Here is a 110,699-nt window from a genome sequence, read left to right on the forward strand (position 1 = left end):
CGTGTTCATCGACGGGCGCTATCGTACACAGGTCAAGGCGCAGGTGGCTGATGTCTTTACACCCGTTCCATGGCCCGATGTAAGCCTGACCGACTGGCTCAAGAAGCAGTTGCCGCAGGGCGGGCGTGTGGGGTTCGATCCCTGGCTGCATGCAGCCGGTCAGATCCGCACGGCCGAGAGCGAATTGAAGGGCAGCGGGATCGAACTGGTGCGCTGCGACAATCTGGTGGACCGGATCTGGCCGGACCAACCCAGCCCACCGATGGAACCGGTCAAGGCGCATCCGCTGGAATTCGCGGGTGAAACCGCCGCCGACAAGGCGGCGCGGCTGGCCGAGGACCTGCGCAGCGCAGGTCAGAAGGCGGCGGTGCTCACCCTGCCGGATTCGATCATGTGGCTGTTGAACATTCGCGGCGCCGATATTCCGCGCAACCCGGTGGCACATGGCTTTGCCATCCTGCATGACGACGGGCGGGTCGACCTGTTCATGGCAGCGGCCAAGCTGACCGGTCTGGAGGAGCATCTGGGGCCGATGGTGACGCAGCACGAACCGGATGCGTTCCTCGATGCGGTAGAGGCACTGGCAGGTCCGGTGCGGGTTGACCTGAGCACGGTACCGCAGATTGTCGCCGATCGGCTGGGACACCGGCTGGCCAAGGGGGGGGATCCCTGCGCCCTGCCCAAGGCCCGCAAGAACGCCGCCGAGATCGCAGGCGCCGCCGAGGCGCATCTGCGCGACGGGGCCGCGATGGTGGACCTGCTGGCCTGGCTCGATGCGCAAGAGCCCGGCAGCCTGACTGAAACGCAGGTGGTCAGCCAGTTGGAGACCTGTCGCCGCCGCGATAACGGCTTGCAGGATATCAGCTTTGAGACCATCGCGGGCACCGGGCCCAATGGTGCGATCATGCATTACCGGGTGACCGAGGAGACCGACAGCCGTCTGGAGGACGGGCATCTTCTGGTGCTGGACAGCGGCGGCCAGTATCTGGACGGGACCACCGACATCACCCGCACCATCGCCATCGGCACCGTGGGGGACGAGGAGAAAGCCTGTTTCACGCGGGTGCTGAAAGGCATGATCGCCATGTCCATGCTGCGCTGGCCCGTGGGGCTGGCGGGGCGCGATATCGAATGCGTGGCGCGGCTGCCGCTGTGGCTGGCGGGGCAGGATTTCAACCACGGGGTCGGGCATGGCGTCGGTGCGTATCTGAGCGTGCATGAGGGGCCGCAACGGCTGGCACGGGTCAGCCACGTGCCGCTGGAACCGGGCATGATCCTGTCGAACGAGCCGGGATATTATCGCGAGGGCGCATTCGGCATCCGCATCGAGAACCTGGTGGTGGTGCAAGAGGCCGCCCCCCTGCCCGGTGGCGACGCAGAGCGCGCCATGCTGAATTGGCGCACCCTGACCTATGTCCCGATTGATCGGCGGCTGATCGTCGCGGAGATGCTGACGGTTGAGGAACGCGACTGGCTGAACGCCTATCATGCCGACGTCGCGGCAAAGATCGGTCCACGTCTGGGCGCCGAGACGCGGATGTGGTTGGATGCCGCAACCGCGCCGCTTTGACACGCGGCTGTTACACCGGCGGGGCAACACTCGCCGCCGGACCGAAAAAAACGAGATACGAGATACGGGGAAGGAAACGGAACATGAGCGATCACATCACCATCCGCAAGGCGCCGGGCAAATGGAGCGTCCGGTCGGGCGGCGCCATCCTGGGCGAAAGCAGCAACGCGCTGGAACTGAGCGAGGGCGATCTGCCGCCGGTGATCTATTTCCCGCGCGCCGATATCGCCATGGCGTTTCTCGACCGCAGCGACAAGACCACCCATTGCCCGCACAAGGGCGATGCCAGCTATTACTCGATCGTCAACCGCTCGTCGGTGACCAAGGACGCGGTCTGGAGCTATGAGGACCCGCTGCCCGCGATGGAGCGGATCAAGGGCCATCTGGCCTTTGTGCTGAGCGACAGCGTCAAGGTGGAACAGATCTGAACGAAAAGAAACGCCGTGCAGGACCTTGCTCCTGCACGGCGTCATGCCTTTTGGGGCGTGTCCCTTAACCTGCCGCGCGCACAAGCCCCTGCGGAACCACCTCGTACCCCGGCTCTTCGGGTTCGTCGTCCACCATCTCGGGCGGAAAGCCCGGCGCGGTGATGTCGAGGCCGGTCGCCTCTTCCAGGCGGCGGATGATGTCGTCGGACTGGGCCCGCATGCCATAGCGGGCGATCCCGTCCTCGAAGATGCTGATCATCAGCGGCGAGATTTCCAGCGGCACGCCGGTGCGGTCGGCAATCGACTGGAACAGGCCGATGTCCTTTTTCACCAGGTCCATGGTGAAGTTGATGTCGCGACTGCCGTTCAGGATCACCTGGCTTTCCGTCTCGTGCACGAAGGAGGTGCCCGAGCTGATCTTGATCGCCTCGTAGGTGGTGTTCAGATCCATGCCGGCGGCCTTCATCGTCACCAGCGCCTCGCAGCAGGTCAGCAGGTTTGCAGTGGCCAGATAGTTGGTCATCACCTTCAGGACCGAGGCGCTGCCCAGCGGTCCGGTATGCAGGATGCGACGGCCCATGACGGTCAGAAAGGGCAGGATGCGCTCGAACGTGGCCCGGTCGCAGCCCGCGAAGATCGAGATATTGCCGGTATCGGCCCGGTGACAGCCCCCCGAGACCGGGCAGTCGACCGCGGCCCCGCCGCGCGCGATCACCTGTTCACCCAGCCGTTTGACCTCGGCCTCGTCGGTGGTGGACATTTCCATCCAGATCTTGCCGGGTCCGACCTCGGGCAACATCTCCTCCATCACCGCGGCACTGGCGGCGGGCGAAGGCAGACAGGTGATCACCGCGTCGCAATCGCGCATCATCTGCGCCGGCCCTTCGGCCGCCTTGGCGCCGCGCGAGACGAAACCCGCGACCAGATCGGGGTTGAGATCATGCACCGTCAGGTCGATGCCATTGCGCAGGAGCGAGCCCGAGAGCTTGCCACCCACATTGCCCAGTCCGATAAAGCCTACTTTCATTGCGTCCTCCCTTGCCGGTCCTGCCGGGGTCATGGTTCGCGCGCAGTATGAAAGCTGGATTTAGCCAAGAGAAACGAATAAAAAATCAAAAGATGCCATGAATTTTTTGGTGATGGATGTCGAACCAGCGCAGCCGACAAAATTTCCCCGGAAATTTTGTCCCAGAAAATTTGAATTTTCTGGGCCCCGCCCCGGTCCTCGGTCCGGAGCCACGCTGAGATGGCCCGCCTGCCCAACCCGGTCTGGCTGCGGACGTTCGAGGCCGCCGCGCGCCATCTGAACTTCACCGAGGCCGCGCGCGAATTGGGGCTGACCCAGACCGCCGTATCCCTGCATATCCGTTCGCTCGAGGCGGAACTGGGCGAGCCGCTCTTCACGCGCGCCGCCCGGCGGCTGGGCCTGACCGAGTTGGGACGCAGCTATGCGCTGTCGGTGCGGCAGGCGCTGGCGGATGTGGCGTTGTCGACCTCCAGCCTGTTCGGCCCGGCCCGGCGCGGCATCCTGCGCATCCGTGCGCCGATCTCCTCGGCGACCTACTGGCTGGCCGCCACCCTGCCTGATTTTGCCACCGATCATCCCGGCATCCCGGTCCGGCTTGTCTCGAACATCTGGGATGACGGTCCGGCTGCGGGCGGCGTGGATGTGGATATCCGGCTGGGGCGTGGCGACTGGGCAGGGCTGGTGACCGAGAAGCTCTGCGATGAGACCATCGTGCCGGTGGTCCGGGCCGGGGCGCCGGAGCAGCCCCTCGCGGCGTTACAGGCGCACCAGTTGATCCACATCCTGGGTTACGAGGACAACTGGCCGCGCTGGTTCGCGGCGCAGGGCCTGCCCGCTCCGACCGGCGGCAGCCTTTATTCGGTCGATACCACCGTCGCGGCGCTGCAACTGGTGATGGCGGGCGCCGGGCTGGCCATCGTGCTGACCCGCTTTGCCCAGGGCGCTATCGCCCAGGGTGCCCCGCTGCGGCTGGCGGGACCTCCGATTCCCTTTTCGCAGGCGCATTACCTGGTCCGCCCCGAACGTGCCGCCCCGCCCGGTGCCCCGGCGCAGCTCTACCTCGACTGGCTGCGTGCGCGGCTGGCGGCGGATGCCGCTGGCTGAACGTCAGAGGTCGCTTTTCCCCTGCCCCCTCAGGCGCACCGCCAAGCGCGCTTGACAAGGCCCCTGCCCATGCCGCATGTCCGCCCTGTTGGTGTCCGGGAAACCGGATGAAAAGGGAATGTGCCAGCGGATCGGCCCCAAGGCCGGACGTCAAGCGCAGCCGCCCCCGCGACCGTGACCGGAGAGGGTGCCCAAGCCACTGGCCGATTGGCCGGGAAGGCGGGACGCCCGACAGGGCAAGACCCTGACATCCGCAAGCCGGGAGACCTGCCAGCACCCGAAGACAAGACCGGACGGGGTGTTCCGGTGTCGGGTCCATGTCCGAGAGCGTGGCCCGCGCAAGCCCCGTCCCCCGCACCAAACGAGGGGGGATGAGAGACATGACCGAAGCTGCACCAGTCGAACTGCTGGTCTGCACCACCTGCCGCCGCGGATTGCCGGTCGAAGACGATGCCCAGCGCCCCGGCGCCCTGCTGCACCGCGCGCTGAGCGCGGCCGAGTTGCCCGAAGGGGTCACCGTGAGGCCGGTCGAATGCCTGTCCAATTGCGATCAGGGCTGTTCCATCGTGTTGCGCGGTGGCCCGGCGCGCTGGACCTTTGTCTATGAGAACCTCAACGAGGACGACGACGTGGCCACCATCGTCGAGGGCGTCACCAAATATCACGCAACCGCTGACGGGCTGGTGCCCTGGCGCGAGCGTCCCGTCCATTTCCGCAAGAACTGCGCCGCGCGCATCCCCCCGATCGGAGCCTGAGCCATGAGCACCCTTGAAAAACTCCCCGTTACCGTGATCACCGGCTTTCTCGGCTCGGGCAAGACCACGCTGATCCGCCACCTGATGCAGAACCCGCAGGGCAAGCGGCTGGCCGTGGTGGTCAACGAGTTTGGCGATGTTGGCGTCGATGGCGAGATCCTGAAAAGCTGCGCCATCCCGGAATGCCCGGCGGAAAACATCATGGAACTGGCCAATGGCTGCATCTGCTGCACCGTGGCCGATGATTTCATCCCCACCATCGAGGCGCTGATGGCGCTGGAGCCGCGCCCCGATCACATCCTGATCGAGACCTCGGGCCTGGCGCTGCCGAAACCGCTCTTGAAGGCGTTCGACTGGCCCGATATCCGGTCCAAGATCACGGTGGATGGCGTCATCGCGCTGGCCGATGCCGAGGCGGTGGCGGCGGGCCGCTTCGCACCCAACGTAGCTGCGGTGGACGCCCAGCGGCTGGCAGACGACTCGATCGACCATGAAACGCCCCTGTCCGAGGTGTTCGAGGACCAGATCAGCTGCGCCGACATCATCCTGCTGACCAAGCCCGATCTGGCCGGCCCCGAGGGCGTGGCCCGCGCGCGCGAGGTGATCGCCGCCGAGGCGCCCCGCCCGCTGCCGGTTGTCGAGGTGGCCGAGGGCGCCGTGGATGTTCGAGTGATCCTGGGCCTTGGCGCCGCCGCCGAGGACGACATGGACGCCCGCCCCAGCCATCACGATGGCCATGACGACCACGAGCATGACGATTTCGAAAGCATCGTGGTGGAGCTGCCCGAGCAAACCGACCCGGCAGAGCTGGTCGCGCGGATCGAGCGGCTGGCCAACGAATTGAACATCCTGCGGGTCAAGGGCTATGCCGCCGTTGCAGGCAAGCCCATGCGCCTCTTGGTGCAGGCGGTGGGTGCACGGGTGCGTCACCAGTATGACCGTCCGTGGCAACCCGGAGAGGAGCGCCGCTCGCGCATGGTGGTGATCGCCGAGCATCACGACATCGACCCGGCCGCGATCCGCGCCATCCTGACCAGCATCGAAGAGCCTGCGGAGTAAGCACGCGCCATGCATGTCGTTTTCCGCGAAAGCCACGGGCTGGAAGAGACCGAGACCCCGACCGACCTGGGCCAGAGCCCGGCGGATCTGGTGGTTTTGTCGTTCTCGGACAGCGACCTGGGGGCTTTTGCGGCGGGCTGGCATCGCGGCGGCGGGGCGGTGGGCAGAATGCCCACCCTACGCCTGGCCAACCTGACGGCGCTGAAACATCCCCTATCCGTCGATACTTATGTCGAGAATACCCTGTCAGGGGCCAAGGGCATTCTGATCCGGCTGATCGGCGGGGTGCCCTATTGGGCCTATGGGCTGCAACAGGTGCTGGCGCTGGCGCAGGAAAAGGGGCTGGCGCTGGCGGTTCTGCCGGCGGATGGGCGCGAGGATACGCGGCTTGACGCCTTTTCCACCCTGCCGGTGTCCACCCTGCGGCGGCTGCAACATCTGTGCGATACCGGCGGCGAGGTGGCGGCGCAGGCGGCACTGGCACAGATGGCTCTGGCGACCGGGCTTTATGCCGGGCCGGTGGTCGGGTCAAAGATACTACCCGAATGCGGCTTCTGGTGCCCCGAGCGCGGCGTGATCGCCCCCGAGACCGTGTTCCAGGGCAACGCCCCGCGCATTCTGGTAACCTTTTACCGCGCCTACCTGACTTCGGCCGACACGGCCTCGGTCGCGGCGCTGATCCGGGCCTTTCGCGCGCGCGGATTTCAGGCGATGGGCATGTTCGCGCCCTCGCTGAAGGCGCCCGCAGCTGCCGACTGGATCACCGCGCAGATGCCGGGGCTGGCCCCGGCGGCCATCGTCAATGCCACCTCGTTTTCCGGCAAGGGCGCCAATGGCGCCTCGCCGCTTGATGCCGCCGGTGTACCGGTGTTCCAGGTCGCGCTGGCCACCTCGCGCCGCAAGGCCTGGGCCGAGGCCGAGCGCGGCCTGTCCCCCGCCGATCTGGCCATGCATGTGGTCCTGCCCGAGGTCGACGGGCGCATCGACGCAGGCCTGATCTCGTTCAAGGAGCCGGGCAAACGCGACCCGGAGTTGGAGTATTCCCGTTTCGCGCACCGGCCCGAGCCCGATCGGATCGAGGCGGTGGTGGACCGGGTGTCGGGCTGGCTGCGGCTGGCGGCCAAACCCGCTGCCCAGCGGGTGCTGGCGCTGGTTCTGTCCACCTATCCCGGCAAGGACTGGCAGATGGCCCATGCGGTTGGTCTGGACGCGCTGGCCTCGGCCGAGGCGATCCTGAGCGATTTGCAGGATGAAGGGTACGGTGTCGTATCAGGGCAACCGATTGCGGAAGACCTGCAAACTGTGTCGATTTCGTGGCCAATCACGGAATACCGCAAAGCTTTGGCCAGCATTCCGCCACAATTGCGCCAAAATCTGCAAGACGCCTGGGGTGAACCCGAAAGTGATACGGCATTTTCGCAAGGCAATTTGCAGTTTCGCGCCATCCGGCGTGGCAAGGCGCTGGTGGCGCTGCAACCGGAGCGGGGCGCGCCCGAGGCGCACGATGACGATTATCACGATCTCTCGCGCACCCCGCGCCACGGCTATGTCGCCTTCTATCTCTGGCTGCGGCAGGCGCTGGGGGCCGATGCCCTGATCCATATCGGCGCCCATGGCACGCTGGAATGGCTGCCGGGCAAGGCGGTGGCGCTGTCGGGTGAATGCTGGCCGGAGATTCTGATCGGCGATCTGCCGGTGATCTATCCCTTTATCGTCAACGATCCGGGCGAGGCCGCACAGGCCAAGCGCCGCATCGGCGCGGTGACGCTGGGCCATATCCCCCCAGCCCTGCGCGTCAGCGGCACGCCGGACCGGATGGTGCAACTCGAAGCACTGCTCGACGAGTTTTCCAATGCCGACGGGCTGGACCCCAAACGCCGCGACCGCTTGCAGGGCGATATCCGGGCCGAGGCGCAGGCGCTGGGGCTGGAGGACGATCTGGGCCTTGATCGCGCCACCTCGACCGCCGAGGCGATCACCCGCATCGACCGCTTTGTCTGCGACGTGAAGGAAAGCCAGTATGGCGACGGGCTGCACGTCTATGGGCGTGTACCCGAGGTGACCGGCCCGTTCGATCCCACCCCTTCGGCGCAGGGCGAGGCGCGCGCGCTGCTCGACGCGCTGGCGGGCAAGCGGATCGCGGCGGGGCCTTCCGGGTCGCCCTACCGTGGGCGGACCGATGTGCTGCCGACCGGGCGCAACCTTTATACCACCGATCCCCGGTCGGTCCCCACCCGCGCGGCCTATGCCCAAGGCGTGAAGCTGGCCGAGGAGCTGGTGCGCCGGCATTTGCAGGAAGAAGGCGATTACCCCAAGGGGCTGATCGTCGATCTCTGGGGCTCGGCCACCATGCGCACGGCGGGCGAGGAGTTCGCCATGGCGCTGCATCTGTTGGGGGTCAAACCGGTCTGGGATCCGGGGTCCGAGAGGGTCTCGGGGATCGAAGTATTGCCGATCACCGACCTGGACCGGCCCCGGCTCGACGTAACCTTGCGCGTCTCGGGCCTGTTCCGTGACGTGTTCCCGACCCTTTCGGCACTCTTCGGTCAGGCGGTGCGCGCGCTCAGCGCGCGTGACGAGGCGCCCGATTGGAACCCCTATGCCGGACATGCGCCCGCAGCGCGGGTCTATGGCCCGGCGCCGGGCAGCTATGGGCTGGGCATGGGTCACCTGCCCGAGACCTATACGGACGAGGCCCGCCAACAGGCGGGAGAGGCCTGGCTGGCGGCCAGTTCCTTTGCGCTGGAGGGCGAGAACATCGCCCGCGATGCCGAAGGCATCCGCGACCGCGTCGCCAAGGCCGACGGGTTCGTGCATTTGCAGGATCTGGCCGAGACCGATCTGCTGCTGGCGGCTGACTATGCCACCCATGAGGCAGGCTTTGCCGCCGCCAAGCGCGTGACCGGGGGCAAAGCGCAGCTCTATCATCTGGACAACACCAATCCCGACACCCCGCGCGCCCGCACCCTGCCCGAGGAAATCGCCCGCGTGGTGCGCGCCCGCGCCGCCCATCCCGGCTGGATCGCGGGCATGATGCGGCACGGGTTCCGGGGCGCCGCCGAGATCGCGGCGACGCTCGACCACATGGCCTCGTTCGCGCATCTGGCCGACAGCGTGGCGCCGCATCTCTTTGACCTCTACCACGATGCCACGCTGGGCGACGCGCAGGTCGCGGCCTTCCTGCAAGAGGCCAATCCGCAGGCCTATCAGGCCATGCTGGACCGGTTCCGCGCGCTCTACGAGGCGGGTCTGTGGCAGACCCGGCGCAACTCGATCCGGGCCGATCTGGAGGGGCTGGCATGACCGCACCCATCGTACAGGGCTGGTGCCCCGGCGCGCATCGCCCGATGATGTCGGGCGACGGGCTGGTGGTGCGGGTGCGCCCGCGCCTCGCCCGGCTGAGCGTGGCGCAGGCGCTGGGTCTTTGCGTGCTGGCAGACCGGTTCGGCAATGGCACCATCGACCTGACCAACCGCGCCAACCTGCAACTGCGCGGGGTGGGTGAGGCGGATCATCAGCCGCTCTTGGCGGAACTGGCGGCGCTTGACCTGTTGGACGGTGAACCGGGGATCGAGGTACGGCGCAATATCCTGTTCTCACCGCTTTACACTCATGGCGACTTGACCGAGCGGCTGGGGCGAGAGTTGACGGAGCGATTGGGCGAACTGCCCGCGCTGCCCGCAAAATTCGGCTTTGCCATCGACACCGGGACGGGCCGTCTGCTGAGCGCGGATTCGGCGGATATCCGGCTGGAACGGAGCGCGGACGGCCTGATCCTGCGCGCCGATGGCATGGCCACGGGGCGCGAAGTGACCGAAGGCGAAGCGATTGATCGCCTGATCGAACTGGCGCGCTGGTTTGCTGACCGGTTTACCCCCGACACCCGCCGCATGGCGCGGCTCGTGCGGGCCTTACCCCTGCCCGCGATCTGGCAGGGCACGGAACCGGTGCCAGTTGCTGAACCGCTTGCGCCCGGCGACACCGCGCTTGGCCCTCTTTATGGCGCGGCTTTTGGACAGCTGCCCGCGCAATCGCTGGCTGCTTTGCTGCGCGACAGCGGCGCGGTCGCTTTGCGGGTCACCCCCTGGCGGCTGATCCTGCTAGAAGGTGCGCAGGCCATCCCCGCCCCCGGTTTTGTCACCCGAGCGGGCGATCCGCTGTTGACCACCGACGCCTGCCCCGGTGCGCCCTATTGCCCGCAGGCCCAGGCCGAAACGCGCGATCTGGCCCGCGCCCTGGCCGGGCGCGTGAGTGGCAGCCTGCATGTCTCGGGCTGCGCCAAGGGCTGCGCCCGGATGGGGCCCGCCGATATCACGCTTGTCGGTAATGGCGAGCGATTTGACCTTGTAAAACAGGGCCGCGCGGGGGATGAGCCCTGCCAGCGCGGCCTGACACCCGAAACACTGAAGACAATGGACCTGACCTGATGCCCTATGAATACGAAACCGATGGCGCGGCGATCTACAAACAGTCCTTTGCCACCATCCGGGCCGAGGCCGATCTGGCCCGCTTCGATCCGGACGAGGAACAGGTCGCGGTGCGGATGATCCATGCCGCCGGCATGGTCGGGCTGGAAGAGTTCGTTCATTTCTCACCCGGCTTCGTCACCGCCGCACGCACCGCTCTGGAGGCGGGCGCGCCGATCCTGTGCGATGCGCGCATGGTCAGCGAGGGCGTGACCCGGTTTCGACTGCCGTCCGATAACGACGTGATCTGCACCCTGCATGACGAGCGCGTGCGCCCGCTGGCCGCCGAGATGGGCAATACCCGCTCGGCCGCCGCGCTGGAACTGTGGCGTCCTCACCTGGCGGGCGCCGTGGTAGCGATCGGCAATGCGCCCACCGCCCTCTTTCACCTCTTGAACATGCTCGAGGACCCCGACTGCCCGCGCCCCGCCGCGATCATCGGCTGCCCCGTGGGTTTTGTCGGCGCGGTCGAGTCGAAAGACGCCCTGTGGGAGGCCCAGCCGGTGCCCTGCTGCATCGTCAAGGGCCGCCTGGGCGGCAGCGCCATCACCGTCGCGGCGATCAACGCCATCGCGAGCCGCGCCGAATGAACGCGGGCACCATATACGGTCTGGGCCTTGGCCCCGGCGATCCCGACCTGATGAGCGTCAAGGCCGACCGCCTGCTGCGCGGCGCCCGCCATGTGGCCTATTTCCGCAAGCCCGGTCGCAGCGGCCAGGCCCGCAAGATCGTCAACGGCATGGTCCCCGAGGGCGCGGTCGAGTTTCCGATGGAATACCCGGTCACCACCGAGATCCCGGTGACTGACCCCCGCTATAACCAGCTGCTATCCGAGTTCTACGAGGGTGCCGCCGCCCATCTGCGCGCGCTGGCGGACGCGGGCGAGGATGTGGTTGTCCTGTGTGAGGGCGATCCGTTCTTCTACGGCTCGTTCATGCATCTTTATACCCGCCTGCGCGATCTGGTCCCGGTCGAGGTAATCCCCGCCATCACCGGCATGTCCGGTGCCTGGACCGCCACCGGCACCCCGATCACCTGGGGCGACGATGTGTTGACCGTGCTGCCCGGCACCCTGCCCGAGGATGTGCTGGCCGCCCGCATGGCCGAAACCGACGCGCTGGTGGTGATGAAGCTGGGCCGCAACCTCGACAAGGTGGTGCGCGCGCTCAAGACCTCCGGTCTGTTCGAACGTGCCTGGATCGTCGAATACGCTCAGATGGCCAATCAGCAGGTCTCGCGCCTGTCCGAGAAATGCACCGGCATCACCCCCTATTTCTCGATCATCATCGTGCATGGCCAGGGGCGGCGGCCATGAGCGGCTGGCTGCGGATTGTCGGACTTGGCCCGGGCGCCGAGGCACTGGTGACGCCCGAGGTGACGGCGGTGCTGGCCGAGGCCACCGATGTGGTGGGCTATTTTCCCTACGTCGCGCGGGTGGCTGAACGGCCCGGCCTGACGCTGCATGCCAGCGACAACCGGGTCGAGATCGACCGGTCGCGCCATGCGCTGGAGATGGCCGCCGACGGACACCGGGTGGTCGTGGTCTCGTCGGGCGATCCCGGCGTGTTCGCCATGGCCTCGGCAGTGTTCGAAGCGGTGGACTCTGGGCCGCGCACATGGCGCGATCTGGATATTCAGGTGCTGCCCGGCATCACCGCCATGCTCGCCGCTGCTGCGCGCGCAGGCGCGCCGCTGGGCCATGATTTCTGCTGCATCAACCTCAGCGACAACCTGAAGCCATGGCCGCTTATCGAACGCCGGTTGCGGCTGGCCGCACAGGCGGATTTCGCCATGGCCTTCTATAATCCGCGCTCGAAGTCCCGGCCCGAAGGTTTTGAAAAGACGCTGCAAATCCTGCGCGAAGAATGTGAACCCGAGCGGCTGATCCTGTTCGCCCGCGCGGTCTCGCGCCCTGACGAGGCGCTGCGCGTCGCGCATCTGGCCGAGGCGACGCCCGAGATGGCCGATATGCAGACCGTGGTCTTGGTCGGTTCGTCCCGCACCCGTGTCATCGAAAGAGATAGCGTTCCAATCGTTTACACGCCGAGGTTCACGCCGGAATGACGCAGCCAGCGCAGCACATCGGCGGGGGTGGCAAGCTCGGTCCGGGGTGGCAGAACAGGGCGGTCGATCATCAGCACCGGCAGGCCCAGATCGCGCGCCGCATCCAGCTTGGCCCGCGCGCCCACTCCGCCTGCGTTCTTGCTGACCACAAGCTGCGTTTTATGCTGTTGCATCAGGGCCTTGTCTCCCTCTCTTGTGAAGGGCCCCCGCGATACCACGACCTGCGCCTTGGGCAAGGGCAGCGGACCGCCGGGCGCATCGACGAGACGCAGCAGATAGTCGTGCTGCGGCTGGGCGGCAAAGTCGTCCAGATGCATCCTTCCAACCGCCAGAAACACGCGCTGCGGCGTCCCCGCGAGTGCGGCTACAGCGGCAGGGATATCGCGAACGTGGCGCCAGTTGTCTCCATCGACGGGCTGCCAGGCGGGCCGCGTCAGCGCGGCCAAGGGCGTGTCCGTTTGGGCACAGGCAGCGCAGGCATTGGCACTCATTTGCGCAGCAAAAGGATGCGTTGCATCAACAAGATGCGTGACATTGTTGCTGTAGATAAAATCCGCCAGACCGGTCACCCCGCCAAATCCGCCGACCCGCACCGGGATCGGCTGCTCGCGCGGCGCCTCGACCCGGCCCGCATAGGAATAGGTCGCGCGCAGGCCCGTCTCTGCCACGGCGCGCGTCAAGGCGTTCGCTTCGGTGGTACCGCCCAGGATCAGGAGGTGGGACATGTCTGATGCTCCGTGGCTGAGCGTGATCGGCATGGGCGAGGATGGACTGGATGGCCTGCCGCCCGCAAGCCGTCAAGCCCTGGACGCGGCCGATGTGATCATGGCGCCGCCCCGGCACCTGTCGCTGTTGCCCGAGGGACCGCAAGAGCGCATCGCCTGGCCTGTCCCCTATGCCGACGGGTTGGAGATTCTGACCGGGCTGCGCGGGCGCCGCGTCGCGGTGCTGGCGTCGGGCGATCCGTTCTGGTTCGGCGCAGGCGCGGTCATTGCCCGGCATTTCGATGCAGGCGAGTGGCGCGCGCTGCCGGGAGCGTCGACCTTTTCGCTAGCGGCAGCGCGGCTGGGCTGGCCGCTGGAGAAGACCCTGACTCTTGGCCTCCACGCTGCCCCCCTGACCCGGCTGCGCCCGCATCTGGCAGCCGGCCTGCGCGCGCTGGTTCTGCTGCGCGACGGCGCGGCGGTCACCGAACTGGCGCGCTATCTTGACCGGATCGGCTTTGCCGCCAGTCGCCTGCACGTGATGGAGGCGCTGGGGGGGCCGCGCGAGCGCCTGCAAACCCTGTCGCTGGCCGAGGCGCAGGCCGGTGCTTTCACGCACCCGGTCTGTGTCGGCATCGAGGTGGCGGGAGATGGCGCCGCGATCCCAAAGGCCAGCGGCAGGCCCGATGCCATCTTTGAGACTGACGGACAGATCACCAAGCGCCCGGTGCGGGCGCTGACCCTGTCGGCGCTGGCGCCGCAACGGGGCGAGCACCTGTGGGATATCGGCGGCGGCAGCGGCTCGATCGGGATCGAATGGCTGATGTGCGATCCGACGCTGAGCGCCACCACGGTCGAACCCCGCGCCGACCGCGCCGCGCGCATCCGCGCCAATGCCGACGCATTGGGTCAGGACCATCTGCGCGTGGTCGAAGGCAGCGCCCCCGAAGTGCTGGGCAGTCTCGAGCAGCCCGATGCCGTGTTCATCGGCGGCGGGCTGAGCGCGGCGTTGCTGGAATGGCTCTTTGCGCAACTGCCTGCAGGCACCCGGCTTGTCGCCAATGCGGTGACGCTGGAAAGCGAGGCTTTGCTGGCGCAATGGCAGGCCGACAAGGGCGGCGAGTTGCTGCGGATCGAACTGGCGCAGGCCGCCCCGCTGGGGCCGCGCCGGGGTTGGAAATCGGCCTATCCGGTGGTGCAGTGGAGCGTCACGCTATGATCGTCGCGGGACTGGGCTTTACCACCACGGCAGAGGCGGCCAGCCTGCGCGCGGCCTATGACAAGGCCGCCGCCGGACAGGCGGTGGCCGCGCTCGCCACCGTTGCCGACAAGGCCGGGCACCCGGCGCTGGAGGCGCTGGCTGAGGAACTCGCCCTGCCCCTGTACCTGATCCCGGCCGCTGAACTTGCCGGAGAGCGCACCCTCACCTGCTCGCCGCAAAGCCGCGCAAGCTATGGCACCGGCAGCGTGGCCGAGGCCGCAGCACTGGTCGCCGCTGGACCGGGCGCGCGGCTGATCACCCCCAGACAGATATCGGACGACCGGCGCGCCACCTGCGCCCTCGCCATCGGAGACAAGACATGACCGTTCATTTCATCGGCGCCGGACCGGGCGCCGCCGACCTGCTGACCCTGCGTGGCCGCGATATCATCGCCTCTTGCCCGGTCTGCCTCTATGCCGGGTCGCTGGTGCCCGAGGAGATCCTGAGCCATTGCCCCGAGGGGGCAAGGATCGTCAACACCGCGCCGATGGATCTGGATCAGATCATGGCCGAGATCGAGGCTGCGCATAAGGCGGGTCAGGATGTGGCACGGCTGCATTCGGGCGACCTGTCGGTCTGGTCGGCCATGGGCGAGCAGATCCGGAGGCTGAAACAGATGGGTATCCCGGTCAGCGTGACGCCCGGCGTGCCCTCGTTTGCCGCCGCCGCCGCCGCGCTGGGCACCGAATTGACTCTGCCCGGGCTGGGGCAATCGGTGGTGTTGACCCGCACGCCCGGTCGCGCCTCGTCGATGCCCGAGGGCGAGAGCCTGGAGAATTTCGCCCGCACCGGCGCCACGCTGGCCATTCACCTGTCGATCGGCAATCTGGACAAGGTGATCGCCGATCTGGTGCCGCATTACGGGGCCGATTGCCCGGTGGCGGTGGTCTATCGCGCCAGCTGGCCCGAGGAGCGGATCATCCGCGCCACGCTGGAGACGCTGAAAGAGGCGCTGGACGAAAGCATCTCGCGCACCGCGCTGATCCTTGTCGGGCCGGTGCTGAAGGGCGAAGGGTTTGACGAAAGCTGCCTCTATTCCCGCGAATACGACCGCCGCTATCGGCCGCAATCTGCCGACAGCCCGTGGTCGAGCTGGAGCCATGGTGATGACTAACCCCCGCGGCCTGATGATCTCGGCCCCGGCCTCGGGCACCGGCAAGACCACGGTCATGCTGGGGTTGTTGCGCGCGCTGGCCGAGGATGGGCTGACCGTGCAGCCGTTCAAGAGCGGACCCGATTACATCGACCCGGCCTTTCATCTGGCTGCCGCGGGACGGGCCTCGTTCAACCTCGACAGCTGGGCGATGGGCGAGGGTCTGCTGGGCGCTGTCGCGGCGCAGGCGGCGGGTGCCGATATCGTGGTGGCCGAAGGGTCCATGGGCCTGTTCGACGGCGTCGCCAAGCCGGGCGAAACCGGCCACGGGTCGAGCGCCGAAACCGCCCTGCGCATGGGCTGGCCGGTGGTGCTGGTCCTTGATGTGGGCGGACAGGCGCAATCGGCGGCGGCGACCGCGCTGGGGTTCCGGATGTACAATCCCGACTTGCCCTTTGCCGGAGTGATCCTGAACCGTTGTGCCAGCCCCCGGCACGAGCGGCTGACCCGGCTGGGGATGGAGCGCGCGGGCCTGCCGGTTCTGGGCGTGCTGCCCCGGCGCGGCGACCTGACCCTGCCCGAGCGGCACCTGGGTCTCATTCAGGCGGTGGAACATCCCGACCTGGAGGCTGCCATCGCGGGCTATGCCGCGTTCCTGCGCGAACATGTCGACCTGGAGGCGATCAAGGGGGCAGCGGCCTCCTCAGGCCCCAATGGGCCATCGTCGACGGCGCTGCCGCCGCCCCCGGCCCAGCGCATCGCATTGGCGCGGGACTCCGCGTTCTCGTTCACCTATCCGCATCTGCTGGAAGGCTGGCGCGCGGGCGGCGCCGAGATCCTGCCGTTTTCGCCACTGGCTGACGAGGCCCCCGCACCCGATGCCGATCTGGTCTGGCTGCCCGGCGGCTATCCAGAACTGCATGCGGGCACACTCGCCGCCGCCAACACCTTTCGAGCGGGGCTGAGACGACATGCCGAAACCCGGCCCGTGCATGGCGAATGCGGCGGCTACATGGCACTGGGTGAGGCGCTGATCGACAAGGATGGCACCCGCCACCGGATGGCGGGTCTGTTGGGCCTCGTCACCTCGTATGAAAAGCGCAAGTTCAACCTGGGTTATCGCCGGGCCGAACTGCTGGCGCCCCTGCCCGGCTATGGCACCGGTGCCACCCTGCGCGGGCACGAGTTCCACTATTCCTCGATCCTGGAGCAACCCGACGCGCCGCTGGCCCGTGTGTTCGATGCCGAAGGCGTCGAGGGGCCGCAAACCGGGTCCGTGCGCGGGAATGTCACCGGCACCTTCTTTCACCTGATCGCAGAGGCGGGATCATGAGCGGCTTTGTCTCCTTTGTCGGCTCGGGGCCGGGCGACCCGGACCTGTTGACGCTGAAAGCGGTGGATCGGCTGGGCAAGGCCGATGCGGTGCTGTTCGACGATCTGTCGAGCGGTCCGATCCTGACCCATGCGCGCGCGGATGCCGATCTGGTAGGGGTGGGCAAACGGGCGGGCCGCGCCTCACCCAAACAGGACCATGTGAGCCGCCTGCTGGTGGATTATGCCCAGACCGGCGCGCATGTCGTGCGGCTGAAATCCGGCGATGGCGGTCTCTTTGGCCGGCTGGAGGAGGAACTGGTCGCGCTGCGCGCGGCCGGGATCGGATACGAGATCATCCCCGGCATCCCCTCGGCAGTGGCGGCGGCGGCGGCGGCGGGCATCCCGCTGACCCGACGACTGACCGCGCGGCGGGTGCAATTCGTCACCGGCCATGACGTCAGCGGGCAATTGCCCCCCGACCTGAACCTGCCCGCGCTGGCCGATCCGCAGGCCACCACGGTCGTATTCATGGGCAAGCGCACCTTTCCACTGCTGCTGGATGCGCTTGAGGCGCATGGCCTGCCACGTTCAACGCCTGCGCTGATGGCCGAAAGCGTCTCGACCCCTGAACAGCGCCTGACCCGCGCCACCATGGGTGAACTGGCCGAACGGCTGGCAGCGGAGATCGGCACCGCCCCTGCCCTGATCCTTTATGGTCCGCTGGCGGAGTTCGGCGATGACTGAGCTTCTCCTGATCGGAATCGGCACCGGCAATCCCGACCATATCACCCGCGAAGGCATCGCCGCCATTCGCGCCGCCGATCTGATCCTTATCCCGCGCAAGGGGGCGGGGAAATCCGATCTGGCCGGGCTGCGCGAACGCATCATCACTGACGCCACCGACACGCCGCCGCAGATCGCCTATTTCGACATCCCCGCGCGCCGCGCCGAGGATGGGTATCTGAAGGGTGTCGACGAGTGGCACGATGCCATCGCCCTGCGCTGGCAGGCGGCGATGGAGGACCACCCCGACACGGCACGGGTGGCGCTGCTGATCTGGGGCGACCCGTCGCTCTATGACAGTTCGCTGCGAATCGCGGCGCGGCTCGATCCGCAACCCAGGTTACGGGTGATTCCCGGCATCACCGCGCTGCAGGCGCTGACAGCGGCGCATGGCATTCCGGTCAACGAATTGGGGGCACCGTTCCTGGTCACCACCGGGCGGCGCCTGCGCGACGAAGGCTGGCCGCCCGCGGTGGATACCGCGGCCGTGATGCTGGACGGCGAATGCTCGTTCCAGGCGCTGGATATGTCCGATTACCACATCTGGTGGGGCGCCTATGTGGGCATGGAGGAACAGATTCTGGTGGCGGGACCACTGGCCGAGATGGCGGGCGAAATCGTCGAAACCCGTGCCCGTGCGCGAGCCGATCACGGCTGGATCATGGATATCTATCTTTTGAAAAAGCGCGGAAACTGACCGGAAAGGTCGCAAATGACGATTGCGCCGGATGCGCGTTCGCGGCTAAATGGAGGGGTCTGGTCCTGCCGGAGCAATCCGGATGCTAAGAGGGAATTTGGTGCGACCGCCCGTCGGTTCAGGCCAAAGCCGCCCCCGCGACTGTAAGCGGTGAGCCTCTGTTCAACCAGCCACTCCCGGGTTCGCTCCGGGGGGAAGGCGAACAGAGGCACCGACCCGCGAGCCAGGAGACCTGCCAGACAGGTAATGAAACACCGGCCGTCGGGTGCGGCGGCAAGGAGGAAATGACATGACGACCAAAACACTCAAGGCATCGGCCACCGGTTCCGCGATCCTGCCGGCTCTGTTCGCCGTGATCCTGGGCCTGGGCATCGTGACCCTGGCGGGCCATGTGCAGGCATCCGCGCTGCATGACGCCGCCCACGACGTGCGCCACGCAACCGGCTTTCCCTGCCACTGAACCATGTTCAGTCGCATTCTGACCAGCGCGTTGTTCGCTGGCGCTGCAGCAGGGCTGATTGCCGCCTTGCTGCAGTTTCTGTTCGTGCAGCCCGTGTTGCTGCATGCCGAGTTGTATGAAACCGGCGAACTGGTGCATTTCGGCGCCGAGGCGGTAAGTGCCCAGCCCGACCTGCCCGGCATGTTCGCCGATCCGATGCGCGATGCGCTGACGGTCGTTTTTGCAATGCTCACCTATACCGGCTATGCGGTGGTGATGGTCGCCCTGATGTCGGTGGCCGAGGGGATGGGTCATGCGGTCACCGCGCGCGCCGGTCTGCTCTGGGGTCTGGCCGGGTTCATCACCTTTCACTTCGCCCCGGGACTGAGCCTCGCGCCCGAGGTGCCCGGTGTGTCCTATACCGATATCACCGCCCGCCAGATCTGGTGGACCGCGACCGTGGCCGCAGCGGGTATCGCCATGTGGCTGATCGCCTTTGGCGGCAACCTGATGGCCTATGGCGCCGCCGCGCTGCTGTTGATGGCGCCGCATCTGATCGGCGCGCCCGAGCCTGACAGCTTTGCCGGCCCGGTCCCCACCGAGTTGGGCGCGCTGTTTGCCGCCCGCGCCTTTGGTGTCGGGATGGCGGCCTGGGTGCTGCTGGGTGGCTTCGCCGGATACTTCTGGCAGACCGAGAGCAAGCGCGCCGAAGCGCACGCCTGATCCGTCAACTCATATGCCCCGCCGGACCCATCCGGCGGGGTTTTCCTTTGCTAGGAGACTGATATGTCCCGCTCTCTCGCTCTTTTCGCCATCGGCCTTGTCTTTGGTGGCGGCGCCGGTTTCGTCACCGCGGCGGCCTATGGTGTCACCTTTGACGGTCATGATCATGGCGACACGGCCCAGCATGGCGCCCATGACGTGGCACAAGGCGGCCATGACCACGCCCAGGCCACCCATCTGCCCGCTGGCCCCGACGCACCCGGTGTATCCGTGGCACTGACCCGCGATCCGATGTCGGGCTGGAACCTGCATGTAAGCCCGCAGAATTTCCGCTTTGCCCCCGAAAACGCCTCGGCGAGTGACGTGCCGGGCGAAGGCCATGCCCATGTCTATGTCAACGACGTGAAACTGGCCCGGCTTTACAGCGAATGGATGCATATCCCCGACCTGCCCAAAGGCCCGGTCGAGGTGAAGGTCTCGCTGAACGCCAACAGCCACAGCCCGCTGATGGTCGATGGCACCCCGGTCGAGGCCGTGGTCACGGTTCAGGTGGAATAGGCCGGGATCCGCGCCAGAAGGCATTGCCGCAACCGTCCACAGGGGCGGGCATCGGCAATCCAGCCTTCGGGGCTGTCCAGATAGACACGGCAGGTGGCGGCGATATCGTCGGCATCCGCCACCACGTCGAGATCCGAGAACACATAGCTGGCCCGCCCCGGCCCCTGAAGAGCCAGTGCCACCGGGGTGGCGCAGGCGCCGAAACAGGCATGCTCCATCAGCTCCACCCGCCCGCTCAGCCCAGCGCGCTTCAACGCCTCGGCCACGGCGGCCCGCTCGGCCCCTTGGTCACGGTCCCGCTCACCCTGGCAGCTGGAGCAAAGGGAAAGGCGCATGTCGCTCATGGTGTCTCCTTGATCGGTGCGGCAGATGTGGCGCATCGGGTCCGCCGAGGCAAGCTCAACGCGCCATTTGCGCGGCCTCTATCCGCAGCGCATCCAGCACCCCCGCGACCGAGGGCGACAGGCTGGCAGATTTGCGCATCGACACCCCCACCGGCCCGATCGGGATCGGCACCTGCCAGTCGACCCGTGACAGTGTTCCGGCGCTGATATCGTGGCGCGGCACATGCGCGGGCATCACCGCCAGCATGTCCGACCCCACCAACAGGCCCCGATTGGCCAGATACGACACCGATTCCACCGCATAGGGCGGCGCACCACCGCCCAGATCGACAAAGACCTGATCCAGCTGGCGGCGCAGCGTGGTTTCCGCCGGTGGCAGGATCCAGGGGTATTCCATCAGGTCGGTCAGCTCGGGCGCGGCAAGGCGATGCACCGGATGGCCGGTGCGGGCGACACAGATCACCTCTTCGTCGAACAGACGTTCCTGCACGATCTCGGCCCGGTGCCGGTGCATCGGCAAGCGCCCCACCACAAGATCGACATCGCCCGAGCGCAGCGCCGGCATCAGCACCTCGTTGGTGCCCTCGACCAGTTTCACCACCAGCCCGGGCTTCTCGGCCAGAAGCCGGGTCAGCACGCGGGGCAGAAACTCGGCCGAGGCGGCCAGCAGCGTGCCCACCACCACGCGCCCGCCATTGCCCTCGTTCAGATCGTCAAGTTCCTGGGCTGCATGGGAAATCTGCGCCAGGATCAGCTTGCCATGCCGGATCAGCGCCGCCCCGAACACGGTGGGCACCATGCCGCGATTGGTGCGGTCGAACAGCTGCACGTCGAAATCCAGCTCCAGATCCTTGATCAGCTTGGTGGCGGCGGGCTGGGACATGTTCAGCGCCTGCGCCGCATGCAGGATCGAATGCCGCTCGCCCACGGCGACCAGCAGGCGCAGCTGTTTCAGCTTGAGCCGGGTCAACACGCGCTCGACGATGCGGATCTGGGTGCGGTTCATGAGATTCGCGATATCACGAAGCGTGGCTATCGGTCAAAGCGATAGCCGGATCGCCGCGCCGCGCTGTCGCAGCGCCGCCAGCAGGCTGAGGGCGGTCAGCGCCGAGGAGCGCGGATTGCCCGGCAGCGGCAACCCCTCGATCTGAAACCGGAACCGGCCAAAGGCGCCCTCGGCCGCGATCTCGTGGATATTGGCGGCGGCGCCCGGATCAGCGATCAGCTCGGCCCGGGTGGCGTCCAGCCCGGCCCCGGCCAGCGCCACGGCGGCGGCCACGTTGGCGTTTTTCGGATAGGCCTGCGCCGCCGCGCGCGCGGTGCCGGTGAAATGGGTGGCGGGTGCGGTAAGCGTGTCCAGATCCAGCACCTTTTCGGCGCGGCTGCCGCGCCAGCCCTGCGGCGGCTTGCGCCCGGTATAGGTGACCTGCAAGCCCGTCCCCATCGCCGCCGCCGCCAGCGCATCCAGCGCCCCGATCGCCCCCGAGGCCAGGCACAGCCTTGCCCCGCCAGCGCGGGCGGCAGCCTCAAGCTCGGCACAGAACACCGCATCGGCCAATGCACCGACCGAGACGGTCAGCACCTCGACCCCCGCGCCCAGCGCCGCCACCCCATGGGCGCGCAGGCCGGAATGACCGGCGCAATCGACCAGCAGGTCGGGCCGCTCGGACAGGCCCTCCAACACCTGCGCAACCGGCACGCCCAATGCGGTGCGCGCGGCCTGCTCTCGCCCGGCGCGACACAGCGCCCCGGTCAGCCTGACGCCTTCGGGCAGATGCGCCGCCACATGGGCGGCAATGGGCCCGTGCCCGATCAGTGCTATCCTCACCCTGTCCCCCTTTGGCCAACTGCCCCATAGTTTCCACATATCAGCATGATTGTGATATGCCGATTGCGGATAGCAGGATGCAATTTCGCGATTTGTGCCCACCCGGCCGGGCTTGCAGGATCGAGGCACCCGCCACCGCAACCGAGACCCCCGTGACCCGATCCGCACCCTATACCGGACAAGCGCTGCCCCGGCGCGAGGACCCCCGCCTGCTGCGGGGAGAGGGGCAGTATACGGGTGATATCCATCTGCCTGGGGCGCTGCATCTGGCCTTTCTGCGCAGTTCCCATGCCAGTGGACGGCTTGACGCTTGCAACGTGACCGCGGCGCGCGCGATGCCCGGCGTGGCAGCGGTGCTGACCGCCGCCGACCTCGGCGCACTGGGCAGGCTCGAGGTCAACCCGGTGCTGCCGCTTGACCATGCCACGCCCTATCCGATCCTTGCCGGCGACACGGTCTCGGCAGTGGGTCAGCCCATCGCGGCGGTGCTGGCCGAAACACCGGGACAGGCGCTGGACGCAGTCGAGGAGATCTGGGCCGAGATCGAAGAGACCCCCTCCCCACCCTCCGAACTTATGGCCATGCAACATTGGCAAAGCGGCGATCTGGCGGCAGAGTTTGCCCGCGCCGCCCATGTGGTCGCGGTCCGGATCGCGCATCCTCGCCTTGCCCCCAGCCCGATGGAGCCGCGCGCAATCGCCGTCTTGCCCGAGGGCGGCGGCCTGACCGTCTGGCTGTCCACTCAGACACCGCACCGGGCGCGGGCCGACCTGGCCCGTATCCTGTCGCTCAACCCCGAACACCTACGGGTGATCGCCCGCGATGTGGGCGGCGCCTTTGGCATGAAGGCCTCGCTTTACCCCGAGGAGGTGCTGGCAGTCTGGGCCGCGCATCATCTGGGCCGCCCGGTGCGATGGACCGCCACCCGCAGCGAAGAGTTCCTGTCGGCCACCCATGGCCGGGGGCTGACAAGTGAAGGCCAGCTTGCCATTGACGGTGACGGGCGGTTTCTGGCGCTCAAGGCCCGCGTCGAGGCACCGCTGGGCCACTGGCTGCCCAATTCGGCGCTGATCCCGGCCTGGAACGCCGCCCGCATCCTGCCCGGCCCCTATGACATCCCTGCCACCGATCTTGGCACCAGCGCCCGACGCGCCCATACCGCGCCCACCGGCATCTATCGCGGCGCCGGCCGCCCCGAGGCCTGCGCGCTGATGGAGCGTCTGGCCGATGCCGCCGCCCGCGCCACCGGCCTTGATCCCGTCGAGATCCGCCGCCGCAATCTGAACCGCTTGAACGGCCCGCGCGACCTGCCCGCGGGCCGGGTCGAAGGGGCCGATTATGCCACGGCACTCGACCGCTTCCTGACGCTGGCCGATTACCCCGCCTGGCGCGCCCGGCGCGACACCCTGCGCGCCGGCGGCGCATTGGCCGGGATCGGCCTCGGCTTCTATGTCGAACCTTCGGGCAAGGGCTGGGAAAGTGCGCGCGTGACCCTTGAGGCGGGGCGCGCCACCGTGGAATTTGGCGGCAGCAGCCAGGGCCACGGGCGCGAAACCGCGCTGGCCCAGATTGCCGCCGACGCGCTGGAGCTTTCGCCCTCCGATATCACCGTGCTGCATGGCGACACCGCCACCTGCCCGGCGGGCATCGGCGCGCTGGCCAGCCGCAGCACCCCCATCGGCGCCAGCGCCGTGCTCGAGGCCTGCCGCGAGATCATCCGCCGCCGCGACGCGGGCGAAGGTGAACCGATCTCCGCCGACACCGTCTATACCGCCCCGGGCGAGGCCTGGGGTCATGGTTGCTACCTCGCCGCGATCGAGATCGACCGCGACACCGGCGCCCCGCAGCTGACGCATATGGCCTCCCTCGACGATGCCGGGCGGCTGATCAACCCCATGCTGGCCGAGGGGCAGGTGATGGGTGGCTTTGCCCAGGGCCTGGGTGAGGCGATGATGGAGGCGCTGCATTTCGACGAGGGCCAGCTCCTCACTGGCTCGTTCATGGATTACGCGATGCCGCGCGCGGATGACCTGCCATCACTCACCATCCACAAGACCGAAACCCTCGCCACCACCAACGCGCTCGGCGCCAAGGGCATCGGCGAGGCCGGCACCATCGGCGCCCCGGCGGCGATCCTGAACGCCGCGCTGGACGCGCTGGCGCCGCTGGGGGTGACCGATCTGCAAATGCCGCTTACCAGCCTGTCGCTCTGGCAGGCGATCACCGATGCAAGCAAGGAACCCCAGACATGAAATACGCCAAGAGCGAGGCCAAGGACCATGCCCACGAACATATGCGCGGCATCTGGGCCGCCGCCCTCAACCCCTTTGCCGAGGATCTGTCCTTTGACGAGGCCGGTTTTCGCCGCAACATCCGCCACTGGGTCGATGATCTGGGCATCGAGGGCCTCTTCATCTGCGGCAAACAGGGAGAGTTCTTCTCGATGTCGCTGGAAGAGCGCAAGCGCAACCTCGAGGTTGCGGTCGAGGAATGCGCCGGGCGCACGGGCACCATGATGTCGGTCTCGGACCAGAATTTCGACACCGTGCTGGAACTGGCCCGCCATGCCCAGGACGTGGGCGCCGATTACATCGTGGTGCATGCACCCGTGCTGCATTTCGTGCATGACCGCGACGCGCTGCTATTTGAATACTACAAGGCCATCAGCGAGGCGGTCGATATCGGTATCGCCATGTGGAGCCATCCTGACAGCGGTTACCTGATGAGCCCCGAACTATGCGCCCGCATCGCCGATCTGCCCAATGTGGTGGCGATCAAATATTCCGTCCCGCGCGAGATGTATGCCCGCCTGACCGAACTGGCGGGCGACCGGATCCAGGTCTCCACTGCCTCCGAGGAGGAATGGTTCGACAATATCGTGGAACTGGGCTGGCGCCTTTACCTCTGCTCCTCGCCGCCCTACCAGCTGCAAACCGCAAACGACCGGCGCATGCATGACTATACACAACTGGCCTTTGCCGGCCAGATTGACGAGGCACGCGCCATCCGCGACAGCCTCGACCCGGTGCGCCAGGCAATCAAATCCACCAAACCGGGCGGCAAGCCGCAGGCGCATGGCAAATACTGGCAAGAGCTGCTGGGACAGACCGGCGGGCGGGTGCGCTTTCCCATGCAGGAGCTGACCGAGGCGGAAAAATCCGCCACCCGCGCTGCCTTTGAGGCCTGCGGGCTGCGCCTCTGACCCTTCATTTCGCTGAAAATACTCCGGGGGAGTCGCGCAAGGCGCGACGGGGGCAGCGCCCCCTCCCCACCCCCGCTAAAGCAGAACCTCGATCAGGTTTGGCCCCGCCTCGGTAAATCCCCGCTCCAGCGCCTGCGCAAAATCCTCGGCCCGCTCGACCCGGATAGCAGGCACACCAAGGCTTTTCGCCTGCCCGACCCAGTCGATGGCGGGCCGTTCCAGGCTCAGCATGCCCAGCGCGCGCGGGCCGGGGTTCATCACCCCCACGCCCGACAATTCGCCCAGCAGGATGCGATAGCTACGATTGGCCCAGATCACCACGGTGATATCCAGCCCCTCGCGCGCCATGGTCCACAGCGCCTGCGGCATGTACATGGCCGAGCCATCGCCGGTCAGCGTCATCACCTTGCGGTCCGGGCAGGCAATGGCGGCCCCGATAGCGGCGGCCAGGCTGTACCCGATAGAGCCGCCGCAATTGTTGATCCATGTATGCGGCGCGGCGCCCAGCGTGGCGCCGTGAAAGGCGCGGCCGGTGGTCACCGACTCGTCCAGCACGATGGCGCCTTCGGGGATGTGTTGGCCCAGCACGGCGGCAACGCTCTCGGGCGTGTTGGGGCCGCTGACCGACCCCCGCGCGACAGGCGGTGCAACGACCGGCGCGGCAACCGCAGCGCCCACCGCCTGTTCCAAGCCCGTCAATGCGCCATCCAGATCGGCGGCCCAATCGGCCAACGCGATGATCTCGGCCTCGGGATGGGTCAGAACGGCGGGCTTGCCCGGATAAGCGAAAAAGCCGATGGGTGGCCGCGCGCCCAGCAAGACGATGCGCCGAAAGCGCGCCAGCGCCTCCAGCGCCATGTCGATCGGATAGGGCACGCGCGCCACCGGCACCCGACCCGCGCCGCGCTCCATCCGCGCATTGGCCCATTCCGACAGCAGCATGCAGCCGGTCGCCGCCGCGATGCGGCCCGCACGTTCCAGGTTCTCCTCGGTCAGCGCGCCGCCCCCGAGCAGCAGCAGGCTGTCCGGCCCGCTCAGCGCGGCAGCCGCCTGTTCCAGTGTCTCGGCCTCAACCGGCGCGCGGGCAGGCACAGGCAAGGCGGATGCGACCTGCCCGCCCGGGGTCCAGGCAGTATCCGAAGGCAGGATCAGCGTCGCCACCTGTCCCGGTGCGCTGCGCGCCGCCTGCACCGCGCGGGCTGCATCGCGCCCCACATCCGCCGCAGACAGCGACGTCTCGACCCAATGCGACACCGGCCGCGCCAGCCCCTCGATATCCGCGGTCAGCGGCGCGTCCAGTTCCAGATGGCTGGCCGCGTGCTGGCCCACGATATTGACGACGCCCGACCCGGCCTTCTTGGCGTTGTGCAGGTTCGAAATACCGTTGGCCAGTCCCGGCCCCAGATGCAGCAGCGTCGCCGCCGGTTTGCGCGCCATCCGGTAATAGCCATCCGCCGCCCCGGTTGCGACCCCCTCGAACAGCGCCAGCACCGAGCGCATGCCCGGCACCTGATCGAGCGCCGCCACAAAATGCATCTCGGAGGTGCCGGGATTGGTGAAACAGGTATCGACCCCGCTTTGCAGCAGGCTTCGCACCAGGCTTTCGGCGCCGTTCATTTCGCTCATCACCCTCACTCCTCGCAATTGGGGCGAGCCTAGGCGGCGCGCGGCGTCACGTAAACGGTGCACGATATCGTGAGCAGCGGGGAGCGCCGAAATCTGGCATCAAGGGTCCAGCAAAGGAGAGACCCGCCATGCGCCTTGCCATCCTCGCCCTGATCGCCTGCCTTGCCCTGCCTGCACTGGCGGGCGACCTGAGCCCGCGCCCGGGCTGGGCGGTGCACGCCACGGCCAAGACCCATGCGCAACTGGTCGAGGATACCCGTACCGCGATCACCGCAAACGGGTTGGGCATCGTTACCCAGGCAGGCCCGACCGAGGCCGCCGCGAGGCGCGGCATCACCATTCCCGGCAACCGGGTCATTGGCGCCTTCAACAACGATTTCGCTGTGCGGATACTGGCGCTGTCCACCGCCGCGATGATCGAGGCACCGATCCGTTTCTACGTCACCGAAAATACCGATGGCACCGCGACACTGGGCTACAAACTGCCCTCGCAGGTCTTTGCCCCCTATCTGGACGAGGGTGGCGATGAACTGGCCACTATTGTCGCCGAGTTGGACGCGCGGTTTGCGGCCGTGGCGGCGCAGGCAATCACCTCACAGTGACGTGACCCCCCTTGCCTTCGGGCGCAGGCTCCGCAATCTCGGCCAGAACCCATGCCAGTAACGGAGCCCCACCATGTCAGACCCCCTTCCCCGCGCCGCCGACCTGCTGGCCCGGCGGCTGTACGAGGCGGGCTGCCGCCATGCCTTTGGCATGCCCGGCGGCGAGGTGCTGACGCTGGTCGATGCGTTGGACAAGGCCGGGATCGCCTTTCACCTGGCCAAGCATGAGAATGCCGCAGGTTTCATGGCCGAGGCGGTGCATCATCGCGACGGCGCGCCCGCGATCCTGCTGGCGACGCTGGGGCCGGGGGCGATGAACGGGGTCAATGTGGTGGCCAATGCGTTGCAGGACCGGGTGCCGATGATCGTGCTCACCGGCTGTGTCGATGCCGACGAGGCGCTGACCTATACCCATCAGGTGATGGACCATGCCCAGGTGTTCCGCCCGATCACCAAGGGCAGTTTCCGCCTGACCGCCGAAGGCTCGGATATCATCGCCGACAAGGCGGTGTCGCTGGCAATGCAGCCCCGGCCCGGCCCGGTTCACATCGACGTGCCGATCGGCGTGGCCGATACCCCGGTACGCGAGACAAGGCGGCGGCGGCTGAGCCCGGCGGCCCCGGTGGCGCCCGGAGGCACCTGTCTGGAGACCGCCCGTCGCTGGGTCGCCGAGGCACGGCGCCCGCTGGCGGTGATCGGCCTCGACGTGCTGGCGGACAACTCGAAATGTGTCCTGCAAGCCTTTCTGGAACATTTCGAAATTCCCTTTGTAACCACCTACAAGGCCAAGGGTATCCTGCCCGAGGATCACCGCCTGTGCCTCGGCGGCGCGGGCCTGTCGCCGCTGGCCGACAGCCACCTGCTGCCGCTGGTGCAGGCCGCCGATCTGATCCTGTGCCTGGGCTATGACCCGATCGAGATGCGCCCCGGCTGGCGCGAGGTCTGGGACCCCGAAAACCAGCGGGTGATCGACATCTCGGCGGTGGTCAACGACCACTACATGCATCAGGCCGGGATCAACATCGTTGCCGATACCGGCGCCACGCTGGAGGCCATCGCCAAGGGGACGACCGGGCATGCCACCTGGCCCGCGGGCGAACCGCAGGCGGCCCGCGCCGCGCTGGCCCGCGCCTTTCCGCAGGACGAGGTCTGGGGCCCCGCCGCCATCATCGCCGAGACCCGCGCCGCCCTGCCTGCCGGCACGCTCGCCACCGCCGACAGCGGCGCCCATCGCATCCTGCTGAGCCAGATGTGGCGCTGTGACGAGCCGCGCGGGCTGATCCAGTCCTCGGGCCTGTGCACCATGGGTTGCGCCCTGCCGATGGCGATTGGCCTCAAGCTGGCCGCGCCCGACCGCCCGGTGATCAGCTTCTCGGGCGATGCCGGGTTCCTGATGGTCGCCGGAGAACTGTCGACCGCCGCCGAGATGGGCGGCAACCCGATCTTTCTGGTCTTTGTCGATGCCAGCCTGTCGCTGATCGAGCTGAAACAACGCGGCCGCCAGTTGCCCAATCGGGGCGTCGATTTCGGGCATCACGACTTTGCCGCCATCGGTCGCGCCTTTGGCGGGCATGGACACACCGTGCGCTCGCGGGCAGAGTTGCGCGCGGCGCTGGAGGCGGCGCAGGCAGCGGACCGCTTCACGGTGATCGCCGCCGAAATTGCACGAGGGGATTACGATGGCCGGATCTGAACAACCCAAAGGGCCGCTCGACGGGGTGCGCGTGCTGGACCTCAGCCGCATTCTGGCGGGACCGACCTGTACCCAGCTGTTGGGTGATCTGGGCGCCAATGTGATCAAGATCGAGAACCCCGGCTCGGGCGGTGACGACACCCGCCAATGGGGGCCGCCCTATGTGACTGATGCGGATGGCAATCCGAGCGATTTGAGTGCCTATTTCATGGCTGCCAACCGCAACAAGAAATCGGTGGCGCTGGATATCTCGACGCCCGAGGGGCAGGCACAAATCCGGCGTCTGGCAGCACATGCCGATATCCTGATCGAGAATTTCAAACCCGGCGGGCTGGCCAAATACGGGCTGGATTACGCGAGCCTCGGCCCGGAATTTCCGGGCCTTGTCTATTGCTCGATCTCGGGCTTTGGCCAGACCGGCCCCAACGCCTCGAAACCCGGTTATGACCTTATGGCCCAAGGGTTTGGCGGCGTGATGTCCCTGACAGGAGAGCCCGAGGGCGCCCCGATGAAGGTGGGCGTGGGCATCGCCGACGTGATGTGCGGCATGTATGCGACCGTGGGGATCCTCGCCGCGCTGCATCACCGCCAGCGCACCGGCGAGGGCCAGCATATCGACCTGGCGCTGGTCGATGCGCAAGTGGCCTGGATGATAAACGAGGGCGTCAACTATCTGACCAGCGGCGCCCTGCCCCAGCGGCGGGGCAATTCCCATCCCAACATCATGCCCTATGACGTCTACGCCACCAGCGACGGTCATGTGGTGCTGGCGGTGGGCAATGACAGCCAGTTCCGCCGCTTCTGCGGCTTTCTCGGCCTTGGCGCGCTGGCGGACAACCCGCGCTTTGCCACCAACCAGGCGCGGTTGCAAAACCGCGCCGAACTGGATGCGCTGCTGCGTCCGGCGCTGGCGGCGCGCAGCATGGCCGAGGTGATTGCCGGGCTCGAGGCGCTCAAGGTCACGGTGGGGCCGGTCCAGACCATCGACAAGGTCTTTGCCAGCGATCAGGTCGCGGCCCGGCAGATGCAGATCGACATGGAGGCCGAGCCCGGCCCGGTGCACCTGATCGGCAATCCGCTGAAACTGTCGCGGACCCCTGTCACCTATCGCAGGGCGCCGCCGCGCTGCGGGCAGGACACCGAATCCGTACTCTCCTCGGACGATCCGTTCGCAGACTGAAACATCGCCTGTCCCTGGGCGGCAAATTGCTGAAACAACAGGGGCATTCGGCGGCTTTTCCCCCATTTTCCGCACACGCGCTTTCACCAATTCGCGAGCGGCGTCGATCCTGATACGGGGCTCCAATAGACTTGGCAAAGGCGCGAACTGCCCCCTTTGCAAGGAACGGACCCGGTATGAGAGACGATGTTTTTGGACAGACCAACAGCCTGACCCGCGCGGACAGCGCCGAGGCGTGGGACGGCGTTCTGCTGGGCTTCATGGCCCATGCGGCAGTAACCCCGCAGCACCTGGCGCGGGTGTTGGAACTGGAACCCGATTTTGCCCTGGGCCATGCCATCAAGGGCCTGTTCATGCTGCTATTGGGCCGGCGCGAGATGACGCCGGTCGCGGTCGACGCGATGGCCGCCGCCCAGCGCGCGGCCGATGCGCACCCGGTAACGCCGCGCGAGGCGCATTACCTGGCCGCGCTGCGCCATTGGCTGGCAGGCAGCCCCAGCCGCGCGGTTCAGGAATTCGAAGCGGTGCTGCGCACCCATCCCGAGGATACGCTGGCGATGAAGCTCAGCCATGCCACCCGGTTCGTGCTGGGCGATCCCGACGGAATGCGTCGCTCGATCGAGCGGGTGATGCCTGCCTATGCCCCCGATCACGCCGGGCGCGGATACCTGCTGGGTTGCCATGCTTTCGCGCTGGAGGAAACCGGCGCTTACGACAAGGCAGAGATCGCCGGGCGGCAGGCGCTTTGGATGGTTTCGGACGATGCCTGGGGCCTGCATGCGGTGGCGCATGTCCATGAAATGAAAGGACAATCCGAACAAGGCCTGGAATGGTTGGCCGGGCGCGAGTCGGCCTGGTCCCATTGCAACAATTTTCGTTACCACGTCTGGTGGCACAAGGCGCTTATGCATCTGGACCAAGGCCAGATTGATCAGGTATTCGATCTCTACGATTCAGCGATTCGCAAGGATAAGACAGACGACTATCGGGACATATCGAACGCCACCTCGCTGCTGTCGCGGCTCGAGCTCGAAGGCGTAAATGTCGGAGACCGCTGGGAAGAACTGGCAAATCTGAGTGCCGCGCGCACCGAGGATGGATGCCTGATCTTCGCAGACCTGCATTACCTGCTGGCCCTGACCGGGGATACCCGAGAAGACGCCATCTCGCGAATGCTGCACCGGATCAAACGCGATGCAGACATGGCCCAGTGCGACACCACGCGCCGCATGGCCGACCCCGGACTGGCCGCAGCACAAGGGCTCGAAGCCTTTGGCGAGGGGCAGTATGGCCAAGCCTTCGACCACCTGCTGGCCGCGCGCGGCAGCATGCAGCTGGCCGGTGGCAGTCACGCCCAGCGCGACGTTTTCGAACGCATCACCATCGACGCGGGCCTGCGGGCGGGGCGTCTGGACGCAGTCGAGCGGGTGCTGGACGATCGTCGCGCCAAGCGCGGCGGTCACGAAGATACCTATGCCCTCGCCCGCCGGGCCTTGATCGAGGCGGGCCGCGACGACCGCGATTTTCACAGCGTTCCCGCGGAATGACGAGTGACACAGAAGGACCAAGGACGTATGGCGACGATTTCGCCCGCCTCTGATTTCGCCCCCACAGCCGCGGCGCCCCGCGCTGCGGCCACGGCTGCCAGAACCCGCGATCTGCGGCTGGATTTCTTTCGCGGTATCGCGATGTTCATCATCCTGGTGGCGCATATCCCCTTCAACCCCTGGGCCGGCTGGATCCCGGCGCGGTTCGGCTTTTCCGACGCGACCGAGATCTTTGTCTTCTGCTCGGGCATGGCCTCGGCCATCGCCTTTGGCGGCGCCTTTCTGAAACGGGGCTGGTGGATGGGCACCGCCCGCATCGCGTTCCGGGTCTGGCAGGTCTATTGGGCCCATATCGGCCTGTTCTTCTTCACCGCCATGTGCATGGCGGCGCTGGACCTCTCGGGACTGTTTCAAAAGAGCTATGTAGACGGGCTGAACCTTCAGCATTTCTTTGGCGATCCGATGCCGCAGATCGTGGGCTTGTTTACGCTCGCCTACGTCCCCAACTACTTCGACATTCTGCCGATGTATCTGGTGGTTCTGGCAATGATGCCGCTGATGATGGGACTCAGACAGGTTGGGTTCTGGGCGATGGCGCTGGCCTCGGTGCTGATTTGGGCGGTGGCCCAGACAGGTGCGCTGGCGCTGCCGGCGGAACCCTGGTCCGAGCGGCAATGGTTCTTCAACCCGTTCGGCTGGCAGTTGCTGTTCTTTACCGGCTTTGCCTTCATGCGCGGCTGGATCCCGGCGCCGCCCGTCCACAAGGCGCTGATCTGGGCGGCGGCGCTGTTCGTGGTGCTGTCGGCCCCGTTCGGCTCGTGGAAGGTGTTTCTGTGGGTCGATGCCTGGAACCCCACCGTCAGCGAGCCGATCCGCGAGACCTGGAAAGTGACCGGAGAGCTGCGCGACAAGACCGATTTCGCGCTGCTGCGCTATGTGCATTTCCTGTCGCTGGCCTATCTGGGTTGGGTCGTGGCAGGCGACAAGGGCGCGCGGTTGCTGCCGCAGGGCACTGGCGGGCTGGCGCGTCTCTGGCAGATCGTTCTGAACGTCATCCTCAAGGTCGGTCAGCAATCGCTGGCGGTCTTCGTCTTCTCGATGGCCGCGGCCCGCCTCCTTGGTGTGCTGCTGGATCTGGGCGGGCGCGACCCCGCCACCGTTCTTGCCGTCAACCTGTTCGGCTTCGCCCTGATTGCAGCGGTCGCCTATGGCGCCGCCTGGTTCAAATCGCATCCCTGGAAATCCCGCACATGATGCTGTCTCGCCGTTTCTTTCTGGCCTCTGTCTCCTCTCTGGCGCTGGTGCCGCGCGCCTTTGCCGCTGCACCTGCCGAGCCTTTCGAGCGCGCGATGGTGACCGCCATGGCGCGCGATCTGGCATCGCGCGCCTACGCGCCGCGCCCCAGCGTGCCCGAGCCATGGCAGGCGCTGACCTATGAGCAATACCGCTCGATCCGGTTCCGCATCGACCACGGGCTCTGGGCCGGGACCGAGACCCCGTTCAGCGTCGATTTCTTCGCGCCCGGTCTCTATTTTCCGCGCGCCGTTCAGGTCGAGGCGGTCGAGAGCGGCATGACCCGCCCGGTGGCCTTTGAAATGGACATGTTCGACACCGGACCCGAGGTGCCGCCGCTGCCTGCCGACGAGGCACTGGGCTTCTCGGGCCTGCGTCTGCGTACCGAGATGCACCGCCCCGGCGAGACCGATGAATTCTGTGTCTTTCAGGGGGCCAGCTATTTTCGAGCCATCGGCCTGGGCGAGGCCTATGGCCTGTCGGCGCGCGGTCTCGCGCTCAAGACCGGCGATCCGGTTGGCGAGGAATTTCCCGATTTCATCCGCTTCTGGCTGGAACGCCCTGAACCGGGCCAACGCACCATGGTCGTGCATGCGCTGATGGACAGCCCCTCGGTCACCGGCGCCTATCGGTTCGAGGTCACCGCCGGCGAGGATACCGTGATGGAGGTCGAGGCGACGCTGTTTGCCCGCGAGGACATGGACCATGTGGGCCTCGGCCCGCTCACCTCGATGTTCCTTTACGACGCCACCGACCGCACCCGTTTCGACGATTTCCGCCCTGCCGTGCATGACAGCAACGGTTTGATGATCCGCAATGGCGCGGGCGAGGTGATCTGGCGACCGCTGGCCAATCCGCGCGCATTGCAGATCTCGTCGTTTGTCGACGAGAACCCGCGTGGCTTCGGCTTGATGCAGCGCGCACGCGACTTTGCCGATTTTGCCGATCTCGAGGCGCATTACCACCGCCGCCCCGGCCTGTGGGTCAAACCGCATGGCGATTGGGGCAAGGGCGCCGTGACCCTGGTCGAGATCCCCGCCGATCAGGAGATCTATGACAATATCGTCGCCTATTGGCGCCCCGCGACCCCCTATGCCGCCGGCAGCGAGATTTCGCTGGCCTATCGCCTGACCTGGGGCGAGGAACCGCACCGCACGCCGCTGCCGCGGGTGATCCGCACCGCCATGGGCGAAAAGACCTTTGGCGAGGGGCGGCTGGTCGTCATCGACTTCGAAGCCAGCCCGCTGTTCGACGATACCGAGGCGCTGGAACCGATCGTGCAATCGCCCCATGCCCAGATCGCCCCGCCGGTCCTGCAACGCAACCCCGACACCGGTGGCATGCGACTGGCGTTTTCCTTTGTTCCGGGCGAGGTCCCGCTGGTCGAATTGCGTGCCCAGCTGCGTCACGACAAGGAACCGGCCTCCGAAGTCTGGCTTTACAGGTGGACCGCGTGATGCGCGACGATCTTCATATCATGCCGCCCCGCGCGCCGCTCGACATGCACGCGCAGGATTTCAGCGCCGGGTTCCGCGACGCGCAGGCCCCATCGGACACCGCGCCGCAGGACGTGGCACTGTGGCGGGTGCTGGCCTTCTCGCCCGCCATGGCAGCGACGCTGGCGCTGGTCTGGCTGATGGGCGACTGGTTCTCGGACAGCGGCATCTCGGTAATCGAGCTGGTGCTGCTGGCTCTGATCTCGTTCAACTTCTTCTGGATCGCCTTTGCGGTCAGCACCGTCCTTCTGGGCATGCTGTCGCTGTCGCGCCAACCCGCCCGGACACGCGCGGGCCGGGCCGGGCCGCTGAAGGTGGCGTTGCTGATGCCGGTCTATAACGAAGTGCCCTGGTATGTCCTGGGCAATGCCCGCACCATGCTGGAAGAACTCAAGGCGCGCGGCGGCCAGCATCAATACGCCATGTTCATCCTGTCCGACACCCGCGACGACGCCATTGCCGCGCAGGAACAGGCCAGTGTCGAGGCTCTGCGCACCACGCTGGCGCCGGATCTGGCGCTCTACTATCGGCGCCGGGTGGAAAACACCGACCGCAAGGTCGGTAATATCGCCGATTGGGTCGCCGGCTGGGGCGCCGACTGGGACGCGATGCTGGTGCTGGATGCCGACAGCCTGATGACCGGTCGCGCCATCGTCCGGCTGACCGACGCGCTGGCGCGTGACCCCGGCGCCGGGCTGATCCAGAGCTTTCCGCAACTGATTGGCGCACAATCTGTTTTTGCCCGGATGCAGCAATTCGCCAATGGCGTCTATGGCGCCGCCTTTGCCGAGGGCATGGCCCGCTGGTGCGGGCAGGAAGGCAATTATTGGGGCCATAACGCGATCATCCGTACCGCCGCATTCGCCAATTGCGCGGGCCTGCCCAAGCTGCGCTCGCTCTCGGGACGGGAAAAGCTGATCATGAGCCACGATTTCGTCGAGGCCGGACTGTTGCGCCGGGCCGGCTGGTCGGTGCGCTTCCTGCCGCGTATCCGGGGTTCCTACGAGGAAACCCCGCCCACCCTGATCGACCACGTGCTGCGCGACCGCCGCTGGTGCCAGGGCAACCTGCAACACCTGAACCTGCTGACCGCGCGCGGCTTTCGCTCGGTCTCGCGCTTTCACATGTTCCATGGCGCGATCGGATATCTGATGTCGCCGATCTGGTTTGCTCTGTTGGTGATGTGGGCACTGATCGGGCATGGGCAGGACGGATCGGTGCTGCATTATTTCAGCCCGGACAACCCCCTGTTCCCGCAATGGCCCGAGATGACCGAGGGCCGGCATGTGCTGATCATCGTGGTGATGTATGCGATGCTGCTCTTGCCCAAACTTCTGGGCGTCGTGGCGCTGCCGCTGAGTGGCGCGCATTACTCGGATTTCGGCGGCGCGGGCCGCTTCCTGCTGTCCTTCGTCTCCGAGGTGGTGCTGTCTATCCTCTATGCGCCGATCCTGATGGTACAGCAGATGATCGCGGTGTTTCGCACCTTTCTGGGCATCCAGAAGGGTTGGTCACCGCAGGCCCGCGACGGCGGCACCTATGGGCTGGCCACGCTGGTCAAATGCCATGCGCTGGAAACGCTGAGCGGCTTGGCGCTGGGTACCGGCATCGCGCTGGGTCTGGTCTCGGTCTGGCTGGCACCCATCGCGCTCAGCCTGGCGCTGGCGGTGCCGCTTTCGGCGCTGTCAGGCGTGACGGCGGGCACCGCGCGGCGCCTGATCGGTATGCGCGAGGAGTTCCGCGAGCCCGCAATCACCCGCCGTGCCCACGTTTACCGGACCGAGCTGAAAACGCTCCTGGAACGCGGCAGCCGCGCCCATCCGGCCGAGTGACGGGTCAGGGCGCGGGCAGCGCCTCGACCCAGTCGGCCATCATGTCGGCCCAGCCTTCGGGCACCGTATGACCGCCGGGAAACAGCGCGAATTCCAGCGAGCCACCGCTGCAACCCTGCCAGCGGCGGCGCAGAAAGGGGCCGGTGCTGGAAAAGCCGTCCGGCTTGTGCTCGACGCAACCATTGGTCTCGCGCCAAAGCTCCAGCCCGGCAAAGATATCACCCTGCTGGAACCGGCCACTTCCCAGGAACCGCCCTTCGAGCGGCACCACCGGATCGGCCCAGCCATGGGTCTGGAACAGGTGCACCGGACCGGCACAGCTGTCGGGCTGCGGTCGCCAGAACCCGCCCGAGACCGGCACATAGGCTCGATAGGCCCCGGGCGTGGCGCAGGCCAGATAGGTCACCATGAAGGCGCCCGCCGAAAACCCGCCCAGCACCGCCCGCTCGGCATCCAGCCCGAAGCGCGCGCTGGCATCGGCCAGAACCTGGGCCAGAAAGGCGGTCTCGTCCCGTCCCTCCCATCCGGGAAAGAAGGTCCAGCTGCGCGGGCGACCCGGCGCGCGGGACTGGCCATCAGGCGCGATCACCGCCCAGCCGCGCGCCAGCAAGGGCGCCACCAGCCGCGCATTGCGCAGGGTCGCCGCGCCCTCGCCGCCATGACCGTGCAAGAAGATCAGGACCGGCGGGTTCTCAACCTCGGGCAGGGCGATGTGATAGGTGCCGTCTGAGGTCTCGCAGGGGGCCGCGTCGCCTGCACAGCCTGCCAAGGCTCCCTGCCCCCAGAAACCGGCCAGCAGCGCCAGAACAGCCGCGCGCCTCATTCCAGTGCCTCGGCATGGGCCACGACCGGCAGTCCAGCGCGCAGCCAGCCCGGCCCCGCGCGCGAGCCCAGCATCCCCTCGGGCACGTCGATGATGCCGGTGAATCCGGCCTGCGCCAGCCGGTTGGCCAGCCGTGCCGAGCGCACCCCGCGCGCGCAGATAAGGGCAATCGGTCGCCCCCGGTCTCCACCCGCCAGTTCATCAAGCGCCGCCACGAAATCCTCGCGCCGCATGTCAAGCGGTTGTGCCCCGGCGCCGATCCCGGTCGAGGCCCATTCATCGGGACGACGGATATCGACCAGCAGCACCTTGCCCGCGATGGCCCGCGCATGTGCCTCTTCCACGCTTAGGTCACCTCCCGCGAAATCCTCGGGCGTCAGCAGGTATTCCCGGACGGCAAATCCGGTCAGCGCAGCGGCGCCCAGCACCAGTACGGCCCGGCGACCGAGCCGGTGGGCAAGCATGGTGGATGCGGTCAAAGCAGCGTCCTTTCTGTCGAATTCGCCTGTTTCTAACACGGACGGGCCCCTGCCGCGCGCCTGGATTGGCACCTGAATGATCAAGAAAACGTCAGTCCGGAATACATGAAACACTCTGTCGCGCCGAAACTTCGGGCTTTGCATCCTTGCAATACCGGCCAAGGACATAAATTATCGCTGCAAAGCGGAAACAAGAATAACCAGCAGCGGAGTAATCGACGGTGTCCCTCTTCCTCATCGCCGCCCTTCCCTTTCTCGGGGCAATCTTCCCTGCCCTGTTGATCCGGGCGGGACGCAACGCCTCGGCCTCGGCGGCGGGACTGACCAGCTTTCTGGCCTTTACCGGGTTGATGATCCATGCCCCGACCGTGCTGTCGGGCGGGGTGGTTACGGCAAGGTTTGACTGGCTGCCCGGTCTGGGTCTGAACGCCAATTTCATGCTGGACGGTCTGGGATTCCTGTTTGCAACGCTGATCCTGGGGATCGGCATGCTGATCATCCTCTATGCCCGGTTCTATCTGTCGCGGCATGACCCGATGGGGCAGTTCTATACCTATCTGCTGCTCTTCCAAGGCGCGATGGTAGGCATCGTCCTGTCCGACAACATCCTGCTTTTGCTGGTGTTCTGGGAGCTGACCTCGCTCAGCTCCTTTCTGCTGATCGGCTATTGGAAACACCTGCCCGAAGGCCGCCAGGGCGCGCGCATGGCGCTGGCTGTGACCGGGTCGGGCGGGCTGGCGATGATCGCGGGCATGTTGATCCTGGGCCATATCGCCGGGTCCTATGACCTGAGCGTGATCCTGCAACACAAGGAGGCGATCCAGGCCTCGCCGCTCTATCTGCCGGCGCTGATCCTGATCCTGTTGGGCTGTTTCACCAAATCGGCGCAGTTCCCGTTCCATTTCTGGCTGCCGCACGCGATGGCGGCGCCGACGCCGGTATCGGCCTATCTGCACTCGGCCACCATGGTGAAGGCGGGGCTGTTCCTGATGGCGCGCATGTGGCCGGTGCTGGCGGGCACGCCCGAGTGGTTCTATATCGTGGCTACCACCGGTCTGGTAACGATGGTGGTGGGCGCGGTCATCGCGCTGTTCAAGGATGATCTCAAGGCGCTGCTGGCGTTTTCCACGGTCAGCCACCTGGGGCTGATCACCATGCTGCTGGGCTTTGGCACCAAGGTCGCGGCGGTAGCGGCGGTGTTTCACATCATCAACCACGCCACGTTCAAGGCCGCCCTGTTCATGAGCGCCGGGATCATCGACCACGAGACCGGCACCCGCGACATCAAGCTGCTCGGCGGTTTGCGCCGGCTGATGCCGATTACCTTTGGCATCGCGCTGATCGCGGCCCTATCGATGGCCGGCATTCCGCCGCTCAACGGATTCCTCAGCAAGGAGATGATGCTGGAAGAGACGTTCCACATCGTCTGGCTGGACAGTCATGTGGTGGTGCCTGCGCTGGCGGTTTTCGCGGCGCTGTTCTCGGCGGCCTATTCCTTTCGCTATATCGCGCATGTGTTCCTGGGGCCCGAGCGCGAGAGCTATCCGCAGAACCCACATGATCCCGGCCCGGGCCTGTGGCTGTCGCCCGCCCTGCTGGTGGTGCTGGTGGTGATCATCGGCCTGAATTCCGCCACCGTGGCGGGGCCGCTGGTCAAGGCCGCAGCCGGGGCCGTCATCGGGGGCGAGTTGCCCTATTTCAAGCTCAAGCTCTGGCATGGGTTCACGCCCGCGCTCTACATGTCCATCGTGGCGGTGCTGGGCGGTCTGCTGCTTTTGGCGCTGCACCGGCATCTGGAGCGGTTCTGGAACGCCCTGCCCCGACCCGAGGCAAAGGTCATCTTTGATGCGGTGATCGACGCGCTGACCACGCTGTCGCGCCTTGTAACCGACGGGCTGCACAACGGTGTCATCAGCCGCTATGCCGCCATCATGGTCGCCTTTACCGTGGGCATCGGCTATTACGCCTATGCCTCGGGCAGCATGGGTGCACCGACCCGTGTGCCGCTACCCGCACCGATCCTGCCGATCATCGGCTGGGTATGCCTGGTGGGGGCAACGCTGGCGATCATGTGGTTCCACCGCAACCGCCTGCTGTCGCTGGTGCTGATCGGGGTCGTCGGCCTGATCGTGTCGATGGCGTTCAACTATCTCTCCGCTCCCGACCTGGCGCTGACCCAGATCTCGGTCGAAGTGGTGACGATGATCCTGCTGCTGCTGTCGCTGAACTTCATGCCGACGGAAACACCGGTGGACAGCACCAATGGGCGCAAGCTGCGCGATGCGTCGATCTCGATCGTGGCGGGCATCGGCGCGGGTGGACTGATCTATGCGCTGATGCTGCGTGATTTCGCCTTTCCGACGATTTCCGAGTTCCACCTGGCCAATTCCTACAAGGGCGGCGGCGGCACCAATGTGGTCAACGTGATCCTGGTGGATTTCCGGGGCTTTGATACCTTTGGCGAGATCATCGTGCTGGGTATTGCCGCGCTGGTGATCTTTGCCCTGACCGAAAGCGTGCTGGCCACCAAGGTGCGGGCCTATCTGCTCAATCGCAAGCCGCACTGGCCGCAATCGGGGGATGCGCATCCGCTGATGATGGTGGTGGTGACGCGCGTGATGATGCCCATCGCGCTGATGGTGGGGGCCTATATCTTCTTCCGGGGTCACAACCAGCCGGGCGGCGGTTTCATCGCCGGTCTGGTGGTCGCCATCGCCTTCTTGATGCAATACATGGCCAGCGGCTTTACCTGGGCGGCCGAACGGCAGCGGTTCTATTACCATGCCACCATCGGTTGGGGCGTGCTGATCGCGGCGGCCACCGGTCTGGGCGCCTGGTTCAACGACATGCCCTTCCTGACCAGCGATTTCGGCTATCTGCACTGGCCGCCGTTGGAAGAGTTCGAATGGGCCACCGCGATGCTGTTTGACACCGGCGTGTTCCTGGCGGTGCTGGGCGCGGTGATGCTGACGCTGGAAAGCCTGTCGCGCTTTGCCTGGCAGCCGGGGATGACCCAGGAATTCCCGATGGATATCAACCCCGCGCGCGAGGCGCTGCGCCAGTTCGTCGAGGAGACCAAGCAGAAGATGGCCGAACAGGGAAAGACCATAGACTCGGAAAAGGGGGCCTGAGATGGAAGCGCTTCTTGCATCCGCCGTGGGCGTTCTGACCGCCGCCGGCATTTTCCTGATCCTGCGCCGGCGCACCTTTCCGGTGATCCTGGGCCTGTCGCTGCTGACCTATGCGGTCAACGCGTTCCTGTTCGCCACCGGGCGGCTGGCGCTGAACGCGCCGCCGGTGCTGAACAAGTACAAGGAGGTCGCCTATACCGATCCGTTGCCGCAGGCGCTGGTTCTGACGGCCATCGTGATCTCGTTCGGGATGACGGCGGTGATCGTGATGATCGCGCTCAGCGCCTATCTGTCGTCGCGCGATGACCGCATCGACATGAGCGCGCAGGACAGTGTCGACGCGGCGGGAGAGGACGCATGAACCACTGGATCATCGCCCCCATCGTGCTGCCGGCGCTGCTGGCGCCCTTCATCATCATGGTGCTGCGCTATCACCTTGATTTGCAGCGCATCTTTTCGGTCGCGGGCACCGTCGGCCTGGTCGGTATCGCGCTGACGCTGACTGCGCAGGCCTCGACCGGCGTTGTTCAAGTCTATGAACTGGGGAACTGGCCCGCGCCCTTTGGTATCGTGCTGGTGCTCGACCGGATGTCGGCTCTGTTCGTGCTGCTGACATCTCTGCTGGCACTGGTCGTGGTGCTTTATGCGATGGGATCGGGCTGGGACAAACGCGGGCGGCATTTCCACCCGCTGTTCCAGTTCCAGCTGATGGGGGTCTGCGGCGCCTTTCTGACTGGCGACGCCTTCAACCTGTTTGTGTTCTTCGAGGTGCTACTGATCGCCTCTTACGGGCTGATGACCCATGGCGGCGGTGCGGTGCGGCTCAAGGCCGGGGTGCAATATGTCACCTATAACCTGCTCGGCTCGACCCTGTTCCTGTTCGCGCTCGGCACGCTTTATGCGGTGACCGGCACGCTGAACATGGCCGATCTGGCGGTGCGGGTGGCCGAGCTTCCGGCCGAGGATACCGCCCTGCTGCGCGTTGGGGCTGTCCTTCTGCTCCTGGTGTTCTGCATCAAGGCCGCGGTGCTGCCGCTGCATTTCTGGCTACCGGCCAGCTATGCCAATGCACCGCTGCCGGTGGCGGCATTGTTTGCGATCATGACCAAGGTCGGCGCCTATGCCATCCTGCGCATGTATACCCTGGTCTTTGGCCCCGATCTGGCGATTGCCGACGGGCTGGCGGGCGCCTGGCTGCTGCCCGCCGCTCTGGTCACGCTCGCGGTGGGCGCGATTGGTATCCTGGGCACCCAGCATATAGCCCGCATGGCGGCCTTTGGCGCCATCGCCTCGATGGGCACATTGTTGATCGCGGTCTCGCTGTTCACCCCGCAGGCCACGGCGGCGGCGCTGTATTACGCGGTGCATTCGACCCTGGCGGCGGCGCTGCTGTTCCTGGTCGCCGATCTGGTGATGGAGCGTCAGGGCGGACGCATCGACGGCATGCCGCCGATGGCGCAATCGGGGCTGATCGCGGTGCTGTTCTTTATCGGTTCGATCGCGCTGGCCGGGATGCCACCACTGTCGGGCTTTGTCGGCAAGCTGCTGGTGATGGACGCCGCGCGCGACGCGGGAGACTTCGCGGCGATCTGGGCGGTGATCCTGATCAGCTCCTTCGTCACCATCGTCGGTCTGGCACGGGCCGGGTCGCTGATCTTCTGGCAGAGCCATGACGAGCGTCACAACACCGAGCCGGACCCGGAAAACGAGGACGAGGTGATCCACCAACCCGCGCCCGAGCCGATGCCCGGCCTGACCTTTGCCGCCGTGTTCGGCCTGGTTGCCGGTCTGGCGGCGGTCACCCTCTTTGCCGGACCGATGATGGACTATACCCGCGCCACCGCGGAACAGCTTTACGCGCCGCAAGGGTACATCGACGCCGTGCTGACGGGAGATGAAGAATGAAACTCTTGCGCCGCATTTTTCCGCACCCCCACCTGACCCTGCTGTTGACGCTGGTCTGGGTGCTGCTGGCCAACGCGCCCTCGCTCAACTCGGTGCTGTTCGGGCTGATCCTGGGGATCGTAATCCCCTTCATCACCCAGCCTTACTGGCCGGACCGACCCAAACTGCGCAACTGGCCGATGGTGGTGGAATACATTCTGGTCGTGCTGTGGGACATCGTGGTGGCCAATGTCACCGTTGCCGGCATCATCCTGTTCAAGCGCGACGCCGACCGCAAACCGGCCTGGATCTCGATCCCTCTGGAACTGCGCAGCCCCGAGGCGATCACCGTTCTGGCGGGCACCATCACCATGACCCCCGGTACCGTCAGCTGCGACCTGTCCGAGCGCGGCCTGAACCTGCTGGTGCATTGCCTGGACGCGCCCGACCCCGACGCGGTGCGCGACGAGATCAAGCACCGCTATGAACGCCGCCTGAAGGAGATTTTCGAATGATCCTGACCTATGCGATCTATTTCACCTTTGCCTGTTTCGGCGCCGCGATCATGATGTGCCTGTGGCGGATCATTACCGCCGACGGGGTCGGCACACGGGTGCTGGCGCTGGATACGATGGTGATCAACACCATCGCGCTGATGATCCTTTATGGCCTGGCCATCGGCAGCGAGATCTTCTTCGAGGCGGCCATGATCATCGCCATGCTGGGTTTTGTTTCAACCGTGGCCTATGCGCGCTTCATGCTGCGCGGCAATATCATCGAGTGAGGGCAGGATGGAACAAATCTGGGAAATCGTCATCGCCTTCTTCCTGATCGTGTCGGGCGTGTTCGGCTTTGTCGGCTCGTTCGGGATGATCAAGCTGAAGGACCCGATGTCGCGCCTGCACGCGCCGACCAAGGCCACCACGTTGGGGGTGGGCGGGGTCCTTATCGCCTCGATCCTGCATTCTCTGACGCTCGAGGATCACATCTCGTTGCATGAATTGCTGATCACGCTGTTTCTGTTCCTGACGGCGCCGGTCACGGCCCTGTTCATTGCAAAATGGCACATTCACCGGCATGAAACGCCCGAGACCCTGCCGCCCACCGGCGGGGATGGCAGATGGGCCACCCATGCGGTTGCCCCCGACGACGACACACCAGAGCATACGGCCAACTGACAACATGCACATACCGCCCCTGCCCCGCACCCGTGACCTTGTACTGATCGGCGGGGGGCACACCCATGCGCTGGTGCTGCGCAAATGGGGGATGCTGCCGCTGGCCGGTACCCGGGTGACGGTAATCAACCCAGGCCCCACCGCGCCCTATTCCGGCATGCTGCCCGGCTTTGTCGCCGGTCACTATGACCGCGCGGCGCTGGATATCGACCTGGTGCAACTGGCGCGCTTCGCGGGCGCGCGGGTGGTGCTGGGCGCGGTCCAGGGGATCGACCTCGACCGGCGCGAGATACATGTGCCGGGGCGTCCGCCGGTCGGCTTTGACGTCGCCTCGGTCAATGTCGGCATCACCTCGGCCATGCCCGAGATGGAGGGTTTTGCCGATCACGCGGTTCCGGCCAAACCGCTGGGCCCCTTCGCCGCCCGCTGGGCTGCCTATCTGGCGGGCAACGGCCCGGCGCGGGTGGCGGTGATCGGGGGCGGGGTGGCGGGGGCCGAACTGGTCATGGCCATGGCCCATGCGCTGCGCAGCCGGGGTCGCGCGGGTCAGGTCACGCTGATCGACCGCGCGCCGGTATTGGCGGGTCTTGGCCCGCGCGCCACCCAACGCATCCGGCAGGCTATGGAGGGGCTGGGCGTGACCCTGGTCGAAGGGGTCGAGATTGCCCGGGTCATCGCCGAAGCAGTCGAACTGGCCGATGGCCGCCGCATAGAGGCCGATTTCGTGACCGGCGCCGCCGGCGCGCGCGCCTATCCCTGGCTGGCCGAGACCGGGCTCGACACCGTCGATGGGTTCATCTCGGTCGATGCCTGCCTGCGCTCGAGCGATCCGATGGTATTCGCCGCCGGAGATTGCGCGCATCTGACCGACAATCCGCGCCCCAAGGCCGGGGTCTATGCCGTGCGCGAGGCGCCGGTTCTCTATGACAATCTGCGCGCGGCGCTGGGGGCCGGGCATCCGCGCCCCTATCGCCCGCAATCCGATTACCTCAAGCTGATCTCGTTGGGCGGCAAATCCGCCCTGGCCGAGAAATGGGGCCGTGTCTTTGCGGGGCCCGCCATGTGGCGATGGAAGGACCGGATCGACCGGACCTTTATGGACCGCTTCCGCGACCTGCCGCAGATGGGCCAGCCCGCCCTGCCCGAGCTTCACAGCGCCGGGCTGAGCGAGGCGCTGGGGGACAAGCCGCTTTGCGGCGGTTGCGGCGCCAAGGTCGGGCGCTCTGCGTTGCGCGCGGCGCTGGCGCCACTGCCGGGCGCGACACGCAACGATATCACCCCGCTGCCCGGCGACGACGCGGCGCTGCTGTCAACCGGCGGTGTCCGGCAGGTGATGACCTCGGACCACCTGCGCGCGCTGGTCGAGGATCCGGTGCTGATGACCCGCATCGCCGCCTATCACGCGCTGGGCGATATCTGGGCCATGGGGGCAGAGCCGCAGGCGGCCACCGCAACGGTGATCCTGCCGCGCCTGTCGCCCGAGTTGCAACAGCGCAGCCTGACCGAGATCATGGCCGCTGCAACCGAGGTGATGCGCGCCGCCGGGGCCGAGATCGTCGGTGGCCATAGCTCGGTCGGGGACGAGTTGACCATCGGTTTCACCCTGACGGGCCTTTGTGCACAAGACCCGATTACTCTGGCGGGTGGAAGACCCGGAGATGTCCTGATCCTGACCAAACCACTGGGCAGCGGTGTTGTGATGGCCGCCGAGATGGCGGGCCAGGCGCCAGGCACCGATGTAGCCGCAGCTTATGCCCATATGACCACAGACCAGGGAGCCGCCGCGCGAATACTGGCCACGGCCCGTGCGATGACCGATGTGACGGGCTTCGGCCTTGCCGGTCACCTGCACGGGCTGTGCGAGGCCTCGGGTACCGGGGCCGAGATCGCCCTCGACGCGGTGCCGCAGATGGCGCGCGCGCTGGCCCTGTCCGAGGCGGGTCACCGCTCGTCCATCTTCGCCGATAACCGGATGCTGGTGCCGGAATTGCCCGCCACCGGCGCGGCGGCGCTGCTCTTTGATCCGCAAACCGCGGGCGGTCTGCTGGCCGCTGTCGCCCCCGATCAGGCCCAAGCGTGTCTCGCGGCGTTGATCAAAGCAGGCTACCCCGCCGCCCGGATCGGGACACTCACCGAAAAGCCCGGCCTGCGCCTCGCCCGTTGACGGGGGGCCAGCCCCCCGCCGCCCGTTCCGGGCGCCTCCCCCCGGAGTATTTCCAACCAGAAAGAAGCAGCAGGCCAGACCCCTTCATTTCGCCCCCAAATACTCCGGGGGAGTCGCGGCCCGCCGCGACGGGGGCAGCGCCCCCACTTGCAGCACTCAGAGATTCTCCAGCGCTGCGACCACCTGTTCCGCCAGCGCATCAATGCCTGCATGGTCGAGTGTGTCGGACCGCAGACACGCCGCAACCTGCACCGCATGGCTGGCGCGGGATTTTCGGTAGGCCGGGTCGTAATGCTGCTCCATCAGGGCGCGGGTGACCCCGTGTTTGTCACCTGCCGCGACCAGGGCCAGCCACCCCTCGACAACCGCATGCCCCCGGTGATAGCGCAGCGGGTCGAGCCGGGCACTCAAAGTCTCGGCATCCGACAGGATATCGTCATAGGCAGCGGTAAGATAGGCGGTGCGGGCGGCGACCGGCGCCTCGATCTCGATCCGGGGCGCGGCGCAGAGCGCGGCCCAGAGGCTGGGCGGCAGGATGCGTTCGCCAATCTTGGAGCTTTCCGCCTCGACCACCACCGGGCGCGCGGGGTCGAGCCTGCAAAGCGCCGCCGCCAGCGCTGATTCGAACGCCTTCTGCCCAGGTTGGCCGCCGGGACGCGCCCCCAGCAGCGAGCCGCGATGATTGGCCAGCCCTTCGAGATCCAGCATCTGGACGCCCAGCGCGGGCAAGCGGGCCAGGATCTCGGTCTTGGCGGTGCCGGTGAACCCGTCGAGCGCCACCAGCCGGTGCGGCAGCGGATCCTCGTAGAGGTAGCGGTTCACCAGTCGGCGATAGCTGCGGTACCCGCCCGCCACCACCTCGGCCCGCCAGCCGATCTGTTGCAGCATCCATGTGAACGAGCCGGACCGCTGCCCGCCCCGCCAGCAATAGACCAGCGGCCGCCAGTTGCCCGCGTGATGGGAGAGGCTCTGCTCCACATGGTTTGCGGCGTTGCGGAACACCAGCGCCGCGCCCAGCTTGCGCGCCAGAAACGGGCTTTGCTGCTTGTAGATGGTGCCGACGCGGGCGCGTTCTTCGTTGTCCAGCACCGGCAGGTTGATGGCGCCGGGCAGGTGATCCTCGGCAAATTCCGCCGGGCTGCGCACGTCGATGACGGCGTCATAGCCATGCGCATAGAGCTGTGGGAGCGTGGTGAATTCAAGAGCCATGCGCGCGGTGTAGCGCCCTTTGCGGATCAGTAAAAGATCACCCGTCGAAAGGTTCGATCAGTTCGGGTCCGGTGGCGCGGTTCGAATTCACCGCCGGGTCGACGCGGTGATAATCCAGCACATCCTCGGCGCCGGGATGCATCAGCCGGGCGGCCCCATGGCCTGCCTCGCCCATCCAGAGTGGCCAATCATCTGGTTCCAGGATCAGCGGCATCCGGTGATGCAGATTACCCAGATGATTGTTGGCGGCGGTGGTGACGATGGCGCAGGTGGGCTGGCGCGCGCCCTCGGGTCCCCAGTCCTGCCAGATCCCGGCAAAGGCGATCGGCGCACCGTCGCGGCGGTGGATGTACCATGGCAGGCGCACGTCTCCGCCCGGTCGCGTCCATTCATAGAACCCGGTGGCCGGGACCAGACAGCGCCGCTGGCGACAGGCGGCGCGGAAGGCGGGTTTGTCGGCCAGTGTCTCGGCGCGGGCATTGATCAGCAGCGGGCCGTCGGTCTCGGTCTTGTACCACTGCGGCAGGAAGCCCCAACGCATCGCCAACAGGTGCCGCCCGCCCGGCCCCGCCCGCACCACATGCACCGGGTTGGTCGGGCAGATATTGTAGTTCGGCACAGATGGCAGGTCATTGGCCGGCTGCGCCTGGAACAGGCGCGCCATGGCGTCGCTGGGCAGGGTGTTGGCGATCCGTCCGCACATGGCGGCAGGTTACGAGGCCGCCTGCACCTTGGCCAGCACCTCTTGCACCTGGGCCTCGGCGATCTGCCAGGCGGGCAGTGCTTCGACCGCCGCGATCCAGCGGTGGATATTGGCAAAGCCGTCCAGCGGATACTGGCACTGATCGCGCAGGCTGAGGATGCAGGCAACCGAGATATCGGCCAGCGTCACCCCGTCGCCAACCAGCCAGTCACGCCCGGCCAGATGAGCATCGAGAACGACCCCGTATCTGGCGGTCTGCGTGGTGGCGGCTTCCAGATCGGCATCCATCTGGCCAAAGATATGGCGGCTGATGAACGGCGAAAGCGCAGGCGTCCAATGCGCGGTCTCCCAATATTGCCAGCGAAGGATATCATAGCGGATGTCGGATTTTGGCCAGAGCGACGTGTCAGCCTGGGCACAAAGCCGCGCCATGATGGCGTTCGATTCCCAGAGCGTGCCGCCGTCTTCATATTCGAGCACCGGCACCTTGGCATTTGGGTTGAGGGCAACAAATCCCGGGGCGTGCTGCTCGCCGGTGGCGAGATTGACCATTTCCAGCGGCAGGTTCAGACCCAGATGGGCGTTGACCACAAGCACCTTGCGAGAGTTCGGGGACGGAGGAAAGACATGCAGTTTCATGGGGTACCCATTATTTAACTATTTCGTTAATTATATGACCTTCCTGCCCTGCGTCAACCCGTGTGTCCAAGGGCGCGGCGGTTGCGGCCCCGCGCCTTGCACCCTAAACCTGTGCTCATCTTGTAACGGAGACAGCTCAAGGTGCAGAACGACATCTCTCAGGCACAGCGCGCCGTCCAAGGCGGCGACTTCCGCACCGCTCAACGACTGGCCCGCAAGGGGCTGAAAGCCGACAAGACGCATCCCGGCTGGATGAACATCGCCGGGATCGCCGAATGCGGCCTGGGCCGGCACAAGGCCGGGCTGCCGCATTTCCAGCTGGCGTTGAAGCTTGCCCCCGATTTCCATGACGCCCGGCGCAATCTGGCACAGACGTTGGTGCTGTTGGGACGCACGGACGAGGCCGACATGCATCTGCGGCGGCTGACCGATGCGAACCCGCAGGACGGCGGGGCCTGGGCGCTGCTGGCGCAAGTTGGAATGGCACGGGGCGATGACGTGGCAGCGAAGGCTGCGGTGGACCGCGTGATCGCGCTGTATCCCGGTCAGGCGCGCGGGTATCTGCTCAGGGCCCGGCTGTTGGGACAAACAGGTGACGAGATGGGGGCACTGGCCGATCTCGAACGCGCGGCAGAGCTTGAGCCGGGCAATGTCGAGGCGCTGATCGCGCTGTCGCTGCCACTGGCGCGGGCCGACCGGCCCGATGCGGCCCGCACCGTGGCGGAACGGGCGGTGGCACTGGCCCCGGGTCATGTTCCGGCCCGGCTGGCGCTGGCAATGCGGCTGGTGGAACAGGGTCAGACCGAGGCCGCCAAGGAACAGTACCGGGCGGTGCTGGAGATCACGCCGGGACAACCTGAGGCGCTGGAGCAACTGGCGCAGATCAATTCGGGCGCGGAAAACGCCGCGTTGATCCCACAGGCGCTGGCGGCGCTGAAGGCCGCCGATGACAGCGGCCCCGCCAAGGGGCAGTTGCATTTCGCACTGGCCCGGATCGCCGCGCAAGCGGGCGACGAGGACGGGTTTGCCAAACACCTGACCCGCGCCAATGCAGCGATGGCGCGGTTGATGCCCTATGACGCCGGGGCCGACACCCGGCTGAGCGAGGCGCTGATGGCGCGGTTCGGGCCGGGCGCGGACCGTGACGGGTCGGGCGACGGTGTGGCACCGGCCTATGTGCTGGGCCTGCCGCGATCCGGCACCTCTCTGACCGAGGCAATGCTGGGCGCGCATCCGGCGGTACATCCGCTGGGCGAGCGTATCGCGCCGGGTCGTCTGCTGGCCCCCTTGATCAACGGCAACCTGCCATTCGATGAACAGGCGCGCGCCACCTTCCGCAAAGGTGAGGCCGAGAGCCTGCCCGCCCTGCCCGACGGCACCCGGTTCTATACCGACAAGATGCCCGAGAACTATCGGCTGGTGGGGTTCCTGCTGACGGCGCGGGCGGATGCGCGGGTGATCCACCTGCGGCGCGACCCGCGCGATGTGGCGCTGTCGCTGTGGCAGGCGCATCTGGCGGGATCGGCGCTGAACTATGCCTATGACCTGCGGGCCATGGCGCATCGGTTCAACCTGTATGCCCGGATGATGGCGCATTGGCATGCGGAGTTCCCGGGCCGGATCCTGGATCTGGCTTACGAGGATCTGGTGGCGGATGTGGAGGGCGCCAGCCACCGGCTGGCCGCACATCTGGGGCTGGACTGGGTGCCCGAGATGGCGCGACCCGATCAGGCGGCAGGCCAGGTGCTGACACTCAGCGCAAACCAGTTGCGCCAGCCGGTGCATACCCGCTCGGTCGGCAAATGGCGCAAGCATGAGGCCATGCTTGCGCCCTTCATCGCGGAGCTCGATCCCCGGCTCTGGCCCGAGCTGGACCAGACCGGGATCTGACCGTTACTTCTTGGTGATGCGCCCATCTACATAGGGTTGATAGGGCGCATTGGCGGCAAGATACTCTGCCGTCACATCGGCCAGGTCCGGACCGTAGTCATAAGCGTTCTTGTCATCGCCCGAGAACATGGCATAGCCGTCGCCACCATTGCGGACATAGTTGTTGGTCACCACCAGATAGGTCCCCGCCGGGTCAAGCGGCACATACCCGTCCTCGCTGGCCACCATCACCTCGACAACACGACTGCCCGGCGCCTGGGCGCCGTCCCAGGTAAAGGTAATGCCCGAAACCTGCGGGAAGCGTCCCGCGCCCTCTTCAACCTGGCTGACGCCGTTTTCCAGCGCCTCGACGATCAGGGCGCCGGTCGCCTCGAAGGTTGCCAGCGTGTTCTGGAACGGCAGCACGGTCAGCACCTCGCCCATGGTCACATCGCCCGCGTCGATCGATGCGCGCAGGCCGCCCGAATTGGCGATGGCGATGGTGACACCCTGATCGGCGACGCGGTCCAGCATGGCGTCGGTGACCAGATTGCCCATCTGGCATTCCTGCACCCGACAGACATCGCGGCTGCCCTCGATCGGGGCTGCGGCGCTGGCCACCACCTTGCTGCGGATCTCCTCCAGCGGCACCGCCAGTTCCTGGATGCGGGCGACGGTAGCGGCGTCCTCGGACACAGCGGCGTCCATGATCAGCGGCTCGCCCACCGCTTCGATCACGTTGCCCGCATCGTCAAAGGTCACGTTCAACTCGCCCAGGAACTTGCCATAGGCATAGGCCTGCACGATCTGCACCCCGTTGACCACGGTCGGATAGGGGCCTGACGCCTTGTCCGAGACATTCGACAGGTAGGTGTTGGAATGACCACCCACGATCACGTCGACGCCGGTCGTTTCCGCCGCGACCCGCTGGTCGGTGCCATAACCCGAATGGCTGAGGACGATGATCTTGTTCACGCCCTCGGCGGTCAGCCGGTCAACCTCGGCCTGCACGGCAGGCACCGGGTCCGAGAACGAAATATTCGGGCCGGGGCTGGCCAGTTCATGGGTATCCTCGGGCGTCAGGCCGATCAGGCCGATCTTTTCACCACCCTTCTCGATCACCGTCGACTTCAGCAGCTTGGTGGCCAGCAGCTCCTCGCCGCTGAAATCGGCATTGGACATCAGGACCGGAAAGCTTACCGCATCCATGAAACCGCGCAGCACCTCGGGGCCGTCGTCGAATTCGTGGTTGCCCACGGTCATCGCGTCATAGCCGAGCTTGTTCATGAACTCGGCCGCGACCTTGCCCTTGTAATAGGTATAGAACAGCGTCCCCTGGAACTGGTCGCCGCCATCGACAAGGATGGAATTGCCGGCGCGGGCGCGGGCGGCCTCGATCGCGGTCACAAGGCGGGCGGTGCCCCCGAAACACTTGCCTTCGGTATTCTCTTCGGGCTTGCACCCGCTGTCATATTTGCTGATCGGTTCGAACCGGGCGTGGAAATCGTTGGTATGCAGAATGGTCAGCTTATATTCAGCGGCGGCCATGCCGGCCGTCAGGCCCAGCGCCGCGACCGAAGTCATGAAACGGGTGAACATGTTATCAACTCCCTGTTGTTATTGCGCGTGATGGTGCGCGCGGAATTGAGCGGAGTCAAAGGTCTCGTGAGGGAAATCGCGCTTGATTCCTCACCCTGCCCAAGGCATCACCGGGCCATGCTGATCTACAAGATTTTACGGGCCGACGAATGGGCGGCGCTGACACGTGACGGCCAGAGCGCCGGGGCACCGGTGGACCTGGCTGATGGGTTCGTGCATTTCTCGACCGCCCAGCAGGCGGCGGAAACGGCAGCCAAGCATTTTGCCAGGGCCGAGGGGCTGGTCTTGCTGGCCTGCGAGGCCGATGTTCTGGGCGCGGCACTGAAATGGGAAGTGTCGCGCGGCGGCGCGCTGTTTCCGCATCTATACCGCGAATTGCGGCTGTCGGATGTGGTCTGGTCGCAGCCGCTGCCGCTGGTGGATGGCGTGCATCAATTCCCGCAGGAGATGACATGACAGGCTATATCGACCCCGACCGCGCCCAGTTCGAGGCGTTCAAGGCGCTGGATCGCGACCATCCCATCGAGATGCTGAACCTTGTCAGGTTCCGCGACCACGCCGCCTATCCCGAGGGCCATGCGCTGGGTGATGCCGGGCTGAGCGGGGCCGAGGCCTATCGCAATTATGGCCGCGAGACCGCGCCGATCATCGCGCGGCTGGGCGCCTCGATCGTCTGGCGCGGCGCGTTTCAGACCGTGCTGATCGGCCCCGGCGACGAGGTCTGGGACGAGATGTTCATCGCCCGCTACCCCAATGCCCATGCGTTTCTGGAAATGGTGACCGACCCCGCCTATCGGCAGGCGGTGGTTCACCGGCAGGCGGCGGTCGCAACCTCGCGCCTGATCCGCACCAAACCCGGCACAGGGGGCACAAGCTTCGGATGAAGATGATCGAGAGATTGGGGCTGGCCGCCCTGCACCGGCTGGACCCGGAAACCGCGCATGGCCTGTCGATCAAGGCGTTGAAAGCGGGGCTCGTGCCCCTGCCCGGCCCGGTGACCTCGCCCCGGCTGCGCACGCGGGTGGCGGGGCTCGATCTGCCCAACCCGGTAGGGCTGGCAGCAGGCTTTGACAAGAATGCCGAGGCACTGGCGCCACTCTCGCGGGCAAGTTTCGGGTTTATCGAGGTGGGGGCAGCCACGCCGCGCCCGCAGCCGGGCAACCCGCGCCCGCGTCTCTTTCGCCTGACCGAGGACCGCGCCGCGATCAACCGGTTCGGCTTCAACAACCAAGGGATGGAGGCGATTGCCGCGCGACTGGCAAAGCGCCCCCGTGACGCGGTGATCGGTCTCAATCTGGGGGCGAACAAGGACAGCACCGACCGGCCCGGCGATTTCGCCCGCGTGCTGGCGCATTGCGCGGCGCATCTGGATTTTGCCACCGTGAACGTGAGCTCTCCCAACACCGAGAAACTGCGCGACCTGCAAGGGCGCGCGGCGCTGACGGCGCTGCTCTCGGGCGTGATCGAGACCCGCGATGCGCTGGCGCGACCGATCCCGGTGTTCCTGAAAATCGCGCCGGATCTGAGCGAGGACGAGATCGCCGATATCGCCGCCGTGGCGCGTGATACGCGCGTGGATGCGGTGATTGCCACCAACACCACCCTTTCGCGCGAGGGGCTGAAAAGCCCCCACAAGGGCGAGACGGGCGGGCTGTCGGGTGCGCCGCTGTTCGACAAATCGACCCGCGTTCTGGCGCGGCTGTCGGCACTGACTGACGGCGAGATCCCGCTGATCGGCGTGGGCGGCATCGGCAATGCCGAACAGGCCTATACCAAGATCCGCGCTGGTGCTTCGGCGGTGCAGTTCTATACCGCGATGGTCTACGGCGGCTTGGCGCTGGCGGCTGAGATCGCGCGCGGGCTTGATGCGCTTTTGGCGCGGGACGGCTTCACCTCGGTCGCCGAGGCGGTGGGAACCGGAAGAAAGGACTGGCTGTGATCGAATACTGGCACAATCCGCGTTGTTCCAAATCGCGGCAGGGTCTGGCGCTGCTGGAAGAGCGCGGCGCCGAGGTGCAGGTGCGCCGCTATCTGGAGGATGCACCCAGCCTTGAGGAACTGCGCTCCACCCAGGCGGCGCTGGGGGTTTCGGCCATCGCAATGATGCGCACGGGCGAGGCGCGGTTCAAGGAACTGGGTCTGAGCAAGAGCGACCCCGACGCGGTTCTGCTGGCCGCCATGGCGGAAAACCCGGTGCTGATCGAACGGCCGCTGGCAATCAAGGGCGACCGGGCGGTGATCGGGCGTCCGCCCGAGGACCTGCTCAGCCTGTTGGATTGACCGCCGCGCGCTCCAGCGCCGGATAGCGCAGGCCCAGCGTGATGCCCCGCGCGATGAAGGAAATCGTCAGCGCCATCCACAGGCCGTGATTGCCGTAGGGCTCGATCAACAGCCAGACGGCGGCAAAATAGATCGCCGCCGAAAGGGCCATCATGTTGCGCATGTCGGCCGAGCGGGTGGCGCCGATAAAGATGCCATCGAACATCACCAGTGCCAGGATCAAGAGCGGCGCCGCCACCATCCAGTCCAGATAATCGCGAGCCGCCAGTTGCACGCTCGGATCCTTGGTCATCACGTCGATCAGCCAGGGCCCGAGCGCCCAGAACACCACCGCCAGCAGCAGCGCCAGCACCAGCCCCCAGAGGCTGGTCATCCACGCCGCGCGCCTGAGCCGGGCCACCGCACCGGCGCCAAAGGCCTGCCCCACCAGCGACTCGGCGGCAAAGGCAAAGCCGTCGAGCGCATAGCCGGTGATATGCACGAATTGGAGCAGCACCTGATTGGCCGCCAGCGTCACGTCGCCGAACCGCCCGCCGAGCAACAGGAAGCTGACAAAGATCGCCTGAAGCAGCATCGAGCGGATCAGGATATCGGTGTTGACCACCGCCATGCGGCGCAGGCGGGCGGCCTCGAACACCCGCGCCCAGTCGCGCCAGCGCGGGTTCAAAAAGGCATCGCGGCAGAGCCAGAGGCCAAAGGCGAGCCCGGTCCACTCGGCCATGAAAGTGGCAAAGGCAACCCCGTTCACCCCCCAGCCGAGACCAAGCACGAACCACAGGTCGAGCCCCATGTTGAGCCCGTTCATCCACAGTTGCAGCACCAGCACCGCCCGCGTGCGCTCCAGCGCGATGAGCCAGCCGGTGATGCCATAGATCGCAATGGCGGCGGGGGCCGACCAGATGCGGATGGACATGTAGCCGCGCGCCAGCGTCTCAACCTCGGCGCTGGCCGGGCTGACGGCCGACGCGCCCCAATAGATCGGCAGTTGCAGCAGAATCAGTGCGACTCCACCTGCCACACCGATCATCAGTGAGCGGGTCAACAGGGCGGCAACCTCGCCCTCTTGCCCTGCCCCATGGGCCTGCGCCGTCAAGCCGGCGGTGCCCATGCGCAGAAAGCCGAAGATCCAGTAGATCGCCGACAGGATGATCGCGCCGACGCCAACGGCGGCGATGGGCGCAGCCTGGGGGATCTGCCCCACCACGGCGGTATCCACCGCGCCAAGGATCGGCACGGTCATGTTGGCCAGCATGATCGGAACGGCGATCTTCAGAACCCGCTGATGCGTGATCGGGGCCGCGTCGGACATGTACGGCTCAGCTTTCGGGTTTGGGATCCTGCGGCATCAGGAAATGCCCGGTCCCCTGCGCATAAAGCTTGTCGTGGTGGTCCTGCCATGCCTCGACCCGGACCGAGGCATAGCGCCGCCCGGCGCGGCTGATATAGGCGCGCGCATAGGCATCGCGCGGCAGGCCCGAGCGCAGGTAGTCGATGGTAAAGTCGATGGTCTTGGGAAAGCGCATGTTCTCGTCGGTCAGAATATCCTCGGGCGCCAGGTCACCGCTCTCGATCCGTTCGAACAGATGCGCCCAACTGAGGGTGATGATTGCCGTCACCTCGAGAAACGCCGCCGTCACCCCGCCGTGGATGGCGGGAAGGAACGGGTTGCCGATCAGCTTGTCGTCGAAATTCAGCACCCCGGTCAGCTCGTCCCCGCGGCGGTCAAAGGTGATGCCCAGAAAGCGGATATAGGGCACGCCGCTGACCAGCGCGTTCAACGCGGCATCGCGGCGCTGCTTGACCACCTGCATCGGTTCGGGACGGGTCCGGGCCATCTCAGCGACCCTCCACGGTAAACGCACCGGCAGCGGTGGCGACGGGTCGGTCGGTATCGTCATCGGTGGCAACAGCACGGACAAAGGCCACATTGCGCGTGATATGGTGACAGGTCGCACGGGTGGTGATGGTCTGCCCCGGGGTCGCGGCCCGCATGTAGTCGATCCTGAGGTCGATTGTCGCAGTTCCGCCCGGCGCTGCGGGATGACTCATGACTGCGGCGCCGCAGCAGGTGTCCAGCATCGCCGACACCGCGCCACCATGAATGACACCGGTACGCGGATCGCCCACCAGATCGGGGTTGTAGGGCATGGAAATCTCGGCCTCGCCCTGACCGATATGGGTCAACTCCAGCCCCAGCGCTTTGGCATGGGGTATCGCCTGGATGAATTGCCGGGCCAGTTTCACCTTGTCTGTCATGCGCTTGCGATCCCGCCTTTGTTCCGCTCCTTTATGAGCAGGCCGCGACACAAAGGGCAAGCCCGGCAGTTGCGCTGGAATTCGCAAGCCCCTAGGTTGCGGGCAAGGAGATTGGACATGCCCGAGACGCGTTTGTCATTCAAGGAGATGTGCGCCGAGTTCGACGTGACCCCGCGCACGCTCAGATATTACGAGTATATCGAACTCCTCCAGCCCGACCGCGAGGGGCGTGCCCGCTATTACGGCGCCCGCGAACGGGCGCGGATGAAGCTGATCATGCGCGGCCGACGCTTTGGATTTGCGCTGGAAGAAATCCGTCAGTGGCTGCTGATCTACGAGGATGAAGGCAACCAGGCGCAGATGACCGCCTTTGTCGAAATGGCCGACCGCCAGATGAACGAATTGCGCCTGCAACAGCAGCAACTGGAAGAAGCCATGAGCGAGTTGCAGCAGCTGCGTGAACAAACCGCCAAAGGCATCAAGTAAACCGCTCCTTGCCGCAAACGTGATCCGGGCGCGCGCGCCGATGGGTTGCCTTTGATCCCTGCCTGGCGCAGGCTGGACCCTGCCCTGCACCTGCCGGCGGGGCCTTTGCGGGAGGATCAGATGCCGAACCCTGCACTCCTTGTATTCCTGACGATCGCCGCCCTTGCACTGGCGGCCTGCGACCCCGGTCCCACCGGGCACGGCACCGCGCCTGCGGGCGTCGACCAGGCGCAATGGGACCGCGAGATCGCCGCCCGCCGTCAGGCGCGCAGCGACTTCTACCGCGGGCCACGCGGCGGTGCCACCGGACGCTGATTCCGCTGCTTTACCGTCGGTACCGGCCGCGAAACACAGTTCGGACGCGGCTTCCGCCGGGTAAGGAAATGTCGTCAAAGGCGCCTTCCGCGACTTGATCTTACGTCAGCAAAAAAGTGACGTGACGTTCAGCTTACGTCAACGTCAACTGAATGTTGTAAACGGCGGGCAAGCTGATCACCTCTCTGCCATGACGCCAGCGACGAGAGATTGAGAGAATGACCGAAGACCTGATGACCATCCGCGAAATGTGCGACGCCTATGACGTGACGCCGCGCACGTTGCGGTTCTACGAATCCAAGGAGCTTCTGTTCCCGGTCCGGGAAGGTCAGAAGCGCCTGTTCACCAAACGCGACCGCGCCCGGCTCAAGCTGATCCTGCGTGGCAAACGGTTCGGCTTCAGCCTGGAGCAGATCCGCCAGCTGCTGGACCTCTATCACGTGGGCGACCAGCAGCACATGCAGCTGAACCGCACCTACGAGATCGCCCACGAGCGGCTTGCCGATATGGAAGCGCAGCGCGACGAGCTGACCCAGGCCATCGACGACCTGCGCGAACAGCTGCGCTGGGGCGAGAAGGTGCTTGCCTCGATGAAAGACACCAAGAAGGCGGCCGAATAAGCCGCCTGATCCGACACCAGACCCACGACTTCAGGGAGCCATCCATGCCCATCTATACCGCCCCCACCAAGGACACGCAGTTCATCCTGCACGACGTTCTCAAGGTCTCGCAATCCGACACCCCCGGCTATGCCGAACTGGACGCCGATTTCACCGGCGCCGTGCTGGAAGAGGCCGGCAAGATCGCCACGAACGTGCTGCACCCGCTGAACGCGGTGGGCGATACCGAGGGCTGCCGGCTGGAAAACGGCGTGGTCTATACGCCGACCGGGTTCAAGGACGCCTTTGAGCAGGTCAAGGAAGGCGGTTGGACCGGGCTGGACATGCCCGAGCAATATGGCGGCCAGAACATGCCCTATGTGATCGGCACCGCGGTGGGTGAGATGTTCTCGGCCTCGAACCAGGCCTTCACCATGTATCAGGGCCTGACCCATGGCGCCGCCTCGGCGATTCTGGCGCATGGCTCGGACGCGCAGAAGGATACCTATCTGCCCAAGATGGTGTCCTGCGAATGGACCGGCACCATGAACCTGACCGAGCCCCATTGCGGCACCGATCTGGGCCTGATGCGCACCAAGGCCGAACCGCAGGCGGACGGTTCCTACAAGATCACCGGGCAGAAGATCTTCATCTCGTCGGGCGATCACGACATGGCCGACAACATCGTGCACCTGGTGCTGGCCAAGATCGTGGGCGGTCCCGAGGGCATCAAGGGCGTTTCGCTGTTCATTGTCCCGAAGTTCATGGTGAACGAGGATGGCAGCCTGGGCGCGCGCAATGCCGTCTCGGTCGGCAAGATCGAGGAAAAGATGGGCATCCACGGCAATTCGACCTGTGTGATGAACTATGACGGCGCCACCGGCTATCTGCTGGGCGAGGAACACAAGGGCATGCGCGCCATGTTCACCATGATGAACGAGGCCCGGCTGGGCGTCGGCATGCAGGGCCTGGCCCAGGCCGATGCCGCGTACCAGAACGCGCTGGAATATGCCAAGGACCGGCTTCAGGGCCGCGACGTGACCGGGGCCAAGAACCCCGATGGCCCGGCCGATCCGCTGATCGTACACCCCGACATCCGTCGCAACCTGATGGATCAGAAGAGCTTTACCGAGGGTGCACGCGCCTTCATCCTGTGGGGCGCCACGATGATCGACGCGGCCCATCGCGCCGACGACAAGGATGCCGACGGGCTGGTGTCGCTGCTGACACCGGTGATCAAGGGCTTCCTGACCGATCAGGGCTATGACATGACCGTGCAGGCGCAGCAGGTCTATGGCGGCCATGGCTACATCGAGGAATGGGGCATGTCGCAATATACCCGCGACGCCCGTATCGCGATGATCTACGAAGGCGCAAACGGCGTGCAGGCGCTGGACCTGGTGGGCCGCAAGCTCGCCCAGGACGGCGGCAAGCACGTGATGGCCTTCTTCGAACTGGTCAAGACCTTCTGCAAGGACAACGCAGGCGAAGACGAGACCTATGACAAGGGCTTCATCGAACCGCTGAAAGCGGCGTCAAAGGATCTTCAGGCCGCTGGCATGTATTTCATGCAGAACGGCATGAAGAACCCCAACAACGCGCTGTCGGGTTCCTATGACTTCATGCACATGTTCGGCCATGTCTGCCTGGGCCTGATGTGGGCGCAGATGGCCAAGGCCGCCCGCGCCGCGCTGGCTGGCGGCGCCTCGGATACCGCGTTCTACGAGACGAAGATCGCGACCGGGCGTTACTACATGGCCCGCCGCCTGCCCGCCACCGCCATGCACCTGGCCCGCATCCAGACCGGCGCCGAAACGGTCATGGCCCTGGACGCGGCGAACTTCTAAGCTGCCGGGTGGGCAGAGATGCCCACCCACCCCAGCCCGACAGGAGAGCCCGATGCCGAAACGTTTCCGCCTGACCCGCCGCTTCCCGGTTGCGATGACCGAGGACGGCTATCGCAGGCTCAAGAGCTTCTCGCGCGAGGCCGGGCTGGACGAAGGCGAGGCATTGTCCTTTCTGTTCGAGAATTTCAACAGCGTGATCAACGAGGAGAATCTGACCCATCGGCTGCGCCTGTTCAACGCCGAGCTCGACGACCGCAAGCGGTAGAAGGCGCCTTCGGCGAGAGTATTTGCAGCGGAATGAAAACCATGGACGCCCACCCCGCCCTCCGGCCCGACCGTCAGGCGGAACGCAGGCGGGACGGCGGGGCTTCACTCCGCGCGGTCATCGGCTCTCCAGCCTGTACCGCTGCCGAAAACAGACCAGATTAACCTTTATGCCCGGTAAAGAGGCCCCTGCTTCATTTCGCCGGAAATACTCCACGGGGGTGCGGGGGTGTGAAACCCCCGCCGCGACATTGGCCAAAGGGAGGCTTGGATGACGATCAAACTCTACTGCTTCGGAGAAAGCGGCAATTCCTACAAGGCGGCGCTGGCGCTGCAACTCTCGGGCCTCGACTGGGAACCGGTCTTTGTCGACTTCTTCGGCGGTGAGACGCGAACACCCGAATATCGCGCCAATATCAATGCGCTGGGCGAGGCTCCGGTGCTGGTCGATGGCGATTTCAAGACCGGACAATCGGGCGCGATCCAGGCCTATGTGACCGAGGCATCCGGCAAGTTCGGCGGCAAGACCCGTGAAGAGAATTACGAGATCCTGCGCTGGGTGCTGTGGGACAACCACAAGCTCAGTTCGATGGCCGGTCTGACCCGCTTCCTGATGAATTTCCTGCCCGAGGACAAACGCCCGCAAGAGGTGATCGCCTTCAACCAGGGCCGGCTCAAGGCCGCCTATGCCACGCTGAACGCCCATCTCGAGGGCCGCGACTGGATCGTTGGGGACAGCGTGACCAATGCCGATCTCAGCTGCTGCGGCTACCTCTATTATCCCGAATCTTTCGGCTTTGACCGCGCCGACTGGCCCCATATCGACGCCTGGCTGGACCGCATCGCCGCCCTGCCCGGCTGGAAACACCCCTATGACCTGATGCCCGGCAATCCGTCGGATCGCGCTTGAGGAGACCAAGATGACCGAAGCTTATATCTATGACGCCGTGCGCACCCCGCGTGGCAAGGGCCGCAAGGACGGCAGCCTGCACGAGGTAACCTCGGTGCGCCTCAGCGCGCTGACGCTGAACGCGCTGAAAGAGCGCAACAATCTCGAAGGTCACGCGGTCGAGGACGTGATCTGGGGCAACGTGACCCAGGTGATGGAACAGGGCGGCTGCCTGGCGCGGACCGCGGTGCTGGCCTCGGATCTCGACCAGTCGATCCCGGGCCTTGCCATCAACCGGTTCTGTGCCAGCGGCATGGAGGCGGTGAACCTGGCCGCCAACCAGGTCAAGGGTGGCGCGGGCGAAGCCTATATCGCCGGCGGGGTCGAGATGATGGGCCGCGTGGCCATGGGCAGCGACGGCGCCGCCATCGCCGTCGATCCCAGCATCGCGATGGAGACCTATTTCGTGCCGCAGGGCATTTCGGCCGATATCATCGCCACCGAATACGGCTTTACCCGCGACCAGGCCGACGCGCTGGCGATGGAAAGCCAGCGCCGCGCCAAAGAGGCCTGGGACGAGGGCCGCTTTGCCAAATCGGTGATCCCGGTGCGCGACCAGAACGGGCTGACCATCCTGGATCATGACGAATACATGCGCCCCGGCACCGACATGCAGTCGCTGGGCGGCCTCAACCCCGCCTTCCAGATGATGGGCGAGCAGATGCCCGGCTTCGACAAGATCGCGATGCTGAAATACCCGCATCTGGAGCGGATCAACCACATCCACCATGCGGGCAATTCCTCGGGTATCGTGGATGGGGCCGCCGGCGTGCTGATCGGCAACAAGGAATTCGGCGAGAAATACGGGCTGAAGCCGCGCGCGCGCATCAAGGCCACCGCCAAGATCGGCACCGATCCGACCATCATGCTGACCGGCCCGGTGCCGGTGACCGAGAAGATCCTGGCGGACAACGGCATGAAGATCGGCGATCTCGACCTGTTTGAAGTGAACGAAGCCTTTGCCTCGGTCGTTCTGCGCTTCCAGCAGGCGTTCGATGTCGACCCGGCGCTGGTCAACGTCAACGGCGGCTCGATTGCCATGGGTCACCCGCTGGGCGCCACCGGCGCGATCATCATCGGCACCCTGCTGGACGAGCTGGAGCGTCGCGACCTGGAAACCGGTCTTGCAACGCTCTGCATCGCGTCCGGCATGGGCGCGGCCACGATCATCGAGCGCGTGTGATGCCGAAACTGGACCTCGAAAGTATCGAACGGCGTATCGGCTCGGTCTATCCGGGTCGGCTGAACGCGGCCATGGATGGCCGATCCAGCCTGCGCCTGGGCGATGCCGGCGGGCTGAGCCAGTTCGGTGTCAACCTCGTGCGGCTGGAACCCGGGGCGATGTCGTCGCTGCGCCATTACCACATGGAGCAGGACGAGTTCGTCATGGTGACCGAGGGTGCGCTGGTTCTGATCGACGACCAGGGCGAGCATCCGATGGTTCCGGGCGACTGCGCCACCTTTCCCGCTGGCGACCCGAACGGGCACCAGTTCGTCAATCGCACCGATGCGCCCGCCACCTTTCTGGTGGTGGGCACGCGGACCCCGACCGAGACCGCTTATTACAGCGATATGGACATGATGGTGAAACAGGATGCCTCGGGCTTCGCTTTCACCCGCAAGGATGGCAGCCCGCTGACGGCTGACCAGATCGGAGACGACAATGACTGATTTTACGCTGACCAAGGACGCCGACGGCGTCGCCTTCATCACCTGGGACGCCCAAGGCAAATCCATGAACGTGATGACCCGCGAGGCCTTTGAACTGGTTGACAGCCTGGTCGATCAGGCGCTGGCCGATGACGAGGTCAAGGGCATCGTCATCACCAGCGGCAAGTCGGATTTTGCCGGTGGCATGGACCTGAACACGCTGGCGGTGATCCGCGAGGAAGCGGGCGACAACCCGGCCCAGGGCCTGTTCGACTTTGTCATGGGCGGCCACCGCATCCTGCGCAAGCTGGAACTGGCGGGCATGGACCCCAAGACCAAGAAGGGCGGCAAGCCGGTCGCCTGCGCCATCAACGGCACCTGCGCCGGGATCGGCACCGAGATCGCGCTGGCCTGTCATCACCGGGTGATGACCAGCAACCCCAAGGCCAAGATCGGCCTGCCCGAGATCCTGCTGGGCATCTTCCCCGGCGGCGGCGGCACCATCCGCTATTCCCGCATGGTGGGCGCCATGGCCGCCGCCCCGGTCCTCTTGGAAGGCAAGATGATGGACCCGGCCAAGGCCAAGGGCGCGCAGATGGTCAACGCCCTGGCGGACGATCCGGTCGCCGCGGCCAAGGAATGGGTGCTGAACGCCAAGGATGCCGATCTGGTCAAACCCTGGGACGCCAAGGGATACAAGATGCCCGGCGGCGCCCCCTATCATCCGGCGGGCTTCATGACCTTTGTCGGCGCCTCGGCCATGGTCAACGGCAAGACCCAAGGGGCCTTCCCCGCCCCCAAGGCATTGTTGAGCGCGATCTACGAGGGCGCGCTGGTCGATTTCGACACTGCACTGCGTATCGAGGCGCGCTGGTTCACCCATGTGCTGATGAACCCCTCCTCCTCGGCCATGATCCGCAGCCTCTTCATCAACAAGCAGGCGCTGGAAAAAGGCGCCGTGCGGCCCAAGGACATCCCCGACCAACGGGTCAAGAAACTGGGCGTGCTGGGCGCGGGCATGATGGGCGCGGGCATTGCGCTGGTCAGCGCGCAGGCGGGTATGGAGGTCGTTCTGATCGACCGTGACCAGGCCGCCGCCGACAAGGGCAAGGCCTATACCGAAGCCTATCTCGACAAGGGGATGAAGCGCGGCAAGGTCACCGCCGAAAAGAAAGAGGCGATGCTGGGCCTGATCACCGCCACCCCGGACCTGGACGCGCTCAAGGGCTGTGACCTGATCATCGAGGCGGTGTTCGAGGATCCGGGCGTGAAGGCCGAGATGACCAAGAAGGTCGAGGCGATCATTCCCGAGGACTGCATCTTTGCCTCCAACACCTCGACCCTGCCGATCACCGGTCTGGCCAAGGCAAGCGTGCGGCCCGAGCAGTTCATCGGCATCCACTTCTTCTCGCCGGTCGAGAAGATGCTGCTGGTCGAGATCATCAAGGGCAAGGAAACCGGCCCGCGTGCGGTGGCCAAGGCGCTGGATTACGTGCGCCAGATCAAGAAGACCCCGATCGTGGTCAATGATGCGCGCTTCTTCTACTGCAACCGCTGCATCATCCCTTATGTCAACGAAGGCGCGCGGATGATCACCGAGGGCGTGTCGCCGGTGCTGATCGACAATGCGGCGCGGCAGCTGGGTTTCCCGGTGGGTCCGATCCAGCTGACCGACGAGACCTCGATTGATCTCGGCGCCAAGATCGCGCGGGCGACCAAGGCGGCGATGGGCAATGCCTATCCCGAAAGCCCGGCGGATGACCTGATCTTCTGGATGGAAGAGCTGGGCCGGATGGGCCGCAAGGCCAATGCGGGCTTCTTCGACTATGACGACAAGGGCAAGCGCACCGGCTACTGGAAAGGCCTCCAGGACAAGTACCCGCTGGCCGAGGAACAGCCCGACCTGATCGAGGTGCAGGAACGTCTGATGTTCGCGCAGGTGCTGGAAGCGGTCCGCGCGCTGGAGGAAGGCGTGCTGGAAGACATCCGCGAAGGCGACGTGGGCGCCATCCTGGCCTGGGGCTTTGCCCCTTGGTCGGGCGGCCCGCTCAGCTGGATCGACATCATCGGCACGCCCTATGCGGCGGACCGCTGCGACCAGCTGGCGGCGAAATACGGCGAGCGCTTCACCTGCCCGCCGCTGCTGCGCGAAATGGCCGACAAGGGCCAAAGCTTCTATGGCCGCTTCGACCCCGAGGCGAAATCGGCCGCCTGACGCCCCCTGTCACGACAAAACGGAACGGCGCCCCTGCAAGGGGGCGCCGTTTGCGTTTGGGGGGCGGGCCGGAAACGGGGGGTTACTTGCCCTTGGCGCGGGGGGCGACGGGGGCGGGTTTCGCCAGTCCGGCGGTGGCCAGGACCTTGGGCTTTTCCTTCTTGGGCTTCTTGGCCTCGCGATTGCCGCGATTCTTTTCCTTGGACATGGGTTTTCTCCTGACGGGTCCGGCGGGCACCATGCCTGCCGGGAGGGTAGCGTGGCCGTTGCTCTGGGTGTCAGGGTTGCCTGAACCGAGGGGGTCAGGGCGATGAGACTTTCGACGCAGCAGGGGCGCGGGGCCTTGCGGTCAACCGCCGCCTGCATGGGAGAATCTATGCTTGGGTTTGGGGTGCCGCAAGGGGGGTGAAGGGCGGTGGGGGCGGTATTTTTGTGGGGGGGAAGGTCAGAGAGTGCAGGATTGCTCGTGCTGTGCTGCCTTTGCTACAACTAAAACTAACCAACCTATGCTGGCTCCAAAGCATAGGAAACAACCCTTTTGAGGCGAAAAAGTCCATTGAGTAAGCAATTGTCACCAAGCGAAGTCAGAGCCGAGTACGTTACAATACTTGGAAAGGAGCTAGGACCCCTTTGGTATGAGTTCAAAAATGATTTTCTAAATCTCATGATTGAGTGGCGCGTTTACCGAGCTTTTTTTGGAACAAATCCGGAGCGTGTCGACCTTCTGAACTCGATTTCTGGTTCAACGGCCAACCTTTTGGAACGCCAAATGTTTCGCTCTGTCTTGCTGGGTTTGCGAAGATTGACAGAACCGCATCAAGGATCACGTAGAAAGAACGAACCAGTTTCGATTTATGCAATCGTGTCACAAATTTCTGACCCAAATGTTGAACAAAGATTGAGGGAACTGGCACGTGTCGCTGTTTCAAAGTGCAAGTTCGCCGTGAATTGGTCAGACAAGGTCATCGCACATTCAGACTGGGAAGTTCGAAGCGGAAAAGCTCAACTAGAGATTGCTTCTCGGGAGAAAGTTGAAGCGGGCCTTCGGTCAATAGCGGAATTTGTGCAGCATTTTGGCAAAAGAAACCTAAATACGACCTATGTCTTCGATATAATTGAGCCGCGAGGTTCGGATGAAATAAAGTTTCTCGAAGCCCTATACGAAGGCTCAAGAGCGCTTGCCAAGAAAAAAACCGACTTAGAAAGTTTTCGCCAAAATCGTGATTGGCAAGCTATTGAGGATTTGGGAAGATATCCGGAATGGTTAACCGAGCGTCCGGAAACTGACTGGCACACAAAAGACTTCGAAACCTAAACATCCAACTCCTCCACAAACCGCGCGTTCTCCTGGATGTACTGGAACCGCAATTCGGGTTTCTTGCCCATCAGCCGTTCCACCAGGTCGCCGGTCTCGCCGGGTTCGTCCTCGTCAATGGTCACCCGGATCAGCTTGCGGGTCTCGGGGTTCATGGTGGTGTCTTTCAGGTCCTTGGCGTCCATTTCGCCCAGACCCTTGAACCGGCTCACGTCGATCTTGCCCTTGCCGCCCAGCCCCTTGGCCAGCCATTCATCGCGTTCGGCCTCGTCCAGGCAATAGACCCGTTTCGCCCCCTGCGTCAGGCGATAGAGCGGCGGGCAGGCCAGATAGAGGTGCCCGGTGTCGATCATCGGCCGCATCTGGGTAAAGAAGAAGGTCATCAGGAGCGAGGCGATATGCGCGCCGTCGACATCGGCGTCGGTCATGATGATGATCTTGTCATAGCGCAGGTCATCGACGTTGAACCGCGTCCCCAGCCCGACGCCCAGCGCCTGGGTCAGGTCGCTGATTTCCTGGTTGGAGCCGAGTTTGGAACTGGCCGCGCCCAGCACGTTCAGGATTTTGCCCCTGAGCGGCAGCAGCGCCTGTGTCTTACGGTCACGCGCCATCTTGGCGGAACCACCGGCGCTGTCGCCTTCGACGATGAAGAGTTCCGTGCCCTCGCGCGCGGTGGCGGAACAATCGACCAGCTTGCCGGGCAGGCGCAGTTTCTTGGTGGCGGACTTGCGCTGGGTTTCCTTTTCCTGACGGCGGCGGATGCGTTCTTCGGCGCGCAGCACCAGGAAGTCGAGGATGGCGCCCGCGGATTTGGTATCGGCGGCGAGCCAGTTGTCGAAATGGTCGCGCACGGCGCCTTCGACCAGGCGCTGCGCCTCGACGGTGGCGAGGCGGTCCTTGGTCTGGCCCACGAATTCGGGTTCGCGGATGAAACACGAGACCAGCGCGCAGCCGCCTGTCAGCAGATCCTCGCGGGTGATCTGGGCCGCCTTCTTGTTGTTGATCAGCTCGCCATAGGCGCGGATGCCCTTGAGGACGGCGGACCAGAACCCGGCCTCGTGCGTGCCGCCCTCAGGCGTGGGGACGGTGTTACAATAGGACTGGATGAAGCCGTCGCGGGACGGGGTCCAGTTGATCGCCCATTCGACCTTGCCGGGCGTGTTGAACTTCTCGGTGAAATCGACGGTACCGGCAAAGGGCTGCTCGGCATAGGTGGAGGCGGCGCCCAGCGTCTCCTTGAGGTAGTCGGCCAGCCCGCCGGGGAAGTGAAAGGTGGCCTCAAGCGGCGTTTCGCCATCGTCGATGGCCGATTTCCAGCGAATCTCGACGCCCGAGAACAGATAGGCCTTGGAGCGGATCGACTTGAACAGGCGCGCGGGCTTGAACCGGTGGTGGCCGAAGATCTCTTCGTCGGCATGGAAGGTGACGGTGGTACCGCGCCGGTTGGGGGCGGCGCCGATCTGCTCGACCGGTCCGAGAGGGAGGCCGCGCGAGAAGCGCTGCTCATAAAGCTGCTTGTCGCGGGCCACCTGCACGACCATGGAATCCGAGAGCGCATTGACCACCGAGGCACCGACGCCGTGCAGGCCGCCCGAGGTCTGATAGGCCTTGCCAGAGAACTTGCCGCCCGCGTGCAGGGTGCAGAGAATGACCTCGAGCGCTGATTTTCCTGGGAATTTCGGGTGCGGGTCGACCGGGATGCCGCGGCCGTTGTCGCGCACCGTCAGGGCGTAATCGGGGTGCAGTTCCACCTCGATCCGGTTGGCGAACCCGGCCACCGCCTCGTCCATCGAGTTGTCGAGGATTTCGGCCACCATGTGATGCAGCGCCCGCTCGTCGGTGCCGCCGATATACATGCCGGGACGTTTGCGAACGGGTTCCAGCCCTTCGAGCACCTCGATCGAGGAGGCGTCGTAGGTGGCGGTGCTGGCTCCGCTGAGAAGATCTTCGGGCATGGGGCTGCTCATGTTGGTCGGCTTTTGATTGGCGACCATTATGGCAGGTGATGTGGTTGGGGGAAAGAGGAACGCGAGGTCTTGTGGATAACACCGGCCCACGGGGCCGGTGTCAGCGATACCGACGCGGGATCAGCTTGCCTTGGTCAACTGAATGCGGAAATTCTCTTCGATCGAGGTGATTTCCTGCCGCCAGATGTCGACCTTCACGTCAAGATCGACACCGCCGGTACCCCGGTATTCCTTGCTCCAGGCCGAGGAGCGCCCCTTGTTGAGCAGATCGAGCGTCTTTGGCTTGCCTTCGGTCTCGTAATTCGTGGTGGTGACCTCGGCCGTGTAATAGGGCATCGCGCCATCCCAATAGATCAGGTTGCCGATGACCAGATAGGCGTCGGTCTCGGTTCCCTGATCCCAGATCTGATAGATGACCGCGCCGAAACAGCCGTCGAGCCCTTTGGACTGCATGCCCCAGACCCGTCCCCACCCCGCCAGCAGATCGTCGGTGGGTTCCATGAAATTGCCCTGCCAGCGATAATTGCAGACATGGCGAAGGTCATAGCGGGTTTCGTTGAGTAACTCGACGACCACCGCTGTCGACGGGGTCTGAAATGCCGCCCACGCGCGGCTCGCCAGTTTGTCGATCTGGTCGATCGCCGTGTTGGCATCAAGCTTGACTTGCCAGTTTCCCATGAGATGCGCCTTTCCAGTTGTGCCGTGGAATGGTGGCTGCAATCGCACGCGCGGGCTGTGCGCCAGATCACAACCTGTGGGCTTGTCCCACCCGCCCCCACAGATGCAAGGTTGTCGGAGACGACGCAGATATCTTGGAGCACTAGCATGAGCTGGATCAAAACGGTGCCGTTCGAAGAGGCAACGGGCAAGTTGCGCAGGCTGTATGAGCGGGTGACCGGACCGGGGGGGAATGTGGACAACATCATGATGGTCCACTCGCTCAGGCCGCATTCGATGGAAGGGCACATGGCGCTCTACAAAAACGTGCTGCACCATACCGGCAACAAGATCCCCAAGTGGTTTCTCGAGGTGCTGGGGGTCTGGGTGAGTGCCCTCAACGGCTGCGCCTATTGCGTTGAACACCACTTTGCGGGGCTTCAACGGCTGTTGGGTGACCCGGCGCGGAGCGATGCGATACGCGCAGCAATTTCGGCGGCGTCGCCCGATCAAGCGCCCCTCGACGCGCGAGAGAAGGCCGCCATGATCTATGCCCGCAAACTGACCGAAGCCCCGGCAACAATGGCAGAGGCGGATGTCGAGGCCCTGCGCGCGGCGAACTGGGAGGATGGCGAGATCCTCGAGATCAACCAGGTCTGCGCATACTTCGCCTATGCCAACCGCACGGTGTTGGGGTTGGGTTGCTCGACAACTGGCGATGTTCTGGGCCTGTCACCGGGCAACTCGGAGGATCCGGACGACTGGGGCCACCGCTGAGTGAGCGGGAAAGGCAGGTCAGGGACAAGGGGCTCTGCCCGAAGATGATACTGAGGCGGCTCCGCCAACAATGGTGCTAAGGGGGGCTCTGCCCCCCGGTGCAAAATTCGTCGAATTTTGTCACCTCCCCCCGGAGTATTTGCAGCGGAATGAAGAGGCTGGTCCGGCCTTCGCCAGATGATGTTGCCAGACCTACCAAAAGCTGACCCGAAATTGTCGCATTTCTTGACACGGATCAACGCGCGCACTGCACGAGACGGGTAGAGTCGCTCGCAAATCCGATGCAATGGTTACGAGGAGACAGAGCTTTTGGAGACAGCAAAGCGTATCACCCCGCAGAAAGACAGCAAGGCCAATGGGGCGGACGCCTCGGACGCTGTGGTAAAGGTCGTCGAAACGCAGACGCCAGTGGCTGATGCCAAGGCCGAAGCGACCGCCGCACCCTCGGCCGAGCCGGCGCCAGCGCCAACACCCGTTCGCAAGACCCGAATGCCGACACCGGAAACGGTGCGGCACGCGTTTGAAAGCGGGAAATATCCCTATAGGCGCAAGATGTCCCGCCGCCCCTACGAGGCGGAAAAGGCGATGTTGCAGGCCGAACTCTTGAAGGTTCAGCTTTGGGCGCAAGAGACCGGCGAGCGGTTCGTACTGCTGTTTGAGGGCCGCGATGCTGCCGGCAAGGGGGGCACCATCAAGCGGTTCATGGAGCACCTGAACCCGCGCCAGGCCCGCGTGGTCGCCCTGAACAAGCCCACCTGGGAGGAAAAGGGCCAGTGGTACTACCAGCGCTATGTGCAGGAACTGCCCACGGTGGGCGAAATGGTGTTCTATGACCGCTCCTGGTACAACCGCGCCGGGGTCGAACGGGTGATGGGGTTCTGCACGCCCAACGAATACTTGGAGTTCATGCGCCAGACGCCGGACCTGGAGCGGATGCTGGTGCGCTCGGGCATCCGGCTTTACAAATACTGGTTCTCGGTCACCCAGGAAGAACAGCAGCGCCGCTTCAAGAGCCGCGAGACCGACCCGCTGAAACAGTGGAAACTGTCGCCGATCGACAAGGCGAGCCTCGACAAGTGGGACGATTATACCGAGGCCAAGGAGGCGATGTTCTTTTACACCGATACCGCCGATGCGCCCTGGACCATCATCAAGTCGAACGACAAGAAACGTGCGCGCCTGAACTGCATGCGGCATTTCCTGTCGACCCTTGATTATCCCGGCAAGGATATCGAGGTGGTCGGCGCACCCGACCCGCTGATCGTGGGTCGCGCCCATCACGTGCTCCACAAGTCCGAGCATATCCTGGGCACCGCCTTGCATCCCGACCAGCGGGCCAAGCAGGACTGATCTCAGTCGCCGCCGCCTGTGTCCAATGCGCGCTGGAAGGCCGGGCGCGCGGCCATGGCGGCGGCGAATTCGGCGAGCCGGGGAAACTCGGCCGCGCGGCCCAGCCGCGCCACCACGCCCGCGGGAAAGCTGAGCAGGATGTCGGCGGCGCTGAGCCCATCCAGCACGAAATGGCCCGAGGGGCGCAAGCTGTCCTCCATGAAGCGGAAATGGCTGCTCAGTTCCGACTGGATGCGCGGATGCAGAGGCGCGCCTGCCTCGCCCAACAGGCCTACATAGAGATTGAGCAGGATCGGCGTCATCACCGAGCCTTCGGCGAAATGCATCAGTTCCAAGTGTTCGGCCCAGGCGGGGCTGTCCTGCGGCGGCATCATCTGCGGCGCGTGGCGGGTGCAGAGATAGTCGACGATGGCGCCGGATTCGGCCAGCCGGATGCCGTCGGTCTCGATCACAGGCGATTTGCCCAGCGGGTGGATGGCGCGCAGTTCGGGCGGGGCGAGGCGGGTCTTGGGGTCGCGCTCGTACCGGATGACGTCGTAGGGCAGGCCCAGTTCCTCGAGCAGCCAGAGAATGCGCAGCGAGCGGGATTGGGCCAAGTGGTGGACGGTGATCATGGGGCGGTCTCCGGTTGGGGCATCCAGTTCAGGATGGCGGCGGCAACCCGGTCGGGCGCCTGATGGCACAGCCAGTGGTCGGTGCCGGGGATCGTGATGCGGGTGAGCTTTGGTGCAAAATCCTCGAGCCCCTCGGTCGCCTCGGGCAACAGCGCGCGGTCGTCCGGCCCCCAGAGCAGCAGATGCGGGCAGCGCACCCGCAGCCGGTCGAGCGGCAGATCGGGCAGATCGGTGCGGGGTTGCCCGGGGGCGGCGATCACCAGAGGTGAGGCGCGGTACCAGTTGAGCATGGCGTCGAGCCTGCCGGGGCGTGCCCATTCGGCCTTGTAGTCCGCCAGCTGCTCGGGGCTGAGCCAGCCCTGCCCGCCCATGTAGCGGGTGAAGAAACCGGTCAGTGCCTTGTAGTCATCGGCGGCGAAATGCTGCGTCGCTTCGGGCGCGCGCAGGGCGTTCATGTATTGCGAGGCCGCCGATTGCGCGCCACCCGCCGCCAGCGCGCGCTGGAACGGCACCGGGTGCACGCCATTGGCGATGATCAGGCGGTCGACCAGTTCGGGGCGGAACATGGCCAGCCCATAGGCCACCGCCGCGCCCCAGTCATGCCCCAGCACGGTGAGCGGTGTGCCAAGGGTTTCGGCCAGCGCCGCCATATCCGCGACAAGGTGGGATGTGGCGTAGTGTACGACACCCTCGGGCGCCCAGCTCTGGCCATAGCCGCGTTGGTCGGGGGCAATGCAGTGAAACCGGTGGGCCAGATGCGGGGCGAGATCGGCCCAGGCGCCGCCGTATTCGGGAAAGCCGTGCAGCATCAGAAGCGGCGGCAGCGCGGGATCGCCCCAGCGGCGGAGAAAGAAGCCTTGTCCGTTGAGCGTTACGGTTTCGGTCTGCATGGCGCGCTCCGGGATCTGATCGCCCCAGTCAAGCAGGTTGCGAGCCTGCGGGAAAGGTGTGGCGTTCAGTGACCTTTCGTCAGCGTCTCGAATGTGAGGGCGCGGGCAGAGGTGGGGGCGAAACCGTTAAAGCTGTCGTCAAGGTAGGCTTGCATGGTCTCGTCACCCTTCAGATGCAGCGACAGGAAGGCGGTGGCGAAATGCTGGGCGATATTGTTCATGCGCACCGTATCCCAGACCGGATCGGCGTAATGATCGAACGGGATGAAGTCGAGCGCGGGGGATGCGGCCCAACTCTCGGCCGGGGCGGGGATGGGCGCGGCGGCATTGTGGCTGGCCCCCTGAAACGTCAGCAAGTGGCGGGTGGTGCCGGTGGTCTGCTCGAAGATACCGCGCATGGCGGCATAGTCCGAAACCTCGTCAAGGCTGCCCGCCATGATCATCAGCGGTTTGTCCAGCCCGGCAAGGCCGGAGGTATCCCAGATGCCCCGGTGATTGCCCCAGGGGCCGATGGCGATCATGGCGCGCACGCGCGGGTCGATCAGGGCCGCGTGGGTCTCAGAGCCGGAGACGTGGCGGGACAGCAGCCCGGCGGGCGGCGCGAAATCGGCGGTGGGGGCGGTGCGGCTGACACCAGCCCCACCAAAGACCAGCGCGCCGTAACCGCCCATGGAATAGCCGATGACGCCGGTGCGGTCGGTATCGGCCTGCGGCACGGTTCCGGCTATGTGGTCAATCACGGCGCGCTGGTCGAGCGGGCGGTGATAGAGCGTGGCGCCAAAAGCCCCCTGATCGGCATAGGTGCTGTCGGCGTGATCGGGGGCGGCTGCGATGAACCCGCGCGAGGCCAGCGTTTCCCCCAGATGCGACATCAGCAGCCGGTTGCCGGGATAGCCATGCGAGATCACCACCAGCGGGAAGCGGCCCTGCGCCGGGGCGGCATCACGGGCGGCACGGCCAAGGAGGCGGGTGGCGGTCTGTCCGTCGCGGATCAGCGTGTCATAGTGGCCGTCCGGTGGAGTGTCGGGCGCGGCTGGGTACCAGAGCTCGACCGTCATGGGCCGGTCGTAGATGGGCTGGTTGCCTTCAGTGGTGCGGGCCACGTCGATCCGGCCGGGAATGTCGAATTGCAAGGTCCGCACGCCAACGGGAAAAGGGCCATATCCGGCCTGTTCCGGGGCGTCGGGGCGGACGGTGTCGATACGGTTGGGGATATGGGACATGGGTCAGTCTGCCAGCAGGGCGGAGAGCGCCGCCTGAAAAGGTGTCAGCCGGTCGAAGTCGCGGGCTAGTTGCGCGGCGAGATCGGTCAGACCGGCATCATGATCGAACCAGAGCGTCAGCGACTTGCGGCGCGCCAGATCGGCGAGCGGATCGCCGGGCGCAATCGACGGCGCGGGGCGCTTGAGCTCGGGCTCGGATAGCCGCGCGCCTTGCCCGACAAGGGTCTCGATCTCGGTCAGCAATGCGGGACCGAGGCGGGCCAGGCGCTCGCGATAGCGGGTCAGCGTTTTCGCGTCGAACCCCATTCGCCCACCACCTGCAGTGACATAGTCGGGCGAGACACCAAAGAAGTATTGCGCCCCCTCCGGCGTGGTCCAAAGCAGGTGCAGATGGGTGTGATAGGGCGTCTTGTCCTTGGAGAACCGTACATCGCGCTGGGGTCGGAACAATTTGGTGGCGGTGCCCGGCCCCAGCCGCGCAGCCAGTTGATCCAACAACATCTCTGCGGGGCGTTTCAATTCGGCCTCATAGCGTGGCTTTTGCGCCGAGAACCAGTCGCGGCTGTTATTGGCCGCAAGCTCTGCCAGAAAGGTGCGCGCCTCGGGGATCAGTTGATCGAACGGGTCTGACATCTCTCTCCCCTTTGGCCCGGAACCCGGTCAGGCTATCAGTCCGAGGCAATGGTGCAACGGCGAATATGGTGCTTGCCCTCACCTCTGCCCGCACCTAAGCCTGACCGGATGACCAAGGTGATGACATATCGCGGCCATGCAAAGGCGATTGCGGTGCTGGGCCTGCCGCTGATCGGTGGGCACCTGGCGCAATTCGCTATCGGGTTGACCGATACCGTCATGCTGGGCTGGTACGGGGTCGAGGCGCTGGCGGCGGTGACGCTGGCGGGCAGCTATTTCTTTGTGCTCTTTCTGTTGGGCGCGGGCTTCGGCTGGGCCGTGATGCCAATGGTGGCCACCGCCGCCGCCGAAGAGGACGAAACCTCGATCCGGCGGGCAACGCGGATGGGGCTCTGGGCTTCGCTGATCTTTGCGGTGCTGGTGCTGCCACTTCTGATCTGGTCGCAACCGATCCTGCTGGCGCTGGGGCAAGAGCCCGAGGTGGCGGCGCTGGCCGCCGAATACCTCCGGGTGGCGGGTTGGGGCATGGTGCCGGCGCTGTTGGTAATGGTGCTCAAATCCTATCTGGCGGCGCTCGAGCGCACACAGATCGTGTTCTGGAGCCTGGTCGGCGCCGCGCTGATCAACGCGCTTGTCAACTATATGCTGATCTTTGGCAATTGGGGGGCGCCCGAACTGGGGCTGGTGGGCGCTGCCGTGGCCTCGGTTGCCACACAGTTGGTCTCGCTTGCGGTGGTGGTGATATATGTGCTGCGGAGCTTGCCGGAACACACGCTGTTTCAACGCTTCTGGCGCCCGGATGCCGAGATGTTCCGCCGCGTGCTGCGGCTGGGCCTGCCGATCGGCTTGACCAACCTGGCCGAGGTCAGCCTGTTTGCCGCATCGGCGGTCATGATGGGCTGGCTGGGAAAGGTACCCCTGGCCGCGCATGGGATCGCGATCCAGCTGGCCTCGGCCACGTTCATGGTGCATCTGGGCCTCAGCAATGCGGCAACCATACGCGCCGGCACCGCTTTTGGCCGCCGTGACCGGGCGCATCTGGCGCGCGGCGGGCTGGTGGCAATCGGTCTGTCGCTGCTCATGTCGATGGTGACCATCGCCCTGTTCCTGGGATGGGGGGCGCCGCTGGTGTCGCTGTTCATGGAACCCGACGATCCCGACCGGCCGCAAATCCTGACCATCGGCGTGGGGTTGCTGGCCATGGCCGCGCTATTTCAGCTGGTCGATGGGGCACAGGTGATGGCGCTGGGCCTGTTGCGCGGCGTGCAGGACACGACAGTGCCAATGGTCATGGCCGCGGTCAGCTATTGGCTGGTCGGAATTCCCGCATCTTATGTTCTGGGCTTCATGCTGCAATGGGAGGGGATCGGCGTCTGGGCTGGCCTGTCCCTGGGCCTCGCCTGCGCCGGAACCTTGCTGATGACACGGTTCTGGCGCCGGTCGATCCGAAAAGTGGCGTAGCGCCTCCAAGGTACGGGCTCATTTTCTTGCAAAGAAAATGACCAAAGAAAATTTCAATTTTCTTTGGCAGAATTTCGCTGAAATTCTGCTCCCGCCCCTGAATGGCGCCGCCCTCTCCTGATGTCGTTGCACGGGTCCCGGTGGCATCGTGGGTTTACATCCGCGTGATAGTCGTTGCGCCGGCTGACTGGGTGCTTAGTGTTTCGGCCATGAGTTTCCTTGCCGACAATCAACTACCGCTCATTCTGTTCTGTTTCCTTGCCGGCTGTGTTGGCACGGGATGGTTGTTGATGCGCAAGCCCGCGGGGCATCGCGCCTGGAAGACCGCTGACCTGGTCTGGGTCGTGCTGGGAGGTGTCGGTGCCCTGGTGGCAGTGCTGGCAGGGCTCTACAAGACCGATCATTCCCGCCTCGACCGGCAGATCGACATCGCCTACGCCGCCACCGCCGACTTTGACCGTGACGCGGCGCGGTTCCGGCTGCGGTTCTGCGACCCGGCCTATGACAACGACATCGCCGTCCTGTGCGAGAAGATCGAGTTCCTGTCCGCCTCGACCGCCAGCAATGCCGATCTGCCGCTTTTCATCGCTGTCACCGGCGAGGTGGCGCCGCTGGTCGGTCTGCACCTGCTGTTCGGCAGCCCCGGCATGCGCGACATGTCCGATCAGGTCGAGTCCTTTGCCGTCGATGAATTTCTGGTCTTTGCCACGCTCGATGCCCCGACCGAGGCGGCGCTCGAGGCGATGCGCCGCAAGGTTCCGCTGATTGCCAGCGACTTTCAGATCCTTGCCCGCGCCTACGAGGATCTGATCGCGCAGATCGGCAAGCTGAAATCGGAATGGGAGTATCTGCAGGCCAATGCCCATATCCTGCTGATCCAGCTGCTGGCATTGTGCCTTGTCAGCTTTGCCGCGCCTTTCCGGCTGGGCAAATCCATCGTCGAGCTGCGCTAGCCCCGTGCAATGGTTTTCGCGATCTCATTGACCAACAGGCGCAGCGCCTCGGTCTGTGCGGCGGCAAAGGCGGGGATCGTGGCCTCGTTCATCGGCACCGAATAGGAAAACCGCCGGGCGCGCTCCATATTGCCATGCGCGGGCGAGGTCAGGAAATACTGCCCGGAAAAGGCCAGCGCCTGCCCCGGCACGCCCGACAGGCGGTGCACCTTGACCGCGACCTGGATATCGGCCAGCCCCTCGAAGGGCCAGGGATCGGCGGCGACCGAGGCGGTCAGCGCCTGATCCAACCCCGCCGCCAGCATCTCGGTCAGGGCGCGTTCGGGCTCATCCGCCCAGAATCCGGTCTTGGTGGGCCGCAACACCCCGTCCTCGCCCAACAGCGTGATTTCGCTGTCGCTGACATAGGCGGGCAGGTCCATGCGCGTCACCTGGATGGTACGGACGCTGCTGCGATAGGTCTCGACCCCGGTGATCTCGGGCAGCAGATAGCGTTCCTCGGGGCCGGCGCAAGCGGCCAGCGCCAGAAGAGCAAGGGCAAACAGTCGTCTCATGGGTCAGCGTCCTACGAGCAGGGAATTGGGTTTGCGCCGGATCGCCTGAACCAGCGCGTTGAGCGAGCGTACGGTCGCGCGCAGATCGCCGATGGCGGCCTGCACCTCGCGATTGACGGGCGAACCGGGGCCATAGGCGCCGATGGTCGCCTCGGCGCTGTCGGCCAATGCGTCGAGCCGCGCCGCAAGATCCGGCAGGGTCTGCACCGCCAGGGCAACCGAGTCCGCCGCCGTGCTGGCGGTTTCCAGCGTTCGGTTGAGGTTCTCGACCGCGCCGCCCTGCCGCAACTCTTCCAGCGCGCGCTGCGCCTCTCCCAGCGCACCGGCCAGCGCGCCGGGTACCTTGTCCATATCCTCGTTGCGCAGGAAGGCATCGGCCGATTGCAGCACCCGGTCGGCCGAGGCAGTCACATCGGCCAGCGGCAGCGCATTGGCGGTCTCGATCAGCCGGTCGATATCGGCGACCAGCTGCGGCAGCTCGGCGCTGGCGGTTTCGACATTTGCGGCGGCACTGCGCATATCGCCCAGCGCATCGACCAGGGTCTGGGCGACCTGTTTCTCTTCAAATGTCGTGAGCGTGTCGTTGACCGATCCGGCGGCATCGCGGATCGACACCAGCGTCTGTTCGGCCTGCTCCAGCGCCGCGTTCAGCGCGGCGGGCACCCGTTCCACGTCTTCACTGCGCAACAGCGTATCGGCGGATTGCAGGACCCGGTCGGCCGAGGCCACGACCTCCTCCAGCGGCAAGGCATCCGCCTTGGCCACCAGCGCGTCGATATCCCGGACCAGCGCGGGCAATTCGGCGCTGGCCGCCGAAATACCGGTCGCGGCGGTCCGCAACTCCTCAAGCGCGGAAACCAGTTTCTGCGCGCCCTCTTCCGCCTCGAACCGCGCCAGGACCGCATTGACCGAGGCCAGCGCCTGGCGCAGGTCGTCGGGCAGCTTCTGCAGGCTTTCCGACCCCGCCACCGCATTCACATTGCCCAGCATGTCACGCAGATCGGCGGGGATGCGCCGGGTATCGCCGTCGGCCAGGATGACGTTGACGTTTTCCAGTGTCTCGATGGCGCGCTGCATCAGTTCCTCGACCGGCAAGGCTGCCACCCGGTCCAGCACGTTCTGCGAGGCCACCGCCAGCGTATCGGGTGGCGTCGGTAGCGACGGCATCGCGGGAAACGGCGTCGACTCGCGATCCAGCGTGGCGGCGGGCGCATCGGGGTTTTCCTGCAACTGCACCACCAGCCCGCCCGAAAAGAACGAGGCCGGCATCAGCTGCGCCCGCACGCCACCGCGCTCGACCATCGTGGCCAGCAGCGACAGGGTATCGTCGGGGGTCGAGACATCGTGCAGACCCAGTCGCCCCGGCTCGATCGTATAGATCACCTGCATGCGGATATCGGGCCTGCCCCCCGCACTCTCGTCGATCTCGGCCGAGAGATGACGCACCTGCCCGACCTTTACGCCCCGGAACATCACTTCGGACCCGATCTTGAGCCCGCGCACCGACCCTTCGAAACTCGACATCACCTCGACGGTGGCTTGCAGGCTGTCACCCAGCAGGCTGTCCCGGGCGGACTCTTCGGTGGCATAAAGGTCAAAGATCGGCCGCTTGCCCAACGCCTTGCCACCCGAGATGGCGGTGTCGAAGGCAACGCCCCCCTGCAACAGCGAGGCGAGGCTGTCGACCTTGAGCTGGATGCCGCCCTCGCCCAGTTCCAGCCCCGCGCCCGACACGTTCCAGAATCGGGTGGCCGAGTTGATCAGCTTGTCATGGGGCGCCTCGATGAAGCCGGTCAACAGGACCGAACCGCTGAGCGCGTCATAGCGCACGGCGGCGATCTTGCCCATCTGCACGCCCTTGTGCAGGATCGGCGCCCCCACCGAGACCGAGCCGCTGTCGGGCGCGATCAGCACCACCGCCAGCCCCTTGGTGCCCGGCGGCACGGCGGGCGCCTCGGCCTCGGCGACGAAATCACGTTCCGCCTCGCCCTCGACCGCGTCCCAGTCGGCGGCGATATAGGCACCCGAGAGCAGCGTGTTCAGCCCGCTGATACCGCCCGGCCCCACCCGGGCCGTGACCCGCCAGAACCGTGCATCGCTGTCCAGATAGCGTTCCAGTTCGCGGTGGATCTCGGCCTCGACGATCACGCGGCTCAAATCCTCGCTGAAGCGCATGCCGCTGACCCGGCCCACCGAGACCTCGCGAAAGCGGATCTCGGTCTTGTCGACCTCGATCCCGGTGGCATCAGCAAACTCGATCCTGATGGGAATGTCGCGGTTGGAATAGTTCTGCCAGACCAGCGCAAGCGCGCCGGCCACGGCGGCGACCGGCACCAGCCACACCAGCGACAGGCCGCGCCAGCCGCGCGCCACGCGCGTTTCGATATCCGGTTGCCGCAACTGCGGAGCGTCACTCATCCCGATCGTCATCCCAAATCAATTTGGCGTCCATGGCCTGCGCCGACAGCATGGTACATATCACGGAGAAGGCGAAACACACCGCTCCCAATCCCGGCAGGAACGACAGGATCGCCCCCAGATGAACCAACCCGGTCAAGAGCGCCACCACAAACACGTCGATCATCGACCAGCGACCGATGAATTCGACGAATTCATAAAGCAACAGCCGCCTGCGCCGGTCCATCTGCCAGTCGAAATGCACCGACCAGGCCAACAGCGCGATCACCACCACCTTGACCACCGGGATCACGAAACTGGCCAGAAAGATCACCCCGGCCACCAACAGATCGCCCGAGCGGGCAAACAGAACGATGCCTTCGAGGATGGTATGCCCCTCTTCATGACCAAAAATCTCGTTGCTGAGCAGCGGATAGAGGTTGGCGGGGATCAGGAACAGCACCCCGGTCAGCAGCCAGGCCCAGACCTTTTGCAGGCTGTTGGGCAGGCGTGCATGCAGCACCGCGCCGCAGGTCCGGCAGCGGGATGGCCCGGGCGCGTGCACCGCGCCGCAGTTATGGCAGCCGATCCAGCCCATGTCGGCGGCGCGGGTCATCGGCTTTTCTCGCGCATCAGCGCCCAGATGGTCCAGCGGCAGACCGAGGCGTTCTTCAGCGCCAGCACCAGAACCATGACGCAGAAGAGCCAGAAGGCGGTGCCGAAATCGACCCGTGCCAGGCCGGCGACCTTGACCAGCGCCACCCCGGTTCCGATGATGAACACCTCGGTCATCGCCCAGGGCGCCACCGCCTCGGCCAGGCGGAATATCCGGCGCGAGGCAGGCGCCAGCCGGGGACGTCGCAGCGACCAGACCACATAGACCAATGCCGCCGCCCGCAGCATCGGCAGGGCGATCACGAACAGCCCCACCACTAGCGCCAGCAGCAGATACCAGCCATGGGCCAGCCCGGTGACCATGCCCAGAATCGAGACCTCGTGGCTCAGCCCCTGCCGCGACAGGGTCAGAAAGGGAAAGCTCAGCATCGCCACCATCAGCACCGCCGAAGTGAGCGCCAGCGCCAGCGTGCGGTTCAGCGTGTCGCGGCGCGGCGCGATCAGGGTGAAATGGCAGCGGGTGCAGCGGGCGATCTGGCCCGGCGCCACCGGCGTGGCCACGTGCAGCCGGTCGCAGGCGGGACAGGCGATCACCCCGTCCGGGTCGCGCGCGAACAGCGCCGCCCAGGCGGCCTGTTCCTCTGATTTCCTGTCCGTTTCAGTCATCCCGTCCGGTCCCGGCGTTGTAGCGGCATTCTTGCCCATACCACGGCGAGGGCAAGTGCTATCTCCGGTAAGCCCGGGCCAGAACCTCGGGATCGGTGCCCGCAAAATAGCGCATCAGCGTCCAGAGGTTGCGCGTGCCCCGGCGCAGCCAGCCGCCGTGCAGATAGCGTTCGGCCCCGGTCACTGCCCGGTGCGGCAACAGCACGGGCGCACGGGCCAGCGCACGCACCAGATGCACATCCTCCATCAGCGGCTGGTCGGGATAGCCGCCCGCCGCCTCGTAATCGCGCCGCCGTATCAGCAGACCCTGATCGCCATAGGGCAGACCAAACAGCCGCGTGCGCAGATTGGCCCAGCCCGCCACCCAGGCCGCCCCCGGACCGCTGGCGCGAAAGGCAAGTCGGAAACAGGCCGGAGCATCGCTGGCCGCGATGTGCTCCGCCACCACCTCGGCCCAGCCGGGATCGGGCAGCGTGTCGGCATGCAGCACCAACAGCCAGTCGCCCCGCGCCGCGTCGCAGCCGCGCAGCAACTGCCCCCCGCGCGAGGGCGGGCCGGTCAGCACCTGCGCCCCCGCCGCCTCGGCAATTGCACAAGTCGCGTCCTGCGAGCCGCCATCGCTGACGATCACCTCGCGGATCAGGCCGCTTGGCAGCCCCTCGATCAGCGCCTCCAGCAGGCGCGGCAGGCCGCTTTCGGCCTGAAGGGTCGGGATCACGATGCTGAGCGGTGCGGGCACGGGCGGTCTCCTGCGGCCTCTGGTCAGGCGGTGCGCTTCTCCTATATCACGGGGTCGAACATGATGACGAGGACCCCAGATGCCCAGCCGCCGCATCCTGCGCCTGAGTGGTGCCGACACCGACAGTTTCCTTCAGGGGCTGGTCAGCAATGACATCCGCAAGCTGGATCAGGGGCTGGTCTATGCCGCGCTGCTGACGCCGCAGGGCAAGTATCTGGCCGATTTCTTTCTGTGCCGCGATGGCGACAGCGTCCTGCTCGACATCGCCGAGAGCCTGGCCGACGCAACCCTCAAGCGCCTGAGCATGTACAAGCTGCGCGCCGCGGTCGAGATCGGCGACAGCGGGCTGCACCTGCAACGCGGCACCGGTCCCGCCCCGGCGGGCGCCCTGCCCGACCCGCGCCATCCGGCGCTGGGCTGGCGCGCTTATACAGCAGCGCCCGAGAGCGATGACGGCAGTGACTGGGACGCGATCCGGGTCGCCCATTGCATCCCCGAGACCGGGATCGAACTGACCCCCGACAGCTATCTTCTGGAATCCGGGTTCGAGGCGCTGAACGGCGTCGATTTCCGCAAGGGGTGTTATGTCGGTCAGGAAGTGACCGCGCGCATGAAACACAAGACCGAGCTGCGCAAGGGATTGGCCCGCGTCGCCATCGACGGCCCCGCTGAACCGGGCACCGAGATCACCGCCGATGGCAAGCCGGTCGGCACGCTGCATACCCGCGCGGGCGACCGCGCCATCGCCTACTTACGCTTTGACCGGGCAAGCGGCGAAATGCAGGCGGGAGAGGCACAGTTGCGCATGCTCTGATTGATCTTGTCCCGACGCCAAGGCAGTGTTGGCGCAAAACCACGAGGGACGGGACATGCTGCAACTCTATGCCGCGATCTGGCGGGTCAGCGGGCGTCGGCAGGTGATGCTGATCGTGCTGTCGCTGGCGATTGCCACTCTGGCGGCGGTGCCGCTGGAATTCCAACGCAACATCGTCAACCTGCTGACCGACGAGGCGATCGACGCTGGAAACCTGTTCCTGCTGGGCGCCGGTATGGGCGTCGCCATCCTGGCCAGCCTGGTGCTGAAATTTCTGACCGGTTTCCTGTCCGGCACCCTGGGTGAGCATGTCATCCGCCTGATCCGCATGCGTCTGGTCACCCGTGCCGCCGAAGGGGGGAACAACCTGCATCAGGGTACGCTGACCACCGCTGTCAGCGCCGAAGCCGAGGAACTGGGCAAATTCGCCGGCGGCGCCTTTGCCGATCCGGTGGTGCAGATTGGAACGCTGGTCAGCGTCATCGGCTATATCTCGTCAACCCAACCGGGCCTGGGCCTGATCGCCCTGTTGATGATCCTGCCGCAGATCGCCATCGTGCTGCTGTCTCAACGCCAGGTGAACCGTTATGTGGCGCGACGGGTGAAGCTGTTGCGCGCCGCCGGCAACCGGCTGAGCGAGGAGGACATCGCCGCGGCGGTCACAGAGGTCGAGCAGACCTTTGACGAGATCTATGCCACTCGCCGCAACATGTTCCTGTGGAAGCTCTCGACCAAATTCGTGATCAGCGCCATCAACGGCGCCGGTACGGTGGCGGTGCTGATGCTGGGCGGCTGGCTGGTGCTGCATGGACGCACGGATGTGGGTACCGTGGTCGCGGCGGTCAGCGGGCTGGGCCGCATTCAGGCCCCCACCGCCTTTCTGATCGCTTTTTACCGGCAGGTCAGCGCCAATCGGATCAAGTTCGAACTGCTGCGCGAGTTGTTCGCGGAGCGCGCATGAGCCCCAAAAAGCAGCGGGCCGCCCTCTTGGGACGGCCCGTATCGCGCAAACGACGTGACGTCACGCGCGTTCGGAATATTCCATGGTTTCGGTGTTCACCACGATCATTTCGTCCTGCCCGATAAAGGGCGGCACCATCACCTTGACCCCATTGTCCAGCAGCGCCGGCTTGAACGAGTTGGCGGCGGTCTGACCCTTTACCACCGGCTCGGTCTCGACGATCTTGCAGGTCACCTTTTGCGGCAGCGTGGCGTTCAGTGCCTCGCTCTCGTAGAACTCGACCAGGATGGTCATGCCGTCCTGAAGGAAGGGGCGACGCTCGCCCAGCAGGTCGGCGGGCAGTTCGATCTGCTCGTAAGTCTCTGCATCCATAAAGACCAGCATCCCATCGGATTCATAGAGAAATTGCTGATCCTTCTGCTCCAGACGCACGCGCTCGACCTTGTCGGCGCTGCGAAAGCGTTCGTTCAGTTTCGAACCGTTGCGCAGGTTGCGCAGCTCGACCTGGGCAAAGGCACCGCCCTTGCCGGGCTTGACGTGATCGACTTTCACAGCCGCCCAAAGCCCACCATTATGCTCCAGCACATTGCCGGGGCGAATTTCGTTTCCGTTGATCTTGGGCATGACATAATTCCTTCACACGACGGTTGATGCACCCATTTGCGCCCCTATATCTGGCGGGACGGCCCCAGGCAAGACAACGAAACCTAGTGCTGCATCCGCAGCGAGCCATGCAAAATTTGCAGTACACCCATGCAAATTAAAGGTACCCGAATCGTGCCCGATCCGTCATAAGGAACGCCACGCCGAAAATTGCAAGAGCAAGAACAACAAGGAAGACGAGATGAAAGATTTCGTTGACGGCACCGCCTTTAACAACGAGCAAGGCAACCGTGCACGTAAACTCTTCGCGGCCGTTGTGTTGGCCGCACTCGACGATGCCATCGCCGACGACAAGAAATATGGCAACGGTCCCGAGCAGATCGCCCGCTGGGCCCGGTCGCGCGATGGGCGCGAAGTGCTGAGCTGTGCCGGTATCGACCCGAACGAGCGGGTGGTGCGCGGCCTGATGGAATTCGTGGGGCGCGGTGTGCGCACCTCGGTCGCGCTGTCGCGCGAGGAAAGCGAGCGTCGCAACGCCGCCCAGGCCGAAGCCGCCTGAGACCGGCCTTGCCACATGCAAAGACGCGCCCCGCTGCCGGGCGCGTTTTTTGTTGCCCGGCGCCGGGCACGTTCGTTGATGCTTTCATCCGCGCCGCAACCCGCCCGTGACCTGCCGCGCGGGGACTATCCAGCCGACCCGGAATCGGGTCTTCTGAGCCAAACGGAAAGGGCCGCGCATGGTTCGGGCGATCATGATCCAGGGCACCGGCAGCAATGTCGGCAAGTCGATGCTGGTGACGGGACTGGCCCGCGCGTTCACGCGGCGTGGGCTACGGGTGGCGCCGTTCAAGCCACAGAACATGTCCAACAATGCCGCCGCCACCGAAAACGGTGGCGAGATCGGGCGCGCGCAGGCGCTTCAGGCCCGCGCCGCCCGGCGGGCGACCCACACCGACATGAACCCGATCCTGCTGAAACCCGAGACCGATACCGGCGCCCAGATCGTGGTTCAGGGCAAGCGCGCGGGCACCATGCGCGCGGGCGATTACCGCAAGAACAAGGCGCATTTGCTGGAGAAGGCTCTGGAAAGTTTCGACCGGCTTTGCGGCGACGCCGATCTGGTGCTGATCGAGGGGGCCGGCAGCCCGGCCGAGACCAACCTGCGCGCGGGCGACATTGCCAATATGGGTTTTGCCTGCGCGGCGGGGGTGCCCGTGGTGCTGGTGGGCGACATTCACCGCGGCGGCGTGATCGCCCAGATCGTCGGCACCCAGGCGGTGCTGGAGCCGGGCGACCTGGCGCAAATCCGCGGCTTTGCGGTGAACCGCTTCAAGGGCGACATCACGCTGTTTGACGAGGGCCGCGACGATATCGCCCGGCGCACCGGCTGGCCCTGCCTTGGCGTGGTGCCCTGGTTCAACGACGCCTGGCGCCTGCCCGCCGAGGACATGATGGACATTCGCTCGGCCCCCGGAGGCGCTTGCAAGGTGGTGGTGCCACAACTGGAGCGGATGGCGAATTTCGACGATCTCGACCCGCTGGCGGCCGAGCCGGGGGTCAGTGTCGAGATCGTGCCGGCGGGCCGCCCCCTGCCCGGCGATGCCGATCTGGTCCTGCTGCCCGGCAGCAAGTCCACCGTGGGCGACCTGGCCTATTTCCGCGCCCAAGGCTGGGATATCGACCTCTACGCCCATGTTCGGCGTGGCGGCCATGTTCTGGGCCTGTGTGGCGGCTATCAGATGCTGGGGCAGAGCATCGACGACCCCGACGGGATCGAGGGCCATCCGGGCCGGACCGAGGGGCTGGGCCTGCTCGACGTACATACGGTGATGACCGGCGACAAGCAGGTCACGCTGCGCCATGCCACTGCCCTGCCCGGCCGCGAACCGGTCACCGGTTACGAGATCCATATCGGCCGCACCGATGGGGCGGATTGCGCCCGTGCCTGGCTGGAGATCGACGGCAGGCCCGAAGGGGCCGCCTCACCCGACGGGCGCGTTCGCGGCAGCTATCTGCATGGTCTCTTCGCCTCGGATGCGTTCCGCGCCCGCTATCTGGGCGAGCTGGGGCACGAGGCGCTTGTGGGCTATGAGGATGGGGTCGAACAGGTGCTGGACGCGCTGGCCGACCATATCGAGGCCCATATGGACCTCGACCTGCTCTTGTCCCTGGCCGAACCGCCGCAGCGGCGCTGATCAGTCCAGTTCCTGCGCGGTCAGCGCCCGGTGAATCTCTCGGCGGACCAGTTTGCGCACGTTGCGGGTGATCCGCTCGCCCAAGGCACCCTGCAACTCCTCGCGCACGATATCGGCGACCAACTCGCGCAGGCTTTCCTCGTCCAGAAAGGCCTCGTCGGACGACAGGACCGAGGGATCGTCGGACAAGACCTCTTCCGCCGGCTCCGGGTTGATGCGGGATGCCGAGGCATCGCCTTGCGCCTGCGGTTCGTGATCCTGCCACGCCATTGCCGCGCCGCTGGTGCCTGAATAGGCGTCCGTGCTAAGCCCATCGGGCTCCCAATCCTCGTCGACCTGGCTGATCATGGTTTCCAGCACCTCGATTCGCGCGGTCAGGCTGTCTTCGATCGGGCCGTCCGCATCCGGGTCAGCCCCCGGATCGCTTACTGCCTCCTCGTCCTCGACCGCGTCCTCGTCCTCGACCGCGTCCTCGTCCTCGACCGCGTCCTCGTCCTCGACCGCCTCGGGCATCATCTCGTCGGCCTCAGCGTCCCACTCGGTCAAATGATGGTTCTCTCCCCCATCGGTCTCGTCGACCAGATCTTCGGGCGTAAGCACGATCGGCTCTGGCGCCGGTTCCTGTTCGCTCGCCTCCTCCGTTTCCGATGCGACCGGACGTTCACCGGCCGCCACCGCGGCAGAAAACAGGGTGGCGTCGGGATCGGTCCAGGGAGCGCGCCCCTCCGGCTCGGACACCGGGTCAGGCTCGGTGGCCGCTTCGCTTGTGTCCGGTTCAATCGCTTCGGCGACCCGCAATGCCGGAGTCAGCACCAGCTTTCCCGGTTTCGGAGCGACCGCCGCGACCTCGGATCGCGCACCTGCACGTCCCTCTTCGCTTACCAATCGCCGGATCGAAGACAGAACATCCTCGATCTCTACATGCTTTGCAGGATCAGACATCTGGTATTACCACTCTTGGCCTCGGCCAGGAGTGTAGCGAAATTCCGCCGGTCCGACAACATACGGCGCGAATTGTCACTTCTTCCCCAGTGCTTCCAGAACACGGTCCAGATCGCGGCTGCGTTTCGAGATCGCGGCCGGCGCATCCTTCACCATGTTGTAATACAGCGTCGGGTCATAGATCTGCACTGCCAGCCCGAGCCGTTCGGCGGTCAGAAGCCCCTGCGAGGCCAGCAGCTGATAGGCCGCCAACGAGCGTTCGGTGCGGGCCGAGATCCGGGCCAGTTGCGCATCCAGCAGGTCCTGCTCGGCGGTCAGCACATCCAGCGTGGTGCGGGCGCCCAGCGTGGCCTCTTCGCGGATACCGTCAAACGCGACCTGCGCCGCGCGCACCCGTTCGTCCGAGGCGGTAAGGCTGGCATTGGCGGTCTGGAACCGGACATAGGCGTTGCTGACATCCTGCGTCACATCGCGCTGCACGTTCAGCAGGTTGGCGCGCGACGCGTCGCGCTGGGCCATGACCCGGCGCAGGACCGAGGTCAGGCGACCACCGGCATAGATTGGCTGCGAGTAAATCACGCTCGCGCTGGCAGAATCGTTGAATGCGGTGCCGCCGAAATCATCGGTAAAGCCCAGTTCCGCCTGAAACCGCACATTGGGACCCAGATTGGCACGCTGCTGTTCGACCGTGAGGTCGAGTGCGCGCACCTGATGCTGCGCCGAGATGAGCGAAGGATGATTGCGCAATGCCAGCGCGGCGGCGTCGTCCTCGCTGCGCGGCAGACCCGGCATTGCAGGCTGGCCGGAGGTGCGACCCGGATGGCGCCCGACGGCATTTATGTACTCGGCATGGGCCGTGGTGAGCGCGCCATTGGCATCGGCCAGATTGGCCCGGGCGTTCGCCAGGCGGGATTCAGACAGGGCCACGTCGGTCCGGGTGACCTCACCCACCTCGAACCGGTCCTGCGAGGCACGCAGTTCCTCGCCCAGCAGCCGGACGTTGTTCTGGCGGATTCCGACCGTCTCTTCTTGCAGCAGCACGTTGAGATAGGCGGTGACCGCGCGGAACAGCACCTGCTGCTCGACCTGGACCAACGCCTGCCGGGTGGCCAGCACGGTTTCCTGCGCCGCCTGTTTGCCCAACCGCGCCGCGCCTCCGTCATAGATCAGCTGCGTCAGGTCGAGGCCGGCAAAGAACGTGTCGGGTGTGGATGTGGTCGAGGCCAGCGCATTGCCGCTGCGCGAGTAGCTGGTCTGTAGCCGCACGGTCCAGTTCACGATCGGGCGCAGGGCGGAAAGCGCGATGGCGACATCCTCGTCCGCGGCCCTCAGCAGGGCCCGATTCTGCTCCAGCAAACCGCTTGTATTATAGGCCCCGATCAGCGCATCAGCGAGATTGTCCGCAGCCGCCGGTCTGGGTGCGATGGCAAGCACAGCGACCCCAGCCGCCAGCACCGCCACCTTCGACAATCGTCCCGTAAGCGTCCGCAACATGTTCTCCTGCCTCCAAATGCTCAAATCAGTCTTTGCCCCTTGCAGAAGACGCGCATCCCCGACGAAACGCAAGCGCCGAGGTCGGGCCGCCCCTGTTCAGAGGCTGAATGCGCGCTCCCGAGCGAACCCCGGCAGAACAGGCGCGGTGGCATTGAATACCTGCCGCCATGACAGGCCCGACGCGGATTTGCGCCCGACCCGGACCGTGCCCAGGGCACCATCCATGAACACCGCGACAATTCGCCCGCCCTCTTTCAACTGGTCGGTCAGCGCATCCGGCACTTGCTCGACCCCGCCCTGGATCAGGATCACGTCATAGGGACCGTGTTCGGCCGCGCCCTCGGCCAGCGCCCCGTGATGCAAAACCGCGTTGTCGGCGCCCTGATCCATCAGCAGGGTCTGCGCCTCTTCGGCAAGGTCCGGAACCTCTTCGACCGCAACGACCAGCTCGCCCATTCGCGCCGCAACAGCAGCCGAATAGCCCAGGCCCGACCCCACATCGAGTACCATCTCATCCCCGTCGATTGCCGCAGCATCGAGCATCTTGGCCAGCGTCCGAGGTTCGAGCATGGCACGCCCCTCGCCCAGGTCGATCATCGCGTCGGCATAGGCCACGTCGCGCTGCGCATCCGGCACGAAAATCTCGCGCGGGACGGTCAGCATCGCCTCGATGATCGGAAACTTGGTGACGTCCGATGGGCGGACCTGGGTGTCCACCATCATGCGGCGGCGGGTGGCGAAATCGGTCATGGTCTGGCTCACTTGTAGATCGCTTACCGGCTTTTGCCACAACGGCACGGCCCCGGCAACGGCCCATCGCGGCAAAACCCCGCGCGGATGGCCCAATGCTTGAGGAGAAATGACGTAGAGGCCGCAGCGGCGACCCGGAGGCCCCCAAGCCCACCGTTTCCGGCGCGCGAGCCGGTATCTGCGCAGGCAACAGGGAAACGCAGGAAAGTGGGGCGATCGGCAAAATCAGTGTGGCAGCGGTCTTGCGCTTCACGCGCGCCAGTGCTAGATCGCCGCTACACCGCAAGGGCTTATGCCCTGCCGAGGCGAGTTGGCGGAGTGGTGACGCAGCGGATTGCAAATCCGTGTACACCGGTTCGATTCCGGTACTCGCCTCCATTTGTCCGAAAGCAGTTCCCCGAAAAGCGCTGACACTATCCTCAACGAGGTGCTCGGCGAGTGCCGCGCTTGTCAGGAATGCTCCTCGGCAGCGGTGGCGGCGAGCGCGCGGGTATAGGCCTTGAGCGCGTCGATGTGATAGAGCGCACCGACCGGGGTCTCGCTGCCGTCCTCTTCGCGAACCACAACCGGGATACAGGCATGTTCGTCGCGGTCGAACCAGGGCATTGCCGCTTCGAGCGTGGCGCTTGCGGGCACACAGACGCCCTCGGCAATCAGCGCCTCGCACCCCGCGCGGTCCAGGCAGCGCGGATCACCCAAGGGCCGCATCACCGCGCCTGCGCGCAGCATCGCCAGCAGATAGGCCTGGGGCCCCGCCGCCAGATGCACGTCGCGCCGCTCCAGCTGGGTGAGAAAGAAGGACCGGTCCACCAGTCGCGACGCCAGCGCCGTCGACATGCTGACCGAGGCCATCACCGCCAGGCCGATCTGCCAGTCGCCGGTCAGCTCGAACACAATCATCGTGGTCGAGATCGGCGCCCCCAGAACCGCCGCCGCCACCGCCCCCATGCCGGCAAAGGCATAGAGCACATGGGTGCCCGACACATCCGGCAGCATCCGCGTGGCGATCAGGCCAAAGGCCAACCCGGTCAACGCCCCGATCATCAGCGAAGGCGAGAACACCCCGCCCCCCATGCGCCCGCCCATGGTGAGCGCCAAAGCGACCGTCTTGATCACCGCAAACAGGATCGCGGTGCCAAGTGCCAGTTCACCGCTCAACGCCAGCAGCGTCGTCTCGTAGCCCACTCCGATGATATGCGGAAACCAGATCGCCAGCAGCCCCAGCAGCGCGCCGGACACCGCCGGGCGCAGCCACCGGGGCATGCGCAGCCGGTTCTGCACATGGGTGCCCAGATCCTCGGCCAGAAAGACGGACCGCATCATCAACAGCGACACCAGACCGCAGACCAGCCCAAGCAACAGAAACGCCGGCAGTTCGACATAGAATTGCAGCGCTCCGGGCGTGTTGAGGATGAATTCGGTCACATCGCCCCGGTCCAAGCGGTTGATCACCGTCCCGGCAATCGAAGCGATGACGATCGGGGCAAAGGCATGGACCGCGAAATGCCGCAACACCACCTCAAGCGCGAAAAGCGCACCGGCGATGGGCGCATTGAAGCTGGCCGAAACCGCCGCCGCCACGGCACAGCCAAGCAGATCGCGCCCGGTGATGCCATCGGCGTTGATACGCTGGCAGACCCAGGTCGAAATCACCCCGGCAAGATGCACCACCGGCCCCTCTCGCCCGCTCGACCCGCCGGAACTGAGCGTGACCAGAGAGGCCAGCATCGAGCCGATCCCGGCCCGCGTCTCGACCCGGCCATCGGTCAGCGCCGCCCCCTCGATCACGTCGGCGACCGAGCGGACGCGGCCATCGGGCGTGGTCTTGTGCAGGATCAGGCCAACGACAAGCCCACCGATAATGGGGATCACCAACAACCAGTACCAGGGCAGGTTCGCGGCATGGCTGTGCAGGAAACGCACATCCTCGTTGCCGTAAAGAACCGATTGCAGAGCATTGATTCCCTTGCGAAAGGTAACCGCGGCAAGCCCTGCCGCAATGCCGATCGCAAGGGCGATGAACCAGAACTGCACCTGACTGGGACCGCGATGGCGCAGCACATGCCAGGCATCGACAATCTCGGCCCTGGCCTGAAGAAACTGCTGCACCAGAACAGTGCGGGTGGATTGGGTCATCACGCACTCGCGAAGGTCTTTTAACCTTACTAGGACACCGGGGACCGTCAGGAAAGGCAAAACCCGTTGAGTCTCACTGGCTTGTGCGCCGGTGTTGCCGTCAGGCGTCGAGCAGGGCGCGGGCGGCGGCGCGGGCGGCCTCGGTCACGGTGTCGCCCGAGAGCATGCGGGCGATCTCATCCTCCCGCTCGGGGTCCGACAGCGCCACCACGGTCGACAGGGTCGCGCCCGCCTCGACCCGTTTCTGCACCCGCCAGTGATGGGCGCCGCGCGCGGCCACCTGCGGCGAGTGGGTCACCACCAGCACCTGCCCCGCGCCCGCCAGCGCCTCGAGCCGCCGGCCCACCGCATCGGCGGTGGCGCCGCCGACACCCCGGTCGATCTCGTCAAAGATCATCGTCTTGCCGCCATCATCGCCGCGCAGACAGACCTTGAGCGCCAGCAGAAAGCGGCTGAGTTCACCGCCCGAGGCGATGCGGTTCAGCGGCCCGGCGGGCGCGCCCGGGTTGGCGGCCACTTCGAAAGCGACGACGTCACGCCCCTCGGGGCCCGGCTCGCCCTCGGTGATCCGGGTCTGAAACACCGCGCGCTCCATCTTGAGCGGGGCCAGCTCGTGCATCACCGCCGCGTCCAGTTCTCCGGCCGAGGCGTGACGGGCCTGCGACAGCGCCGCCGCCGCCGCCTCATAGGCGGCCTCGGCCTTGGCCAGCGCCGCGCGTTGCGCCGCCAGATCGGCATCGCCCGCATCCAGTGCCGCCAGCTTGCCGCGCAGGGTGTCTGCAAACGGGCCCAATTCGTCCGGAGCGACGCCATGCTTGCGCGCCAGTGCCCGGATCGCGAACAGACGTTCCTCCAGTTCTTCCAGCTCCGCCGGATTGAACTGGAGCGCATCCAGACAGTCTTCGACCCCCGACTGCGCCTCTCCCAGCTCGATCAGCGCCCGGCCCAGCGCCGCAACGGCGGTCTCCAGCCGACCCTCGGCCTTGTCGGCGACCCCGTCGAGCCAGCGGATCGCGTCGCTCATGGCGCCCTCGGCCCCGTCGCTGCCGATCAGGGCAAAGGCGCGGGCGACATCGTCGCGGATACGTTCGGCCCCCTGCATCAGGCGGCGGCGGGCGTCCAACTCGGCCTCTTCTCCCGGCTGCGGGTCGAGCGTGTCGAGTTCTCCGACCGCGTGGCGCAGATATTCCTCTTCGGCGCGTACCGCCTCCAGCGCCGCCTCGGTGGCCGCCACTGTCTTGCGGGCCTTGGACTGTGCGGACCAGGCCGCGCGAACCGCCTCAAGCTCGGCCGTCAGACCGGCATATGTATCCAGCATAGCCCGGTGGCCGCGCGGGTTCAGCAGGCCGCGGTCGTCATGCTGGCCATGCAGTTCGATCAGCGTCTCGGAAAGCGCCCGCAGCACCTCGCCCGAACAGCGGCGATCGTTGACCCAGGCGGTCTTGCGCCCGTCGGCGGTGTTGACCCGGCGCATCAGCAGCGTGTCGCCGCCGGGCAGGCCAGCCTCGGCCAGCACCGCATGGGCCGGGTGCCCAGGGACCAGATCGAACTCGGCGATGACCTCGCCTTGCTCGGCGCCCTGGCGTACCAGCTCGGCCCGGCCCCGCCAGCCAAGAACAAAGCCCAGGCTGTCGAGCAGGATCGACTTGCCCGCCCCGGTCTCGCCGGTCAGCACATTGAGACCGGGCCGGAAGTCCAACTCCAGCCGGTCGATGATCAGCATGTCCCGGATTTCAAGCGCCCGCAGCATCGTAAGCTCCGCAGGACGGGCCGATGGCCCGTCGCCCTGTTACAACCACTGCCCCTTGATCGACTGCCGGTAAATCTGGCTCAGCCAGTTGTTGCCGACATCGCGCATCTTCAACCCGCGCGCGGTCAGGAGCTTGTAGCTCGCCTCGTACCATTCCGAGGATTGGTAGTTGTGACCCAAGATCGCGCCAGCCGTCTGCGCCTCTTCCACCAAACCCAGAGACAGATAGGCCTCGACCAGCCGGTGCAGCGCCTCGGCGGTGTGGGTCGTGGTCTGGAAGTCCTCGACCACAACGCGGAACCGGTTGATCGCCGCCGAATAATGCTGGCGGCGCAGGTAATAGCGGCCGATCTCCATCTCCTTGGCGGCAAGATGGTCGAAGGCCAGATCGAATTTCAGGATCGCCGAAGTGGCATATTCACTGTCGGGATAGACCTCGATCACCGTGCGCAGCGCCTGCAACGCCTGAAATGTCAGGCCCTGGTCGCGCCCGACCTCGTCGATCTGGTCGTAATAGCTGAGCGCCAGCAGATACTGGGCATAGGCCGCATCCTCGTCCGCCGGGTAGAAGTCGATGTAACGCTGCGCAGCGGCACGGCTTTCGGGATAATCCTTGCCGGAATGATAGGCAAAGGCCTGCATGATCAGCGCGCGCTTGGCCCAGTTGGAATAGGGATAAAGCCGCTCGACCTCGGAAAAGTAATAGGCCGCGTCGTCGGTCCGCTTGACCGACAGCTCATATTCGCCGCGCTCGAATATCTGTTCCGGCGTATAGCCGTCCAGATTCTGGCTGCGATCAGCCGCGGTGCGAAAACCACCGCCGTCACAGGCCGCCAGGAACGTCGCCAAAAGAAGTGCGCCAACCAGTCTGGTACCTGCCCTGCTGCCAATCATACCGCTAGTCCTTGTCGTCTTGCGTGCGAGGTGTATCCCCCGATTGCGCCTTGGTCTAGCACATTAAATTCCGCTGCAAAACGCCTTAAAAGCATTGCCCGACACAGGGCCGGGCGACGAAAGGCAAAGCAAGGGTTCATCTGACCGTTTCAGGCAACCTGAGGGATTTCCGCCCAGATCAGCCCCTGGCCGGGCAGACGCGCGGCCTGTTCCGGGGTGCACAGCACGGGGCGCACTGCACCCGGCGTTTCAAACAGCGCGCGCAGCAGCGCATTGGTCAGGGCATGGCCGGCCTTTTCGCCGACATAGCAGCCGAGAATCGGACCGCCCGCCATGTAAAGATCGCCCAACGCATCCAGCATCTTGTGGCGCACCGCCTCGTCGGCGTGGCGCAGACCGCCCGGCGTCAGGATCTCGTCGCCATCGACGACCACGGCGTTTTCCAGCGTGCCACCCAAGGCCAACCCGTTGGCGCGCATCGCCTCGACATCGCCGCGCCGGCAAAAGGTGCGGCTGTCGCTCAATTCCCGTGCGAAGCTGCCGTTGCGCATGTCCATGCGACGGGTCTGGCGCCCGATCGCGCTGTCTTCGAAATCAATGGTGAATTCGATCTCCAAGCCGTCCGACGGCATCAGGGTGGCGCGCGCGCCATCCTTTTCCACCGTGATGGGCTTGAGCACCTCATAGGCCAGCACAGGCGAGGCCTGCTGCCGCACGCCGCGCGCCATGATGCCGCGCACGAACTCGACCGAGGATCCGTCCATGATCGGCACTTCGGGCCCGTCCAGTTCGATCAGCGCGTTATGCACGCCACAACCGGCCAACGCCGCCATGATGTGTTCGACCGTCGACACCGACACACCGGCGGCGTTCACCAGACGGGTGCACAGCGGGGTGCGGTCGACCAGATCATAGATCGCGGGGATCATGGCATCGCCGATCTCGATATCCGTCCGTTTGAACCAGATGCCGTATCCGGCTGCGGCTGGGCGAAGGGTCATGCGGACGGGTTTACCCCCATGCAGACCAACGCCCTGGAAGGTGACCGAGGATTTCAGCGTATGTTGCAAGATAGGCCTCTGACGGTTGCCTACAGCCTCTGCGAGCTGTGTTGACAATCAGGTAAGTGAGGGGGGCTGTTGGCTCAACTCAATCTTTGCAACGGTTTGAAACATCCGCGAAACGGATCGGCAATTCCCTGCCGTCTTAGACCTATATCATTGATCTAAAACGAAAAAGGGTCGCCAACAGGCGACCCTTTGTAACCATTTTGTGACCGCTATCAGTTGGCCTGGCGGCGCAAGAAGGCGGGGATCTCGATCCGCTCCTGATCGGGGTCGGCCTCGGCCTGCGCGGGTGCCGCTGCGTCACTCGGGCGCATCACGGGCTGCTTGCGAGCCACGGCCGGGCCACGATCCAGCGGGGTGTCCGGCGCGTGTCCGGTCATCCGGTCGATCAGTCGGTTGAAGCCGAAACGCGGCTTGTCGCCAGCCGGCTGCGCGGCGGGGCGACTGCCCTGCTGCGGGGCCGACGGCACCTTTTGCGCAGCCGCTTGCAGGCGGCGCATCGCTTCGGGCGAAGGCGTGCCGGGGGCCGCGGCGCGCGGCGCGACGAAAGTCTCGACCGGGGTCTCCTCTTCCTCGACAAAGGCGCGGGGTTCAAAGGCGGGCACCTGCGGCTGATAGGCCGGCGGCGGCAGGCCGTCGTCGTCCAGCAGCTCGCGCTCGTCGCCCGTATCCAGAATGTCCTCGCCCAGATCGTGCGCGGCCACCTGCTCGACATCCATGCCCTCGAACAGGCTGGGTTCCTCGGCGGCTTCGGCCACGGGCTCGCGTGCCGCGGGCTGCTCCAGCGTCAGCGGCGCCGGCTTCTCTTCGGCGGCCACCTTCTGCTTGAGCGGCGCATTCATCGGACGGCGCGGTACGGGCATGTCGAGTTGCACGTCCACCGCATCGATGCCGGTCGCCACGACCGAAACCCGCATTGCGCCGTCCATCGAGGTATCCAGGGTCGAACCGACGATGATATTCGCATCGGGGTCAACTTTCTCGCGAATGATATTGGCTGCCTCGTCCAGTTCGAACAGGGTCAGGTCATGGCCGCCGGTGATGTTGATCAGCACACCTTTGGCGCCGTTCAGGCTGATCTCGTCCAGCAGCGGGTTGGCAATCGCCTTTTCGGCGGCCTGCACGGCGCGATCCTCGCCTGCGGCCTCGCCGGTACCCATCATCGCCTTGCCCATCTCGTCCATCACGGCGCGGACGTCGGCAAAGTCGAGGTTGATCAGGCCGGGCCGCACCATCAGGTCGGTCACGCCCTTGACGCCCTGATAGAGTACGTCGTCGGCCATGCTGAAAGCTTCGGTAAAGGTGGTCTTTTCGTTGGCCAGGCGGAACAGGTTCTGGTTCGGAATGATGATCAGCGTGTCGACCACCTTTTGCAGCGCGTCGACGCCATCCTCGGCCTGACGCATGCGCTTGGCGCCCTCGAACTGGAACGGCTTGGTCACCACGCCTACGGTCAGCACGCCCAATTCACGCGCGGCCTGCGCGATGATCGGCGCCGCGCCGGTGCCGGTACCGCCCCCCATGCCAGCGGTGATGAAGCACATATGCGCCCCGGCCAGATGATCAACGATCTGTTCGATGCTTTCTTCGGCGGCGGCGGCCCCCACGGTGGCGCGCGCTCCGGCGCCCAACCCTTCGGTCACCTTGACGCCCAGCTGGATGCGTGAGGGCGCATGGCTCTGCTGCAGCGCCTGTGCATCGGTATTGGCAACGACGAAATCGACGCCTTCCAGCTGTTTTTCAATCATGTTGTTGACGGCATTGCCGCCAGCGCCCCCGACCCCGAAAACGGTGATCCGCGGCTTCAACTCGTCCTGTCCGGGCATCGAAAGGTTCAATGTCATGCTCTGTCCGCCTGTTCTACCCCCGCCTTGCGCGGAGTTTTTCTTACCTATCCACAGATAATCCTACTGATATTGCGGCGGCTCGTCACGCCCAAATCGCAAAAAAGCCACAAAATATGGAAAGATTCTGCACTGGGACGCGGTATTTCGCCGATCAATACAGATATAGCGGTTCGACATCCACCGGACACAACGAACCATCGGCCCGCACGCGTGGCGCCACGGAACAAGCATCAGACTCTGGCGGGACCTGCTCGTCCCTCTGCGGTACCGCTTTGCGGGTACCTTGCCTCTTTTCTAACATGGCGAACGGTCGATGTCATCCGCATCCTGAAGGAGAACGCGGATTTCTTCGGGATGGATCAAGGGCTTGTCCAGCCGGCAAGACCGCTCTTACCAGTTGTCGCGGAACCATTTGACCGCCCGGCGCAGCGACCGCGCGGGATAGCGGTCGACCGGAACCTCGAAATCCCACCATTCGTCCTGCGGATGCGCGGCAAACAGGCTGAGCCCCACCGCCGAGGAGAACCCCGGACCAGTGGCCGATTGCGGCAGGCCATGCACCCGCAATGGCCGCCCCAGCCGCACGCGCTGACCCAGGATGCGGCTGGCCAGCCCATCAAGCCCCATGATCTGGCTGCCGCCGCCAGTCAGCACGATCTGCTGGCTCGGCAGATGTTCGAACCCGGCCGCATCCAGCCGCGCCCGCACCTCCTCGAGGATTTCTTCGACCCGCGGCCGCATGATGCCGATCAGCTCGGCCCGGCTGACGGTGCGGCGGTCATGCTCCCAGTCGCCGGTATCGCCGCCGATGTCGATCATTTCGCGGTCATCGGCCCCGGTGGCATGCACGCCGCCGGAAAAGGTCTTGATCCGCTCGGCATTGGCGGTGGGCACGCCCAGCCCCATCGAGATATCGCCGGTCACGTGGTCACCGCCCATGCGCACGCAATCGGCATAGATCATGTGTTTCTTGAGAAAGATCGAAATGCTGGTGGTGCCGCCACCCATGTCGATACAAGCCGCACCCAACTCCTGCTCGTCCTCGACCAGCGCCGAGACACCCGAGACATAGGCCGAGTTGGCGACGCCAGCCAGTTCCAGGTCACATCGCTTGATGCAATGGGCCAGGTTGCGGATCGCGGTGGCGTCCACCGTCAGCATATGCATGTCCACCGCCAGGCTCTGACCCAGTTGCCCGCGCGGGTCGATCAGGCCCGAGCGGTTGTCGAGCGCGAAGTTCACCGGCTGCGCATGCAGCACCTCGCGCCCGGCACCGTATTCGGGCACCTCGCAGGCATTCAGCACCCGGCCGATCTCGGCCTCGGTCACCACCTGGGTTTCCAGTTCAACCTTGGCATCCAGCCCATAGGAGCGCGGGTTCGCCCCCGAGAAACAGGCGATCACGTGATCGACCCGGATATCGGCCATCTTCTGCGCCGCCTGCAAGGCGGTGCGGATCGCGCGCTCGGTCTCCTGCATGGCGGTGATCTCACCGAACTGCACCCCGCGTGAACGGGTGGTGGCGGCGCCGATCACCCGGAACCCGGTCTGGCCCGCCATCGAGCCGATGGCGCTGTCGTCAGACAGGCGGCTGCTGCCGTCAAAGCGCAGGATCAGGCAGGAAATCTTGGAACTGCCCACATCCAGAATGGCCACCACGCCCCGCTGTATCGCCTGTTGGCGCATCTGACGCATTGCCCGCTGCGACTGATAGAGATCCGTCATCATCTGTCTTACTGCCCGTTTCCGCCCGTATTCCTGACCCGCAACCACTCGGCCGAGGCCGCCTCGGTCATGCGGATCGTGGGGCGTGTGCCCAGCCGCATGTCCACGACCGCGATATCGCGATCCAGCAATTCCTGCACTTCGTTCACCGCCAGCACCCGTTCCAGCGCCTGCACCGGGCGCTTGGCGGGCAACTGGATCGCCTGCCCCCGGTCCAGCACCAGATCCCAGCGCCGTTCGCCCACCCAGACCAGGCCGCGCAACCGGTCGCCCAGCGGCTGAGCAGTCTGGATCAGGCGCAGCGCTTCGGCGACATTGGCATCGGCCCCCTCGCCCGCGATCAGCGGCAGGTCGGGGCGAGCCCCCCGTTCCGGCAGGTCATCCACATGGGCGCCGGTCTCGTCGAGCATCTCGACACCGGCACGGGTGCGCCAGACGACCGCCGGCTGCCGCTCGACCACGTCGACCTGCAACACGCCGCCGGGACGGATGCGCACCGTGGCGCTCTTGACCGGGTCCAGCCCCGCGATCACCTCACGGATTTGCTCGACATCCAGTTCGAACGAACTGATCGGAAAGTCGATCGGCACCACCTCGCGAATATCTGCCGCCAGATGGGTTCCGGCACCGTCGATGGCCATCAGGTTGACCATGAATTCGGGACGCTCCTGAATCGAGGCGCGAATATCGGCGACAAAGGCATTGAGCGCATCGCGCCGCTGTTCGCTGGCCAGAAACGCACTGCCCAGCGCAAAGACTAGGCAGAACGGCACCCCGATCCGCAGGCCAAGGCGGATGCCCGGTGTCAGCATCCAACGCTGAACCCGGTAGCTCAGCCGCGACGGCGCGGGGTCCGAGCGTTTGGGCGCCGGTTTCAGCCGCGACAACCCATCCAGCCGCAGGGCGCTGGCCAAAGGTGCTGCATCGCCCGCGCCGCTGTCAAAGTCGGCGTCCTGCCCGGCGGGCAGTTGTGGATGGAACCGGACCGGCAGCAGGAAGCGGCTCAGCGATCGCACGAGGCATCCTCCACCATCCAGGCGCAGAGCTGGCCGAACGTCATGCCAGCGGCAATCGCCTGTTCGGGCGCCAGCGAGGTGGGCGTCATGCCCGGTTGCGTATTGGTCTCCAGCAGGAACAGCCCATCGGCGCCCCGGCTTTCGTCCCAGCGGAAATCGGTCCGGCTGAGGCCACGGCAGCCCAGCGCCTTGTGCGCGCGCAGGGCATAGTCCAGGCACAGCTCGAAGATTTCACGCGGCAGGTCAGCGGGGATCACATGGCGCGAGCCTCCGGGGCTGTATTTGGCATGATAGTCATACCAGCCATCGGTCAGGATATCGGTCACACTCAGCGCCCGGTCGCCCAGCACGGTGGTCGACAACTCGCGGCCCGGCACATATTCCTCGACCATCAGGGTCGCGGGCAGGTCCGGCGCCAGGACCGGCGGACCGTTCGCCGCCTCGGTCACGATATAGACGCCGACCGAGCTGCCTTCGTTATAGGGTTTGACCACATAGGGCGGTTGCATCAGATGGGCCGCCTCGATGGCGCCACGCTCGGCCAGCAGGCTGGCGGCGACCGGCAATCCGGCGGCGCGATAGGCTTCCTTGCTGCGCTCCTTGTCCATCGCCAGGGCCGAGGCCAGAACACCCGAGCTGGTATAGGGGATGCGCAGCCATTCCAGCAGGCCCTGAACGCAGCCGTCCTCGCCCCAGCGACCATGCAATGCGTTAAAGACGACATCGGGCGCGATCGCGCGCAACCGGTCGCAGAGGTCGGGGCCGGCATCCAGCTCCACCACCTCGAAACCTTCTCCCCGCAGAGCGGCGGCGCATTCACGCCCCGATACAAGCGAGACCTCGCGCTCGGCCGAGGGTCCGCCCATCAATACCGCCACCTTGGGGTTTGTCCTGCTCGACATACCCAATTCAGTGCCTCTATGTCATCCGGGCCTTATTTGGCGACCCGCTTTTTGCCCCGGACTCCGCCCCCTGTTTTGGCCTGAAAGGGTTCGCGGTTTCGGGATGTTAGCCGTCTTACGGATCTCCGACCCGCATGATTTCCCACTCTAACGTTATGCCGCTGGTGTCGTAAACCTTTTTTCGCACCTCTTCGCCCAGACCTTCGAGATCCGCCGCCGTGGCGCCACCGGTGTTGATCAGGAAATTCGAATGCATCTCGCTCATCTGCGCACCGCCGCGCCGGGCACCGCGCATGCCGGCATCGTCGATCACCTTCCACGCCTTCAGATCATGGATATCGTCCGCCTGCCCGGTCGAGGAGAAACCGGCCGGATTGCGAAAGGTAGACCCGGCGCTGCGTTCCCTGGTGGGCTGGGTCTGGTCGCGCTTGTCCAGCTGCGCCTGCATCCGGGCATGCAGCGCCTCGGGGTCGCTCAGAGTGCCTTGCAGACTGGCCGAGACCAGCACCGCGCCCTCGGGCAGGTCGCTCTGCCGATAGCGAAAGTTCAGGTCAGTAGCGCCCAGCGTCACCAGCTCACCCGAGCGCAGCACCACCTGGGCCGAGCGGAACACATCCGCCGTGTAACTGCCATAGCAGCCCGCGTTCATCCGCACCGCCCCGCCAATGGAACCGGGAATGGTGCGCAAAAAGGTCAGATCAACACCCGCATCCGCCGCCCGCCGGGCCACATGCGCATCCAGCGCGGCGGCCCCGGCGGTGACAGTATCGCCCGCCACTTCGATTGCGTTAAAGCCGCGCCCGAGCCGGATCACCACCGCGCGCAAACCGCCATCCCGCACGATCAGGTTCGATCCGACCCCCATGGGGAACACTGCCACTTCGGCAGGCAGCATGCGCAGGAAAGCTTGCAGATCGGCGATATCGGCGGGCTGGAACAGCCAATCCGCCGGCCCACCCACCCTGAGCCAGGTCAGTTCGGACAGGTCCCGGTTCGGCGTCAGCTTGCCGCGAATTGCGCTTGTGTCGATCATGTCCGCCCGTCTTTTCGTCACGTCGGGGGGATGTAACCCGGAAGCACCGGTCGGGACAACGCCAAAGCTCAGCCGCCGCGGCGCCAACCGACCCAGCCGACAAATCCCCCCAGCACAAGACCCAGGATCACCGGACCCAGCCCCAGCGCCGACAGCGCCGCAATGCCGATTGCGGCCCAGGGGTCATCGAGGCTCTGAGCATAGAGCATCAGCCCCGCCAATGCGCCGCTGGCGATCATCGCAAGACTGAGCACCCGGCGCCAGCCACCGGCGCGGGCCAGCCGGCGCCCCAGATAGGCGCCCCCCAGCCCCAGCAGGGTGGGCACGACATAGAGCAGCAGATTATCCATCGCTACGGCGCCTCAGGCATCCGATCCCGGCGCCCAGCAGCAGGCCCAGCCCCAGCGGCGCGCAGAACAGCATGGCGACGATGCCGGGGCCCATCCCCTCCCATGCGAAGCGTTGCGACTGAAAGATCAGCAGCCAGACAGCAATCGCTGCCAGCAACGCCCCCACCAACGCCCAGAGGGCGGCGCCGATCCGGGCCAGGAACGCTCCCACCGCCAGTCCAAGGGCCAATAGCGCAAGCGGTATGGCAAATTCGGCCTCCATCCCGGTCAGGCGCGCGGTCGCCGCAGCCAGCGCCCCAGATAGATGACCGGCCAGCGCAGCACCGACATGCCCGCGATCAGCACCACCAGCCCGATCCAGGGACCATTCTCATAGGTCACATAGCCCAACAGCGGGATGCCCAGCGCGATCAGCGCATAGGCGCGGCGCCAGTGGTGATCACGGCTGGGCAGCATCGCCAGCACATTGGCGGCCACCGCCCAGAGACAGGCCAGGATCAGCGACAGGGTCATTCGGCGCGCTCCGCCGGACCAAAGGCCTTGCGCCAGAAATAGCGCAGCGGGTTGCGGAACATCGACACAAATCCCGCCAGTGCCAGCAGGGCGGCCAGCAAACCGTGCTCATACCCGATGGCGACGATCAGCGCCGGCGCCAGGATCAACAGCATCAGCCCCGGCGCATATTGGCGGCGCATGGGCAATAGCGCGACCACGGTCGCGGCGATCACCCACAAGGCTCCCAACAGGATTGTCCAGCTCATAGAATTCCCCTTAACGCAACCGAAAGCGCCCCCAGCGACAGCACCAGCCCCAGAACGGGTACCACCATCGGAACGCGGAACCGCGCCTCGGGCGCGCGTCTTTTTTGGACGATCAAGGCGCCGTTGACCAGTGCAAACACCGCCAGCAGGATCGAGGAGGTGGTCTCGGCCAGGGTCTCGACCGGCACATAGAGTGCGCAAAAGATCACCGCCGCCCCCACCATAAGCGTTGCCAGCACCGGCGTGCCGAACCGCGGATGGGCATTGTGAAAGAGCGCCAGCGCCGGGTTGCGCCCGCCCAGACCGTAAAGCACGCGGGTGGCCATGACGATCTGCGCCAGAATGCCGTTCAGCGCCGCAAACACCGCGATGGCCGAAAGAAAGCCCGCACCGCTGCCGCGCCCATGTTGCCAGACCAGCGCCAGCGGGCTTTCGGATTGACCCAACTCCGCCAGCGGCACCGCGCGCACCGCCGCCCAGGCCACCAGAGCATAAAGCACCGAGGTCACCACCAGCGAGATCAGGATGGCGCGCGGAAGGGTACGCTCGGGCGCCTCGACCTCTTCGGCCATGTTGACGATATCCTCGAAGCCGATGAAGGCGAAGAAAGCCAGAACGCCGCCCAGCCCTATGCCGGTCCAGACCGGTGGCGCAGGGGCAACCCAGTCGGGCGAGGGGTCGGCCCCCAGCCCGGCCCAGACCACCAGCGCCAGCCCGGCCAGTTCGACCACGGTGAACACCGCCGCCAGCGCCAGGCTTTCCAGCACTCCGACGATGGCGACCAGCGTCAGGGCCGCGCCGATGCCGATCATCGCCCAGACCGGGTCGATCTCGGTCACGGCGGTCAGATAGCCGACCCCGCCGCGCAGCACCGCCCCGGCCGAAACCGTGCCCGCCACAACCACGGCCAGACCCACCAACAGCGCCAGCGATTGGCTGTTCAGCCCGGTGCCCACATAGGCGGCCTCGCCCGCCGCCTCGGGCAGGCGGGTGGAAAACTCGGCATAGCTGAGCGCGGTGGGCGCCGCGATAATACCCGCCAGCAGAAAGGCTATCGGCGCCCAGACACCGGCATCGCCCGCCACGGCCCCCACCAGAACATAGATGCCCGCGCCCACCATGACACCGATGCCATAGGCGGTGAGCAGGCCCAATCCGATCCGTCGTTTCAGTGGCGCGGCCATGATCCTCTCTCCTGCGCTCTACCGGCCCGTTCCTGCCGGTCCGGTCCCTACCCTACAGTGCTTGAGGAGAATGACAGCCCGACCCGTCGCCGCACGGGTGGCGCGGGCGCGGGCCTATCCCTTCAGCCGATCGGGCAGGCCGTTGGCCCAGGCGCTGATCGTGCCGGCACCCAGACAGACCACCATGTCGCCCGGACGTGCCTGTTCGCGCACCAGCCGTTCCAGGTCATCCTCGCTGAGGATGGCGCGGGCATGGCGATGGCCATGCCGGATCAGCCCGGCGACCAGCGAGTCGCGGTCGGCGCCGGCGATCGGCGTCTCGCCCGCGGCATAGACCTCGGCAATGGCAACCACATCGGCCTCGTTGAAACAGGCGCAGAAATCGTCGAACAGGTTGGACAGGCGCGAATAGCGATGCGGCTGATGCACGGCGATGACCCGGCCCTCGCTGGCCTGGCGCGCGGCTTTCAGCACGGCGGCGATCTCGACCGGGTGATGGCCGTAATCGTCGATGATGGTGACACCGTTCACCTCGCCCACCTTGGTAAAGCGGCGGTTGACGCCACCAAAGGCGGCCAATGCGGCGCGTATCTCGTCGGCCTTCATGCCAAGATGGCGGGCCACGGCCACCGCGCTCAGCGCGTTCGACACGTTGTGGTCGCCCGGCATCGGCAGGGTGCAGCCCTCGATCACCATCTCTTCATGCTGAAGCTGGATGTCGAAATGCGCCACCCCGCCCTTGTAGGTCAGGTTGATCGCGCGCACGTCGGCCTGGGCATTGAACCCATAGGTGCGCACGCGGCGGTCGGTGATCCGGCCCACCAGCGACTGTACCTCGGCATGATCGGTGCAGCAGACGGCGATGCCATAGAACGGAATGTTCGAGACAAAGTCATAGAACCCCTGCCGCAGCCCCTCGATCGAACCCCAGTGCTCCATATGCTCGGGGTCGATATTGGTGACGATGGCCACCGTTGCGGGCAGCCGGTTGAAAGAGCCGTCACTCTCGTCGGCCTCGACCACCATCCATTCGCCCTGCCCCATCCGCGCGTTCGAGCCATAGGCATGGATGATGCCGCCATTGATGACGGTCGGATCAAACCCGCCCGCCACCATCAGTTCCGCCATCATGGTGGTCGTGGTGGTCTTGCCATGTGTACCCGCGATGGCGATGTTCGACTTCAGCCGCATCAGCTCGGCCAGCATGTCGGCGCGGCGCACCACCGGCAGGCCCTGCGTGCGGGCGCCGTCGAGTTCCGGATTGCCTGGCTTGATCGCGGACGAGATCACCACCACGGCGGCCCCGTCCAGGTTCGCGGCACTCTGGCCTTCGAAAATCTCAGCGCCCAACCCGGCCAGTCGCTCGGTGATCTTGGACCCTTTCAGGTCCGAGCCCTGCACCCGGTAGCCCAGGTTCAACAGCACCTCGGCGATGCCCGACATGCCGATACCGCCGATGCCGACGAAATGGATCGGGCCGACATCCTGCGGCAGTTTGGTGGCAGGGGTCATGGTGTCTCCTTCTCGGCCAGCTGTTCGACCAGTCCGACCAGGCGTTCGGTCGCATCGGGGGCGCCCGTAGACAGGGCCGCGTTGGCCATTTGCAGCGCCGCGTCCGGGTTGGTCAGGACCGCCACGATCTGCTCTGCCAGCGCGGCGCTGTCAAGGGCGCGCTCGGGGATCAGGATCGCCGCATTGGCGCCGGTCAAAGCGCGGGCATTGGCGGTCTGGTGATCGCCGGTGGCCGCCGCATAGGGGATCAGGATCGCGGGCCGCCCGATCACGCTGATATCGGCAACGCTTGAGGCGCCCGCCCGGCTGATCACCAGCTGCGCCTCGGACATCCGCCGGGGCACATCGTGAAAGAAGGGTTCGACCTCGGCGTCGATGCCATGGGCAGCGTAGAACTCGGTGACGCGCGCGCTGTCCTCGTCGCGGGCCTGATGGGCCACGCGGATATACTGGCGCAGTTCTTCGGGAAGGGCCGCGATGGCGCCGGGCACCACATCGCTCAGGATGCGGGCGCCCTGGCTGCCGCCCATCACCAGAATCGACATCGGATAGGGTCCGGGCGGGATATAGGCGGCCCCGGCGCGTTCAAGCACGGCGGCCCGAACAGGATTGCCCACATGCAGGCCCTGAGCGCCCTCGGGCAGGTCGGTGGGCCAGACACCGCAGGCAACACAGGCAACCCGGCGGGCAAACACCTGGTTGACCCGGCCCAGCACGCCGTTCTGTTCATGGATCATGCGCGGCAGCCTGAGCAGCGTTGCCGCAGCCAGCGCCGGGATCGAAGGGTAACCGCCGAACCCCACCACCACGTCGGGGCGGTCGCGCCGCATCTGCATCGCGGCCCCTGCGATGCCCGCCGCGATGCGGGGCGCCACCATCGCCTTGGCCAGAACCCCGCCACGGGCGAATGTCGCGCTCGACACTTGCGTGATCTCGGTCGTATGCGGGAACCCGCCGGTATAGCGCGCGCCACGGGCGTCGGTGGACAGGCGCACCCGCCAGCCCTTGCGCAACATCGCCTCGGCCAGGGCCTGGGCGGGGAACATGTGCCCCCCGGTCCCACCCGCCGCGATCATCAGGTATTTCCGCGTCATCCCAACCGCCAGTCTATCCGCGCCCGCGCAACAGGTCGACAAGCTCTCCTTGCGGCCGGGTGCGGGTGAAACACAGAAGCATGCCCACCGCAATACCGCCCGCGATGAGCGACGAGCCGCCATAGCTGACAAATGGCAGGGTCATGCCCTTGGCCGGCAGCAGGCGCACGGCCACACCCATGTTGATCATCGCCTGCACGCCAAAGGTACAGGCAAGCCCGGTACCCGCGAGACGCAGGAACATGTCCCGCTCGCGCATCAGCCGCAACAGCGAACGCACCACGATCGAGGCATAGAGCGCGATGATGATCAGAACCAGAACCAGCCCGTATTCCTCGGCCGCCACCGCGATGATGAAATCGGTATGAGCATCGGGCAGCGACCATTTCACCTGACCCTCGCCAACACCGACACCGAACAACCCGCCCTCGCGGATGGCATTGGTGGCATAGCCCAGCTGGGTTGTCGGATCGACATCGGGGTTCAGAAACCCGTCGATGCGGCGGGCAAAATGCTCGGAACTGGAATAGGCGACCATACCGCCCAGCACCACGACACCCGCCATCGCCATCAACAGCAGCATCGGCGCTCCGGCCACGAAATACATCACGCCCCAGCCGAACAGCACCAGACAGGCCTGCCCGAAATCGGGCTGCATCACCAGCATCAGCACGATCGCAACGCAGAGCGAGAATGACCATAGCCGCCCCGGCGGCCCGTTTATCTCTTGCGCGGCGGCAAACAGCCACGCGGCGACTACCATGAAACCGGGCTTGAGAAATTCCGAGGGCTGCACCGAGGCGAAGCCCAGCGAATACCAGCGCACCGCACCCTTGCCGAAATCGGTGCCAAAGACCGGCAGCAATGCCAGCGCCACAAAAGAGCCCAGAAACCCCAGCACCGCAAGGCGACGTACCAGCGTCGGCGACATCATCGAGGTCAAGAGCATGGCCACGATGGCCAACCCGCCGAAAAATGCCTGTCGCTGCACGTAGTGAAAGGGTTCGAACCCGTTGCGCTCGGCCAGCGGTGGCGAGGCCGCCAGGCCCAGCAGCAGACCGATCCCGAACAGGATCAGCACGCAGGACATCGACCATTTGTCGAGCGTCCGCCACCATTTAGGAAGAACTGGTTCGCCGCCCCGCTCGGGGACCGCGCCATATACCATCTCGGTCATGACACCACTGCCGCTTGCTGCCTCGTTCGCGCCCCTGTTCGGGGTCTTGATGTCCGGTTCGTGCCGGATCTGGAAACAGAGTACTGCAAAGGCGTCCATCCTGCCAGAGGCTTTGTCTCGTGCAGGCATTTCTCCGCTCCGGTGAACACGAGGCGGAGAAGCGGGTTCAGTCGGCCTTGCGCCTGCGGTATTCCGCCACCGGCAGACCGCCGATCCCCCAATGATCCATCTCGACCTCGTCAATGACGACAAATGTGGTCTCGGGATCCTTGTTCAGAACCTGTTTCAACAGGTCGGTAACACCCGCGATCAGTTCGGCTTTCTGCGCGGGCGTGGCACCCTCGCGGGTTATCTTGATGTTGACATACGGCATGCCGGGTTCGTGTCCTTTCACAATCAAGCGTCCGGCGCGCGGCGGGTCGCGCGCCGGATCGGGTTAAAGCGGTTCCGAATGGAACACCTTGGCCAGGATCTGCCAGCGTCCGTCCTGCCGCACGAAGGTCAGGAAATCGGTGAAATAGCTGTCACCGATGGCGCAGTTCACCACCGCCCGCGCCGTATCCGGCCCGGCAAAGTCGATCGACTGGATACGATCCCGCCGCGCCTCGCCCTTGCTGGCGGGCGACACCCGCTGGTCGACCACCGCGAAATAGGTCTCCATATCGCGATAGAGCCAGTCGCCGCCGCTGGCACAGGCATAGATCGCCTGCGGGTGAAAGACCTGCCGCAAGCGGATGCTGTCGGCATGGTGCAGCCCGTCGAAATAGGTCCCGATCACCGCCTGCACGGCGGCAAAGGGCGCCTCCTCGGTCGTCATGCTCATCCCAACAGCCCCTCGGCCTGCATCGCCGCGCGGGTCGCGGGGCGCTCGGCCACGCGGGCGACCAGCGCCTTGAGGTTGGGCACCGCGTCCAGCGACAGGCCCAGGAAATTGGCCCAGTTGGCAACCACGAACAGATAGGCATCGGCCACGCTGAATTGCGCCCCGTTCAGATAGTCGCGGCCATCGGCCAGCATCGCCTCGACGATCTGCATCCGGCCATTGACCCGCTCGACCGCCGCGTCGCGCGCCTCGCCCTCCAGCGGCTTGCCCGAGAAGAACGGCCCAAACGCCTTGTGCAGTTCCGAGGCGACGAAGTTCAGCTGCTCCTGCACCCGGGTCCGGCCCAGGCCACCGCCCTGCGGCACCAGCCCGGCATCGGGGTTCCGCTCGGCGATCAATTGCAGGATGGCGGCGCCCTCGGTCACGGTCTCGCCCCCGTCCAGCACCAGCGCGGGCACATATCCCTTGGGGTTGATGGCGCGGAAATCGCCGCCCGATGCAGTGGTGCCGGCGGCGGTGTCCACCTGCTCCAGCTCAAAGTTTTCGCCCGCCTCGATCAACGCGATATGGCTGGCCAGCGAACAGGCACCGGGTTTGTAATAGAGTTTCATCCGTTCCATCTCCTTTTGTCGGATTGCTCTGATGCGCTGGAGGTAGTCACGGAGTTACCGAAGTAAACTTGATTTCCTTTTGTTACTGCTTTATCCGGTTACCCCACGGTTACCAGGTGAGAATCCGATGGCACTCAAGATCACCCGAAACAAGGCTGCCCCCCTGCCCGGCCGCTGCCCGCTCAGCGAATGCATGAAGCTTTTGGGCGGCGCCTGGACCCCGAACGTGATCTGGTATCTCAGCGGCGGCGCACGACGGTTCAACGAGCTGCGGGTCGATATCCCCGGCATCTCGGCCAAGATGCTGACCGCCCGCCTGCGCGAGTTGGAACACAAGGGCGTGGTCCAGCGTGAGGTGCGCCCGACCTCGCCGCCCTCGGTCGAATACAGCCTGACCGATCTGGGCCAGGACCTGGTTCCCGCGATCCTGGCGATCGTCGATGTGGGCCATCGGCTCAAGAACCGGGATCAGTGCCCCGCAACCCCCTGACGCACCAGTCTTTTGCGGCGCATCACGTCGCGAACGGAACAGACGCACCGATGACCCACCGCCACCATCGTGACGATACCGGGGCAAGGGGCAGAGGGAATGGGCTATTCGACAGGGGTCATTCTGGTGGCAGTCGCCGCTGTGCTCTGGTCGCTTCTGGGGCTCGCGATCCGCCAGATCGAAGAGGCCGGAACCTGGGCGATCCTGTTCTGGCGCTCGGCGGCGATGGTTCCCGCGCTGCTGGCCTTTGTCGCCTGGCGCAAGCGCAAGCCGATCCTGCCCGCCCTGCGTGCGACGGGCTGGGCGGGACTGATGGGCGGGTTCGGGCTGGTGCTTGCCTTTTCCGGCGCGATCTTTGCCATCCAGTCCACCACCGTTGCCAACGCCGTGTTCCTCTTTGCCGCCTCGCCCTTTCTGGCTGCCGCGCTCAGCTGGGCGGTCTTGCGCGAAAGCGTACGGCCCGCGACATGGCTTGCCATCGCCATCGCCATGGCGGGTCTCGTCGTGATGGTGCGCGAGGGGCTGGCACT

111 protein-coding genes, 1 tRNA gene and 2 riboswitches (2 of these 114 only partly in view) are annotated in these 110,699 nt (G+C 65.7%); of the genes, 61 read left to right on the forward strand and 51 right to left on the reverse strand.

Annotation, left to right across the window (positions count from 1 at the left end):
- Window positions 1-1,570, forward strand: the 3' portion of a protein-coding gene (locus AC2FLM_RS03985; protein WP_496855945.1) for an aminopeptidase P family protein. 221 nt of this gene lie to the left of the window's left edge; the window shows 1,570 of its 1,791 coding nt (coding positions 222-1,791); its start codon lies beyond the left edge, outside the window; the stop codon is at window positions 1,568-1,570.
- 83 nt (window positions 1,571-1,653) lie between these two features.
- Window positions 1,654-1,998 carry a DUF427 domain-containing protein gene (locus tag AC2FLM_RS03990; protein WP_234138898.1) on the forward strand — a complete coding sequence of 115 codons (345 nt, stop codon included), beginning with the start codon at window positions 1,654-1,656 and terminating at the stop codon, window positions 1,996-1,998.
- 64 nt (window positions 1,999-2,062) lie between these two features.
- Here AC2FLM_RS03990 and AC2FLM_RS03995 read toward each other — a convergent pair whose 3' ends face one another.
- Window positions 2,063-3,025 (reverse strand): NAD(P)-dependent oxidoreductase, encoded by a 963-nt coding sequence (locus AC2FLM_RS03995; protein ID WP_234138897.1) that lies wholly within the window; start codon window positions 3,023-3,025, stop codon window positions 2,063-2,065.
- Between the two features lie 219 nt (window positions 3,026-3,244).
- On the opposite strand from AC2FLM_RS03995, the gene AC2FLM_RS04000 reads away from it, so the two are divergent.
- The 8 genes from AC2FLM_RS04000 to cobJ all read left to right on the forward strand — a co-directional run bounded on the left by AC2FLM_RS04000 (window position 3,245) and on the right by cobJ (window position 12,473).
- Window positions 3,245-4,129, forward strand: a complete 885-nt coding sequence (locus AC2FLM_RS04000) for a LysR substrate-binding domain-containing protein (RefSeq protein ID WP_496855948.1) — start codon at window positions 3,245-3,247, stop codon at window positions 4,127-4,129.
- A gap of 72 nt (window positions 4,130-4,201) precedes the next feature.
- Window positions 4,202-4,418, forward strand: a riboswitch (cobalamin riboswitch).
- A 91-nt stretch (window positions 4,419-4,509) separates the two neighbouring features.
- Window positions 4,510-4,884 (forward strand): DUF1636 family protein, encoded by a 375-nt coding sequence (locus tag AC2FLM_RS04005; RefSeq protein ID WP_496855950.1) that lies wholly within the window; start codon window positions 4,510-4,512, stop codon window positions 4,882-4,884.
- A 3-nt stretch (window positions 4,885-4,887) separates the two neighbouring features.
- Window positions 4,888-5,943, forward strand: coding sequence for a cobalamin biosynthesis protein CobW (cobW, locus tag AC2FLM_RS04010; RefSeq protein WP_496855952.1), 1,056 nt, complete (start codon window positions 4,888-4,890; stop codon window positions 5,941-5,943).
- A gap of 9 nt (window positions 5,944-5,952) precedes the next feature.
- Complete coding sequence (gene cobN / locus AC2FLM_RS04015) at window positions 5,953-9,246, forward strand: cobaltochelatase subunit CobN (protein ID WP_496855954.1); 3,294 nt, start codon at window positions 5,953-5,955, stop codon at window positions 9,244-9,246.
- The gene (locus AC2FLM_RS04020; protein ID WP_496855956.1) at window positions 9,243-10,370 is read left to right on the forward strand and encodes a ferredoxin-like domain-containing protein; all 1,128 of its coding nucleotides are present in this window, start codon (window positions 9,243-9,245) and stop codon (window positions 10,368-10,370) included. The genes cobN and AC2FLM_RS04020 overlap by 4 nt, the downstream gene beginning before the upstream one ends.
- The gene (locus AC2FLM_RS04025; protein WP_496855958.1) at window positions 10,370-10,999 is read left to right on the forward strand and encodes a precorrin-8X methylmutase; all 630 of its coding nucleotides are present in this window, start codon (window positions 10,370-10,372) and stop codon (window positions 10,997-10,999) included. The genes AC2FLM_RS04020 and AC2FLM_RS04025 overlap by 1 nt, the downstream gene beginning before the upstream one ends.
- Window positions 10,996-11,724, forward strand: coding sequence for a precorrin-2 C(20)-methyltransferase (locus AC2FLM_RS04030; protein WP_234166032.1), 729 nt, complete (start codon window positions 10,996-10,998; stop codon window positions 11,722-11,724). The genes AC2FLM_RS04025 and AC2FLM_RS04030 overlap by 4 nt, the downstream gene beginning before the upstream one ends.
- Complete coding sequence (cobJ, locus tag AC2FLM_RS04035) at window positions 11,721-12,473, forward strand: precorrin-3B C(17)-methyltransferase (protein WP_496855960.1); 753 nt, start codon at window positions 11,721-11,723, stop codon at window positions 12,471-12,473. The genes AC2FLM_RS04030 and cobJ overlap by 4 nt, the downstream gene beginning before the upstream one ends.
- Here the strand turns inward: cobJ and AC2FLM_RS04040 are convergent.
- Window positions 12,446-13,198 carry a cobalt-precorrin-6A reductase gene (locus AC2FLM_RS04040; RefSeq protein ID WP_496855962.1) on the reverse strand — a complete coding sequence of 251 codons (753 nt, stop codon included), beginning with the start codon at window positions 13,196-13,198 and terminating at the stop codon, window positions 12,446-12,448. The genes cobJ and AC2FLM_RS04040 overlap by 28 nt on opposite strands.
- Between AC2FLM_RS04040 and cbiE the strand changes: the two genes are divergently transcribed.
- The 9 genes from cbiE to AC2FLM_RS04085 all read left to right on the forward strand — a co-directional run bounded on the left by cbiE (window position 13,197) and on the right by AC2FLM_RS04085 (window position 20,045).
- The gene (gene cbiE / locus AC2FLM_RS04045) at window positions 13,197-14,396 is read left to right on the forward strand and encodes a precorrin-6y C5,15-methyltransferase (decarboxylating) subunit CbiE (protein ID WP_496855964.1); all 1,200 of its coding nucleotides are present in this window, start codon (window positions 13,197-13,199) and stop codon (window positions 14,394-14,396) included. The genes AC2FLM_RS04040 and cbiE overlap by 2 nt on opposite strands.
- On the forward strand, window positions 14,393-14,761 hold the full coding sequence (locus tag AC2FLM_RS04050) for a cobalamin biosynthesis protein (protein WP_496855966.1): 369 nt from the start codon (window positions 14,393-14,395) through the stop codon (window positions 14,759-14,761). Before cbiE ends, AC2FLM_RS04050 begins: the two co-directional genes overlap by 4 nt.
- Window positions 14,758-15,552 carry a precorrin-4 C(11)-methyltransferase gene (gene cobM, locus AC2FLM_RS04055; RefSeq protein WP_496855968.1) on the forward strand — a complete coding sequence of 265 codons (795 nt, stop codon included), beginning with the start codon at window positions 14,758-14,760 and terminating at the stop codon, window positions 15,550-15,552. The genes AC2FLM_RS04050 and cobM overlap by 4 nt, the downstream gene beginning before the upstream one ends.
- A complete protein-coding gene (locus tag AC2FLM_RS04060; RefSeq protein ID WP_496855970.1) occupies window positions 15,539-16,864 on the forward strand; it encodes a cobyrinic acid a,c-diamide synthase CobB in 1,326 nt (441 codons plus the stop codon). The genes cobM and AC2FLM_RS04060 overlap by 14 nt, the downstream gene beginning before the upstream one ends.
- Window positions 16,861-17,589, forward strand: a complete 729-nt coding sequence (cobA, locus tag AC2FLM_RS04065; protein ID WP_238904475.1) for a uroporphyrinogen-III C-methyltransferase — start codon at window positions 16,861-16,863, stop codon at window positions 17,587-17,589. The genes AC2FLM_RS04060 and cobA overlap by 4 nt, the downstream gene beginning before the upstream one ends.
- Entirely contained in the window at window positions 17,582-18,325 is a 744-nt protein-coding gene (cobF, locus tag AC2FLM_RS04070) for a precorrin-6A synthase (deacetylating) (RefSeq protein WP_496855972.1), read from the forward strand. The genes cobA and cobF overlap by 8 nt, the downstream gene beginning before the upstream one ends.
- Window positions 18,326-18,368: 43 nt before the next feature.
- A riboswitch (cobalamin riboswitch) is annotated at window positions 18,369-18,579 on the forward strand.
- Window positions 18,580-18,614: 35 nt separating this feature from the next.
- Window positions 18,615-18,785 carry a CbtB domain-containing protein gene (locus AC2FLM_RS04075; protein WP_234138881.1) on the forward strand — a complete coding sequence of 57 codons (171 nt, stop codon included), beginning with the start codon at window positions 18,615-18,617 and terminating at the stop codon, window positions 18,783-18,785.
- A gap of 3 nt (window positions 18,786-18,788) precedes the next feature.
- Window positions 18,789-19,487 carry a CbtA family protein gene (locus tag AC2FLM_RS04080; RefSeq protein ID WP_234143427.1) on the forward strand — a complete coding sequence of 233 codons (699 nt, stop codon included), beginning with the start codon at window positions 18,789-18,791 and terminating at the stop codon, window positions 19,485-19,487.
- Window positions 19,488-19,550: 63 nt separating this feature from the next.
- Window positions 19,551-20,045 carry a hypothetical protein gene (locus tag AC2FLM_RS04085; RefSeq protein WP_496855974.1) on the forward strand — a complete coding sequence of 165 codons (495 nt, stop codon included), beginning with the start codon at window positions 19,551-19,553 and terminating at the stop codon, window positions 20,043-20,045.
- Here the strand turns inward: AC2FLM_RS04085 and AC2FLM_RS04090 are convergent.
- From AC2FLM_RS04090 to AC2FLM_RS04100, 3 genes are read right to left on the reverse strand one after another with little or no spacing between them, the layout of a single operon-like run.
- Window positions 20,033-20,389: a DUF1636 family protein gene (locus AC2FLM_RS04090; RefSeq protein ID WP_496855976.1), complete on the reverse strand. Its 357-nt coding sequence runs from the start codon at window positions 20,387-20,389 to the stop codon at window positions 20,033-20,035. The genes AC2FLM_RS04085 and AC2FLM_RS04090 overlap by 13 nt on opposite strands.
- Window positions 20,390-20,444: 55 nt before the next feature.
- Window positions 20,445-21,395: a LysR substrate-binding domain-containing protein gene (locus AC2FLM_RS04095; RefSeq protein ID WP_496855978.1), complete on the reverse strand. Its 951-nt coding sequence runs from the start codon at window positions 21,393-21,395 to the stop codon at window positions 20,445-20,447.
- Between the two features lie 33 nt (window positions 21,396-21,428).
- Window positions 21,429-22,256, reverse strand: a complete 828-nt coding sequence (locus AC2FLM_RS04100; protein ID WP_496855980.1) for an aspartate dehydrogenase — start codon at window positions 22,254-22,256, stop codon at window positions 21,429-21,431.
- A gap of 113 nt (window positions 22,257-22,369) precedes the next feature.
- Between AC2FLM_RS04100 and AC2FLM_RS04105 the strand changes: the two genes are divergently transcribed.
- A complete protein-coding gene (locus AC2FLM_RS04105) occupies window positions 22,370-24,469 on the forward strand; it encodes a xanthine dehydrogenase family protein molybdopterin-binding subunit (RefSeq protein ID WP_496855982.1) in 2,100 nt (699 codons plus the stop codon).
- A complete protein-coding gene (locus tag AC2FLM_RS04110) occupies window positions 24,466-25,419 on the forward strand; it encodes a dihydrodipicolinate synthase family protein (RefSeq protein ID WP_496855984.1) in 954 nt (317 codons plus the stop codon). The genes AC2FLM_RS04105 and AC2FLM_RS04110 overlap by 4 nt, the downstream gene beginning before the upstream one ends.
- 75 nt (window positions 25,420-25,494) lie before the next feature.
- Here AC2FLM_RS04110 and AC2FLM_RS04115 read toward each other — a convergent pair whose 3' ends face one another.
- Entirely contained in the window at window positions 25,495-27,045 is a 1,551-nt protein-coding gene (locus tag AC2FLM_RS04115) for an acetolactate synthase large subunit (protein WP_496855986.1), read from the reverse strand.
- A 128-nt stretch (window positions 27,046-27,173) separates the two neighbouring features.
- Between AC2FLM_RS04115 and AC2FLM_RS04120 the strand changes: the two genes are divergently transcribed.
- From AC2FLM_RS04120 to mdoH, 7 genes are all read left to right on the forward strand, one after another.
- The gene (locus AC2FLM_RS04120; protein ID WP_496855988.1) at window positions 27,174-27,647 is read left to right on the forward strand and encodes a DUF302 domain-containing protein; all 474 of its coding nucleotides are present in this window, start codon (window positions 27,174-27,176) and stop codon (window positions 27,645-27,647) included.
- 73 nt (window positions 27,648-27,720) lie between these two features.
- Entirely contained in the window at window positions 27,721-29,340 is a 1,620-nt protein-coding gene (locus tag AC2FLM_RS04125) for a thiamine pyrophosphate-binding protein (RefSeq protein ID WP_496855990.1), read from the forward strand.
- On the forward strand, window positions 29,327-30,520 hold the full coding sequence (locus AC2FLM_RS04130) for a CaiB/BaiF CoA transferase family protein (RefSeq protein ID WP_496855992.1): 1,194 nt from the start codon (window positions 29,327-29,329) through the stop codon (window positions 30,518-30,520). Before AC2FLM_RS04125 ends, AC2FLM_RS04130 begins: the two co-directional genes overlap by 14 nt.
- A 176-nt stretch (window positions 30,521-30,696) precedes the next feature.
- The gene (locus AC2FLM_RS04135; protein ID WP_496855994.1) at window positions 30,697-32,067 is read left to right on the forward strand and encodes a tetratricopeptide repeat protein; all 1,371 of its coding nucleotides are present in this window, start codon (window positions 30,697-30,699) and stop codon (window positions 32,065-32,067) included.
- A gap of 27 nt (window positions 32,068-32,094) precedes the next feature.
- Window positions 32,095-33,321 (forward strand): OpgC family protein, encoded by a 1,227-nt coding sequence (locus AC2FLM_RS04140; RefSeq protein WP_496855996.1) that lies wholly within the window; start codon window positions 32,095-32,097, stop codon window positions 33,319-33,321.
- Window positions 33,318-34,817 carry an OpgD/OpgG family glucan biosynthesis protein gene (locus AC2FLM_RS04145; RefSeq protein WP_496855998.1) on the forward strand — a complete coding sequence of 500 codons (1,500 nt, stop codon included), beginning with the start codon at window positions 33,318-33,320 and terminating at the stop codon, window positions 34,815-34,817. The genes AC2FLM_RS04140 and AC2FLM_RS04145 overlap by 4 nt, the downstream gene beginning before the upstream one ends.
- On the forward strand, window positions 34,817-36,688 hold the full coding sequence (gene mdoH, locus AC2FLM_RS04150; RefSeq protein WP_496856000.1) for a glucans biosynthesis glucosyltransferase MdoH: 1,872 nt from the start codon (window positions 34,817-34,819) through the stop codon (window positions 36,686-36,688). The genes AC2FLM_RS04145 and mdoH overlap by 1 nt, the downstream gene beginning before the upstream one ends.
- 4 nt (window positions 36,689-36,692) lie before the next feature.
- On the opposite strand, the gene AC2FLM_RS04155 is transcribed toward mdoH, so the two are convergent.
- Window positions 36,693-37,511, reverse strand: a complete 819-nt coding sequence (locus AC2FLM_RS04155) for a CE1 family esterase (RefSeq protein WP_496856002.1) — start codon at window positions 37,509-37,511, stop codon at window positions 36,693-36,695.
- Window positions 37,508-37,975: a rhodanese-like domain-containing protein gene (locus AC2FLM_RS04160; RefSeq protein WP_496856321.1), complete on the reverse strand. Its 468-nt coding sequence runs from the start codon at window positions 37,973-37,975 to the stop codon at window positions 37,508-37,510. The genes AC2FLM_RS04155 and AC2FLM_RS04160 overlap by 4 nt, the downstream gene beginning before the upstream one ends.
- A gap of 236 nt (window positions 37,976-38,211) precedes the next feature.
- Between AC2FLM_RS04160 and AC2FLM_RS04165 the strand changes: the two genes are divergently transcribed.
- Genes AC2FLM_RS04165 through selD form a run of 7 tightly spaced genes read left to right on the forward strand, consistent with a single transcriptional unit; the run spans window position 38,212 to window position 46,347 of the window.
- Complete coding sequence (locus tag AC2FLM_RS04165) at window positions 38,212-41,121, forward strand: monovalent cation/H+ antiporter subunit A (protein WP_496856004.1); 2,910 nt, start codon at window positions 38,212-38,214, stop codon at window positions 41,119-41,121.
- 1 nt (window position 41,122) lies between these two features.
- A complete protein-coding gene (locus AC2FLM_RS04170) occupies window positions 41,123-41,482 on the forward strand; it encodes a Na+/H+ antiporter subunit C (protein WP_234138862.1) in 360 nt (119 codons plus the stop codon).
- On the forward strand, window positions 41,479-43,026 hold the full coding sequence (locus AC2FLM_RS04175) for a monovalent cation/H+ antiporter subunit D (protein WP_234219326.1): 1,548 nt from the start codon (window positions 41,479-41,481) through the stop codon (window positions 43,024-43,026). Before AC2FLM_RS04170 ends, AC2FLM_RS04175 begins: the two co-directional genes overlap by 4 nt.
- Window positions 43,023-43,520, forward strand: coding sequence for a Na+/H+ antiporter subunit E (locus tag AC2FLM_RS04180; RefSeq protein WP_234138860.1), 498 nt, complete (start codon window positions 43,023-43,025; stop codon window positions 43,518-43,520). The genes AC2FLM_RS04175 and AC2FLM_RS04180 overlap by 4 nt, the downstream gene beginning before the upstream one ends.
- Entirely contained in the window at window positions 43,517-43,789 is a 273-nt protein-coding gene (locus tag AC2FLM_RS04185; RefSeq protein WP_235776030.1) for a K+/H+ antiporter subunit F, read from the forward strand. The genes AC2FLM_RS04180 and AC2FLM_RS04185 overlap by 4 nt, the downstream gene beginning before the upstream one ends.
- A gap of 7 nt (window positions 43,790-43,796) precedes the next feature.
- Window positions 43,797-44,183: a Na+/H+ antiporter subunit G gene (locus AC2FLM_RS04190; protein ID WP_234170561.1), complete on the forward strand. Its 387-nt coding sequence runs from the start codon at window positions 43,797-43,799 to the stop codon at window positions 44,181-44,183.
- A gap of 4 nt (window positions 44,184-44,187) precedes the next feature.
- Entirely contained in the window at window positions 44,188-46,347 is a 2,160-nt protein-coding gene (selD, locus tag AC2FLM_RS04195; RefSeq protein ID WP_496856007.1) for a selenide, water dikinase SelD, read from the forward strand.
- A gap of 156 nt (window positions 46,348-46,503) precedes the next feature.
- On the opposite strand, the gene mnmH is transcribed toward selD, so the two are convergent.
- The 3 genes from mnmH to AC2FLM_RS04210 are packed head-to-tail and all read right to left on the reverse strand — an operon-like array spanning window position 46,504 to window position 48,898.
- The gene (gene mnmH / locus AC2FLM_RS04200; protein WP_496856009.1) at window positions 46,504-47,556 is read right to left on the reverse strand and encodes a tRNA 2-selenouridine(34) synthase MnmH; all 1,053 of its coding nucleotides are present in this window, start codon (window positions 47,554-47,556) and stop codon (window positions 46,504-46,506) included.
- Window positions 47,557-47,593: 37 nt separating this feature from the next.
- Complete coding sequence (locus AC2FLM_RS04205) at window positions 47,594-48,259, reverse strand: SOS response-associated peptidase (protein ID WP_496856011.1); 666 nt, start codon at window positions 48,257-48,259, stop codon at window positions 47,594-47,596.
- Window positions 48,260-48,268: 9 nt separating this feature from the next.
- A complete protein-coding gene (locus AC2FLM_RS04210) occupies window positions 48,269-48,898 on the reverse strand; it encodes a glutathione S-transferase family protein (RefSeq protein ID WP_496856013.1) in 630 nt (209 codons plus the stop codon).
- Window positions 48,899-49,039: 141 nt separating this feature from the next.
- On the opposite strand from AC2FLM_RS04210, the gene AC2FLM_RS04215 reads away from it, so the two are divergent.
- Window positions 49,040-50,788 (forward strand): sulfotransferase family protein, encoded by a 1,749-nt coding sequence (locus tag AC2FLM_RS04215; RefSeq protein WP_496856015.1) that lies wholly within the window; start codon window positions 49,040-49,042, stop codon window positions 50,786-50,788.
- 3 nt (window positions 50,789-50,791) lie between these two features.
- Here AC2FLM_RS04215 and AC2FLM_RS04220 read toward each other — a convergent pair whose 3' ends face one another.
- On the reverse strand, window positions 50,792-52,366 hold the full coding sequence (locus tag AC2FLM_RS04220) for a bifunctional metallophosphatase/5'-nucleotidase (protein WP_496856017.1): 1,575 nt from the start codon (window positions 52,364-52,366) through the stop codon (window positions 50,792-50,794).
- 117 nt (window positions 52,367-52,483) lie between these two features.
- Here AC2FLM_RS04220 and AC2FLM_RS04225 point away from each other — a divergent pair, with 117 nt between their 5' ends.
- Genes AC2FLM_RS04225 through arsC form a run of 4 tightly spaced genes read left to right on the forward strand, consistent with a single transcriptional unit; the run spans window position 52,484 to window position 54,646 of the window.
- Window positions 52,484-52,822 (forward strand): DUF952 domain-containing protein, encoded by a 339-nt coding sequence (locus AC2FLM_RS04225; RefSeq protein ID WP_496856019.1) that lies wholly within the window; start codon window positions 52,484-52,486, stop codon window positions 52,820-52,822.
- Window positions 52,819-53,250: a DUF1330 domain-containing protein gene (locus AC2FLM_RS04230; protein WP_496856021.1), complete on the forward strand. Its 432-nt coding sequence runs from the start codon at window positions 52,819-52,821 to the stop codon at window positions 53,248-53,250. The genes AC2FLM_RS04225 and AC2FLM_RS04230 overlap by 4 nt, the downstream gene beginning before the upstream one ends.
- Window positions 53,247-54,305, forward strand: coding sequence for a quinone-dependent dihydroorotate dehydrogenase (locus AC2FLM_RS04235; RefSeq protein WP_496856023.1), 1,059 nt, complete (start codon window positions 53,247-53,249; stop codon window positions 54,303-54,305). Before AC2FLM_RS04230 ends, AC2FLM_RS04235 begins: the two co-directional genes overlap by 4 nt.
- Window positions 54,302-54,646, forward strand: coding sequence for an arsenate reductase (glutaredoxin) (gene arsC / locus AC2FLM_RS04240; RefSeq protein ID WP_496856025.1), 345 nt, complete (start codon window positions 54,302-54,304; stop codon window positions 54,644-54,646). The genes AC2FLM_RS04235 and arsC overlap by 4 nt, the downstream gene beginning before the upstream one ends.
- Here arsC and AC2FLM_RS04245 read toward each other — a convergent pair.
- The 3 genes from AC2FLM_RS04245 to AC2FLM_RS04255 are packed head-to-tail and all read right to left on the reverse strand — an operon-like array spanning window position 54,630 to window position 56,902.
- Window positions 54,630-55,955 (reverse strand): MATE family efflux transporter, encoded by a 1,326-nt coding sequence (locus AC2FLM_RS04245; RefSeq protein ID WP_496856027.1) that lies wholly within the window; start codon window positions 55,953-55,955, stop codon window positions 54,630-54,632. The genes arsC and AC2FLM_RS04245 overlap by 17 nt on opposite strands.
- A 7-nt stretch (window positions 55,956-55,962) precedes the next feature.
- Complete coding sequence (locus tag AC2FLM_RS04250; RefSeq protein ID WP_234138847.1) at window positions 55,963-56,481, reverse strand: PaaI family thioesterase; 519 nt, start codon at window positions 56,479-56,481, stop codon at window positions 55,963-55,965.
- Between the two features lies 1 nt (window position 56,482).
- The gene (locus AC2FLM_RS04255; protein WP_234138846.1) at window positions 56,483-56,902 is read right to left on the reverse strand and encodes a PaaI family thioesterase; all 420 of its coding nucleotides are present in this window, start codon (window positions 56,900-56,902) and stop codon (window positions 56,483-56,485) included.
- A 117-nt stretch (window positions 56,903-57,019) separates the two neighbouring features.
- Between AC2FLM_RS04255 and AC2FLM_RS04260 the strand changes: the two genes are divergently transcribed.
- The 9 genes from AC2FLM_RS04260 (at window position 57,020) to AC2FLM_RS04300 (ending at window position 65,227) form a co-directional block, all read left to right on the forward strand.
- The gene (locus AC2FLM_RS04260) at window positions 57,020-57,388 is read left to right on the forward strand and encodes a MerR family transcriptional regulator (protein ID WP_234138845.1); all 369 of its coding nucleotides are present in this window, start codon (window positions 57,020-57,022) and stop codon (window positions 57,386-57,388) included.
- Between the two features lie 120 nt (window positions 57,389-57,508).
- A complete protein-coding gene (locus AC2FLM_RS04265; protein ID WP_496856029.1) occupies window positions 57,509-57,703 on the forward strand; it encodes a hypothetical protein in 195 nt (64 codons plus the stop codon).
- A gap of 218 nt (window positions 57,704-57,921) precedes the next feature.
- Window positions 57,922-58,323, forward strand: a complete 402-nt coding sequence (locus AC2FLM_RS04270) for a MerR family transcriptional regulator (RefSeq protein ID WP_234170547.1) — start codon at window positions 57,922-57,924, stop codon at window positions 58,321-58,323.
- Between the two features lie 44 nt (window positions 58,324-58,367).
- Window positions 58,368-60,149, forward strand: a complete 1,782-nt coding sequence (locus tag AC2FLM_RS04275; RefSeq protein ID WP_496856031.1) for an acyl-CoA dehydrogenase C-terminal domain-containing protein — start codon at window positions 58,368-58,370, stop codon at window positions 60,147-60,149.
- A gap of 52 nt (window positions 60,150-60,201) precedes the next feature.
- Window positions 60,202-60,414 (forward strand): hypothetical protein, encoded by a 213-nt coding sequence (locus AC2FLM_RS04280; protein WP_234143398.1) that lies wholly within the window; start codon window positions 60,202-60,204, stop codon window positions 60,412-60,414.
- A 270-nt stretch (window positions 60,415-60,684) separates the two neighbouring features.
- Entirely contained in the window at window positions 60,685-61,323 is a 639-nt protein-coding gene (locus tag AC2FLM_RS04285) for a glutathione S-transferase family protein (RefSeq protein WP_496856033.1), read from the forward strand.
- A 10-nt stretch (window positions 61,324-61,333) separates the two neighbouring features.
- Window positions 61,334-62,545 (forward strand): acetyl-CoA C-acetyltransferase, encoded by a 1,212-nt coding sequence (locus tag AC2FLM_RS04290; protein WP_496856035.1) that lies wholly within the window; start codon window positions 61,334-61,336, stop codon window positions 62,543-62,545.
- Window positions 62,545-63,033 carry a cupin domain-containing protein gene (locus AC2FLM_RS04295; RefSeq protein WP_496856037.1) on the forward strand — a complete coding sequence of 163 codons (489 nt, stop codon included), beginning with the start codon at window positions 62,545-62,547 and terminating at the stop codon, window positions 63,031-63,033. Before AC2FLM_RS04290 ends, AC2FLM_RS04295 begins: the two co-directional genes overlap by 1 nt.
- Window positions 63,026-65,227, forward strand: a complete 2,202-nt coding sequence (locus tag AC2FLM_RS04300) for a 3-hydroxyacyl-CoA dehydrogenase NAD-binding domain-containing protein (protein WP_496856039.1) — start codon at window positions 63,026-63,028, stop codon at window positions 65,225-65,227. Before AC2FLM_RS04295 ends, AC2FLM_RS04300 begins: the two co-directional genes overlap by 8 nt.
- 82 nt (window positions 65,228-65,309) lie before the next feature.
- On the opposite strand, the gene AC2FLM_RS04305 is transcribed toward AC2FLM_RS04300, so the two are convergent.
- The gene (locus tag AC2FLM_RS04305; RefSeq protein WP_255700019.1) at window positions 65,310-65,435 is read right to left on the reverse strand and encodes a hypothetical protein; all 126 of its coding nucleotides are present in this window, start codon (window positions 65,433-65,435) and stop codon (window positions 65,310-65,312) included.
- A 348-nt stretch (window positions 65,436-65,783) separates the two neighbouring features.
- Here AC2FLM_RS04305 and AC2FLM_RS04310 point away from each other — a divergent pair, with 348 nt between their 5' ends.
- On the forward strand, window positions 65,784-66,542 hold the full coding sequence (locus AC2FLM_RS04310; protein ID WP_496856041.1) for an AbiU2 domain-containing protein: 759 nt from the start codon (window positions 65,784-65,786) through the stop codon (window positions 66,540-66,542).
- Here the strand turns inward: AC2FLM_RS04310 and parE are convergent.
- Both parE and AC2FLM_RS04320 read right to left on the reverse strand, forming a co-directional pair.
- Entirely contained in the window at window positions 66,539-68,497 is a 1,959-nt protein-coding gene (gene parE / locus AC2FLM_RS04315) for a DNA topoisomerase IV subunit B (protein WP_496856043.1), read from the reverse strand. The two genes, AC2FLM_RS04310 and parE, sit on opposite strands and share 4 nt — an antisense overlap.
- Before the next feature lie 132 nt (window positions 68,498-68,629).
- On the reverse strand, window positions 68,630-69,187 hold the full coding sequence (locus tag AC2FLM_RS04320) for a hypothetical protein (protein WP_234219296.1): 558 nt from the start codon (window positions 69,185-69,187) through the stop codon (window positions 68,630-68,632).
- 147 nt (window positions 69,188-69,334) lie between these two features.
- Between AC2FLM_RS04320 and AC2FLM_RS04325 the strand changes: the two genes are divergently transcribed.
- Both AC2FLM_RS04325 and ppk2 read left to right on the forward strand, forming a co-directional pair.
- The gene (locus AC2FLM_RS04325; protein WP_496856045.1) at window positions 69,335-69,943 is read left to right on the forward strand and encodes a carboxymuconolactone decarboxylase family protein; all 609 of its coding nucleotides are present in this window, start codon (window positions 69,335-69,337) and stop codon (window positions 69,941-69,943) included.
- A 408-nt stretch (window positions 69,944-70,351) separates the two neighbouring features.
- Window positions 70,352-71,293 carry a polyphosphate kinase 2 gene (gene ppk2 / locus AC2FLM_RS04330; protein WP_496856323.1) on the forward strand — a complete coding sequence of 314 codons (942 nt, stop codon included), beginning with the start codon at window positions 70,352-70,354 and terminating at the stop codon, window positions 71,291-71,293.
- Window positions 71,294-71,295: 2 nt separating this feature from the next.
- Here ppk2 and AC2FLM_RS04335 read toward each other — a convergent pair whose 3' ends face one another.
- From AC2FLM_RS04335 to AC2FLM_RS04350, 4 genes are all read right to left on the reverse strand, one after another.
- Entirely contained in the window at window positions 71,296-71,907 is a 612-nt protein-coding gene (locus AC2FLM_RS04335; protein WP_496856047.1) for a glutathione S-transferase family protein, read from the reverse strand.
- Entirely contained in the window at window positions 71,904-72,797 is an 894-nt protein-coding gene (locus AC2FLM_RS04340; protein WP_496856049.1) for an alpha/beta fold hydrolase, read from the reverse strand. The genes AC2FLM_RS04335 and AC2FLM_RS04340 overlap by 4 nt, the downstream gene beginning before the upstream one ends.
- Before the next feature lie 65 nt (window positions 72,798-72,862).
- Window positions 72,863-74,020 carry an alpha/beta hydrolase family protein gene (locus AC2FLM_RS04345; protein ID WP_496856051.1) on the reverse strand — a complete coding sequence of 386 codons (1,158 nt, stop codon included), beginning with the start codon at window positions 74,018-74,020 and terminating at the stop codon, window positions 72,863-72,865.
- A gap of 3 nt (window positions 74,021-74,023) precedes the next feature.
- Complete coding sequence (locus AC2FLM_RS04350) at window positions 74,024-74,653, reverse strand: TIGR02453 family protein (protein WP_496856053.1); 630 nt, start codon at window positions 74,651-74,653, stop codon at window positions 74,024-74,026.
- 108 nt (window positions 74,654-74,761) lie between these two features.
- On the opposite strand from AC2FLM_RS04350, the gene AC2FLM_RS04355 reads away from it, so the two are divergent.
- Window positions 74,762-76,114, forward strand: a complete 1,353-nt coding sequence (locus AC2FLM_RS04355) for an MATE family efflux transporter (RefSeq protein WP_496856054.1) — start codon at window positions 74,762-74,764, stop codon at window positions 76,112-76,114.
- Between the two features lie 209 nt (window positions 76,115-76,323).
- Window positions 76,324-77,067 carry a hypothetical protein gene (locus AC2FLM_RS04360; protein ID WP_496856056.1) on the forward strand — a complete coding sequence of 248 codons (744 nt, stop codon included), beginning with the start codon at window positions 76,324-76,326 and terminating at the stop codon, window positions 77,065-77,067.
- Here AC2FLM_RS04360 and AC2FLM_RS04365 read toward each other — a convergent pair.
- The 5 genes from AC2FLM_RS04365 to AC2FLM_RS04385 are packed head-to-tail and all read right to left on the reverse strand — an operon-like array spanning window position 77,064 to window position 82,038.
- Window positions 77,064-77,621 (reverse strand): PqiC family protein, encoded by a 558-nt coding sequence (locus AC2FLM_RS04365; protein WP_496856058.1) that lies wholly within the window; start codon window positions 77,619-77,621, stop codon window positions 77,064-77,066. The genes AC2FLM_RS04360 and AC2FLM_RS04365 overlap by 4 nt on opposite strands.
- A gap of 3 nt (window positions 77,622-77,624) precedes the next feature.
- On the reverse strand, window positions 77,625-80,039 hold the full coding sequence (locus tag AC2FLM_RS04370; protein WP_496856060.1) for a PqiB family protein: 2,415 nt from the start codon (window positions 80,037-80,039) through the stop codon (window positions 77,625-77,627).
- A complete protein-coding gene (locus tag AC2FLM_RS04375) occupies window positions 80,032-80,634 on the reverse strand; it encodes a paraquat-inducible protein A (RefSeq protein ID WP_234143384.1) in 603 nt (200 codons plus the stop codon). The genes AC2FLM_RS04370 and AC2FLM_RS04375 overlap by 8 nt, the downstream gene beginning before the upstream one ends.
- Window positions 80,631-81,299, reverse strand: a complete 669-nt coding sequence (locus AC2FLM_RS04380) for a paraquat-inducible protein A (RefSeq protein ID WP_234137742.1) — start codon at window positions 81,297-81,299, stop codon at window positions 80,631-80,633. The genes AC2FLM_RS04375 and AC2FLM_RS04380 overlap by 4 nt, the downstream gene beginning before the upstream one ends.
- A 58-nt stretch (window positions 81,300-81,357) precedes the next feature.
- Window positions 81,358-82,038 carry a TIGR04283 family arsenosugar biosynthesis glycosyltransferase gene (locus AC2FLM_RS04385; RefSeq protein ID WP_496856063.1) on the reverse strand — a complete coding sequence of 227 codons (681 nt, stop codon included), beginning with the start codon at window positions 82,036-82,038 and terminating at the stop codon, window positions 81,358-81,360.
- A gap of 79 nt (window positions 82,039-82,117) precedes the next feature.
- Between AC2FLM_RS04385 and ygfZ the strand changes: the two genes are divergently transcribed.
- Both ygfZ and AC2FLM_RS04395 read left to right on the forward strand, forming a co-directional pair.
- The gene (gene ygfZ, locus AC2FLM_RS04390; RefSeq protein ID WP_496856065.1) at window positions 82,118-82,852 is read left to right on the forward strand and encodes a CAF17-like 4Fe-4S cluster assembly/insertion protein YgfZ; all 735 of its coding nucleotides are present in this window, start codon (window positions 82,118-82,120) and stop codon (window positions 82,850-82,852) included.
- A gap of 55 nt (window positions 82,853-82,907) precedes the next feature.
- Window positions 82,908-83,813, forward strand: coding sequence for an ABC transporter transmembrane domain-containing protein (locus AC2FLM_RS04395; RefSeq protein ID WP_234177164.1), 906 nt, complete (start codon window positions 82,908-82,910; stop codon window positions 83,811-83,813).
- 60 nt (window positions 83,814-83,873) lie between these two features.
- Here the strand turns inward: AC2FLM_RS04395 and efp are convergent, their stop codons facing one another.
- Window positions 83,874-84,437, reverse strand: a complete 564-nt coding sequence (gene efp, locus AC2FLM_RS04400; protein ID WP_234137738.1) for an elongation factor P — start codon at window positions 84,435-84,437, stop codon at window positions 83,874-83,876.
- A 220-nt stretch (window positions 84,438-84,657) separates the two neighbouring features.
- Here efp and AC2FLM_RS04405 point away from each other — a divergent pair, with 220 nt between their 5' ends.
- Window positions 84,658-84,975 (forward strand): DUF6280 family protein, encoded by a 318-nt coding sequence (locus tag AC2FLM_RS04405; protein ID WP_044028028.1) that lies wholly within the window; start codon window positions 84,658-84,660, stop codon window positions 84,973-84,975.
- Between the two features lie 178 nt (window positions 84,976-85,153).
- On the forward strand, window positions 85,154-86,611 hold the full coding sequence (locus tag AC2FLM_RS04410; protein ID WP_496856068.1) for a cobyric acid synthase: 1,458 nt from the start codon (window positions 85,154-85,156) through the stop codon (window positions 86,609-86,611).
- Here AC2FLM_RS04410 and AC2FLM_RS04415 read toward each other — a convergent pair whose 3' ends face one another.
- The 3 genes from AC2FLM_RS04415 to AC2FLM_RS04425 form a co-directional block, all read right to left on the reverse strand.
- Window positions 86,612-87,553, reverse strand: coding sequence for a hypothetical protein (locus tag AC2FLM_RS04415; protein ID WP_496856070.1), 942 nt, complete (start codon window positions 87,551-87,553; stop codon window positions 86,612-86,614).
- A 75-nt stretch (window positions 87,554-87,628) separates the two neighbouring features.
- Window positions 87,629-89,047 carry a TolC family outer membrane protein gene (locus AC2FLM_RS04420; RefSeq protein WP_496856072.1) on the reverse strand — a complete coding sequence of 473 codons (1,419 nt, stop codon included), beginning with the start codon at window positions 89,045-89,047 and terminating at the stop codon, window positions 87,629-87,631.
- A gap of 96 nt (window positions 89,048-89,143) precedes the next feature.
- Window positions 89,144-89,797: a protein-L-isoaspartate O-methyltransferase family protein gene (locus AC2FLM_RS04425; protein ID WP_496856074.1), complete on the reverse strand. Its 654-nt coding sequence runs from the start codon at window positions 89,795-89,797 to the stop codon at window positions 89,144-89,146.
- A gap of 304 nt (window positions 89,798-90,101) precedes the next feature.
- Here AC2FLM_RS04425 and AC2FLM_RS04430 point away from each other — a divergent pair.
- Window positions 90,102-90,175, forward strand: a tRNA-Cys gene (locus tag AC2FLM_RS04430).
- Window positions 90,176-90,247: 72 nt separating this feature from the next.
- On the opposite strand, the gene AC2FLM_RS04435 is transcribed toward AC2FLM_RS04430, so the two are convergent.
- From AC2FLM_RS04435 to gstA, 20 genes are all read right to left on the reverse strand, one after another.
- Window positions 90,248-91,933: a chloride channel protein gene (locus AC2FLM_RS04435; protein ID WP_496856076.1), complete on the reverse strand. Its 1,686-nt coding sequence runs from the start codon at window positions 91,931-91,933 to the stop codon at window positions 90,248-90,250.
- A gap of 100 nt (window positions 91,934-92,033) precedes the next feature.
- Entirely contained in the window at window positions 92,034-93,683 is a 1,650-nt protein-coding gene (gene recN, locus AC2FLM_RS04440) for a DNA repair protein RecN (RefSeq protein ID WP_496856078.1), read from the reverse strand.
- 39 nt (window positions 93,684-93,722) lie between these two features.
- Window positions 93,723-94,577: an outer membrane protein assembly factor BamD gene (locus AC2FLM_RS04445; RefSeq protein ID WP_234137731.1), complete on the reverse strand. Its 855-nt coding sequence runs from the start codon at window positions 94,575-94,577 to the stop codon at window positions 93,723-93,725.
- A gap of 149 nt (window positions 94,578-94,726) precedes the next feature.
- A complete protein-coding gene (lpxC, locus tag AC2FLM_RS04450) occupies window positions 94,727-95,647 on the reverse strand; it encodes a UDP-3-O-acyl-N-acetylglucosamine deacetylase (RefSeq protein WP_496856080.1) in 921 nt (306 codons plus the stop codon).
- 212 nt (window positions 95,648-95,859) lie between these two features.
- Entirely contained in the window at window positions 95,860-97,488 is a 1,629-nt protein-coding gene (ftsZ, locus tag AC2FLM_RS04455) for a cell division protein FtsZ (protein ID WP_496856082.1), read from the reverse strand.
- A 393-nt stretch (window positions 97,489-97,881) separates the two neighbouring features.
- On the reverse strand, window positions 97,882-99,216 hold the full coding sequence (gene ftsA, locus AC2FLM_RS04460) for a cell division protein FtsA (RefSeq protein ID WP_234143372.1): 1,335 nt from the start codon (window positions 99,214-99,216) through the stop codon (window positions 97,882-97,884).
- Between the two features lie 8 nt (window positions 99,217-99,224).
- Entirely contained in the window at window positions 99,225-100,232 is a 1,008-nt protein-coding gene (locus tag AC2FLM_RS04465) for a cell division protein FtsQ/DivIB (protein ID WP_430539534.1), read from the reverse strand.
- On the reverse strand, window positions 100,220-101,140 hold the full coding sequence (locus AC2FLM_RS04470; protein WP_234143371.1) for a D-alanine--D-alanine ligase: 921 nt from the start codon (window positions 101,138-101,140) through the stop codon (window positions 100,220-100,222). Before AC2FLM_RS04470 ends, AC2FLM_RS04465 begins: the two co-directional genes overlap by 13 nt.
- Window positions 101,141-101,249: 109 nt before the next feature.
- On the reverse strand, window positions 101,250-102,167 hold the full coding sequence (gene murB, locus AC2FLM_RS04475) for a UDP-N-acetylmuramate dehydrogenase (protein WP_496856085.1): 918 nt from the start codon (window positions 102,165-102,167) through the stop codon (window positions 101,250-101,252).
- Between the two features lie 68 nt (window positions 102,168-102,235).
- Window positions 102,236-102,517, reverse strand: coding sequence for a hypothetical protein (locus AC2FLM_RS04480; RefSeq protein ID WP_234167000.1), 282 nt, complete (start codon window positions 102,515-102,517; stop codon window positions 102,236-102,238).
- Entirely contained in the window at window positions 102,510-102,779 is a 270-nt protein-coding gene (locus AC2FLM_RS04485; RefSeq protein ID WP_234219259.1) for a hypothetical protein, read from the reverse strand. The genes AC2FLM_RS04480 and AC2FLM_RS04485 overlap by 8 nt, the downstream gene beginning before the upstream one ends.
- A 5-nt stretch (window positions 102,780-102,784) precedes the next feature.
- Window positions 102,785-103,030: a DUF2484 family protein gene (locus AC2FLM_RS04490; RefSeq protein WP_234219258.1), complete on the reverse strand. Its 246-nt coding sequence runs from the start codon at window positions 103,028-103,030 to the stop codon at window positions 102,785-102,787.
- Window positions 103,027-103,278 (reverse strand): DUF2484 family protein, encoded by a 252-nt coding sequence (locus tag AC2FLM_RS04495; protein ID WP_234219256.1) that lies wholly within the window; start codon window positions 103,276-103,278, stop codon window positions 103,027-103,029. Before AC2FLM_RS04495 ends, AC2FLM_RS04490 begins: the two co-directional genes overlap by 4 nt.
- Window positions 103,275-104,462: an APC family permease gene (locus AC2FLM_RS04500; protein WP_496856088.1), complete on the reverse strand. Its 1,188-nt coding sequence runs from the start codon at window positions 104,460-104,462 to the stop codon at window positions 103,275-103,277. The genes AC2FLM_RS04495 and AC2FLM_RS04500 overlap by 4 nt, the downstream gene beginning before the upstream one ends.
- Window positions 104,463-104,576: 114 nt before the next feature.
- Window positions 104,577-105,974: a UDP-N-acetylmuramate--L-alanine ligase gene (gene murC, locus AC2FLM_RS04505; RefSeq protein WP_496856090.1), complete on the reverse strand. Its 1,398-nt coding sequence runs from the start codon at window positions 105,972-105,974 to the stop codon at window positions 104,577-104,579.
- Complete coding sequence (locus AC2FLM_RS04510) at window positions 105,971-107,068, reverse strand: UDP-N-acetylglucosamine--N-acetylmuramyl-(pentapeptide) pyrophosphoryl-undecaprenol N-acetylglucosamine transferase (protein ID WP_496856092.1); 1,098 nt, start codon at window positions 107,066-107,068, stop codon at window positions 105,971-105,973. Before AC2FLM_RS04510 ends, murC begins: the two co-directional genes overlap by 4 nt.
- Window positions 107,069-107,081: 13 nt before the next feature.
- A complete protein-coding gene (ftsW, locus tag AC2FLM_RS04515; protein WP_496856094.1) occupies window positions 107,082-108,245 on the reverse strand; it encodes a putative lipid II flippase FtsW in 1,164 nt (387 codons plus the stop codon).
- 166 nt (window positions 108,246-108,411) lie between these two features.
- The gene (locus AC2FLM_RS04520; protein WP_234137717.1) at window positions 108,412-108,618 is read right to left on the reverse strand and encodes a tautomerase family protein; all 207 of its coding nucleotides are present in this window, start codon (window positions 108,616-108,618) and stop codon (window positions 108,412-108,414) included.
- A gap of 63 nt (window positions 108,619-108,681) precedes the next feature.
- On the reverse strand, window positions 108,682-109,068 hold the full coding sequence (locus tag AC2FLM_RS04525) for a nuclear transport factor 2 family protein (RefSeq protein ID WP_234143362.1): 387 nt from the start codon (window positions 109,066-109,068) through the stop codon (window positions 108,682-108,684).
- Entirely contained in the window at window positions 109,065-109,679 is a 615-nt protein-coding gene (gstA, locus tag AC2FLM_RS04530; RefSeq protein ID WP_496856097.1) for a glutathione transferase GstA, read from the reverse strand. Before gstA ends, AC2FLM_RS04525 begins: the two co-directional genes overlap by 4 nt.
- A 127-nt stretch (window positions 109,680-109,806) precedes the next feature.
- Between gstA and AC2FLM_RS04535 the strand changes: the two genes are divergently transcribed.
- Window positions 109,807-110,169: a winged helix-turn-helix transcriptional regulator gene (locus AC2FLM_RS04535; protein WP_496856099.1), complete on the forward strand. Its 363-nt coding sequence runs from the start codon at window positions 109,807-109,809 to the stop codon at window positions 110,167-110,169.
- 99 nt (window positions 110,170-110,268) lie between these two features.
- Window positions 110,269-110,699 carry the 5' end (the start) of a DMT family transporter gene (locus AC2FLM_RS04540; protein ID WP_496856101.1) on the forward strand. 454 nt of this gene lie beyond the right edge of the window, so only the first 431 of its 885 coding nucleotides appear in the window; its start codon is at window positions 110,269-110,271; the stop codon falls past the right edge of the window.

The organism is Ruegeria sp. SAZD011 (genome assembly GCF_059612545.1).

Excerpts from the sequence above, each read along its gene's own strand:
- AC2FLM_RS03990 (WP_234138898.1), top strand. The coding sequence starts at position 1,654 with ATGAGCGATCACATCACCATCCGCAAGGCGCCGGGCAAATGGAGCGTC.
- AC2FLM_RS03995 (WP_234138897.1), bottom strand. The coding sequence starts at position 3,025 with ATGAAAGTAGGCTTTATCGGACTGGGCAATGTGGGTGGCAAGCTCTCG.
- AC2FLM_RS04000 (WP_496855948.1), top strand. The coding sequence starts at position 3,245 with ATGGCCCGCCTGCCCAACCCGGTCTGGCTGCGGACGTTCGAGGCCGCC.
- AC2FLM_RS04005 (WP_496855950.1), top strand. The coding sequence starts at position 4,510 with ATGACCGAAGCTGCACCAGTCGAACTGCTGGTCTGCACCACCTGCCGC.
- cobW (WP_496855952.1), top strand. The coding sequence starts at position 4,888 with ATGAGCACCCTTGAAAAACTCCCCGTTACCGTGATCACCGGCTTTCTC.
- cobN (WP_496855954.1), top strand. The coding sequence starts at position 5,953 with ATGCATGTCGTTTTCCGCGAAAGCCACGGGCTGGAAGAGACCGAGACC.
- AC2FLM_RS04020 (WP_496855956.1), top strand. The coding sequence starts at position 9,243 with ATGACCGCACCCATCGTACAGGGCTGGTGCCCCGGCGCGCATCGCCCG.
- AC2FLM_RS04025 (WP_496855958.1), top strand. The coding sequence starts at position 10,370 with ATGCCCTATGAATACGAAACCGATGGCGCGGCGATCTACAAACAGTCC.
- AC2FLM_RS04030 (WP_234166032.1), top strand. The coding sequence starts at position 10,996 with ATGAACGCGGGCACCATATACGGTCTGGGCCTTGGCCCCGGCGATCCC.
- cobJ (WP_496855960.1), top strand. The coding sequence starts at position 11,721 with ATGAGCGGCTGGCTGCGGATTGTCGGACTTGGCCCGGGCGCCGAGGCA.
- cbiE (WP_496855964.1), top strand. The coding sequence starts at position 13,197 with ATGTCTGATGCTCCGTGGCTGAGCGTGATCGGCATGGGCGAGGATGGA.
- AC2FLM_RS04040 (WP_496855962.1), bottom strand. The coding sequence starts at position 13,198 with ATGTCCCACCTCCTGATCCTGGGCGGTACCACCGAAGCGAACGCCTTG.
- AC2FLM_RS04050 (WP_496855966.1), top strand. The coding sequence starts at position 14,393 with ATGATCGTCGCGGGACTGGGCTTTACCACCACGGCAGAGGCGGCCAGC.
- cobM (WP_496855968.1), top strand. The coding sequence starts at position 14,758 with ATGACCGTTCATTTCATCGGCGCCGGACCGGGCGCCGCCGACCTGCTG.
- AC2FLM_RS04060 (WP_496855970.1), top strand. The coding sequence starts at position 15,539 with ATGGTGATGACTAACCCCCGCGGCCTGATGATCTCGGCCCCGGCCTCG.
- cobA (WP_238904475.1), top strand. The coding sequence starts at position 16,861 with ATGAGCGGCTTTGTCTCCTTTGTCGGCTCGGGGCCGGGCGACCCGGAC.
- cobF (WP_496855972.1), top strand. The coding sequence starts at position 17,582 with ATGACTGAGCTTCTCCTGATCGGAATCGGCACCGGCAATCCCGACCAT.
- AC2FLM_RS04075 (WP_234138881.1), top strand. The coding sequence starts at position 18,615 with ATGACGACCAAAACACTCAAGGCATCGGCCACCGGTTCCGCGATCCTG.
- AC2FLM_RS04080 (WP_234143427.1), top strand. The coding sequence starts at position 18,789 with ATGTTCAGTCGCATTCTGACCAGCGCGTTGTTCGCTGGCGCTGCAGCA.
- AC2FLM_RS04085 (WP_496855974.1), top strand. The coding sequence starts at position 19,551 with ATGTCCCGCTCTCTCGCTCTTTTCGCCATCGGCCTTGTCTTTGGTGGC.
- AC2FLM_RS04090 (WP_496855976.1), bottom strand. The coding sequence starts at position 20,389 with ATGAGCGACATGCGCCTTTCCCTTTGCTCCAGCTGCCAGGGTGAGCGG.
- AC2FLM_RS04095 (WP_496855978.1), bottom strand. The coding sequence starts at position 21,395 with ATGAACCGCACCCAGATCCGCATCGTCGAGCGCGTGTTGACCCGGCTC.
- AC2FLM_RS04100 (WP_496855980.1), bottom strand. The coding sequence starts at position 22,256 with ATGTGGAAACTATGGGGCAGTTGGCCAAAGGGGGACAGGGTGAGGATA.
- AC2FLM_RS04110 (WP_496855984.1), top strand. The coding sequence starts at position 24,466 with ATGAAATACGCCAAGAGCGAGGCCAAGGACCATGCCCACGAACATATG.
- AC2FLM_RS04115 (WP_496855986.1), bottom strand. The coding sequence starts at position 27,045 with ATGAGCGAAATGAACGGCGCCGAAAGCCTGGTGCGAAGCCTGCTGCAA.
- AC2FLM_RS04120 (WP_496855988.1), top strand. The coding sequence starts at position 27,174 with ATGCGCCTTGCCATCCTCGCCCTGATCGCCTGCCTTGCCCTGCCTGCA.
- AC2FLM_RS04125 (WP_496855990.1), top strand. The coding sequence starts at position 27,721 with ATGTCAGACCCCCTTCCCCGCGCCGCCGACCTGCTGGCCCGGCGGCTG.
- AC2FLM_RS04130 (WP_496855992.1), top strand. The coding sequence starts at position 29,327 with ATGGCCGGATCTGAACAACCCAAAGGGCCGCTCGACGGGGTGCGCGTG.
- AC2FLM_RS04135 (WP_496855994.1), top strand. The coding sequence starts at position 30,697 with ATGAGAGACGATGTTTTTGGACAGACCAACAGCCTGACCCGCGCGGAC.
- AC2FLM_RS04140 (WP_496855996.1), top strand. The coding sequence starts at position 32,095 with ATGGCGACGATTTCGCCCGCCTCTGATTTCGCCCCCACAGCCGCGGCG.
- AC2FLM_RS04145 (WP_496855998.1), top strand. The coding sequence starts at position 33,318 with ATGATGCTGTCTCGCCGTTTCTTTCTGGCCTCTGTCTCCTCTCTGGCG.
- mdoH (WP_496856000.1), top strand. The coding sequence starts at position 34,817 with ATGCGCGACGATCTTCATATCATGCCGCCCCGCGCGCCGCTCGACATG.
- AC2FLM_RS04155 (WP_496856002.1), bottom strand. The coding sequence starts at position 37,511 with ATGAGGCGCGCGGCTGTTCTGGCGCTGCTGGCCGGTTTCTGGGGGCAG.
- AC2FLM_RS04160 (WP_496856321.1), bottom strand. The coding sequence starts at position 37,975 with ATGCTTGCCCACCGGCTCGGTCGCCGGGCCGTACTGGTGCTGGGCGCC.
- AC2FLM_RS04170 (WP_234138862.1), top strand. The coding sequence starts at position 41,123 with ATGGAAGCGCTTCTTGCATCCGCCGTGGGCGTTCTGACCGCCGCCGGC.
- AC2FLM_RS04175 (WP_234219326.1), top strand. The coding sequence starts at position 41,479 with ATGAACCACTGGATCATCGCCCCCATCGTGCTGCCGGCGCTGCTGGCG.
- AC2FLM_RS04180 (WP_234138860.1), top strand. The coding sequence starts at position 43,023 with ATGAAACTCTTGCGCCGCATTTTTCCGCACCCCCACCTGACCCTGCTG.
- AC2FLM_RS04185 (WP_235776030.1), top strand. The coding sequence starts at position 43,517 with ATGATCCTGACCTATGCGATCTATTTCACCTTTGCCTGTTTCGGCGCC.
- AC2FLM_RS04190 (WP_234170561.1), top strand. The coding sequence starts at position 43,797 with ATGGAACAAATCTGGGAAATCGTCATCGCCTTCTTCCTGATCGTGTCG.
- selD (WP_496856007.1), top strand. The coding sequence starts at position 44,188 with ATGCACATACCGCCCCTGCCCCGCACCCGTGACCTTGTACTGATCGGC.
- mnmH (WP_496856009.1), bottom strand. The coding sequence starts at position 47,556 with ATGGCTCTTGAATTCACCACGCTCCCACAGCTCTATGCGCATGGCTAT.
- AC2FLM_RS04205 (WP_496856011.1), bottom strand. The coding sequence starts at position 48,259 with ATGTGCGGACGGATCGCCAACACCCTGCCCAGCGACGCCATGGCGCGC.
- AC2FLM_RS04210 (WP_496856013.1), bottom strand. The coding sequence starts at position 48,898 with ATGAAACTGCATGTCTTTCCTCCGTCCCCGAACTCTCGCAAGGTGCTT.
- AC2FLM_RS04220 (WP_496856017.1), bottom strand. The coding sequence starts at position 52,366 with ATGTTCACCCGTTTCATGACTTCGGTCGCGGCGCTGGGCCTGACGGCC.
- AC2FLM_RS04225 (WP_496856019.1), top strand. The coding sequence starts at position 52,484 with ATGCTGATCTACAAGATTTTACGGGCCGACGAATGGGCGGCGCTGACA.
- AC2FLM_RS04230 (WP_496856021.1), top strand. The coding sequence starts at position 52,819 with ATGACAGGCTATATCGACCCCGACCGCGCCCAGTTCGAGGCGTTCAAG.
- AC2FLM_RS04235 (WP_496856023.1), top strand. The coding sequence starts at position 53,247 with ATGAAGATGATCGAGAGATTGGGGCTGGCCGCCCTGCACCGGCTGGAC.
- AC2FLM_RS04245 (WP_496856027.1), bottom strand. The coding sequence starts at position 55,955 with ATGTCCGACGCGGCCCCGATCACGCATCAGCGGGTTCTGAAGATCGCC.
- AC2FLM_RS04250 (WP_234138847.1), bottom strand. The coding sequence starts at position 56,481 with ATGGCCCGGACCCGTCCCGAACCGATGCAGGTGGTCAAGCAGCGCCGC.
- AC2FLM_RS04255 (WP_234138846.1), bottom strand. The coding sequence starts at position 56,902 with ATGACAGACAAGGTGAAACTGGCCCGGCAATTCATCCAGGCGATACCC.
- AC2FLM_RS04260 (WP_234138845.1), top strand. The coding sequence starts at position 57,020 with ATGCCCGAGACGCGTTTGTCATTCAAGGAGATGTGCGCCGAGTTCGAC.
- AC2FLM_RS04265 (WP_496856029.1), top strand. The coding sequence starts at position 57,509 with ATGCCGAACCCTGCACTCCTTGTATTCCTGACGATCGCCGCCCTTGCA.
- AC2FLM_RS04270 (WP_234170547.1), top strand. The coding sequence starts at position 57,922 with ATGACCGAAGACCTGATGACCATCCGCGAAATGTGCGACGCCTATGAC.
- AC2FLM_RS04275 (WP_496856031.1), top strand. The coding sequence starts at position 58,368 with ATGCCCATCTATACCGCCCCCACCAAGGACACGCAGTTCATCCTGCAC.
- AC2FLM_RS04280 (WP_234143398.1), top strand. The coding sequence starts at position 60,202 with ATGCCGAAACGTTTCCGCCTGACCCGCCGCTTCCCGGTTGCGATGACC.
- AC2FLM_RS04285 (WP_496856033.1), top strand. The coding sequence starts at position 60,685 with ATGACGATCAAACTCTACTGCTTCGGAGAAAGCGGCAATTCCTACAAG.
- AC2FLM_RS04290 (WP_496856035.1), top strand. The coding sequence starts at position 61,334 with ATGACCGAAGCTTATATCTATGACGCCGTGCGCACCCCGCGTGGCAAG.
- AC2FLM_RS04295 (WP_496856037.1), top strand. The coding sequence starts at position 62,545 with ATGCCGAAACTGGACCTCGAAAGTATCGAACGGCGTATCGGCTCGGTC.
- AC2FLM_RS04300 (WP_496856039.1), top strand. The coding sequence starts at position 63,026 with ATGACTGATTTTACGCTGACCAAGGACGCCGACGGCGTCGCCTTCATC.
- AC2FLM_RS04305 (WP_255700019.1), bottom strand. The coding sequence starts at position 65,435 with ATGTCCAAGGAAAAGAATCGCGGCAATCGCGAGGCCAAGAAGCCCAAG.
- parE (WP_496856043.1), bottom strand. The coding sequence starts at position 68,497 with ATGCCCGAAGATCTTCTCAGCGGAGCCAGCACCGCCACCTACGACGCC.
- AC2FLM_RS04320 (WP_234219296.1), bottom strand. The coding sequence starts at position 69,187 with ATGGGAAACTGGCAAGTCAAGCTTGATGCCAACACGGCGATCGACCAG.
- AC2FLM_RS04325 (WP_496856045.1), top strand. The coding sequence starts at position 69,335 with ATGAGCTGGATCAAAACGGTGCCGTTCGAAGAGGCAACGGGCAAGTTG.
- AC2FLM_RS04335 (WP_496856047.1), bottom strand. The coding sequence starts at position 71,907 with ATGATCACCGTCCACCACTTGGCCCAATCCCGCTCGCTGCGCATTCTC.
- AC2FLM_RS04340 (WP_496856049.1), bottom strand. The coding sequence starts at position 72,797 with ATGCAGACCGAAACCGTAACGCTCAACGGACAAGGCTTCTTTCTCCGC.
- AC2FLM_RS04345 (WP_496856051.1), bottom strand. The coding sequence starts at position 74,020 with ATGTCCCATATCCCCAACCGTATCGACACCGTCCGCCCCGACGCCCCG.
- AC2FLM_RS04350 (WP_496856053.1), bottom strand. The coding sequence starts at position 74,653 with ATGTCAGACCCGTTCGATCAACTGATCCCCGAGGCGCGCACCTTTCTG.
- AC2FLM_RS04355 (WP_496856054.1), top strand. The coding sequence starts at position 74,762 with ATGACCAAGGTGATGACATATCGCGGCCATGCAAAGGCGATTGCGGTG.
- AC2FLM_RS04360 (WP_496856056.1), top strand. The coding sequence starts at position 76,324 with ATGAGTTTCCTTGCCGACAATCAACTACCGCTCATTCTGTTCTGTTTC.
- AC2FLM_RS04365 (WP_496856058.1), bottom strand. The coding sequence starts at position 77,621 with ATGAGACGACTGTTTGCCCTTGCTCTTCTGGCGCTGGCCGCTTGCGCC.
- AC2FLM_RS04370 (WP_496856060.1), bottom strand. The coding sequence starts at position 80,039 with ATGAGTGACGCTCCGCAGTTGCGGCAACCGGATATCGAAACGCGCGTG.
- AC2FLM_RS04375 (WP_234143384.1), bottom strand. The coding sequence starts at position 80,634 with ATGACCCGCGCCGCCGACATGGGCTGGATCGGCTGCCATAACTGCGGC.
- AC2FLM_RS04380 (WP_234137742.1), bottom strand. The coding sequence starts at position 81,299 with ATGACTGAAACGGACAGGAAATCAGAGGAACAGGCCGCCTGGGCGGCG.
- ygfZ (WP_496856065.1), top strand. The coding sequence starts at position 82,118 with ATGCCCAGCCGCCGCATCCTGCGCCTGAGTGGTGCCGACACCGACAGT.
- AC2FLM_RS04395 (WP_234177164.1), top strand. The coding sequence starts at position 82,908 with ATGCTGCAACTCTATGCCGCGATCTGGCGGGTCAGCGGGCGTCGGCAG.
- efp (WP_234137738.1), bottom strand. The coding sequence starts at position 84,437 with ATGCCCAAGATCAACGGAAACGAAATTCGCCCCGGCAATGTGCTGGAG.
- AC2FLM_RS04405 (WP_044028028.1), top strand. The coding sequence starts at position 84,658 with ATGAAAGATTTCGTTGACGGCACCGCCTTTAACAACGAGCAAGGCAAC.
- AC2FLM_RS04410 (WP_496856068.1), top strand. The coding sequence starts at position 85,154 with ATGGTTCGGGCGATCATGATCCAGGGCACCGGCAGCAATGTCGGCAAG.
- AC2FLM_RS04415 (WP_496856070.1), bottom strand. The coding sequence starts at position 87,553 with ATGTCTGATCCTGCAAAGCATGTAGAGATCGAGGATGTTCTGTCTTCG.
- AC2FLM_RS04420 (WP_496856072.1), bottom strand. The coding sequence starts at position 89,047 with ATGTTGCGGACGCTTACGGGACGATTGTCGAAGGTGGCGGTGCTGGCG.
- AC2FLM_RS04425 (WP_496856074.1), bottom strand. The coding sequence starts at position 89,797 with ATGACCGATTTCGCCACCCGCCGCCGCATGATGGTGGACACCCAGGTC.
- AC2FLM_RS04435 (WP_496856076.1), bottom strand. The coding sequence starts at position 91,933 with ATGACCCAATCCACCCGCACTGTTCTGGTGCAGCAGTTTCTTCAGGCC.
- recN (WP_496856078.1), bottom strand. The coding sequence starts at position 93,683 with ATGCTGCGGGCGCTTGAAATCCGGGACATGCTGATCATCGACCGGCTG.
- AC2FLM_RS04445 (WP_234137731.1), bottom strand. The coding sequence starts at position 94,577 with ATGATTGGCAGCAGGGCAGGTACCAGACTGGTTGGCGCACTTCTTTTG.
- ftsZ (WP_496856082.1), bottom strand. The coding sequence starts at position 97,488 with ATGACATTGAACCTTTCGATGCCCGGACAGGACGAGTTGAAGCCGCGG.
- ftsA (WP_234143372.1), bottom strand. The coding sequence starts at position 99,216 with ATGACGGATCTCTATCAGTCGCAGCGGGCAATGCGTCAGATGCGCCAA.
- murB (WP_496856085.1), bottom strand. The coding sequence starts at position 102,167 with ATGATCGACACAAGCGCAATTCGCGGCAAGCTGACGCCGAACCGGGAC.
- AC2FLM_RS04480 (WP_234167000.1), bottom strand. The coding sequence starts at position 102,517 with ATGGATAATCTGCTGCTCTATGTCGTGCCCACCCTGCTGGGGCTGGGG.
- AC2FLM_RS04485 (WP_234219259.1), bottom strand. The coding sequence starts at position 102,779 with ATGGAGGCCGAATTTGCCATACCGCTTGCGCTATTGGCCCTTGGACTG.
- AC2FLM_RS04490 (WP_234219258.1), bottom strand. The coding sequence starts at position 103,030 with ATGACCCTGTCGCTGATCCTGGCCTGTCTCTGGGCGGTGGCCGCCAAT.
- AC2FLM_RS04495 (WP_234219256.1), bottom strand. The coding sequence starts at position 103,278 with ATGAGCTGGACAATCCTGTTGGGAGCCTTGTGGGTGATCGCCGCGACC.
- AC2FLM_RS04500 (WP_496856088.1), bottom strand. The coding sequence starts at position 104,462 with ATGGCCGCGCCACTGAAACGACGGATCGGATTGGGCCTGCTCACCGCC.
- murC (WP_496856090.1), bottom strand. The coding sequence starts at position 105,974 with ATGACCCCTGCCACCAAACTGCCGCAGGATGTCGGCCCGATCCATTTC.
- AC2FLM_RS04510 (WP_496856092.1), bottom strand. The coding sequence starts at position 107,068 with ATGACGCGGAAATACCTGATGATCGCGGCGGGTGGGACCGGGGGGCAC.
- ftsW (WP_496856094.1), bottom strand. The coding sequence starts at position 108,245 with ATGACCGAGATGGTATATGGCGCGGTCCCCGAGCGGGGCGGCGAACCA.
- AC2FLM_RS04520 (WP_234137717.1), bottom strand. The coding sequence starts at position 108,618 with ATGCCGTATGTCAACATCAAGATAACCCGCGAGGGTGCCACGCCCGCG.
- AC2FLM_RS04525 (WP_234143362.1), bottom strand. The coding sequence starts at position 109,068 with ATGAGCATGACGACCGAGGAGGCGCCCTTTGCCGCCGTGCAGGCGGTG.
- gstA (WP_496856097.1), bottom strand. The coding sequence starts at position 109,679 with ATGAAACTCTATTACAAACCCGGTGCCTGTTCGCTGGCCAGCCATATC.
- AC2FLM_RS04535 (WP_496856099.1), top strand. The coding sequence starts at position 109,807 with ATGGCACTCAAGATCACCCGAAACAAGGCTGCCCCCCTGCCCGGCCGC.